At 44.3% G+C, this 115,343-nt stretch carries 103 protein-coding genes and 1 pseudogene (2 of these 104 running past the window's edge); 38 read left to right on the top strand and 66 right to left on the bottom strand.

The genetic code is table 11. The features are described 5' to 3' along the window. On the top strand, nucleotides 1–852 hold the 3' portion of the coding sequence (locus AC2D6U_RS02875; protein WP_484719432.1) for an ABC transporter permease. It extends 1,743 nt beyond the left edge of the window; the window shows 852 of its 2,595 coding nt (coding positions 1,744–2,595); its start codon lies beyond the left edge, outside the window; the stop codon is at nucleotides 850–852. A 177-nt stretch (nucleotides 853–1,029) separates the two neighbouring features. Here AC2D6U_RS02875 and AC2D6U_RS02880 read toward each other — a convergent pair whose 3' ends face one another. Then, a complete protein-coding gene (locus AC2D6U_RS02880; RefSeq protein WP_484719433.1) occupies nucleotides 1,030–2,643 on the bottom strand; it encodes an ABC-F family ATP-binding cassette domain-containing protein in 1,614 nt (537 codons plus the stop codon). A 130-nt stretch (nucleotides 2,644–2,773) separates the two neighbouring features. Here AC2D6U_RS02880 and AC2D6U_RS02885 point away from each other — a divergent pair, with 130 nt between their 5' ends. Continuing rightward, nucleotides 2,774–3,778 carry a substrate-binding periplasmic protein gene (locus AC2D6U_RS02885; RefSeq protein WP_484719434.1) on the top strand — a complete coding sequence of 335 codons (1,005 nt, stop codon included), beginning with the start codon at nucleotides 2,774–2,776 and terminating at the stop codon, nucleotides 3,776–3,778. Between the two features lie 20 nt (nucleotides 3,779–3,798). Here AC2D6U_RS02885 and AC2D6U_RS02890 read toward each other — a convergent pair whose 3' ends face one another. From AC2D6U_RS02890 to AC2D6U_RS02960, 15 genes are all read right to left on the bottom strand, one after another. Next, nucleotides 3,799–4,683: a dienelactone hydrolase family protein gene (locus AC2D6U_RS02890; RefSeq protein ID WP_484719435.1), complete on the bottom strand. Its 885-nt coding sequence runs from the start codon at nucleotides 4,681–4,683 to the stop codon at nucleotides 3,799–3,801. Between the two features lie 195 nt (nucleotides 4,684–4,878). Beyond that, nucleotides 4,879–7,587 carry a phosphoenolpyruvate carboxylase gene (locus AC2D6U_RS02895; protein ID WP_484719436.1) on the bottom strand — a complete coding sequence of 903 codons (2,709 nt, stop codon included), beginning with the start codon at nucleotides 7,585–7,587 and terminating at the stop codon, nucleotides 4,879–4,881. A 104-nt stretch (nucleotides 7,588–7,691) separates the two neighbouring features. Then, a complete protein-coding gene (locus AC2D6U_RS02900) occupies nucleotides 7,692–8,387 on the bottom strand; it encodes a cytochrome-c peroxidase (RefSeq protein ID WP_484719437.1) in 696 nt (231 codons plus the stop codon). A 134-nt stretch (nucleotides 8,388–8,521) separates the two neighbouring features. Then, nucleotides 8,522–8,818, bottom strand: a complete 297-nt coding sequence (locus AC2D6U_RS02905) for a type II toxin-antitoxin system RelE/ParE family toxin (protein ID WP_484719438.1) — start codon at nucleotides 8,816–8,818, stop codon at nucleotides 8,522–8,524. After that, nucleotides 8,811–9,053, bottom strand: coding sequence for a ribbon-helix-helix domain-containing protein (locus AC2D6U_RS02910; protein ID WP_484719439.1), 243 nt, complete (start codon nucleotides 9,051–9,053; stop codon nucleotides 8,811–8,813). Before AC2D6U_RS02910 ends, AC2D6U_RS02905 begins: the two co-directional genes overlap by 8 nt. Nucleotides 9,054–9,132: 79 nt before the next feature. After that, on the bottom strand, nucleotides 9,133–11,292 hold the full coding sequence (locus AC2D6U_RS02915) for a S9 family peptidase (RefSeq protein ID WP_484719440.1): 2,160 nt from the start codon (nucleotides 11,290–11,292) through the stop codon (nucleotides 9,133–9,135). Nucleotides 11,293–11,619: 327 nt separating this feature from the next. Continuing rightward, nucleotides 11,620–11,976: a helix-turn-helix domain-containing protein gene (locus AC2D6U_RS02920; RefSeq protein ID WP_484719441.1), complete on the bottom strand. Its 357-nt coding sequence runs from the start codon at nucleotides 11,974–11,976 to the stop codon at nucleotides 11,620–11,622. A 1-nt stretch (nucleotide 11,977) separates the two neighbouring features. Beyond that, nucleotides 11,978–12,271: a type II toxin-antitoxin system HigB family toxin gene (locus tag AC2D6U_RS02925; RefSeq protein WP_484719442.1), complete on the bottom strand. Its 294-nt coding sequence runs from the start codon at nucleotides 12,269–12,271 to the stop codon at nucleotides 11,978–11,980. A 223-nt stretch (nucleotides 12,272–12,494) separates the two neighbouring features. Further along, a complete protein-coding gene (locus tag AC2D6U_RS02930) occupies nucleotides 12,495–13,835 on the bottom strand; it encodes a dihydroorotase (protein ID WP_044638090.1) in 1,341 nt (446 codons plus the stop codon). Between the two features lie 156 nt (nucleotides 13,836–13,991). Further along, nucleotides 13,992–14,390 (bottom strand): tyrosine-type recombinase/integrase, encoded by a 399-nt coding sequence (locus tag AC2D6U_RS02935; protein ID WP_484719443.1) that lies wholly within the window; start codon nucleotides 14,388–14,390, stop codon nucleotides 13,992–13,994. 118 nt (nucleotides 14,391–14,508) lie between these two features. Further along, on the bottom strand, nucleotides 14,509–15,387 hold the full coding sequence (cysM, locus tag AC2D6U_RS02940) for a cysteine synthase CysM (protein WP_484719444.1): 879 nt from the start codon (nucleotides 15,385–15,387) through the stop codon (nucleotides 14,509–14,511). Beyond that, nucleotides 15,384–16,220: a serine O-acetyltransferase EpsC gene (epsC, locus tag AC2D6U_RS02945; RefSeq protein ID WP_484719445.1), complete on the bottom strand. Its 837-nt coding sequence runs from the start codon at nucleotides 16,218–16,220 to the stop codon at nucleotides 15,384–15,386. Before epsC ends, cysM begins: the two co-directional genes overlap by 4 nt. A gap of 85 nt (nucleotides 16,221–16,305) precedes the next feature. Continuing rightward, nucleotides 16,306–17,469: a redoxin domain-containing protein gene (locus AC2D6U_RS02950; protein WP_484719446.1), complete on the bottom strand. Its 1,164-nt coding sequence runs from the start codon at nucleotides 17,467–17,469 to the stop codon at nucleotides 16,306–16,308. A 129-nt stretch (nucleotides 17,470–17,598) separates the two neighbouring features. Then, nucleotides 17,599–17,829, bottom strand: coding sequence for a hypothetical protein (locus tag AC2D6U_RS02955; RefSeq protein ID WP_484719447.1), 231 nt, complete (start codon nucleotides 17,827–17,829; stop codon nucleotides 17,599–17,601). Between the two features lie 76 nt (nucleotides 17,830–17,905). Next, on the bottom strand, nucleotides 17,906–19,771 hold the full coding sequence (locus tag AC2D6U_RS02960) for an ABC-F family ATP-binding cassette domain-containing protein (RefSeq protein WP_484719448.1): 1,866 nt from the start codon (nucleotides 19,769–19,771) through the stop codon (nucleotides 17,906–17,908). A 204-nt stretch (nucleotides 19,772–19,975) separates the two neighbouring features. Between AC2D6U_RS02960 and AC2D6U_RS02965 the strand changes: the two genes are divergently transcribed. Next, nucleotides 19,976–20,539 carry a DUF4251 domain-containing protein gene (locus tag AC2D6U_RS02965; protein ID WP_484719449.1) on the top strand — a complete coding sequence of 188 codons (564 nt, stop codon included), beginning with the start codon at nucleotides 19,976–19,978 and terminating at the stop codon, nucleotides 20,537–20,539. A gap of 68 nt (nucleotides 20,540–20,607) precedes the next feature. Here AC2D6U_RS02965 and AC2D6U_RS02970 read toward each other — a convergent pair whose 3' ends face one another. The 4 genes from AC2D6U_RS02970 to AC2D6U_RS02985 form a co-directional block, all read right to left on the bottom strand. Next, nucleotides 20,608–22,872, bottom strand: coding sequence for a sodium-translocating pyrophosphatase (locus tag AC2D6U_RS02970; RefSeq protein ID WP_484719450.1), 2,265 nt, complete (start codon nucleotides 22,870–22,872; stop codon nucleotides 20,608–20,610). 144 nt (nucleotides 22,873–23,016) lie between these two features. After that, nucleotides 23,017–23,709 (bottom strand): SDR family NAD(P)-dependent oxidoreductase, encoded by a 693-nt coding sequence (locus AC2D6U_RS02975; protein WP_484719451.1) that lies wholly within the window; start codon nucleotides 23,707–23,709, stop codon nucleotides 23,017–23,019. Continuing rightward, the gene (gene folE, locus AC2D6U_RS02980; protein ID WP_484719452.1) at nucleotides 23,709–24,386 is read right to left on the bottom strand and encodes a GTP cyclohydrolase I FolE; all 678 of its coding nucleotides are present in this window, start codon (nucleotides 24,384–24,386) and stop codon (nucleotides 23,709–23,711) included. Before folE ends, AC2D6U_RS02975 begins: the two co-directional genes overlap by 1 nt. Then, nucleotides 24,367–24,774, bottom strand: a complete 408-nt coding sequence (locus AC2D6U_RS02985; RefSeq protein WP_484719453.1) for a 6-pyruvoyl trahydropterin synthase family protein — start codon at nucleotides 24,772–24,774, stop codon at nucleotides 24,367–24,369. The genes folE and AC2D6U_RS02985 overlap by 20 nt, the downstream gene beginning before the upstream one ends. A 121-nt stretch (nucleotides 24,775–24,895) precedes the next feature. Here AC2D6U_RS02985 and AC2D6U_RS02990 point away from each other — a divergent pair, with 121 nt between their 5' ends. The 3 genes from AC2D6U_RS02990 (at nucleotide 24,896) to AC2D6U_RS03000 (ending at nucleotide 27,815) form a co-directional block, all read left to right on the top strand. Beyond that, entirely contained in the window at nucleotides 24,896–26,356 is a 1,461-nt protein-coding gene (locus tag AC2D6U_RS02990; protein WP_484719454.1) for a phytoene desaturase family protein, read from the top strand. Between the two features lie 186 nt (nucleotides 26,357–26,542). Further along, nucleotides 26,543–27,136: a hypothetical protein gene (locus AC2D6U_RS02995; RefSeq protein ID WP_484719455.1), complete on the top strand. Its 594-nt coding sequence runs from the start codon at nucleotides 26,543–26,545 to the stop codon at nucleotides 27,134–27,136. A 277-nt stretch (nucleotides 27,137–27,413) separates the two neighbouring features. Continuing rightward, nucleotides 27,414–27,815 carry a hypothetical protein gene (locus AC2D6U_RS03000; protein ID WP_484719456.1) on the top strand — a complete coding sequence of 134 codons (402 nt, stop codon included), beginning with the start codon at nucleotides 27,414–27,416 and terminating at the stop codon, nucleotides 27,813–27,815. Nucleotides 27,816–27,912: 97 nt separating this feature from the next. On the opposite strand, the gene AC2D6U_RS03005 is transcribed toward AC2D6U_RS03000, so the two are convergent. From AC2D6U_RS03005 to AC2D6U_RS03040, 8 genes are all read right to left on the bottom strand, one after another. After that, a complete protein-coding gene (locus AC2D6U_RS03005) occupies nucleotides 27,913–28,329 on the bottom strand; it encodes a BrxA/BrxB family bacilliredoxin (RefSeq protein WP_484719457.1) in 417 nt (138 codons plus the stop codon). An 18-nt stretch (nucleotides 28,330–28,347) separates the two neighbouring features. Beyond that, nucleotides 28,348–28,671 carry an SUF system Fe-S cluster assembly protein gene (locus AC2D6U_RS03010; protein ID WP_484719458.1) on the bottom strand — a complete coding sequence of 108 codons (324 nt, stop codon included), beginning with the start codon at nucleotides 28,669–28,671 and terminating at the stop codon, nucleotides 28,348–28,350. 27 nt (nucleotides 28,672–28,698) lie between these two features. Then, complete coding sequence (locus AC2D6U_RS03015) at nucleotides 28,699–29,136, bottom strand: SufE family protein (protein ID WP_484719459.1); 438 nt, start codon at nucleotides 29,134–29,136, stop codon at nucleotides 28,699–28,701. Further along, nucleotides 29,133–30,374 (bottom strand): aminotransferase class V-fold PLP-dependent enzyme, encoded by a 1,242-nt coding sequence (locus AC2D6U_RS03020; protein ID WP_484719460.1) that lies wholly within the window; start codon nucleotides 30,372–30,374, stop codon nucleotides 29,133–29,135. Before AC2D6U_RS03020 ends, AC2D6U_RS03015 begins: the two co-directional genes overlap by 4 nt. A 1-nt stretch (nucleotide 30,375) precedes the next feature. After that, a complete protein-coding gene (gene sufD / locus AC2D6U_RS03025) occupies nucleotides 30,376–31,668 on the bottom strand; it encodes a Fe-S cluster assembly protein SufD (RefSeq protein WP_484719461.1) in 1,293 nt (430 codons plus the stop codon). 3 nt (nucleotides 31,669–31,671) lie between these two features. Continuing rightward, a complete protein-coding gene (gene sufC, locus AC2D6U_RS03030; protein WP_484719462.1) occupies nucleotides 31,672–32,430 on the bottom strand; it encodes a Fe-S cluster assembly ATPase SufC in 759 nt (252 codons plus the stop codon). A 24-nt stretch (nucleotides 32,431–32,454) separates the two neighbouring features. Further along, the gene (sufB, locus tag AC2D6U_RS03035) at nucleotides 32,455–33,900 is read right to left on the bottom strand and encodes a Fe-S cluster assembly protein SufB (protein WP_484719463.1); all 1,446 of its coding nucleotides are present in this window, start codon (nucleotides 33,898–33,900) and stop codon (nucleotides 32,455–32,457) included. A gap of 120 nt (nucleotides 33,901–34,020) precedes the next feature. Then, nucleotides 34,021–34,485, bottom strand: coding sequence for an Lrp/AsnC ligand binding domain-containing protein (locus AC2D6U_RS03040; protein ID WP_484719464.1), 465 nt, complete (start codon nucleotides 34,483–34,485; stop codon nucleotides 34,021–34,023). Nucleotides 34,486–35,351: 866 nt separating this feature from the next. Here AC2D6U_RS03040 and AC2D6U_RS03045 point away from each other — a divergent pair. Further along, the gene (locus AC2D6U_RS03045; RefSeq protein WP_484719465.1) at nucleotides 35,352–36,722 is read left to right on the top strand and encodes a TlpA family protein disulfide reductase; all 1,371 of its coding nucleotides are present in this window, start codon (nucleotides 35,352–35,354) and stop codon (nucleotides 36,720–36,722) included. Nucleotides 36,723–36,818: 96 nt separating this feature from the next. Beyond that, nucleotides 36,819–38,492 (top strand): AMP-binding protein, encoded by a 1,674-nt coding sequence (locus AC2D6U_RS03050; protein ID WP_484719466.1) that lies wholly within the window; start codon nucleotides 36,819–36,821, stop codon nucleotides 38,490–38,492. 7 nt (nucleotides 38,493–38,499) lie between these two features. Here AC2D6U_RS03050 and AC2D6U_RS03055 read toward each other — a convergent pair whose 3' ends face one another. The 4 genes from AC2D6U_RS03055 to AC2D6U_RS03070 form a co-directional block, all read right to left on the bottom strand. Then, entirely contained in the window at nucleotides 38,500–39,000 is a 501-nt protein-coding gene (locus AC2D6U_RS03055; RefSeq protein ID WP_484719467.1) for a hypothetical protein, read from the bottom strand. Nucleotides 39,001–39,361: 361 nt separating this feature from the next. After that, entirely contained in the window at nucleotides 39,362–39,925 is a 564-nt protein-coding gene (locus tag AC2D6U_RS03060; RefSeq protein ID WP_484719468.1) for an energy transducer TonB, read from the bottom strand. Between the two features lie 512 nt (nucleotides 39,926–40,437). Beyond that, nucleotides 40,438–41,514, bottom strand: a complete 1,077-nt coding sequence (locus tag AC2D6U_RS03065) for a serine hydrolase domain-containing protein (RefSeq protein ID WP_484719469.1) — start codon at nucleotides 41,512–41,514, stop codon at nucleotides 40,438–40,440. Nucleotides 41,515–41,523: 9 nt separating this feature from the next. Beyond that, nucleotides 41,524–43,095 carry an N-acyl-D-amino-acid deacylase family protein gene (locus AC2D6U_RS03070; protein ID WP_484719470.1) on the bottom strand — a complete coding sequence of 524 codons (1,572 nt, stop codon included), beginning with the start codon at nucleotides 43,093–43,095 and terminating at the stop codon, nucleotides 41,524–41,526. 97 nt (nucleotides 43,096–43,192) lie between these two features. Between AC2D6U_RS03070 and AC2D6U_RS03075 the strand changes: the two genes are divergently transcribed. Next, on the top strand, nucleotides 43,193–45,262 hold the full coding sequence (locus tag AC2D6U_RS03075) for a hypothetical protein (RefSeq protein ID WP_484719471.1): 2,070 nt from the start codon (nucleotides 43,193–43,195) through the stop codon (nucleotides 45,260–45,262). Here AC2D6U_RS03075 and AC2D6U_RS03080 read toward each other — a convergent pair. Both AC2D6U_RS03080 and AC2D6U_RS03085 read right to left on the bottom strand, forming a co-directional pair. After that, complete coding sequence (locus AC2D6U_RS03080) at nucleotides 45,259–45,777, bottom strand: paraquat-inducible protein A (protein WP_484719472.1); 519 nt, start codon at nucleotides 45,775–45,777, stop codon at nucleotides 45,259–45,261. The genes AC2D6U_RS03075 and AC2D6U_RS03080 overlap by 4 nt on opposite strands. A gap of 115 nt (nucleotides 45,778–45,892) precedes the next feature. After that, nucleotides 45,893–48,328 (bottom strand): zinc-dependent metalloprotease, encoded by a 2,436-nt coding sequence (locus AC2D6U_RS03085; protein WP_484719473.1) that lies wholly within the window; start codon nucleotides 48,326–48,328, stop codon nucleotides 45,893–45,895. Between the two features lie 104 nt (nucleotides 48,329–48,432). On the opposite strand from AC2D6U_RS03085, the gene AC2D6U_RS03090 reads away from it, so the two are divergent. Continuing rightward, complete coding sequence (locus AC2D6U_RS03090; protein WP_484719474.1) at nucleotides 48,433–51,378, top strand: S9 family peptidase; 2,946 nt, start codon at nucleotides 48,433–48,435, stop codon at nucleotides 51,376–51,378. 114 nt (nucleotides 51,379–51,492) lie between these two features. Here AC2D6U_RS03090 and AC2D6U_RS03095 read toward each other — a convergent pair whose 3' ends face one another. From AC2D6U_RS03095 to AC2D6U_RS03125, 7 genes are all read right to left on the bottom strand, one after another. Continuing rightward, complete coding sequence (locus tag AC2D6U_RS03095; protein ID WP_484719475.1) at nucleotides 51,493–51,690, bottom strand: hypothetical protein; 198 nt, start codon at nucleotides 51,688–51,690, stop codon at nucleotides 51,493–51,495. Nucleotides 51,691–52,374: 684 nt separating this feature from the next. Continuing rightward, nucleotides 52,375–54,597 (bottom strand): heavy metal translocating P-type ATPase, encoded by a 2,223-nt coding sequence (locus AC2D6U_RS03100; protein WP_484719476.1) that lies wholly within the window; start codon nucleotides 54,595–54,597, stop codon nucleotides 52,375–52,377. Nucleotides 54,598–54,862: 265 nt separating this feature from the next. Continuing rightward, on the bottom strand, nucleotides 54,863–55,333 hold the full coding sequence (locus AC2D6U_RS03105) for a heme-binding domain-containing protein (protein WP_484719477.1): 471 nt from the start codon (nucleotides 55,331–55,333) through the stop codon (nucleotides 54,863–54,865). Between the two features lie 87 nt (nucleotides 55,334–55,420). Then, nucleotides 55,421–56,755: a hypothetical protein gene (locus AC2D6U_RS03110; RefSeq protein WP_484719478.1), complete on the bottom strand. Its 1,335-nt coding sequence runs from the start codon at nucleotides 56,753–56,755 to the stop codon at nucleotides 55,421–55,423. 10 nt (nucleotides 56,756–56,765) lie between these two features. Beyond that, nucleotides 56,766–57,359: a hypothetical protein gene (locus tag AC2D6U_RS03115; RefSeq protein WP_484719479.1), complete on the bottom strand. Its 594-nt coding sequence runs from the start codon at nucleotides 57,357–57,359 to the stop codon at nucleotides 56,766–56,768. A gap of 2 nt (nucleotides 57,360–57,361) precedes the next feature. Beyond that, nucleotides 57,362–58,132 carry an anti-sigma factor family protein gene (locus AC2D6U_RS03120; RefSeq protein WP_484719480.1) on the bottom strand — a complete coding sequence of 257 codons (771 nt, stop codon included), beginning with the start codon at nucleotides 58,130–58,132 and terminating at the stop codon, nucleotides 57,362–57,364. After that, nucleotides 58,122–58,742, bottom strand: coding sequence for an RNA polymerase sigma factor (locus AC2D6U_RS03125; RefSeq protein WP_484719481.1), 621 nt, complete (start codon nucleotides 58,740–58,742; stop codon nucleotides 58,122–58,124). The genes AC2D6U_RS03120 and AC2D6U_RS03125 overlap by 11 nt, the downstream gene beginning before the upstream one ends. A 165-nt stretch (nucleotides 58,743–58,907) precedes the next feature. Between AC2D6U_RS03125 and AC2D6U_RS03130 the strand changes: the two genes are divergently transcribed. Together AC2D6U_RS03130 and AC2D6U_RS03135 are read left to right on the top strand one after the other, a co-directional pair. Continuing rightward, nucleotides 58,908–59,471, top strand: coding sequence for a YceI family protein (locus AC2D6U_RS03130; protein WP_484719482.1), 564 nt, complete (start codon nucleotides 58,908–58,910; stop codon nucleotides 59,469–59,471). An 83-nt stretch (nucleotides 59,472–59,554) separates the two neighbouring features. After that, the gene (locus AC2D6U_RS03135) at nucleotides 59,555–60,145 is read left to right on the top strand and encodes a hypothetical protein (protein ID WP_484719483.1); all 591 of its coding nucleotides are present in this window, start codon (nucleotides 59,555–59,557) and stop codon (nucleotides 60,143–60,145) included. Between the two features lie 29 nt (nucleotides 60,146–60,174). Here AC2D6U_RS03135 and AC2D6U_RS03140 read toward each other — a convergent pair whose 3' ends face one another. The 3 genes from AC2D6U_RS03140 to smc are packed head-to-tail and all read right to left on the bottom strand — an operon-like array spanning nucleotide 60,175 to nucleotide 65,262. After that, on the bottom strand, nucleotides 60,175–61,017 hold the full coding sequence (locus AC2D6U_RS03140; RefSeq protein ID WP_484719484.1) for a cyanophycinase: 843 nt from the start codon (nucleotides 61,015–61,017) through the stop codon (nucleotides 60,175–60,177). Beyond that, a complete protein-coding gene (locus tag AC2D6U_RS03145) occupies nucleotides 61,014–61,691 on the bottom strand; it encodes an SGNH/GDSL hydrolase family protein (RefSeq protein WP_484719485.1) in 678 nt (225 codons plus the stop codon). Before AC2D6U_RS03145 ends, AC2D6U_RS03140 begins: the two co-directional genes overlap by 4 nt. Before the next feature lie 37 nt (nucleotides 61,692–61,728). Beyond that, the gene (gene smc, locus AC2D6U_RS03150) at nucleotides 61,729–65,262 is read right to left on the bottom strand and encodes a chromosome segregation protein SMC (protein WP_484719486.1); all 3,534 of its coding nucleotides are present in this window, start codon (nucleotides 65,260–65,262) and stop codon (nucleotides 61,729–61,731) included. 67 nt (nucleotides 65,263–65,329) lie between these two features. Here smc and AC2D6U_RS03155 point away from each other — a divergent pair, with 67 nt between their 5' ends. Continuing rightward, on the top strand, nucleotides 65,330–65,785 hold the full coding sequence (locus tag AC2D6U_RS03155) for a hypothetical protein (RefSeq protein WP_484719487.1): 456 nt from the start codon (nucleotides 65,330–65,332) through the stop codon (nucleotides 65,783–65,785). Here AC2D6U_RS03155 and AC2D6U_RS03160 read toward each other — a convergent pair. From AC2D6U_RS03160 to AC2D6U_RS03170, 3 genes are all read right to left on the bottom strand, one after another. After that, nucleotides 65,782–67,077, bottom strand: coding sequence for a M56 family metallopeptidase (locus AC2D6U_RS03160; RefSeq protein WP_484719488.1), 1,296 nt, complete (start codon nucleotides 67,075–67,077; stop codon nucleotides 65,782–65,784). The genes AC2D6U_RS03155 and AC2D6U_RS03160 overlap by 4 nt on opposite strands. Nucleotides 67,078–67,082: 5 nt before the next feature. Further along, on the bottom strand, nucleotides 67,083–67,454 hold the full coding sequence (locus tag AC2D6U_RS03165) for a BlaI/MecI/CopY family transcriptional regulator (protein ID WP_484719489.1): 372 nt from the start codon (nucleotides 67,452–67,454) through the stop codon (nucleotides 67,083–67,085). 77 nt (nucleotides 67,455–67,531) lie between these two features. Then, nucleotides 67,532–68,188 (bottom strand): DUF4159 domain-containing protein, encoded by a 657-nt coding sequence (locus tag AC2D6U_RS03170; RefSeq protein ID WP_484719490.1) that lies wholly within the window; start codon nucleotides 68,186–68,188, stop codon nucleotides 67,532–67,534. A 75-nt stretch (nucleotides 68,189–68,263) separates the two neighbouring features. Here AC2D6U_RS03170 and AC2D6U_RS03175 point away from each other — a divergent pair, with 75 nt between their 5' ends. Next, nucleotides 68,264–68,896, top strand: coding sequence for an NUDIX hydrolase (locus AC2D6U_RS03175; protein ID WP_484719491.1), 633 nt, complete (start codon nucleotides 68,264–68,266; stop codon nucleotides 68,894–68,896). Here AC2D6U_RS03175 and AC2D6U_RS03180 read toward each other — a convergent pair. The 3 genes from AC2D6U_RS03180 to AC2D6U_RS03190 form a co-directional block, all read right to left on the bottom strand. Continuing rightward, entirely contained in the window at nucleotides 68,877–69,062 is a 186-nt protein-coding gene (locus AC2D6U_RS03180; protein ID WP_484719492.1) for a hypothetical protein, read from the bottom strand. The two genes, AC2D6U_RS03175 and AC2D6U_RS03180, sit on opposite strands and share 20 nt — an antisense overlap. 86 nt (nucleotides 69,063–69,148) lie before the next feature. Beyond that, the gene (locus AC2D6U_RS03185; protein WP_484719493.1) at nucleotides 69,149–71,650 is read right to left on the bottom strand and encodes a hybrid sensor histidine kinase/response regulator; all 2,502 of its coding nucleotides are present in this window, start codon (nucleotides 71,648–71,650) and stop codon (nucleotides 69,149–69,151) included. Nucleotides 71,651–71,761: 111 nt separating this feature from the next. Beyond that, complete coding sequence (locus AC2D6U_RS03190; RefSeq protein ID WP_484719494.1) at nucleotides 71,762–72,343, bottom strand: LOG family protein; 582 nt, start codon at nucleotides 72,341–72,343, stop codon at nucleotides 71,762–71,764. A 146-nt stretch (nucleotides 72,344–72,489) separates the two neighbouring features. On the opposite strand from AC2D6U_RS03190, the gene AC2D6U_RS03195 reads away from it, so the two are divergent. The 5 genes and pseudogenes from AC2D6U_RS03195 (at nucleotide 72,490) to AC2D6U_RS03215 (ending at nucleotide 74,283) form a co-directional block, all read left to right on the top strand. Beyond that, nucleotides 72,490–73,116: a hypothetical protein gene (locus AC2D6U_RS03195; protein WP_484719495.1), complete on the top strand. Its 627-nt coding sequence runs from the start codon at nucleotides 72,490–72,492 to the stop codon at nucleotides 73,114–73,116. Nucleotides 73,117–73,162: 46 nt separating this feature from the next. After that, a pseudogene (locus tag AC2D6U_RS03200) lies at nucleotides 73,163–73,273 on the top strand (hypothetical protein); the annotation flags it as partial. A 33-nt stretch (nucleotides 73,274–73,306) separates the two neighbouring features. Continuing rightward, a complete protein-coding gene (locus tag AC2D6U_RS03205; protein WP_484719496.1) occupies nucleotides 73,307–73,597 on the top strand; it encodes a hypothetical protein in 291 nt (96 codons plus the stop codon). A gap of 15 nt (nucleotides 73,598–73,612) precedes the next feature. Then, nucleotides 73,613–73,750 carry a hypothetical protein gene (locus tag AC2D6U_RS03210; RefSeq protein ID WP_484719497.1) on the top strand — a complete coding sequence of 46 codons (138 nt, stop codon included), beginning with the start codon at nucleotides 73,613–73,615 and terminating at the stop codon, nucleotides 73,748–73,750. Then, nucleotides 73,741–74,283, top strand: coding sequence for a hypothetical protein (locus tag AC2D6U_RS03215; RefSeq protein ID WP_484719498.1), 543 nt, complete (start codon nucleotides 73,741–73,743; stop codon nucleotides 74,281–74,283). The genes AC2D6U_RS03210 and AC2D6U_RS03215 overlap by 10 nt, the downstream gene beginning before the upstream one ends. Here AC2D6U_RS03215 and AC2D6U_RS03220 read toward each other — a convergent pair. The 5 genes from AC2D6U_RS03220 to AC2D6U_RS03240 all read right to left on the bottom strand — a co-directional run bounded on the left by AC2D6U_RS03220 (nucleotide 74,185) and on the right by AC2D6U_RS03240 (nucleotide 80,560). Continuing rightward, entirely contained in the window at nucleotides 74,185–74,676 is a 492-nt protein-coding gene (locus tag AC2D6U_RS03220) for a hypothetical protein (RefSeq protein ID WP_484719499.1), read from the bottom strand. The genes AC2D6U_RS03215 and AC2D6U_RS03220 overlap by 99 nt on opposite strands. Before the next feature lie 100 nt (nucleotides 74,677–74,776). Then, nucleotides 74,777–76,030: a cation:proton antiporter gene (locus tag AC2D6U_RS03225; protein WP_484719500.1), complete on the bottom strand. Its 1,254-nt coding sequence runs from the start codon at nucleotides 76,028–76,030 to the stop codon at nucleotides 74,777–74,779. A 61-nt stretch (nucleotides 76,031–76,091) separates the two neighbouring features. Further along, nucleotides 76,092–77,729, bottom strand: coding sequence for a hypothetical protein (locus tag AC2D6U_RS03230; protein ID WP_484719501.1), 1,638 nt, complete (start codon nucleotides 77,727–77,729; stop codon nucleotides 76,092–76,094). 18 nt (nucleotides 77,730–77,747) lie between these two features. Continuing rightward, on the bottom strand, nucleotides 77,748–79,100 hold the full coding sequence (locus AC2D6U_RS03235; protein ID WP_484719502.1) for a sensor histidine kinase: 1,353 nt from the start codon (nucleotides 79,098–79,100) through the stop codon (nucleotides 77,748–77,750). A gap of 86 nt (nucleotides 79,101–79,186) precedes the next feature. After that, nucleotides 79,187–80,560, bottom strand: a complete 1,374-nt coding sequence (locus tag AC2D6U_RS03240) for a sigma-54-dependent transcriptional regulator (RefSeq protein WP_484719503.1) — start codon at nucleotides 80,558–80,560, stop codon at nucleotides 79,187–79,189. 91 nt (nucleotides 80,561–80,651) lie between these two features. Between AC2D6U_RS03240 and AC2D6U_RS03245 the strand changes: the two genes are divergently transcribed. Continuing rightward, nucleotides 80,652–83,144 (top strand): FtsX-like permease family protein, encoded by a 2,493-nt coding sequence (locus tag AC2D6U_RS03245; RefSeq protein ID WP_484719504.1) that lies wholly within the window; start codon nucleotides 80,652–80,654, stop codon nucleotides 83,142–83,144. A gap of 38 nt (nucleotides 83,145–83,182) precedes the next feature. Continuing rightward, nucleotides 83,183–85,579: an ABC transporter permease gene (locus tag AC2D6U_RS03250; RefSeq protein WP_484719505.1), complete on the top strand. Its 2,397-nt coding sequence runs from the start codon at nucleotides 83,183–83,185 to the stop codon at nucleotides 85,577–85,579. Nucleotides 85,580–85,651: 72 nt separating this feature from the next. On the opposite strand, the gene AC2D6U_RS03255 is transcribed toward AC2D6U_RS03250, so the two are convergent. Further along, the gene (locus AC2D6U_RS03255) at nucleotides 85,652–86,155 is read right to left on the bottom strand and encodes a DUF2147 domain-containing protein (protein WP_484719506.1); all 504 of its coding nucleotides are present in this window, start codon (nucleotides 86,153–86,155) and stop codon (nucleotides 85,652–85,654) included. A 25-nt stretch (nucleotides 86,156–86,180) separates the two neighbouring features. Beyond that, complete coding sequence (locus AC2D6U_RS03260) at nucleotides 86,181–87,206, bottom strand: DUF6268 family outer membrane beta-barrel protein (protein ID WP_484719507.1); 1,026 nt, start codon at nucleotides 87,204–87,206, stop codon at nucleotides 86,181–86,183. 306 nt (nucleotides 87,207–87,512) lie between these two features. On the opposite strand from AC2D6U_RS03260, the gene AC2D6U_RS03265 reads away from it, so the two are divergent. Next, on the top strand, nucleotides 87,513–89,885 hold the full coding sequence (locus AC2D6U_RS03265) for an alpha-L-rhamnosidase-related protein (protein WP_484719508.1): 2,373 nt from the start codon (nucleotides 87,513–87,515) through the stop codon (nucleotides 89,883–89,885). 47 nt (nucleotides 89,886–89,932) lie between these two features. Here the strand turns inward: AC2D6U_RS03265 and AC2D6U_RS03270 are convergent, their stop codons facing one another. The 3 genes from AC2D6U_RS03270 to ade form a co-directional block, all read right to left on the bottom strand. Continuing rightward, a complete protein-coding gene (locus tag AC2D6U_RS03270; RefSeq protein ID WP_484719509.1) occupies nucleotides 89,933–90,211 on the bottom strand; it encodes a sll1863 family stress response protein in 279 nt (92 codons plus the stop codon). After that, nucleotides 90,211–91,521, bottom strand: coding sequence for a hypothetical protein (locus AC2D6U_RS03275; protein ID WP_484719510.1), 1,311 nt, complete (start codon nucleotides 91,519–91,521; stop codon nucleotides 90,211–90,213). Before AC2D6U_RS03275 ends, AC2D6U_RS03270 begins: the two co-directional genes overlap by 1 nt. Nucleotides 91,522–91,612: 91 nt before the next feature. Continuing rightward, nucleotides 91,613–93,235, bottom strand: a complete 1,623-nt coding sequence (gene ade / locus AC2D6U_RS03280) for an adenine deaminase (protein WP_484719511.1) — start codon at nucleotides 93,233–93,235, stop codon at nucleotides 91,613–91,615. A 146-nt stretch (nucleotides 93,236–93,381) separates the two neighbouring features. On the opposite strand from ade, the gene cmk reads away from it, so the two are divergent. The 7 genes from cmk to nqrE all read left to right on the top strand — a co-directional run bounded on the left by cmk (nucleotide 93,382) and on the right by nqrE (nucleotide 99,762). Beyond that, nucleotides 93,382–94,074: a (d)CMP kinase gene (gene cmk, locus AC2D6U_RS03285; protein WP_484719512.1), complete on the top strand. Its 693-nt coding sequence runs from the start codon at nucleotides 93,382–93,384 to the stop codon at nucleotides 94,072–94,074. A gap of 7 nt (nucleotides 94,075–94,081) precedes the next feature. Further along, nucleotides 94,082–94,978 carry a 4-hydroxy-3-methylbut-2-enyl diphosphate reductase gene (locus AC2D6U_RS03290; RefSeq protein WP_484719513.1) on the top strand — a complete coding sequence of 299 codons (897 nt, stop codon included), beginning with the start codon at nucleotides 94,082–94,084 and terminating at the stop codon, nucleotides 94,976–94,978. 138 nt (nucleotides 94,979–95,116) lie between these two features. Beyond that, on the top strand, nucleotides 95,117–96,484 hold the full coding sequence (locus tag AC2D6U_RS03295; protein ID WP_484719514.1) for a Na(+)-translocating NADH-quinone reductase subunit A: 1,368 nt from the start codon (nucleotides 95,117–95,119) through the stop codon (nucleotides 96,482–96,484). A gap of 3 nt (nucleotides 96,485–96,487) precedes the next feature. Beyond that, nucleotides 96,488–97,708: an NADH:ubiquinone reductase (Na(+)-transporting) subunit B gene (locus AC2D6U_RS03300; RefSeq protein WP_484719515.1), complete on the top strand. Its 1,221-nt coding sequence runs from the start codon at nucleotides 96,488–96,490 to the stop codon at nucleotides 97,706–97,708. Next, nucleotides 97,695–98,462 carry an NADH:ubiquinone reductase (Na(+)-transporting) subunit C gene (gene nqrC, locus AC2D6U_RS03305; RefSeq protein ID WP_484719516.1) on the top strand — a complete coding sequence of 256 codons (768 nt, stop codon included), beginning with the start codon at nucleotides 97,695–97,697 and terminating at the stop codon, nucleotides 98,460–98,462. Before AC2D6U_RS03300 ends, nqrC begins: the two co-directional genes overlap by 14 nt. A 14-nt stretch (nucleotides 98,463–98,476) precedes the next feature. After that, nucleotides 98,477–99,139, top strand: a complete 663-nt coding sequence (locus AC2D6U_RS03310; protein WP_484719517.1) for an NADH:ubiquinone reductase (Na(+)-transporting) subunit D — start codon at nucleotides 98,477–98,479, stop codon at nucleotides 99,137–99,139. An 11-nt stretch (nucleotides 99,140–99,150) separates the two neighbouring features. Beyond that, nucleotides 99,151–99,762, top strand: coding sequence for an NADH:ubiquinone reductase (Na(+)-transporting) subunit E (nqrE, locus tag AC2D6U_RS03315; RefSeq protein WP_484719518.1), 612 nt, complete (start codon nucleotides 99,151–99,153; stop codon nucleotides 99,760–99,762). A 182-nt stretch (nucleotides 99,763–99,944) separates the two neighbouring features. Here nqrE and AC2D6U_RS03320 read toward each other — a convergent pair whose 3' ends face one another. Beyond that, entirely contained in the window at nucleotides 99,945–102,776 is a 2,832-nt protein-coding gene (locus tag AC2D6U_RS03320) for a M16 family metallopeptidase (RefSeq protein ID WP_484719519.1), read from the bottom strand. Nucleotides 102,777–102,867: 91 nt separating this feature from the next. Beyond that, nucleotides 102,868–103,410: a pyridoxamine 5'-phosphate oxidase family protein gene (locus tag AC2D6U_RS03325; protein WP_484719520.1), complete on the bottom strand. Its 543-nt coding sequence runs from the start codon at nucleotides 103,408–103,410 to the stop codon at nucleotides 102,868–102,870. A gap of 62 nt (nucleotides 103,411–103,472) precedes the next feature. On the opposite strand from AC2D6U_RS03325, the gene AC2D6U_RS03330 reads away from it, so the two are divergent. The 3 genes from AC2D6U_RS03330 to AC2D6U_RS03340 all read left to right on the top strand — a co-directional run bounded on the left by AC2D6U_RS03330 (nucleotide 103,473) and on the right by AC2D6U_RS03340 (nucleotide 106,814). Beyond that, nucleotides 103,473–104,021, top strand: a complete 549-nt coding sequence (locus AC2D6U_RS03330; RefSeq protein ID WP_484719521.1) for a DUF3667 domain-containing protein — start codon at nucleotides 103,473–103,475, stop codon at nucleotides 104,019–104,021. A 295-nt stretch (nucleotides 104,022–104,316) separates the two neighbouring features. Beyond that, nucleotides 104,317–104,484 carry a hypothetical protein gene (locus AC2D6U_RS03335; RefSeq protein ID WP_484719522.1) on the top strand — a complete coding sequence of 56 codons (168 nt, stop codon included), beginning with the start codon at nucleotides 104,317–104,319 and terminating at the stop codon, nucleotides 104,482–104,484. Between the two features lie 122 nt (nucleotides 104,485–104,606). Further along, on the top strand, nucleotides 104,607–106,814 hold the full coding sequence (locus AC2D6U_RS03340) for a Tex family protein (RefSeq protein ID WP_484719523.1): 2,208 nt from the start codon (nucleotides 104,607–104,609) through the stop codon (nucleotides 106,812–106,814). Between the two features lie 9 nt (nucleotides 106,815–106,823). Here the strand turns inward: AC2D6U_RS03340 and AC2D6U_RS03345 are convergent, their stop codons facing one another. Both AC2D6U_RS03345 and AC2D6U_RS03350 read right to left on the bottom strand, forming a co-directional pair. After that, the gene (locus tag AC2D6U_RS03345; protein WP_484719524.1) at nucleotides 106,824–107,627 is read right to left on the bottom strand and encodes a sulfite exporter TauE/SafE family protein; all 804 of its coding nucleotides are present in this window, start codon (nucleotides 107,625–107,627) and stop codon (nucleotides 106,824–106,826) included. A gap of 90 nt (nucleotides 107,628–107,717) precedes the next feature. Further along, a complete protein-coding gene (locus AC2D6U_RS03350) occupies nucleotides 107,718–107,909 on the bottom strand; it encodes a hypothetical protein (RefSeq protein ID WP_484719525.1) in 192 nt (63 codons plus the stop codon). A gap of 263 nt (nucleotides 107,910–108,172) precedes the next feature. Here AC2D6U_RS03350 and AC2D6U_RS03355 point away from each other — a divergent pair, with 263 nt between their 5' ends. Then, nucleotides 108,173–108,346, top strand: a complete 174-nt coding sequence (locus tag AC2D6U_RS03355; protein WP_484719526.1) for a hypothetical protein — start codon at nucleotides 108,173–108,175, stop codon at nucleotides 108,344–108,346. Between the two features lie 80 nt (nucleotides 108,347–108,426). Here AC2D6U_RS03355 and rluF read toward each other — a convergent pair whose 3' ends face one another. Next, entirely contained in the window at nucleotides 108,427–109,155 is a 729-nt protein-coding gene (gene rluF / locus AC2D6U_RS03360; RefSeq protein WP_484719527.1) for a 23S rRNA pseudouridine(2604) synthase RluF, read from the bottom strand. A gap of 138 nt (nucleotides 109,156–109,293) precedes the next feature. Between rluF and AC2D6U_RS03365 the strand changes: the two genes are divergently transcribed. The 5 genes from AC2D6U_RS03365 to AC2D6U_RS03385 all read left to right on the top strand — a co-directional run bounded on the left by AC2D6U_RS03365 (nucleotide 109,294) and on the right by AC2D6U_RS03385 (nucleotide 115,206). Beyond that, a complete protein-coding gene (locus AC2D6U_RS03365) occupies nucleotides 109,294–109,626 on the top strand; it encodes an ArsR/SmtB family transcription factor (RefSeq protein WP_484719528.1) in 333 nt (110 codons plus the stop codon). A 28-nt stretch (nucleotides 109,627–109,654) separates the two neighbouring features. Continuing rightward, a complete protein-coding gene (locus AC2D6U_RS03370; protein ID WP_484719529.1) occupies nucleotides 109,655–110,545 on the top strand; it encodes an arsenite methyltransferase in 891 nt (296 codons plus the stop codon). A gap of 12 nt (nucleotides 110,546–110,557) precedes the next feature. Next, complete coding sequence (locus AC2D6U_RS03375) at nucleotides 110,558–111,184, top strand: low molecular weight phosphatase family protein (protein WP_484719530.1); 627 nt, start codon at nucleotides 110,558–110,560, stop codon at nucleotides 111,182–111,184. Nucleotides 111,185–111,659: 475 nt separating this feature from the next. Then, nucleotides 111,660–112,583: a carbon-nitrogen hydrolase family protein gene (locus AC2D6U_RS03380; protein WP_484719531.1), complete on the top strand. Its 924-nt coding sequence runs from the start codon at nucleotides 111,660–111,662 to the stop codon at nucleotides 112,581–112,583. Nucleotides 112,584–112,650: 67 nt separating this feature from the next. Beyond that, complete coding sequence (locus AC2D6U_RS03385; RefSeq protein WP_484719532.1) at nucleotides 112,651–115,206, top strand: M14 family zinc carboxypeptidase; 2,556 nt, start codon at nucleotides 112,651–112,653, stop codon at nucleotides 115,204–115,206. A gap of 71 nt (nucleotides 115,207–115,277) precedes the next feature. Here AC2D6U_RS03385 and AC2D6U_RS03390 read toward each other — a convergent pair whose 3' ends face one another. Then, nucleotides 115,278–115,343, bottom strand: the end of a protein-coding gene (locus AC2D6U_RS03390; RefSeq protein WP_484719533.1) for a hypothetical protein. It continues 135 nt past the right edge of the window; only the last 66 of its 201 coding nucleotides appear in the window; the start codon falls outside the window, past its right edge; the stop codon is at nucleotides 115,278–115,280.

A 115,343-nucleotide genomic window follows, 5' to 3' on the forward strand; every position in this document is an offset into this window, starting at 1 on the left:
CAATTCATCAATGGAGAGGTTAAAAAATATGCAGAGCTCCTGGAAGTGGGAGCAGCGTATCCTGAGTTGCTGAAACTGCGTATTGCCTCCGGGCGATTATTTGATCCTATGCTAAAAAGTGATCTGGACCAAAAGTTGATCGTGAATGAGTCATTTTTAAGGTCTTTGCAGTTAGAATTTGATCCAGACGGCACGACCGTGGTACAGGATTCGGTGAATTATACTATCATTGGCGTGGTAGAAGATTTTTTCTATTGGTCACCTGATATGAAGATCAGAGGATTGGCCATGAAAGCGATTCCGGAAGAAGAGTATACCTCCTATTTGGCGCAAATGGTGGATGGCAATATCAATTTGCAGCGAGAAGCAATGGAAAGTGTATTGGCTGAAATTGCCGATGATAATTTGTTTGGTGTAGCCGTTCAAGAAGCTGCTTTTGACAATCACTTCGAAGAGAGTAGAGGGATTCGAAACGTCATGCTATTTACTGCTTCTATTGCCATCTTCATTGCGGCCATGGGACTCTATGGTTTGGTCAATGTAAACATTACTAGCCAGTTGAAGATGTTTGGTATTCGAAAGGTATTGGGTGCAAATGGTCGTCAGATCAGCTTGACTGCCATTAAGAAATACCGGTTTGTCATGTTATTCGCCGTATTGATCGGTGCTTCTGCTGGTGTTCTTCTGGTTAGAGAATTACTGGGGTCAGTCTATGCATACTACCCAACCATCGGTTTCGTCCCAATAGCCTGCTCCATTGTGATATTGTTGGGTGTGGCTTTCCTTACCATCAACATGCAGATACGGAAATTGAAAAAGATAAATCCGGCACAAATACTCCGAACGGAATAAGCTGGATTTAGGGCCGAAAAGTGCATGTTTCTGGCCCAGCATTATACTTTTGGCCACCGTCTTGCTCTAGCAGAGTAGGACGGTGGCCATAGTTATTTTCTGCTTTTCCACTTCTGACCTCTGTCTTCTGACCTCTGTCTTCCAACCCCAGACCTCCGACTTCCGCCCCCCGTCTCCCTAATAGATTCCCTCTCGTTGGGCCATCCACTCATCATTGGCAATGTAATCGTCATAGGTGCTTAGCTTATCCAGCACACCTTTCGGGCCGATCTCCAAGATTCTATTGGCTACGGTATTGGTAAACGTATGGTCATGTGAACTGAAGAGGACTGTACCCGGGAATTCTTGCAGGGCATTATTAAACGCTTGGATGGACTCCAGGTCCAAGTGGTTGGTGGGTTCATCCACAATCAGCAAATTGGCCTGTTGCAGCATCATGCGAGACACCATGCAGCGTACTTTTTCTCCTCCGGAGAGCACATTGGATTTTTTAAATACCTCTTCTCCGGAGAAGAGCATTTTACCCAGGAAGCCTCTGATATAAACCTCGTCCTTTTCACCTTCTGCATACTGACGCAACCAATCGATCAAATTCATGGTGGAATCAAAATAATGGCTATTCTCGTTTGGCAAGTAGGCCTTCGTAATGGTCTGGCCATATTTGAATTCACCGGTGCTTGCCTTCAATTCACCCATCAGGATCTGATAGAAGGAGGTTGTAGCCAAACTGTCCTTACTCAAGACAGCAATTTTATCCCCTCGGTTCACGAAGAGATCAAGTCCGGAAAAAAGTGTTTTTTCGCTAGTTGAATAGGACAGGTCTTTGATCTCTAGGATCTGATCACCGGCTTGTCTTTCTTGTTGAAAGATGATCGCTGGATATCGTCTGGTCGAAGGTTGAATATCGTCGACATTGATCTTATCTAATAATTTTCGTCTACTCGTAGCTTGCTTCGACTTGGAAGCGTTGGCAGCAAATCGAGAAATGAACTCTTGCAGTTCTTTTTTCTTCTCTTCGGCTTTTTTATTCGCTGCTGAGCGTTGTGAGAGGGCAAGCTGACTGGATTGATACCAGAAGCTGTAGTTTCCGGTGAAGAGTCTGATCTGGCCAAAATCAATATCAACAATGTTGGTACATACCGTGTCTAAGAAGTGTCTATCGTGAGAAACGACGATCACGGTGTTCTTGAATTCCAGTAAGAAATCCTCTAACCAGGCAATGGTCTGGATGTCCAAGTCGTTTGTTGGCTCATCAAGAATAAGCAGGTCTGGATTACCGAAAAGTGCCTGAGCCAATAGCACGCGCACTTTTTGACTTCCATTCAGGTCTTTCATTAAACTGTAGTGCAAGTCTTCTGTGATGCCCAAACCACTCAATAATGCCGCCGCATCCGATTCTGCATTCCAGCCATCCATTTCGGCGAATTGTGCTTCCAGCTCCGATGCTTTAATGCCATCAGCTTCTGAGAAGTCTGGCTTCATGTAGATCGCATCTTTTTCTTTCATGAGCTCCCACAGCACGGTATGTCCCATCATCACTGTGTCCAATACCGTGTTCTCATCAAACTCGTAGTGATTTTGCTTGAGCACGGCCATGCGTTTGCCAGGTTCAAGCGTGACAGTACCTGAATTCGGGTCAACATCTCCTGAAAGGATCTTTAAAAATGTCGATTTTCCGGCACCGTTAGCGCCAATGACACCATAACAGTTGTTGCCAGTGAATTTGATGTTTACCTCATCGAAGAGTACTCTTTTGCCATAAGCAAGAGAAATATTTTGTACTGCGATCATAGTTTCTCCTTTTTCAGCCGGCAAAGGTAAGGGACTTATTGCGGAAAAGTGCCATTGAAGTCATTTTAAAACAGCTATTTCCCTCTACCTGTAAGGTTTAATTTCATAACTTTCCTCCACAAAGAAGATTATGAAGAAGTTGTTTTTACTCACCTGTGCATTCACTCTTACGTTCAACCTGACAGCACAAGAACCAGTGCTAAAATTGGCCAGTGACCCTTGGCCACCCTTTACGAATGTGGACGAAAAGGGAGCCATCGCACTTGATTTGGTGAAGTTCGCACTTAAACGATCGGGACGTGATGTTGAATTCGAGATCAAGCAATTTACAGAGGTGATCGACGGCATTGTAAAAAAGGAATACGATGGAAGTGCTGCGCTTTGGCGAAATAAGCAGCGCGAAGAGGTGATGCTGTATTCAATCCCATACCTGTACAATCAAATCATTCTGGTGGGCAGGGAAGGTGCAGATGTCAGTGCAGATGAAATCGATGATCTTACGGGAAAGAGCATTGGGGTCGTTGCGGATTATGCTTATGGTGACCTGATGGTGCGATCAGCTATCGGTCAAGAAGAAGAGTCGAATGGTGCAACCTTTGTTGCAGGGGCGAGTGATCAAGAGAACTTAGAGAAACTCCTAAAGGGTGAAATTGACTACATGTTGGTGGATGCGCTTTTGGTTGAATATGCTAAGAAACACCAATCGGATGAACTCAATGCCAAGCTGGATTTTGGAAGTCACGTGCTCATGACCAGGTCGCTACATTTTGCAGTTAGAAAAGATGTGCCTCAAGCCTCCGAGATCATTGAAGGATTTAATAGAGAAATTCAAGCCATGGCGGCTGACGGGAGTTACAGCAGGATCTTACAGCTTACTTGGGTGAAAACAGATTTAGATGGTGATGGAGTGCAAGAATACCTATTGAATGGCGATAAGGCAGGTTTATTAGCGCCAAGCAATGCCTATTCGCTTACACCGAATAGTACACCTGAGATGACAGCTGACAATTATTACATCGATGGCAAGATGTACAAAGGCTGGGACAACGTTCCTAATCGCTATAAACAACCGCAGGTCACTCAACAACAACTACAAACCTTTAACTTTTTTGCCATTCCAATTGGACAGAATTAAGTCAAAGTAATAAAGAACTGCTAGCCTAAGTTTTCCTTAAAGAAGGCAATCGTGCGTTCCCAACTTAACTTGGCCGCAGCCTCGTCATAACGTGGCGTAGTATTGTTATGAAATCCATGGTTAACTTCAGGATACATGAACATCTCGAAGCTCTTGTTGTTGGCGACCAATGCTTCTTCATATGCAGGCCATCCTGCATTTACCCGTTGATCTAATCCAGCATATTGGATCAATAGAGGGGAATTGATCTTTGCTGTTTCCTCTGCACTTGGTTGCGAGCCATAGTAAGGCACGGCAGCGTTCAGGGTTGGAATTCTTACTGCCATCATGTTACTGATCCAGCCGCCAAAGCAGAAGCCCACCACACCGATATTGCCATCACAATCAGGGTGCGATTTTAAGAAATCGTAAGCAGCAATAAAGTCTTCTAACATTTCGCCTCGGTCTCTTTTGCGTTGCAGTGTTCGGCCCTCATCATCATTGCCGGGATAGCCTCCCAATGGGGTCAATGCATCTGGTGCGATGGATAGAAAACCATCTACCGCACACCTTCGTCCAACGTCTTCAATGTAAGGGTTTAAGCCCCTGTTCTCGTGCACAACAACAATACCAGGAAGCTTTCCTTTTGCCTGCGCTGGTTTAGAAAGAAGTCCTTTGATCTCTCCGCCACCTTTAGGCGAATCGTACATCACATAGTCTGAGGAGATGCGCTCATCGTCAGGACGCACATCAGGGTTGGAGTAATCTGGCATAATCGCACTGAGCAAAGAAGGCACGGTCAATCCGCCTACAGCGAATACTGAGAGTTTCTCAATGAATGACCTGCGATCAAACTTGTTGTGTGCATAGTCGTCGTATAAGTCGAATACTGCTTGTTGAATGTCTTCTTTGCCTAGTTTTTTCATGACATCGCTTTTTATCTAAGTTAATTGATGAAAAAACGTCAATCAAAAAGATTTGATGAACGGCAGAGTAGACTTTAAGCGTTAAGCTATAAGGGTAAGATGAAGTACAAAGTACCAAGTGTCTACATGCTACGTGCCATGTACCACGTACCACGTACTAAGTACCATGTACTACGTACCAAGCATTAAGCACCATCACCCTGTACTCTTCAAGCCACCGGCGAGCGCATTGACGATCAGCAATTGCTTGTGCAGCAATTTCGCTTTAAGATCCTCGTTTTCCGATGGACAAGCGCGCCATTTTTTGATCTCGGCCAATTGCACCTGGTGGAGAGGGGCAAGGCCTTTATTTCTGATCTCATTGTCCATGAGTTTCGCAAAACGTCTTTCGGTTTTATTTCCTCCGAGGATGTCATCGACAAAAAACAGGGCTTTGTCATAGTCTTCCCAAATGATCTGCATCATTTCTTCGGCGACCGCTTGGTCTTGCATCAGGTCTTTGAAGGCCAGCATGATGTCTTTATCAGCACTCAGCAAGTTGGTCTCTAATTGGATCATCAAGTATTTGAAGAACGACCAGTCTTGAGCCAAGGACTTCAGCTTTTCATAGTCTGCCGGGTTTTCGTTTTTGATGGCCTCAATACCTGAACCCAATCCAAACCAACCGGTAAGGCCAAAGCGCGATTGACTCCAGCTGAATACCCAGGGTATCGAGCGTAAGTCGTCTAAAGAGGTTTGGCCCGTTCGGCGTGAAGGCCGTGAGCCGATCTTGCTTTCTTCCAGCACATCGATGGGCGTCACCCCACGGTAGAAGGGAATGAATTGTGGGTGCTCTAATAAGGACCTATATTTTTCCTGAGAACGTTGTTGGGCTTTGTTGATAATGCTGGCCGCATCATTGAAGAATTCATCATCTTTTCGATTCATTACCTGACGTAATGGGCCAGAAAGTTGCATTTCTAGGTTATAGGTTGCGTTCAATAAGTTGGCGTATTGATTGGCAATGGTCTCACCCTGGATCGTCATTTTGATCTGTCCACTCATGGAATTTGGCGGCATGCTGTGTAAGAAACGATGCACTTTACCACCACCACGGCTGATGGTTCCACCGCGGCCATGGAAATAGCTCAGTTCGAAACCATTGGCTTTGGCAATGGTACTTAGCTTCGCCTCGGATTTGTAAATGGTCCAGCGACTGGATAGAATACCTCCATCTTTGTTGCTGTCGCTATAACCCAACATGATCTCCTGAATCTTTGGTTTATCAAGGAAGCGTTCTTGTGTGATCGGATGCTTCAAATAGGCGTCAATGATCTCTTGTCCCGCTTCTAGGTCTTCAATGGTCTCCAACAGTGGAGCAACTTGAAAGTGTCGATGGTCTAGTCCCACTTCGCGGAAGAACAGGAACATGACCAAAAGATCACTCAAGCTACGGGTCATGCTGACGATAAAGGATGAAATGCCTTCTGGTCCGAATTGATCGGTGTGGTCTTTGATCACTTTGAAATACGCAATGACATTGCCTGCTTCTTCCTCGCAAGGAAAACCAGGAGGCAGAAAAGGACGATTCAGTTTGAGTTCTTCATTCAAGAACGTTAATCGTTTCTCTTCTGACCACTCACCGTAATTCGCATCTTCAAATCCGGCTGCATTCAAGATCCATGATAAGGCCTTTTCGTGGTAGGCACTATTGTTTCTAATGTCTAGTTGTGCCATGTGAAAGCCAAAGCACATGACTTTTCGTTCGACAGGAAAAATGATCTGGTTGACCAACTGATGGTCGTTGATCTCACGAAGCGATTTTTTTAGGACAGCAAGGTCGGCTAGCAATTCATGGGCATAATGATATTTGATCTCTTCTCTTCCTTTATCAACAAGGCTATTGTTCAGCTTATACAGCATCATGCCCGCAAATTGACGCCAGGGTTCCCCCGGATTACGCTGAATGATCTTCTTTGCTTTTCGACCAACTGCCTTACTCATTTCTCCGATGGCCGTTTGAAACCAAGACGGTACTTCCACCAAGTGTTCGGAGAAGCTCAATTGTTTGACCATGTGTTCAAGGCTTTGCTTGTGAATGAGCAGGGCCTCCTGTCGATGAATGCTCAAGGTCTCTTTGGTGAATTCAGACGTCACAAAGGGATGTCCGTCTCGGTCGCCACCGACCCAGCTACCAAATTCGAGCCGAGGAAAATCTTCTGCGTCTTTTAGTAAGTCCATGTCAAAGCCGGCATGCTTCCATGCACTGCGCAGTTTTCTGTCGACAAGGTTGAGGGCAATGGGAAAGACATTTCTGAAATAATGGAGGATGTTGCTGCGCTCATCTTCAAGCCGAGGTTTCTCCAAGTAGATCTCTCCCGTACGCCACCAGCGTTCCACGAGCCCTTTGATGTCTTCCCTTAGATCTTCTTTCTCGGAAACGGATAGGTTCGGGTTTTCGCGGCGCACAAGCATTTTGTACAATTCACGATGTATCTCTAATACTGTAATCCGTTTGGCTTCCGTTGGGTGTGCGGTTAAAACAGGGCTCACACGGATCTTTTTCAACTCCTTCACGATCTCTTTTTGATCATAGCCTTGTGCTTTCAAATGAGCCAGAGTCTCAGCCCAGGAGCCTTGAATTTCTTCAGCAGCTACATGATTTTCGACCTTTCTGCGGTGGTGGGTTGCATTGTTCTCGTCGATCAGGTTGAGCAATTGAAAAGAAATGCTCAAGGCCTGGATCAATTTTTCATGGTCCAAATGATCTGGAACTTCTTCAATTTCTTCATTGACCCAGGGTAAAAATTCAGCCAATGCCGATTCCCCCATCGCTTCCAATACTTCTTGAAAGGCCAGCATGAGGTACAGAAAATCCGCTTTATTCTTTTTTATGGATTGTTCAGAGAGTTGATCGATGGTCATGACAATTGCTTTTTCTACAAGATGACTTAGAAAAAGCGGACATAAAAATGCGCGGAAAATAAATTATGGAATCGAATGAAGGAGGAGGGCGCTTGCTACTTTTTTCAGTTGAACGGATTACTCCATTTTTCTTCTATGCCAACACTTTCATCTGTCAATGTGTTGAGGAAAGCGACTAGGGCAGCTTTTTCCGCATCTGTCAAGTTCAAGCGAATGGGATTGCCGTTCGCATCAGTGAGGGCAGGAGATAGGGTTGGGTGAGCTTGGATACCACTATTGTAATGTTCCACAACTTCTTCCTGGGTAGCAAAGCGACCATCGTGCATATAGGGTGCTGTCAATGCAATGTTTCGAAGACTGGTCGTTTTGAATCTGCCTAGAAATATTGGGTTTGAAAATACTGCGCCGGCACCCAAATCATCAGATGAGATCGCATCTAAGCCATTATTCTGAGGCCCTGGATTGGCGCTTACAAAGGCTTCTGTGGTGTGGCAACCAAAACAGGCACCACCACCATTCGTGATCGTCCTAAAGAAGATGTTTTTTCCCAAATTCTCTTCTGCGGTGAAATTTGGAAAGTTCGCTCCTGGTGAGGGCGACTGCGCTCTGCCTTCATCGCATTTGCTGGAATAGCTTACTATACTGCGTACGAATTGTGCCAGCGCTTTTGGTGTTTTTTCTGAGGTGACCTCTTCTGAAGCGAAGGCTTGTTGGAATAATTCAGGATAATAGGCCTGATCTTCGACTTCACTCACTACTTGCTCCAAGGTCATGCCCATTTCAACGGGATCAATAGACAAGGTTTGCCTGTTCTCTGAGCTTCTACATTCAGTTTTACGCTCTAGTTGCAGAGATCAGATGATGTAACAGAAGCCTTAATTTTTATTTTACCTGTGTTTAGTGAAATGGGAGTTTACCGAAGCTCTAAATTATGCTAAAGGTCAAACTTTAAATTCTCCATGTCTTGTTTCCCAATGATTGTTATAATCTCAATACTATCATCATTAAATCGAAAGTAAATTGTATCGACACCCGAGATACATCTTCTATATCCTTCTTTAATGTGATCTACCGCTTCATAGGCAAATGGGTTTTTAGCTATTTTTTCAAAGGATTCGAAGAAGGCGTTGAAATACTTCTCTGCTTGTTTTTCACCAAAACGGATCACGCCATAGGTATAGATCCTTATTAAGTCCTCCTTTGCAGTGTTGCTAATTTTATAATTAGCCATTAAACTTAGACTTTGCTAGTGCTAAGATTTCAGATTGTGTTTTATCAGTAAACCCGCTTTTTTCTGCGTTTTCAATTTTATTTCTGATCCAATTGATTTGTGCTTGTTGTTGACGTGCTTGTCGAATAAGGTCATTGATCAACTCGCTTTTGCTCGTGTATTCTTTACTTTCAACTTGGGCTTTAAGCCACTTATCGTTGGGTTCCGTGAATGAAATACTTTGTCTAGACATCATTGAACGTTTGATGTAAATTTACATCAAAAATGCACCAAAAACAATTTCAATCTTCATACTTGAAGCAAACTTCAAACATCTACTTAGGCGGCTCAGTGAGGTGTTGGTCAAAGAATGCGATAAGCTTACCAAAGAGGTAGCGGTTATAATATCGCTGGCCGCTCCATCCATGTGTTGCGCCCGGTGCAAAGGCAAAGTCGAAGTCCTTGCCCTGCTTGATCAATTCTTCAGCTAACACAGCCGTTGTTTTAAAGGGTACCACATGGTCCTGCATACCATGGATGAACATCAGTTTGTCCTCCAGATTTGCAGCGTATTTGAGTGCTTTTCTTTCAAAAACCTCTGGGTGGGTTTGTGGAGTTCGAACGATAGCGACATCGTCCGTACCAAAGAAGATCGGGTCAACAGCCGCTGCTGCTGCAACACCGGCTTGGAATAACCCCGGCTTCTTTAACAGCGAATAAACGGAGAGTGTGCCACCATAGCTGCTGCCCCAGATGCCGATGCGATCAGGATGGACATAATCCAATGATTCCATGTAGGCAACGGCACTTGCATAATCTTCAATGTCCTGGTCGGCAAAGCCTAAGAGGAATTCTTCACGGAATGCACGGCCATACCCGTCGCTGCCCCGTGAATCTACCTGCACAATGATATATCCTTTTTTGACCAACAGTTGCTGGACAAGGCTGTAGTTACCGGCCCATCGATTCCTCGCTGTATTTGAATAGACAGGGCCAAACAGCACGGGATACTTCTTGCCAGGCTGCATGTTGGTAGGCTTCAGGATGCGGGCATGGAGCGTGTAGTCATCTACAAGGCTGGGGAAACTTACGTATTCCGCAGCTGTCCAAGTGCGCTCTGTAAAGGCAGATAAGGGTGAGTGGGTTAATCTTACGGCGTCGTCACCCTCGCTACCTGCCACATACAGCTCAGCAGGAGAGGTATCGTTGCTGTGCATGAACACCAAGTGCTGCCCATCCGGTGAGGGGTAGCCTGAGTTCTGACCTGCAAGACGTGTCAGCTGCTCGGGAGCACCACCAGACGACTTGAGGCGATACACATGTTGTTCGTAAGGGTTAACCCCGTTGCCAGTATAGAAAAGGGCATCACCAGCAATACTAGGGGCAGAAAGTACATCGTATGACGGATCTGTCAATAGCTGCGGACGGTCATTGTTTTTAGTTGCGTCGATCGTGTAAAGACCGTAGCGGTCACCCATATCACTAAGGAAAATGACATGCTTTCCATCCGGATGCCAAGTGGATCCAAAGGAGGTGTATATGCGGCTCTCTCTAACACCTCGGTAGATCTCACGCAGTTCATTTTCTCCTGGGCGAACGACGAATAACTTACGTTCAACTGCCGTATCGGATGCTGTATCAATTAGCAAATCTCCACTTGATGACCAGTTGAAGTCGATGACCTGGTTGGCATGCGGATCTGGTAAATCGAGGTAGGTGATATCTCCGCTTTCTACATCAAGTAAGCCTACTCTTCGGATCTCGTTTGGATCGCCCGGGTAACTTCTACGTACCTCGTTGGGTTCGGTTTCGGTAGCAAGGTAATTCGGGAAAGGTACCTTTCGCATCTCACGTCTGTCAACCACGTGAATGGCAATGGTCTTACCATCCGGCGACCATTTATAGGTTGGTCCACTCCAGATACCCGGACCGATTTCACGTTCCGCACGGCTGTAGCGTCCTTTCTGCAAGTTCGAAAGACTGGCAATACCAATATCAGTAAGCCGGTAGTTCTGTTTGGAAACGAGGTCAGCAAGCCACAGGTCGCCGTTGATTAGATATGCAATTTGTTCGCCGCTTGGTGATTTCGATAGGTTATATGCGCCAGGCTTGAGAGCCATTAACTCCCGGTCTTCTCCTTGGTTCAGCAACGTCTGCCAGACCATATTGCCTCGAAGGGTCAAAATGGTGTTTGCGTCAAACCATGCAATATCACGCACCGAGGCGGCTGATGTGTTCGAAATGAGGCGCACTTCTTGTCCATCGCTTGCGGATACCCAGAGGCCGCGTCCAGACTGTCCCGGTTCGCTCCAGGAAAAGGCGAAGTGTGTGCTGTTCGGTGACCAAACCGGCCGCGAAGGGGTTGTGCCCGTTATTCTTGGTGTAGCGAAAATGTCATCAAGCGTGAGTTCAGTTTCCTGCGCACTGCTCAATGCGGGCATTGTCATCAGTACGCTTGTCATTACCCATAGTTGCCAAAAAGAGATTTTCTGCATGTCTTCAGTTTTTAAGCTCAGAAAAAAAAAGATCTAATGCTGTTAAGATAACATACTCACTCATGGAGTGCACACATTCTGGCCATCTTCTAAGAAAGATTTTTGGGTTTTCACTCCACATTTTCCCTAGCGTGCCAAGGACTCGTCTAAGGTAAGACTGTAGCTTTTGCGTTGTATCTAAAGTGACGAACCATAGTCCCGATAGCCATCGGGATCAAGAAACTTCAGAAGTAGCAGAGAACGACTAAGCTCAGAGTAAGCTATCGTAAGCGACGTTAGGATCTTATGCATTTTACTCAATGTTGCCCTTAGTATTATTTTACTTATTCAATAATCCTGAATCAACACTTCAGTAGGGATACGTAATTGTGTATTTAGCTTTCTAATCATGTCCAAAGTCAGCTTGCGCTTCCTGTTCATTATTTCACTGACTCGGCTTTTAAAACCAATCATTTCCACCAAGTCCTTTTGTTTCAATCCCATTTGTTCCATTCTAAAATTGATGGCAGTAATTGGATCAGGCATTCCGATAGGGAAATTTTCATTTTCGTAGCTGTCGATTAAAATTGCCAAAATCTCCAGTTCGTCACCTTCTTTTGTTCCTCGTTTCGCATCAAAAATCACTTCGAGTCTCTCGAGTGCCTTTTTATAATCTTTTTCGTTTCTAATTGGTGAAATGTCCATATCAAATTTCGTTTGCGTTAATCTTATCATATTCAGCGTGAGTTCCGATGAAACGTATCCATGCGAGTTTGTATTCAAAGTTGAATTTTACAATCAGTCGATAATCATTCCCTTTGATGTTGAACACAATTCGGTTGTCCTTTAAAATACTAGCGCTGGGATAGTCGCTTCTCAGTTCGTTTATGGAAGCCCAATTAGATTTTTCTGTTTCACGATACCACGCTTTTAATTGAAATTCGCAGTCACCGTGTTTTTCCCAAAAATCCCTTAAGGTTCCACGCGAAAATATTTTCACATCAATTTTTTTTACTCAAAATTACAACGAATGTTACCAAAACGGGAACATTTGACGATCTTTTTTTCATTCGGGGCAACGGTTTCGGCTATGCGTAGTGCGGGATTTCAAGGCACTTCACTGTCCGCTCACCGAAAAGTTTGTTTAATGTAATTAATGTCAAATCAGCACTTTCGCCCGCATTACGTATAGCCAATGTTAGCGGTAGTGTTTTCTTTATTTCTTATCCAAATTCTATTTCTTTTCCTTTTACGTGCTCGAAAAATATTCCGTTATCATAAACCAAATTTCCGTTCACAAAGGTCTGTTTGATTTCCGTTTGAAAAGTCGTTCCTTCCAATGGTGACCAACCACATTTATAAAGTAAATTATCTTTAGTTACTGTCCATTTCCTATTCAAGTCAACCAATGTCAAGTCGGCATAATATCCTTCTCTTATAAACCCTCTTTTGGTCATCTTGTAAAGAATCGCTGGATTATGACACATCTTCTCAATTATTTTCTCTAATGAAATGAGGTTTTGTTTGTAAAATTCCAACATACAATTCAAAGAATGTTGAACCATTGGTGCTCCTGACATTGACTGAAAGTAAGGTTGCTCTTTTTCTTCCAATGTATGTGGTGCGTGGTCTGTTGTAACAATATCAATTCTGTCATCAACTAGAGCGGTCAACAAGCCCTGTTTGTCTTGTTCGGTTTTAATGGCAGGATTCCATTTAATCAGCATTCCCAATCGGTCATAATCTTTGTTAGTAAACCATAGGTGGTGAACAGAAACTTCTGTCGTGATTTTTTTCTCTGTTAAGGGAATATCATTTTGAAACAAGTGTGTTTCAGCTTCTGTGGTCAAGTGCAAAATATGTAATCGAGCATTGTGTTTTTTAGCCAATTCAATTGCTCTCTTGGTTGCTTCATAACATCCTTCGCTGCTTCTAATAACTGGGTGATATTGAGCTGGTATGTTCTCTCCAAACTTTTCTTTATAAATCCTTTCGTTTTCTTCTACAATTACTTCCTTTTCTGAATGAATGGCAATTATTGACTTGCAGTTAGCAAACAGTTTTTCCATTGTCTCTGGATTGTCGGCAAGTAGATTTCCTTTTTTTGTAAAGTACAAGCCGTCATCAGAAACACCAATAAATTGGCTTGTGTCGGTCTTAATTACTTCATCAATGTTTTCTCCGTTGACACCAAGAAAAAACGAGTAATTCGCTAAAGACTTTTTGGAAGCGATTTCAAACTTTTCTCTTAGGCTCTCTACAGTTAATATATTTGGGACTGTATTTGGCATATCAATAAAGGAAGTCACACCGCCTGCAATCGCGGCTTTACTTTCGGTATATAAATCTCCTTTGTGCGTGAGTCCTGGGTCTCTGAAATGCACTTGTCCGTCAATGATTCCTGGGAACAAGTGTTTTCCTGTTCCATCAATTACTTTTTGGTTCGGGTCAGGTTCAATATTTCCAATTTTTTGAATCAGTCCATCTGACAAAAGAACATCTGAAATAAATGATTTTCCTTCATTCACAATGGTTGTATTCTTTATTAAAATGCTATCGTTCATTGTTTAATTAATGGTCTTTATGTCGAGTGGTTTTACATTACCGCTAACGTATGCTAACGCTCACAAAAATGAGCGATATATTTCATATAGTTTAATAAAAGTGAGCGATAGCCGACCAATATGGCGGTATAACGCTCACTTATTAAAGCTAAGGATCTAGTTCCAAATTGTCCAAAGGTGATTGTATTTTTTCCCATCCTTTATGTGTAATATGAGTATATCCCGATAGCTATCGGGATCAGTTGTTTGACTTGAGTTATGTCCCAATAAGACTTGGATATACCTTAGGTCTACTCCTTTTTCTAACAAATGCGTTGCGAAACTGTGACGTAAAGAATGAAGTGTTATTTTTTTGTCAATTCCAGCACTTCTTACAGCTTTAGAAAATACACTTCTGAGACTTGTAGTACTGTAAGGCCCTCCCGATTGACCTTCAAAGAGATAAACCTTTGGCCGGTATTTCTTAAAATATTCCCTAAGTACGCCGAGCGCTTTCTGAGAGAGGATCGTTACGCGGTCTTTCTTGCCTTTGCCACCTCTTACAAACACACGCATCTGCTCGCTGTCAATTATCAGGAGCCTTTGTCCTCTTTAGATCATTGGAAAATGGCTCTTTGGTTGCCATGGCGACGCGAACAAAGTGTTGAGATCCTTCAATTGGGTCTTGCCAATCTCAACCAAATAGCGCAGAACTCAAGTAGCGATCCCCTCTATCACAAACAATATGCACTATCAAGCCTTCATCAATTTCATCGGCAATTTTCAAGGCAGCGGTCAGCGCACCTCCTGAGCTCATGCCAGCCAGCACGCCCTCATTTTTGGCTAACCATCGGGTTTGTGCGGTAGCCTCTTCTTGGCTGACATCAATGACCCGATCTACTCGCTCTCTTTCGAATATTTTGGGTAAAAACTCTGGCGACCAACGCCGAATGCCAGGAATGCTTGACCCATCCGTCGGTTGCGTGCCCACGATCTGAACCTGAGGGTTTTTCTCCTTGAGATATCTAGAAACGCCCATAATGGTGCCGGTTGTGCCCATGGCGGAAACAAAATGGGTTACTTTGCCTTGCGTATCTCTCCAAATTTCAGGACCCGTGCTTTTGTAATGTTGTTTCCAGTTATCGTCATTCCCAAATTGATTGAGTAAATGAAAGCCTTCTTCTTTCGCCATGTGCTCGGCGAGGGTTCTGGAGTATTCAATGGTTTTTGCAGCAGGGGTAAGGATCACTTTCGCTCCATAGGCTTCCATGGCGAGTATGCGTTCTCGGGTGGAGTTATCTGGCATGATGAGGGTCATCTCGACACCCATAATGCTCGCGATCATGGCCAAGGCGATGCCCGTATTGCCACTAGTGGCTTCGACAAGTCGATCACCTGTTTTGATCTCTCCCCTGTCCAAGGCTCCTTTGATCATGCCATAGGCCGCACGATCTTTCACGCTACCTCCTGGGTTATTCCCTTCGAGTTTTCCGAAAATCCGTACACCGGGTTTCAGTGCCAAGGTCTGGTATTCGACCAGCGGTGTATTCCCAATCAATGCGTCTAATGTCATGTGCTTTGGCCTTTATAGATGATAGTGTCGATATCGCCTGCCGTATTGGTCATTTGTGCTTTGTAATAGACCTTGCTTTCTGCCGGTACACTTTGTGTGAGCCACACATTGCCACCGATCACTGAATGTTTGCCAATGGTCGTTTGGCCACCCAGAATGGTGGCTCCAGCATAGAGCACGACGTGATCTTCAATGGTAGGATGTCGTTTCTTCTCGGCGTCTTTCTTTTCTACACTAAGCGCACCCAATGTTACGCCTTGGTAGATCTTGACATGATCTCCGATTATGGTCGTTTCTCCTATGACGACACCTGTTCCATGGTCGATGCAGAAGTGGCGCCCGATCTGAGCTCCCGGATGAATATCTATCCCCGTTTTGCTATGGGCGTGTTCTGTAATTAACCGAGGAATGAGCGGTACACCCAATTGATAGAGTTCATGTGCAATGCGTTGAGCCGCAATGGCATAAAATCCGGGGTAGGTGCGGATCACCTCTTTTTTAGATTTGGCCGCAGGGTCTCCGGCTAGCAATGCCTCAACATCCTGATCGAGCTTACTCAAAAGCTCAGGCAATCGATCGAAAAGCAATCCGGCGATCTCTTCGGGTTGACGGCTGAGTTCAATCGGTATATGCGATAAGATCTGTTCCAATTCCAGTTGGATGCCTTCGATGTGCAGGGCAAACTCTTTGGCACTGGTGAACTTTTCTTCGGCGAGGTCAGGGAATAGGCTTCCTAAAAGGCTGTTGAACCATTCAGAAACCACACGCTGCGGAGGGCAAGTGGGACACTCTTGTTGTCGCTGGAATAATGTATTGATGAAGGCTCTATCCATGGAAGGTGGTAACAAAAAAACCGAAGGCTAAGTTTCTGAATTCAGCTTTATCAGAGGTTACTCCTCTTTAGGACAAATTCTTGCATTAACGCAATAAGGCGTCGAGTACTTCGAAGGCTTCTTCCGTATCGCCGACAAACCGGTAAAGAATTTCCCCCTCCGGACTCAAAATGAATTTTGTAGGAAAACCCGCCACATTCAATTTTAATACGAGGTCTTGTGTGCCGTCTTTATCTAGAATTTGCTGCCAGTCATAGTTTTTTGGCGTAACAAATTCCCTGATTTTTTCCATGGTGTCTCCATTGTTCACTCCTAAAACCACCAATTGGTCTGCGTATTTTTCCTTGTATGCTTTCACCTTTGGCATTTCGCCAATGCAGGGTGCGCACCAAGTTCCCCAGAAGTCAATGAGTACATATTTTCCTCTTAGGTCATTCAGTTCGAATCGGGTGCTGTCCAAAGTGGCCGTTGTGGTGAAATTCGGCATGATCTTTCCCACCTGAGTCGACTCAATCCCTTCCACCCGTAAGTCGACCGCATCATAGAAGGTGTAGTCGGCTAACTGCTCATCCAGCCCTTTGAATAAGCTGATGGCTTCTTCTTGAGTCACCTGACTTCTCACCATCATATCGGATAAGTACCAGGCAGCTGCCTGGGAGTTGGTGTTTGTACGGACAAATTCTTTTTTCATGTTGAGTACTTGACTGTCTAAGGCCGCCATTTTGGCCTGAAGCTGTACAACCATTGGGTCGCTTTCGTCAAGTTGATTGATCTCCAATTGAAGGTTGATCGACTCATTCATTAGCGGAAATATGCGTCGGTTGATACTTGCCAATTCGTCGTTGGCTTTGGTGCCGGAAGGGTAGGCGTCGATGAAGTCTTTGACCTGTCCCGTAAAGGTGATTTGATCTCCCGGGCTGGCTAGAAACGCGAATTGGCTGGATTTCGCAGGGTAATACCCTCTTCCTGAGCGTTTGATGGTGCGTTCGACATTGGGCCAAAAAATAATGTGCGTAGCCTCTTTGATCTTTCCGGTGTACGTGAATTGATCGTTTTTGACAAGTACTGAATCGCTCACTCTTTTGCCTTCTTCATTACGATAGCCATAGGACATGTAGTCGGTGTCGAGGCCTTCGACAGTACCGCTGACGGTAAAAGTGTCAGCTGCTTCTTTTGATTCTGGGGAACAACCTATAGCCGTAGCAAAAACTAAGGCAAGTAGACTTGCTTGGATCGATATAGTTTTCATTCATACTAAGTTAGGAAAGCTTTTGGTTAAAAGCTGAAGGATCTTTTGGTCGGTCGTTTCCTTGAGATACCCTACCTCGAAAATGAGCGAAATGGGCGTTTGATTGAGCTAAAGAAACATGCTCTTCGGTTAAGAGAACCTTCTTTTGCCTTCCATAAAGCGTCGGCGATCACCACGATCAGAGCGTTTCATTAAAAAATAGAACAAGGGTCCCACCAAGAACATAAAGAACAGAGGCAGGTCTCGCATGCGTTCAGTTGTTCCACTTCTTGCACTTTTGACCTTTCGGTAATGCAGCAAACTGATGGAATAAATCACCCAGGTGAATGAAACAATGGCGATTAAAAGCGTGCTACTCATGTATTGAATGTACGCATTGTTGATGACAATAGTTCAATGATCCGGATCGAATGAGGCCAAAGCTCTATAGACCAGCTCATTGGCCGTATTCTGAAAGCTCGAGCCAGCGCAGCTCTTTTGCGTCCAATTGTTCGGTTAACGATTCAATTTCGGTTGAGATACTGATGAGTTTTTCGTGATCAGTTTCTTGATTCAATCGCTCGATGAGTTTGGCCTTTTCTTGCTCAAGAACAGGCATTTCTTTCTCCAGGCTGTCAAGCTCTCGCTTTTCTTGATAAGATAGTTTCCGCTTTTCTGTTGCCTTTGGAGCTTCTTTTACCGTCGATTTCTTTTTGTCCGTCGACTTGGGTTGGTCGGTTAGTGAAGCCCGCCAATCGGTGTAATTGCCGGGGTAATCTTTGACCAGTCCTTTTCCTTCAAAAACAAAAAGGTGGTCTACCAAACGATCCATGAAGTAACGATCGTGCGAAATGATCATAATGGAGCCTTCGAAATTTTCGAGGTAATCCTCTAAAATGTTCAAGGTCAAAAGATCAAGGTCGTTGGTCGGTTCATCAAGGATCAGGAAATTCGGGCTTTTGATCAGGATCTGAAGTAATTGCAAACGCCTTTTTTCTCCACCACTCAGAATACTAATGGGCTTGTATTGTACTTCTGGTGGAAAAAGAAATTGGGTAAGGAACTGACTGACGCTAATGGTTCTGCCTTTGCCTACTTCAACTACCTCGGCAATAGATTTGGCAAAATCGATGACTTTTTGTTGTTCGTCGAAGTTGGGTTCAATTTGCCGATAGTATCCAAACTTGGTGGTCTCTCCTTTAATGACCTCACCGGTGGTTGGCGATAACTCCTTTTGCAATAATTGAATAAAAGTAGTTTTGCCGCTGCCATTCGGGCCCACGATACCTACCTTTTCCTTTCGCTGAAAGATGTAGCTAAAGTCTTTGATCAACAGGTCCTGGTTGTACCCAAAACTGAGGTCTTCCACCTCTAAGATTTTCTTGCCTTGTCGAGCGGCCTTAGCACCCAATTGAAGTTCACCGTCTTTTTGAGCGCTAAAGGCCTTTTGCTTGGTATCTTCAAAAGCATCAACACGGTATTTGGCCTTTGTTCCTCTGGCTTTGGGTTGCCTTCGTATCCAGTCAAGTTCCTTGCGGTAATGATTCTTTGCTTTGTCAATGCTGCTGGCCTCTTGAGCTTGTCGTTCTGCTTTTTTCTCTAAGAAGTATGAGTAATCGCCCTGATAGCTGTAGAGATGACCCTTTTCAAGTTCAACGATATGATTGGTGACCTTTTCGAGGAAATAGCGATCGTGCGTGACGAGAATCAAGGCCATATTAGCCGTGCTGAGATAGTTTTCCAGCCATTCAATGGTTTCGATGTCTAAGTGGTTGGTGGGTTCATCCAGTATCAGCAGGTCGGGTCGATGAATGAGGGCTTGGGCTAAGGCGACTCTTTTTTGCTGACCACCACTTAATGTGCTGACGTCTTGGTCAAGCTCGTGTAGGCCTAGCTTCCCCAGGATCTGCTTGGCTTGCGTTTCCAGTTCCCAAGCATTAAGCTCATCCATCTGGATCAACAAACGTTGCACTTCCTCGTGGTTTTCCTCACCAGCAAGGTTTTTGAGCATGGCTTTTTCGTAGTGTTTGAGGAGCTGATGGCTTGGGTCTTTCGCATCGAATACAGCGTCAAGAATGGATTGGCCGGCTTGAAATTCTGGGTTTTGTAAGAGGTGCCTGACCACAATTTCATTTTTGAAGACGACTGCCCCTCGGTCGGGACTTTCAAGTCCGGAAAGTATTTTAAGCAGTGTGGATTTCCCGGAACCGTTCACGCCCACGAGGGCTACTTTTTGGCCTTGCGCTACTCCGAAGGAGATGTCGTGTAAAATGGTGCGATCGCCAAAGGTTTTGGAAAGCTGTTCTACGGAAAGGTAATTCATGCGGTAAAGCTATTAAGTACTGAATGAATTGATGCCAAAGTGGCCAAGATTTATCTTGTTTCATTTTGACATAGCGGTTGGATTTTTATTCCCAATTTGAGAACAAACGTATAGTGAAATTATGTTTTTCAATCGGAATGACTCTATTTAGCCATTGGCATAAGAATTGAGTAGGTAATTATACCAATTGAAAAAGGAGGTATCATGAAAAAGAGATGGATTATTATTGGATTGGCTTTGTTGATGAGCGTTCAATTATCAGCACAGGAAGAGAAGTCTAAGAAAGAGTTACGACAAGAAAGAAAGGAGCTCAAAAATCAAGAGTTTTTGGCCAAGCAGGCTAGGGGCAAGGAGTTGCTAGAAGCGAAGGATTTTGTGTTAGAAGCCAACCTCTTGATCGGTAAGAAAGGGCAAACCGCACAAGCAACCTCTTCGATCAACTTCATTGCCATAAATGGAAGTCATATCCACATGCAATTGGGAAGCGCGGCCGGTTTGGGATGGAACGGTGTAGGAGGGATCACTTTTGAAGGGGAAATGAATTCCTATGAGTTGTACGAAGATGATAAATCTGATCGTGTGGGTGTTAGGATCCGTTACAGTAGCATCTACAGCCGCGACATCATTACCATCGATCTTTCGATCAACGGAGAACGGGCGACTGCTCGGGTGGTGAGTGAGGGCCGAATCTTAACCATGCAAGGGGCTTATTTGAGCCGAAGTGAATCGAATGTTTTCGTTGCTCAGAACTTTCTGATCAGGAATTAGAGCAAATTGAAAAGTATAAAAAAAGCCCACCTCAAGATTAAGGTGGGCTTTTCTTTTTTTCTGATCGTTTATTTCACTTCCGTGATGATCTGTTCAGGACTTTCTTCCAATTCCAGTTCGATCGCTTCGGTATTGACGTGTAGGTCAGTACCTTCTTCTGCATAAATCTCACCTAAAATAGGAGCGATCACTAAACCTACCAAACAGGTCAATTTGATCAAGATGTTCATGGACGGACCAGAAGTATCTTTGAATGGATCACCTACTGTATCTCCAGTTACCGCTGCTTTATGGGCATCAGAACCTTTAAAAGTCATTTCACCATCAATTTCAACACCTGCTTCAAACGACTTTTTGGCATTGTCCCAAGCACCACCGGCGTTGTTTTGGAAGATGGCCCAAAGCACACCTGAAACCGCAACACCAGCCATGTAAGAACCCAAGGCTTCAGGTCCCATGATGAAACCGATCAAGATCGGGAATATGATCGTGATCGCACCCGGAAGCATCATTTCGCGAATAGAGGCTTTGGTTGAGATCTCCACACACTTGTCGTATTCTGGTTTTCCAGTTCCTTCTAGAATACCAGGGATTTCTTTGAATTGGCGTCTTACTTCCTTCACCATTTCCATGGCTGCTTTACCCACTGATTCCATCGCCAAAGCGGAGAAGATCACGGGTACCATGCCTCCTATGAATAATGCTGCCAAGACGTCAGCTTTGAAGATATTGATCCCATCAATACCTGTAAAGGTTACGTAAGCGGCAAACAAGGCCAAGGCAGTCAAGGCTGCTGAAGCGATCGCAAATCCTTTTCCAATGGCTGCAGTTGTGTTTCCTACAGAATCGAGGATATCAGTTCGTGTTCTTACTTCTTCAGGTAATTCACTCATCTCGGCAATACCACCTGCGTTATCAGCGATAGGACCGAAGGCATCGATCGCTAACTGCATGGCGGTTGTGGCCATCATGGCTGAAGCCGCAATACCCACACCGTAAAAACCTGCTAATTCATAGGCTCCCCAGATAGCACCTGCGAAAAGTAAAATTGGGCCAAATGTTGATTTCATACCCGTTGCCAAACCGGCGATGATATTCGTTGCAGCACCTGTTGAGGAGTTTTGAATGATCGCCATAACAGGAGGCTTTCCTAATCCAGTGAAGTATTCCGTCATGTAGGAAATCGCTGCTCCAACAAATAGACCGACCAATACGGCTCCAAATACTCTCATGGAAGTGATTTCCACATTGCCTTCTCCAAATAAGGCCATGGTCATGGTCGAAGGCAATAACAAATCAATTAAGAAGTAACACGCAATTCCAGTCAGGAGGATTGAACCCCAGTTGCCCATGTTCAATGCTTTTTGCACTTCAGCTTCTTTTGCATCTTCATTGTTGATCTTGATCACCCAAGTACCCGCAATAGAGAAAAGAATACCAACACCTGCGATCACAAGAGGTAACAGGATAGGACCGATGCCACCAAATTGGTCATCGATAGAACCGCCCATGTCTCTAATCACGTAATTTCCTAATACCATAGAAGCCAAGACGGTAGCAACATAAGAACCGAATAAATCGGCACCCATTCCGGCTACATCACCAACATTATCTCCCACGTTATCCGCAATGGTCGCTGGGTTTCTTGGATCATCTTCAGGGATTCCTGCTTCTACTTTACCGACAAGGTCAGCGCCAACATCGGCTGCCTTGGTATAAATTCCTCCGCCAACACGGGCGAAAAGTGCAATGGATTCTGCTCCAAGAGAGAATCCGGCTAGGGCTTCCAATACCCAGGTCATTGCCACTGTGCTTTTTACATCAGCTAACATGCCATCGCCCATCGCCCATGTGCCTCCCATAAACCAGAAGAATAGGATGATGAAGATCAAGCTAAGGCCAAATACTGCTAAGCCAGCAACACCAAGACCCATTACCGTACCTCCCGTGAAAGAGACTTTCAATGCTTTTGATAAACTTGTTCTTGCCGCTTGCGTGGTGCGTACGTTGGCAGCGGTGGCTACACGCATGCCAATGTTTCCGGCGAGTGCTGAGAAGACCGCTCCGATCACGAAGGCTGCGACAATGAACCAATGCGTAGTTTCAACCAGCATGGAAATGACGCCTAATAAGACAGCGGCTACCACTACGAAAATGGCTAAAACTCTGTATTCAGCACTTAAAAAAGCCAATGCACCTTCTCTGATGTGATTGGCTAAACCTTTCATCTTATCATCTCCTGCATCTTGTGCATTGACCCATTTGAATTTGACTGCCATCACAAGCAATCCGATCAAGCCCAAGACAGGGACCACATAAATTAAATTAGACATATTCTAAAGTCGTTTTTTTAAAGATGCGCAAAGATAGTAGTCTAGCTAAGAAAACGAAAGAACATCAAACTGAATTAGTTAAACGAAAAAAGCCCAAGCAGTTTAATGCTCGGGCTTTGATGTATTTATTTGAAAATCAATTGCTTAGGGTTTTAGTGCCCCCATACCTCCATCTACACCAATGGTTTGTCCGGTAACCCAAGAGCTTCCTTCGGAGAGCAGGTACATGGCTGCATTCGCCAGATCTTGTGGTTGTCCATAGCGGCCGATCGGATGCCTTTTGTTGGAGGCTTCCTGCTTTTCTTCGGTCGATAAGATGCGCTCGGCCAATGGCGTGTCCGTCAATGATGGGGCTAGTACATTTACTCGTATTTGATGTTGACTCCATTCTGCCGCTACAGTACGGGCTAATCCTTCTATCGCTGCTTTTGAAGCTGCGATCGACGCATGGAAATTCATTCCTAGTTTTGCTGCGACTGTACTGAAGAGGACCACGGAGGCAGAATCAACAGCTTTTAAACTCCTAAATGCTCCTTGTAAGGTTTTGACAGCACCCAAGACGTTGATGTCAAAGTCTTGCTGGAACTCTTCCAATTTAAAACGATGAAAAGGCTTTAAATTGATTGTTCCCGGTGCATAGACCAAGCCGTGCAACTCGTCAGGTAAGAATGACCAATCAATGGATCCTGCCGTAATATCAACTGTATGATGTTCTACTTGCGAAAGCTCAGGAGCATTTCTGGATGCAGAGATGACGTGGTAGCCATCCGCCAACGCTTGTTCTGCGATGGTTTTTCCTATACCTGAACTTGCGCCTATGATCAATAAATTTCGCATTACTTCACTTTCTGGTTGATGTAGGTTAGAAATTCTTTTCTGGTCGCCTCTTCCTTGAATTTACCATGGAACTGGGCAGTGAGTGTTGAACTGTTCACATCTCGCACACCTCTCGAAGAAACGCAAAGGTGTTCTGCATCGATGATCACGGCCACGTCTTCTGTTCCCAAAATTTGCTTCAATTCATTGGCAATTTGTACCGTCAATCGCTCTTGTACCTGAGGTCTTTTGGCAAAGTACTCCACGATACGGTTGATCTTGGATAATCCAATCACCTGTCCATTGGAAATATACGCAACATGCGCTTTGCCTATGATCGGCACAAAGTGATGCTCACAGTTAGAATAGAACGTGATGTCCTTTTCAACAAGCATCTCTTCGTACTTGTACTTGTTATCGAAGAGGGCAATTTTAGGTTTGTTAGCTGGATTCAATCCACTAAAGATCTCTTTGATGTACATTTTGGCCACTCTTCTGGGAGTACCGCTCAAGCTGTCATCAGTCAAGTCAAGGCCCATGATCTCCATGATCTCATGGAATTTGTCCTCGATAAGATCCATTTTTAAGTTATCGTCCATGTCGAAAGCGTCGGCTTTCATTGGCGTATCGTATGAGGTGCCTACGTGCTCGTCACCTATTTCCTCTATGGTTAATCCATTAAGCTGGGTATTCAACATAATTTCTTTCAGTTTCGTAAAGGGTAATTTTTAAATCGTATTGAGGTTCTATTTTATCTCTCAAAATATTGTAAAACACAACTGCCATGTTTTCGGCAGTAGGGTTAAGGTCTTTGAATTCCTCTGTGTCCAAATTCAAGTTTTTATGGTCAAAACGATCCGTAATGTTCGCTTTGATCAAATCACTTAAGACCTTCATGTCGTATACATAACCTGTACCTGGGTCAGGCTCACCAATGACCTTGACGATCAATTCATAGTTGTGCCCGTGATAATACTTGTTGTTGCACTTACCAAATATTTGCTCATTCTGTTCGTCTGACCAATTCGGGTTATGCAGTCTATGGGCCGCATTAAAATGCTCCTTTCGGAAAACAGCTACTTTCATCAATGATTAGTTTAGATTGAGTAAGAAGTATGCTTACCACTTAATTTCAATACCTAACGAACATAACGTTATTTATTTTTGTTCAACTTTCTAATAAAATAATTAAACAAGAATTGCATCAATGGTACAACGTACTGATATTCTGATTGTTGGGAGTGGGATGGGGTCCTTAACCGCTGCAGCGCTTTTGGCTAAGCAAGGAAAGCGGGTCACCGTTCTCGAACAGAATTACCTGCCAGGCGGATGTACGACCTCATATTGGAGAAAGGGTTTCGTTTTTGAAGCCGGAGCCACCACTTTGGTCGGCTTGGGTCAAGGGTTACCGCTGCAGGCGGTTTTGGATGAAACAGGTATTCAGATCAATGCTCGGAAATTAGCACTGCCCATGCAAGTCAGGTTAAAAGATGGGACGATCATCAACCGTTACGAGAACCTGGAACAATGGATCAAAGAGGCGGAGCGTGTATTTGGTCGAAAAGGACAACGCGCATTTTGGAAGGAGTGCCATGCCGTGAGTCAATTTGTATGGTCCACTTCGTTAAAACAAAAGCGGTTTCCACCATCAAAAGTGAAAGACCTCCTTCATGCTGTCAGGCATGTTACCCTACAGCAGGTGCTGAATGTGCCGAATGCATTTCTGTCTGTCAAATCGGTTTTGATCAAGTACGGTTTGCATGAGAATGAGCGTTTTGTTGATTTTGTAAATGAGCAGCTGCTCATCACCGCGCAGAATCAAATGGAAGAAGTGAATTTTCTGTTTGGGGCAACCGCACTTTGCTATACCAATTTTCCAAATTACTATGTCGATGGAGGCTTGCTTCAGCTGGTGCAACCTTTTGTTGACTACATAGAGAAACATGAGGGCGTGGTGAAATTGCGTGAAGGGGTTGAAACGATCAAAAGGACGCAGGAGGGCTATTTGGTGCAATCCAGTAAAGAGGAGTACATGGCTGAATACCTGATTTCAGGTTTACCCATCAATAACACCTTGGAATTATTTCAGGATGACCGTTTGTCACACTTACAACAAAAGGTGATGCAATCACAGGAGTTGAATTCTGCTTTTCAAATGGGGATAGGCTTTAAACCGCATCGAGAATTCGATAGTATCCATCATCAGATTCATCTGGACCAGCCCTTAGCTGAGACGGGTTCCGCTTCTATTTTTATTAGCCTCAATCACCCGGAAGATAAGTCCCGAACGGATGAAGCCGATCAAATGGTCATGTCGATCAGTACACACAGCCCCGATCCGGAACATTTGATCATTGACAACAAAAGGGCAGAGGAGGCCATTATTGAAGCCTTAGAGCAAGCGGATTTTTTGAAAAGAGAGCAGATCATCTACCAGCATTCTTCTACGCCTAAGTCTTGGGCCAAGTGGACAGGTCGTAAGTGGGGTTTTGTTGGTGGCTATCCCCAATACATGCGCATTAAGCCTTGGCAAATGTTAGACGCTCGTTTGGACAAGCACAAGGCCTACATGGTTGGAGACACAGTTTATCCTGGCCAAGGCATCCCTGGCGTTACCTTGTCGGGTATTATTGCTGCTGAGAAAATGGCGGCTGACTGGGGTTTTTAAAACAGGACTAGCTTCTTGACAACTTTACTCGAAACCATGACATTTTGTGACATCCCTTTACCAAAGGGTGACAAACCCTGGGCAGATCTGCCGTTCATTTGAATAAGAAATCGCTAATGGTCATGCGGTTTTGAAAATCAAATAACAACTCATCCCGATAATTGTCGGGATCTAAACAACAGAAAAATGAAAACTCAAATCAAAACAACCCTATTGGCAATCGCCATGTTGGCTTCCGGTTTCTTAGCCAAGGCAACTGAAAAAGAAAGAACAATTGAATTGACAACCGAAAACAAGAAGGCGGTTGTATTGAATATGCAAAACGTTGAAGTAGGTACAAAGATCAGCCTATGGAATGAGGCAGGAGAATTACTTTTTGCAGATGAAGCGAAAAGCGATGTATACGGTAAGGTCTTTAACCTAAAGCAAATGGAGGAAGGTCAATTGACTTTGGAGATCGAAAATCAAGAGTCGTTAGAAATTCTTCCAATCAATGTAACAAAGCTTACTGCCTCATTGAATAAAGGGCAAGGCATCATGATCTCTAAGCCCATGGTGAAGCACAATGACACAAGTTTGAAGGTTTATCTAGGTCAAAAGTGCTTAGACATGCAAATGACGATCTTTGATCAATACGGTGATGTAGTGCATAGAAGTGAGATCGAAAAAGGAGATGCTAAAGTTCAGCGATATGACATTTCTGACTTATCGAATGGAAGTTACAGAATCCAATTTACTGCAGAAGGCAGAAGTTTTTATCATACCATTTCACTTGACTAAACAAGTGTAATCGAAGAAGGTAAAGAGCCCTGTGGTGTTAAACTGCAGGGCTTTTCATGTGTGAATTATTAGGCATACGAGTTGTATGCTAAAAGGTTACTTGTCTCGAAAATGTGACAGCTTTGTTCGGAAACGTACGAAATCTAGTGTTAACAAGTGTTATTAAATTTGTTAAATCACTATAAATCAACACTTTAATGAAAGTGGCATAAGCGTTGCCTATTAATGGGCAAGGTTGCTTTGGTCGGCAACCATAAAAACTCAAAATAACAACAAAATGAATGAAATGATTATTAACAACGACACTTGGAAAAGACGCGTGATTTTGGCGGTCATTTTCTTTGTAGGATTTTGCACACTGGTACTTGCCCATTCAACAGTAGATGAAGGTAAGTTGACAAAAAAAGAGGCTAATGAGCTGATCGATTTGGTTAAAAAGGAGCTGAAGGTCACTACATATGAGCCTACCTTTGTTATCGATGAAGAAACAGGGGTGTTGGAAGAAGTTTCACCCTTGAAGATCATCAAGATCTTCGATTGCAATGATGAACTTTTATTGGAGGCTCCGATCACCCAATTGAGGCAAACGCAGAACAAGCACCTCATCCGCTTACTCAACGCAAGTGATTTTTTAACAAGCTTTAGTAATTCTTCTTATTACAGGTTGGACCTAAAATAAGGCGATTGAAGTTGTTAATAACCAAGAAATACCAAACTACTGATCACATAAAAAAGGCTTCTCTAGAGAAGCCTTTTTGTATTGGGGTTGATTACTGCTAACAGTACTCTTCAAAGACATCTGCCAAGTGATTACCGATCACCTCTGCAGAACGTCCTTCAATATGATGTCTTTCAACCATGTGCACCAATTCACCATCTTTAAACAAGACGATGGATGGAGAAGATGGAGGGTAGGGAAGGTGGTATTCTCTCACTTTAGCTGTCGCTTCAATATCACCACCGGCAAATACGGTCATCAATTGATCTGGCGCTTTATCAGCTAATTTTAATCCCATCTTTACTCCCGGGCGGGCTGTACCTGCGGCACATCCACACACCGAGTTGATCACGATCAAAGAGGTTCCTTTATGATCTTTGAAGTGCTCGTCTACCGCTTCAGCGGTTTTTAATTCAGCAAATCCCGCTTCGGTAAGCTCTTGTCTGAATGGTACTAATAAATGTTCTGGATACATATCTTTAAAATTATTCTTTTACATAAAACCTAATTCGAGTTTGGCCTCCTCGGACATCATCTCCATAGTAAACGGTGGGTCAAAGGTCAATTCCAGCTCTACATCATTTACTCCTTCTATGGCCAATACCTTCTGTTTGACTTCATCAGGCAATACTTCTGCCGCAGGGCAAGAAGGAGAGGTCAATGTCATGAGGATGTAGACATTGTTGACTGGAAAGACGTTGATCTCGTAGATCAAGCCCAATTCATAAACATCAACAGGGATCTCAGGGTCATATACCGTTTTTATCGCGGCGACCACTTCATCTCTTAATCCTTCTTTTACACTACCGTCTGACATGAACTCTAAATTCTAAATTGTCACTACTTAATGGTTGGCGGACTTTGCAGAAAACGCAAGTCCATATATTTTCATCTGCTTCATCATGGCACCAAGACCATTTGACCGTTGGGTACCGATGAAACGATTTAGACCGATCTTATCGATAAAGAAAAGATCTGAGTCAACAATTTCTTTCGCTGTTCTACCACTTAAAATTCGAACCAATAAGCTGACCAAACCTTTGGTGATAGCCGTATTGCTATCGGCTTCAAAACGAATTTTGTCTTGCTCAGAAATGGCATTTAACCAGACCTTAGACTGACAACCTTTTACAATATTGTCTTCTGTTTTTTGTTGGTCATCCATAACGGGCAGCTGCTCGCCCAGCTCCATGATGTAGCCTATGGTCATTTCCAAATCACCATCTAGCATGGAGAACTCCTCGATGATCTCGTTTTGTACTTCTGCTATGCTCTGACTCATCTGAACTTCTTGATTATATCCTTCAGTGCGCGCACAAAAGCGTCTATTTCTTCTGTCGTGTTGTAAACTGAAAAAGAGGCTCTGGTAGTTCCTTCAATGCCATAAAAATCCATTAAAGGCTGCGTGCAGTGATGTCCAGTACGGACAGCGATTCCTTTTGCGTCTAACCACATGCCCAAATCGAAATGATGGATGCCTTCGACTTCGAATGAGATGACACTGACCTTGTCATGCGCTTGGCCAATGATGCGTAACCCATCAATTTGTTCCAGTTGCTCGGTACCATAAGCCAATAAACTGGCTTCGTGAGCTGCGATTTCTGGTTTCGTGAGTTCCTGAATGAATCGGACGGCTTCCTTGAATGCCACAACATTGGCAATGCCTGGTGTTCCTGCTTCAAACTTATAGGGGATGTCATTATAGGTCGTCTTGGCAAAGCTCACCTCTTTGATCATCTCGCCACCGCCTTGGTAAGGAGGCATTTTTTCTAACAAACTTCTTTTGCCCCAAAGAACCCCAGTGCCGGTAGGGCCATACATTTTATGGGCTGCAAAAACATAGAAATCAACCCCAAGGTCTTGCACATCTATGGTTAGATGAGAGACCGATTGTGCCCCGTCGATCAGTACTTTTGCTCCTTTGTTGTGGGCCCATTGGGTGATCTTTTTCACCGGATTGATCGTACCCAGAGTATTCGATGCATGATTGAAGGCGACAATTTTTGTTTTGTCTGTTATCAGCTGCTCAACCTCATCTAGTATCAGTTCTCCGGAAGGGGTAATGGGCATTACCTTCAGTACGGCTCCCTTTTCTTCGCAGAGCATCTGCCAGGGGACAATGTTTGAGTGGTGTTCCATTGCGGAAACCAATATCTCATCGCCTGCTTCAATAAATTTTCGGCCATAAGTGGCTGCCACCAAATTGATACTTTCTGTGGTGCCTTTTGTGAAGATCACTTCTTCTGTTTCTGGAGCATTGATGAACTCCGAAAGTATTCGTCGGGTATCTTCAAATGCCGCAGTTGCACGCTCAGCGAGGGTATGAATCCCACGGTGTATGTTGGCATTGTCCTTTGCATAATGATGTGACAATGCGTCGATCACGCGTTGAGGTTTTTGATTAGTAGCCGCATTGTCAAAGTAGATCAGAGGTTTGCCGTTCACTTCTTGATGAAGTACTGGAAACTCTTCTCTGATCTGTTGAATATTGAGTTGACTTGCTACTAATGTATTGGCCATGTTATTTTTCGAGTCGTTCAGTAATTATTGCCTCTACATAATCTTGAACTGCTTTGTTTTCAAGATTTTCCATGACATCGCTGGCAAAGGCATGCAACAACATGGCCATTGCTGTATCGTGCTTGATTCCACGTGCTTTGAGATAGAATAGGGCATCTTCGTCTAATTGACCGGTTGTACAGCCGTGCGAACATTTCACATCGTCCGCCCAAATCTCTAGCTGCGGTTTTGTATTCACCGTCGCATCGTTGGTCAATAAGATGTTCTTATTCGATTGAAAGGCATTGGTTTTTTGTGCGGCTTGACGTACGAAGATCTTTCCGTTGAAAACACCCTTCGATTGACCATCCATGATGCCTTTATAAAGCTCATTGGAATAAGAATTAGGTTGGATATGGTCAACCACTGTATGATTATCGACATGGGTTTTACCTTCTAGCAGGTACAAGCCATTCATGTACGCTTCACAACCTTCTCCCTCCAGTTTAATGTAGAGGTTGTTTCTGACCATTTGACCGTTCAGGGCAATGGTATTTGCCGTGAATTTGCTGTCTTTTTGCTGAGAAACGAAGGTAGAGGCAAAGTGTATGCTATCTGCTGTATCGTTCTCAAGTTTGAAGTAGGTGATATTCGCTTGCGCCCCTACGGTAATTTCGTTGACAGCATTTGAGAATTTCGCGCCAGAGCCCGAATCAAACTTTTCTATGATCGTTGCCTCCGCAAGATCTCCGAAAGACAAGAGGTTCCGAACACTATAATCCTCTTCATTTCCAATGAATTGAAGAAATATTGGTTTATCCACCACTGTTTTCGCTGCCACTTTAATGCTTAGCCCATGTTGAGCAAAGGCGGTATTCATCGCCACAAAGCTGTCATCGCTTGCTGACGCCGTTTGGTTAAAATGGTCTGCTTCTTCTGCTAAGGTATCTTGAAGAGGTGAGATGCTCACGCCTTCGATATTGATTGATGAGGAGGCTTCAGCATCAAATTGTCCGTTGACGAATACCAAGCGGTAGGCATCAAGTCCCGGAATATCAACGTCTGTAGCTGATATGGTGAGGGGAGAAGCCTCAGATTGGCCAAAACTCACATTTTTCTCCAACACCTTGGTTAGATTGGTGAATTTGTATTCTTCGTCCTTGACCGGAGGAAGGCCTTTTTTCATTAATTGATCAAAGGCATCCTTTCTGATGTGATGGGCTTTTGAATTTGCATGACCATTCAGCGACGCTTCAAATGCATTGAAACGGACTCGAAGGGCATCCAATACTTTTTGTCCTGCTAGTTTTTCCATGAATTAGACAGCGGCTTCTGCTTCTTCTTTGATCCAATCATAGCCTTTTGCTTCAAGCTCTAAGGCCAATTCTTTCGTTCCTGACTTCACAATACGTCCGTTGTAGAGTACATGGACAAAGTCAGGTACTATGTAATCCAACAAGCGCTGGTAGTGTGTTACCACAATAGTCGCATTATCTGCAGATTTCAGAGTGTTGACCCCATGTGAAACCACTTTCAATGCATCGATATCGAGGCCTGAATCGGTTTCATCAAGAATGGCCAGTTTAGGTTCCAGCATGGCCATTTGGAAGATCTCGTTTCGTTTCTTCTCACCTCCGGAAAAGCCTTCGTTCAATGATCGGCTCAAAAGTGATTGATCGATCTCCACCAACTTCATCTTTTCTTTCATAAGCTTCAAAAAGGACACCGCATCCAAGGCTTTTTCGCCTCTATGCTCACGAACCTGATTGATGGCGGTTTTCATGAAGTTTGTGGTGCTCACGCCAGGGATTTCTACCGGATATTGGAAGGCCAAGAAAACACCTTCGCGGGCGCGCTCATCGGCATCCATGTCCAACAGGTCTTTACCTAAGAAGTCTACTTCTCCACCAGTCACCTCATAGTCTTCGCGGCCAGCCAAAACGGAGGCCAATGTACTTTTACCAGAACCATTAGGACCCATGATGGCGTGTACTTCACCCGCCTTAACTTCTAGGTTGATTCCTTTGAGAATCTCCTTGTCCTCGATTTTTGCTTGAAGATTTTTTATTGATAGCATCACTCTTGCTTAGTTTACTCTTTTTTATCCTACTGAACCTTCTAGGGTCAGTGCTAATAATTTCTGTGCCTCTACGGCGAATTCCATTGGTAGTTTGTTCAAAACCTCTTTGGCGTAGCCATTAACGATCAGCGCCACAGCCGATTCTTCATCAATTCCTCTTTGCTGACAATAGAAGATCTGATCTTCGCCAATCTTAGAGGTAGTTGCTTCATGTTCTACCTGGGCCGATTTGTTTTCAATGTCAATGTAAGGGAAGGTATGAGCGCCACATTGGTCTCCCATGAGTAGGGAATCGCACTGCGAAAAGTTTCTCGCATTCTCGGCGCGCCTCAATACATGAACCTGTCCACGGTAACTGTTCTGAGACTTACCCGCTGAGATTCCTTTGGACACTATTCTTGATTTGGTGTTCTTTCCAATGTGAATCATTTTAGTGCCCGTATCTGCCTGCTGATAGTTATTGGTTACCGCAACGGAATAAAATTCTCCTTGGGAATTATCTCCTTTCAAGATACAAGAAGGGTACTTCCATGTCACGGCTGAACCTGTCTCTACTTGCGTCCACGAGATCTTTGAATTATCACCTTCGCAGATACCTCGTTTCGTGACAAAGTTGTAGATACCCCCTTTACCGTTCTTATCACCTGGATACCAGTTCTGAACAGTTGAATATTTTACTTCAGCATCTTTTGCTGCTTTAATTTCGACTACTGCAGCGTGTAATTGATTTTCATCTCGCATTGGAGCGGTACATCCTTCCAAGTAGCTAACATAGGATCCTTCTTCAGCAACGATCAATGTGCGTTCGAATTGGCCTGTGTTGGCAGCATTGATCCGGAAATAGGTCGACAATTCCATCGGACATCTGACGCCTTTCGGAATGTAACAGAATGACCCATCAGAAAATACCGCCGAATTTAGGGCAGCAAAGAAATTATCCTTTACCGGAACCACAGAGCCTAAATGCTTCTTCACCAGTTCAGGGTGTTCTTTCACTGCTTCTGAAAATGAGCAAAAGATAATGCCTAGTTCACCGAGCGTTTCCTTAAAAGTTGTGGCAACCGATACCGAGTCAATGACAGCATCGACAGCGACACCGGTTAGTCTTTTTTGTTCAGTTAAGGAAATCCCCAATTTCTCGAAAGTAGCGATCAACTCAGGATCCACTTCGCTTAACGATTTTGGCTTATTTTTCTGCTTAGGAGCAGAATAGTAGATCAAGTCTTGGTATTTGACAGGTGGATAATCCACATTTGGCCATTTGGGTTCGGCCATTTTCTGCCATGCTCTATAGGCGTCTAAACGCCATTGAAGCATCCATTCTGGTTCTTCTTTTTTCTTGGAAATAAAATGAATGATTTCTTCACTCAATCCTTTCGGAGCCTCATCAGCTTCCAGGTCAACGGTCCATCCGAACTCGTATTCTTTGGAGGTGAACTCTTCTAAGATTTGATCATCATTACTCATGTTATCTTATTTAGACTGATTCTAATTGCAAAGGTACAACCTTAAACTAAATGCAAAGGTTTCGTGGTTTCTTTTTTTACCAATGGTTTATTAAAAAGTTCAATGAGATGGGCTCATTGGTTATGTTAACATCATACTGCGTGATAATGTTTCCTCCAAGATGATGAACGTTTCTGTGCGTTCAATTCCTTCTACCTTTTGCACCTTATCGTGCAAAATGTCCTTCAGATGATCTGTGCTTTTGGCAAATACACGAACGAACATACTGTAGTTACCGGTGGTGTAGTGAATGGAGGTGATCTCAGGAACTTTTTTTAATTGATCGGCCACCTTTTCATATAAAGAGCTCTTGGTTAAGAAGATGCCAAGAAACGCCCCAACGGAATACCCAAGTTTGGCGAGGTTAAGGTCCAAGGAGGCTCCTTTTACGACGCCAAGTTTTTCTAGCTTGTTCATGCGCACATGAATAGTTCCTGGCGATACATGAGCCAGCTTAGCTACCTCGGTATAAGGTTTTTTGGCTTGTTGCTGAAGAATGGATAAGATCTTTAGGTCAACGTTATCGATTTCGTAATGATCAGGCATTTTTGCAGGGTTAAATTATGGAACTGATAATAAAAATATAGGTTTATTATTTATAGTGTAATAATTATACTGTATAGTTAATGATATTTTAATTAATGAGTGTTTTACTATACATTTGATACATAGTCAAACGGATTAATCGCTCATCAGAAGATGAACGAATACTGTAGGGTGACGAAACAGGCAGCCGTGCCCTCCTTTCTCGAGGGTGGAGAATTCAGCATAAATCCCGAAGTCTCGGGCCTAACTGCTCCGTGGAGGTTCGAATCCTTCTCCTACAGCTTTACAGGAAGCCCTCAATGGCTTCCTTTTTTTATTTCACCCAGGATGTAATTTCCTTTTCTCCCCCTTGGTGAAGGGGGCAGGGGGATTGGTCACATGGAGAAATGCTGGTATCAATTTTATTCTCAACTCCTTCCCTAAAGAGTGTAAGACTTAGTTTTGATTTTTGATTCTGCCGTTGTTACCAACAACCAATCGAATAACCCTTAAATGGATCATTTGACCAGCATCAGCCAATAATCACCTCCAACTCCTCCTTTGAAAGGAGGAGAGTCATTGTTTTAGGCAAATCTCCATGCCGATCTTGCTAGGTCGCCACGTCACTTAGTATGAGGTTGTTTTCTCCCCCTTGGTGAAGGGGGCAGGGGGATTGATCACATGGAGAATTATTGTTATACATTTCATTTTCTACCCCTTCCCTAAAGGGTGAAGGACTTAGTTTTGATTTTTCATTCCGCCGTTGTTGGTCACAACACCAACAACCAATCGAAAAGCGCATGGCTCACTTGGGTCTTTCGTTAACCTTGCCTAACCAATTTATCTGCGTCAATGAAAAGATCATTTGGTTATCTTTGGGCATGCTCATGAAGAAGAAAATAAATGCTTTTGTGCTTATCCTGATGAGCCTGATTGCCATGAGTTCCTGTGATCGGACGGGAGAAGAGCAGGTCACGTTGTCTGGTCAACTCATCAATTGGGGCAATGCAGAACAGCTCTTGGTCTCCAATGCGCCTGCGGCGGATTTTGGATTAGGAGAAGATCACGTCATTGTTTTGGACAATGACGGTCGTTTTGAACTTGTTTTCAAACTTGAGCGGCCCACTTATTTTTCGCTCGGCCGGAATAAACTGTACTTACAGCCGGGTGAAGAACTTCAGCTGACCCTTGATTATAAGGATCCCGAAAAGGCGATTTTTAAAGGTGATCATGCCCACTTGCAGGCCTATCTGGCTACTGTGCCCTTTCCAAAGGTGGGCTCCTATTTAGCAGGCGGACGAAACATTCATTCTTCGGATATACATGACATTCAGCGTTTGGCTGAAGAAGAATTTGCCAGTAGAAAACAGCAATTGGAGAAGCTGAACGGGCCAGATGAATTTGAACGCATGGAAATACTTCGTTTACGCTTAGATGCACTCAATACCTTGCTCTCTTTTCCTATTTACGGGTCATTCAAAGGCTATTGGGATGCAAATGAAATCCAAAAAGCTGAAATTCTCCTCCCTTCAAAAGACTACTTGAATGCTTTGGCAAAGGACATCATGCAAGATGTCCACATGCAACACCCTAATTTCCGGGAAATGCTCTACGAATTGGTCGATAGCCATTTACAGGACAACGGTATTTTTGCAGACCTTTCTTTTACACCAGCTATGCAGTCTTATGATGCTTTCGGTGCTTTGGTAAAGCAGTTGGAATTGGAAGGCCTTACCAGAGAGAATGCCAGTCAACTATCTGCTTATTTGGTTGCCAATCCGTCCGGTGAATATCATGAAATGGCGAATCGAGTACAACAGGCCTATGCACCGTTGCTCATGGGCCAACCTGCCATTGACCTGATCTTTACAGACGCCACAGGTCAAGAGCGAAACTTGAGTGAGTTCAAGGGAAATCTGATCTATGTTGATCTTTGGGCTACCTGGTGTGGCCCCTGCATCGATGAATTGCCATCGCTTCAAGCCCTGAAAACCCAATACAAGGACGAACCGGTCATCTTTTTGCCTTTGTCTATCGATTCTGATCTGGAGGCATGGCAAGCATTTCTCGGCAAACATCAGCGAGAGCTAAGGAGCGAATTCGTAATTAATCGATCGTTACTCGACGTATACAAACTCGTGACAATCCCGCGTTACCTGTTGATCGACAGAGACTTTAAGATCATTTCGGTCTTTGCGCCCAAACCTTCTGATCATGAAACCATGGAGCTGATCGACGAATGGCTAGGTAAGGAATGATGCAGTGCACGTTGAACGGATGGATGTAATTTTTATCGTCCACAATCGATTGCAAAGGCTTTTCTTTTATATTTGGTGCCATTCAACGAATAATTAATGGCAAATCATCCCTGGACAAAGAAGTATCCGGCTGGTGTCTCTGCGGAGGTGACCACAGACAGACCGGAGAATTTATTAGAGGTTTTCAATTCAGCATTTAAACAGTTCGGAAGTCGTGAGGCATTCGAGAATATGGGTAAGTCACTTACCTACCACGAGATCGATCGTTATTCTGATCATTTTGCTGCTTATGTGCAAAATAAATTAGGCTTGGTCAAGGGTGACCGCATCGCCATTCAAATGCCCAATTGCCTTCAGTATCCCATTGCCTTGATTGGTTCCCTTAAAGCGGGGCTTGTTGTCGTGAACACCAATCCTTTGTATACGCACCGGGAGATGGAGCACCAGTTTGCCGATGCAGAGGTGAAGGCGGTAGTGATCGTCGCTAATTTTGCGCATAGCCTTGAGGTTGCCTTACAAAAGATTCACATCGACCATGTGATCGTTACGGAGCTAGGCGACATGTTGGGTGGTTTGAAAGGTAAGCTGGTCAATTTTGTTGTCAAGCACATTAAGAAGATGGTGCCTAAGTACAGCATTAACGACATTACGAAGTTCAGCAGTGTGCTCAAAGAAGGTGCGCGGATGAAATACACAAAACCGTCAATTACTTCCTCTGATACTGCTTTTTTGCAATACACAGGAGGTACGACAGGTTTGTCCAAAGGAGCAACACTTTCTCATGGCAATGTGGTAGCACATACCTTTATTATCAATGAGTGGTTCAGGCCTTTACTGAAAGAAGGACAGGTTGAACTGATGATCACGGCTATTCCACTGTACCACATTTTTGCGCTGAACGTGAATGGGACCTTTATGATGCATATTGGTGCGAAGAACGTTTTGGTGACCAATCCGCGTGATATGCCGGGATTCATCAAGGAATTAAAGAAACATCAATTCACTTTGTTTACAGGAGTGAATACCTTGTTCAACGGATTACTGAATCAACCAAATTTTGGCGAGGTGGACTTCAGCCATTTGAAAGGATCCATCGGTGGTGGAATGGCTGTTCAGGATGCCGTTGCCAAAAAGTGGAAAGAGGTAACCGGTTCAGACCTTGTAGAGGGTTATGGATTGAGCGAAACATCGCCGGTTGCCAGTTGCAATCCACTGGACGGTAGTCATAAAATGGGTACTATTGGGCTACCTGTACCGTCAACGGCACTGGCGATCTGCAATGAAAAGGGAGAGCAGCTAGCGCAGGGTGAGATCGGTGAGATCTGCATCAAAGGCCCTCAAGTAATGAGCGGCTATTGGAACAAAGACAATAGTGACGTCTTTTTTGAGGGAGGTTGGTTCCGCACAGGTGATATTGGCACTATGGACGAGGAGGGCTTCTTCAAGATCGTAGATCGAAAAAAGGACATGATCAACGTTTCCGGCTTTAATGTCTATCCGAATGAGGTGGAGAATGTATTGGCCGATCATCCAAAGATCTTAGAGGTCGCCGTGATCGGTGTGCCGGACGCAAGCTCAACCGAGGCGGTGAAAGCCTTTGTGGTAAAGAAAGACCAAAGCCTAACCGAGGAGGAATTAAAAGAGTGGTGTAAGGAAGAACTTACCGGCTACAAAAAGCCGAAGCATATCGAATTTATTGAAGAGCTGCCCAAAACCAATGTCGGCAAGATCTTAAGAAGAGCATTGAAGGAAATGGAGGCAGCGAAATAGTTCAGGGTCAAAAGGCATATCCAATGCCAAAGCCTAGCCCTAGGTTGCCGAGCTTCGCTTTGAAGAGGAATCCTCCCGTTGGTTTCTGATAGCGATAGCCAATTTCAATAAGAGATGCTGTAAATACATCTCCAACTTCAGAACCGACAAATAGGCCTACATTCGTTTCGAAATGTGAATTCCTTTTTCCAGTAAGCATTGTTCCACCAAGGAGACCGCCAAAACCGCCATCTGGGTTAGCGGCCACACCCATACCTAGACGTCCTAGCCATTGAATTTTATCTCTTTTGATCAGTTGTTTTTCGTAGTTCACTAAGGCATGAATTGCGACTATGGGGATAAGACCTGCGTCTACGTAAATTGCTTGGGTGGTCGATTTAACCTCTGCTGTATTTTGTGACTTTGCTTTATTTTGAATTGCCAAAATAAGTAACAAGCCAATTGATACGATTTTAAATGCTTTTGGCATGGAAAAATGATGTGCAACATCATGCGTTGCTGGAGGCATAAGAGTTAGCATTTACTAGCAAATGCCACTCCTGTCAAGAAGCATTTAGCCTGGGTTGATTTTCAGAAAGGTAGTGATTAAAAGAGAAGAAAAAAGTCCTTTGAACGAATCTAGAATAGGCTAACCTATTAATTCATTTGGCTCTTCATCTACTCATGTGCTTGATTTAACAGAAGTGTGTTTAATGGATTAGAGTTGGGCCACTCCAGAGTCGTCGCTTTCTGTAACTGAGAAATTGTAGGTTTTAAATCACTCATTAAAGAGGTATTTAAATACAAAAACGATTCAGGCAATGACCTAAATCGTTTTTATAAGTCTTGAAGCATTACAGCTTCTGAATAGTTTTGAGTATTCCTTTGGGCTACTGTTTTTGAACATCAAGTTCTTCAACGATCACTTCGGTTTCTTCTTGTGACTCTTGTTTTTTGCCTCTTTCTAATTCTTGAATTTCCAACATGGTTTCTCCGTTGGGACCCAATTCAAAAGTTACTGCGGCTTGCATACGCGTTTTCACTACACGTCCTCGTTGTTTGCCAGGTATCCACTTTGGTGACTCCATGAATACGCGTAAGGCTTCTTCATCGCAATCGTACCCTATGCCTCGGAGCAGTTGGTGATCTGAAAGGGATCCGTCTTTATTCACTATAAAGGTGACAAACACCTTGCCTTCGATGCCCTTGGCTTTGGCTTCTGCCGGATAGTTCAAGTTTTCTCCTAAGTACTTGGTGTAGGCTTTCATGCCGCCAGGAAATGAAGGTTGTTCTTCTACCACAAGAAATACTTGATCTTCAGAAGGATCTGTTTCTACATCGAGGTCAACAATAACCTCTGCCGCTTGTAGGTCAGAACCATCAGGTCGAGTAGCAAGGTCATCTTCGCAAGATGCACAAATCATGACAAGGAATAGGAGTGATAATTTTTTCATAGAGCTTGTAGATTAACTAATCGTTTAGGTAAATGAATTAAATAATTAGTTAAACTCCAAAGGTTTTAGTTGAAAGTTTGGGTGTGAACTTTCAAATAGGATCGCTTTAAAGCATTCCGCATGAATAAAAGAGTGCTTCTTCTCCCGATTGCATGGGGTTCTTTGCAATAACGTGCTCACTTAGATTTGTGCTCTGAAAGTAGGTGTTACCCCCAACTCTCAAGGGTGATGAAAATTTCAAATAGGAGTAAAGCCTACGTACATCAGTTGACATTGAGCATTGAAAAAGATTGCTTCGACTCTCCCTGCAGTCGATGCTCGCAATGACGTTCTTATCACTTTTAGCGCTAAACATTGAGTACTATGGATACCCCAACCCCAAGGGATGGATGAAATCAATTCAACATTAATGAAAGATGGCTTCACCTCGTGCTTTGCGCATGCAGGTTCGTTATGAAGTTGTAAATAACATTGTCAACCAAAGCTCAAGAAACAAAACACATGTCTCATGACTATTTAGTAAAGAGCTCCATCAGTTGAAACTGAATACCTTCGTAATTGAGTGGGTCCACATTTGCTGTTATGGCTAGCGTCGTTTGTGTGGGGATATGGATCAAAAAGTAGGTAATGCCACCAACAGAACCGCCACTATGGCCATAGAATGTCTTTCCACTCTCTCGATCAAAGGTTCTCCAGCCGATGCCATAATTGGTCAGTTTTCCATCTTTTGTCGTTTGGCTTCTCATCCAGGTTTTTAACGTTTTGGCACTTAAGTAGCCGGCTTCCATGTGGGCCTGACCGAATTTGCAGAGGTCCTCTGTTGTTCCGATGAATCCTCCACCGGCCCATTTATAGCTGTTATCGACATAGGGGGCTTCAACAAGTTCTCCATCGTTGACTTGATAAAATTTGGTTCTTGCCGGAATCTGTTGAGTGGCGAGATCAGCCATGGTATGTTTCATGCCAATTTCGTCGAAGACTTCGCTCTGCATGATACTGAGAAAGTCGACAATCGATAAGAAACTCGCTTCGGGCGCTGCAGCGTTTTCCATGGCAACAGAGATCAAACTCCAACCGTAGGTCGAGTAGGCATATTGCGTGCCGGGTATATTCATTAATGGGTCATTGACGAAAATACCCAGCCCATCAGTGACCGTTTCGTAGGCCTTGCGACTCATGAATTCACCGCTGGCATAGTGTCGAATTCCGCCAAGATGTCCGGCGAGCTGACGAAGCGTGATCTGATGTGCTTTTTTAGGCCAAACAGGAACGTAGCGCTCGATCGGAACATCCAGATCGATCTTTCCTTGATCGTACAAACGTCCTAACCCAGCTGCAGTCAGTGTTTTCGATACACTACCTATGCGAAACATGGTACGCGAGGGATCAACCGGGATTTTATTTTCTAGATCGGCAAAGCCGTATCCTTTTGAGAAAACAAGTTCTCCTTTTTGCATGATGGATACACTCAGTCCCGGAATGTTCTTTTGTTCAAAGAACTTTTGAACCAGTTGGTCTGCTTCGGCAGCTTTTTGTGCCTGCAGTTGAAAACCGATGAATAGGAAAAGCGCAAAAAGAATCTTCTTCATCCTACCAAATTAATTGTTTCGAAGCACAATGCCACCCCGCAGATCGGTTAATTCTCCTTGATCAACGACAAGCTGACCATTCACCAACACATAGGGAATGCCTGCAGGGTAGTGGTGCGGGTCTTCAAAGGTTCCCACATCCCGTACAGTTGCCGGATCAAAAATCGTAAGGTCTGCTTTTAGTCCTTCTTTGATATAACCTCGGTCTGTTAAGCCCATTCGCTGGGCTGGCAAGCCCGTCATTTTATAGAGCGCGAATTCCAAACTGATCAGTTGTTGTTCTCTGGCATAGTAGCCCAATACTCGAGGAAAGGTTCCATAGCTTCTTGGGTGTGGATGTCCACGGCCGGGTACTACCAGCCCGCCATCGGAAGCGACCATGGCCATCGGATGTTGCATGATGCGTTGCACATCTTCTTCACCAATCGCATGAAAAACACAGGAAGCACCCCCATTCAATTGGCCTTCGATCACCAGGTCGGCTCCATTCGAGAAATTGGGCTCAAGCCCTTTTTCGATGGCCCAATCTTTCAGCGTTCTTCCATTCAGGTCCGGTTTCCAACTTACGCTTGCAAATTGGACGACATCAAGGTCGGCGCCTCCTCTGTCATATTCAATGTTGAACATGATCTCCTCATGGATCTTTCTACGTGTTGCAGGGTCAGCTATTCGTTCCTTGAATGCGCTATTTCCTCCGGCCATGGCCCATGCCGGAATCAGCACAGAGAGTCCTGTTGAGCTGGCTGTATAAGGGTATTGGTCCATCATGACATCCAAGCCTAGATTCCGAGCCGAATCGACCATGGCCAAAGTCTTTGAACTGGCACCCCACATGGGCTTTCCGATGGCTTTGTGATGTGTGAGTACCACAGGAATCTCAGCATCTCTGGCAATCTGTATGGCTTCTTGAACACCATCAAGTAAACCAAGCCCCTCTTCTCTCAAGTGTGATGTATAGATGCCCCCTTTAGCCGCTGCTACTTTTGATAGGGCGATGACTTCATCTATGGTGGCATAGGCACCGGGTACGTATTTGAGTCCAGTCGAAATACCGAAAGCACCAGCATCCATTGCCCGATCGACCAGCAATTTCATGGCCTCAAGTTCCTGTTCACTGGGTGCTCTGTTTTCAGTGCCCATCACTGCACGCCTTACAGCGTTGTGGCCAACCAACCATCCGGTGTTGATCCCAAGGTCATAGGTCGCTAAACTGTCTAGGAAAATACCAAGCTCCGCAGGTCCTCTTCCGTCTGGACCGGCCAATACAGTGGTCACACCTTGTTTGGCAAAACTTTCTGCTGCGGGAAGTCGCATGATCTGCTCGATGTGGGCATGTACATCAATAAAACCGGGAGCCACCACATGTCCCTGAGCATCAATAACGCGTTTCGCAGAACGCTTTTGTAAATCACCAATGGCGACGATCTTGTCTCCGGTTATGCCGACGTCGCCGTTAAAGAATTGCTGTTTTTCGGCATCGTAGATACTGCCATTGATGATGAGCATGTCGAATGGATTGGATGGTGGACCACAAGAAGTGATTAAAGCTAACAGGAGGACAAGAAGTAGGGATTTTTTCATGGACTTATGCTTTTGAAATCAAGGCGTATGACAATTTATTCATTTCGTGGAAGTGATGTTCTTTAAAAAGCCACTTATCTTTAAGAAAATACCCCACATGAGAACTGCTTTATTCCTGATCTGCTTCTTTTTAGTCTTTACAGTCGCTTCCCAATCAACTGAGCCCCTCGGTTGGCCACGAATATTGACTACTGAAAAAGGAAAAGAAATCACCTTGTATCAGCCCCAATTGAATGGATTGGTTGGAAAAACCATAGAAGGACGCATGGCCATTAGCGCTAAGGATGACGAGGGAGAGTTGCTATTCGGTGCGGTATGGTTAAAAGCCGAATTGGCAACTGATTTTGACGCGGGCATTGCTGTGTTCGAAGACATTCGTATTGAGCAGACCAAATTTCCGGAGGAAATACCAGAAGATAAAATAGATCAGTTGAAGGTGTTTTTGGTGGAGGGCATCACCAATTGGAATCCGGAAATCAGTATTTCAAGCTTGAAAGCGAGTTTGGCCGACCTTGAATTAGCAGGTTCCGGAGTTCAAGGTCTGAATCATGAAGCGCCAGCCATCTACTACAGAGCGAATGATGCTGTGCTTTTGATCATTGATGGAGACCCTATCTTGAAGGATGATGTGAAAGGAAAAGTTGAATACGTTGTCAATTCACCCTTTTTTATCGCTCGAGAGAAAGGGGCAAATCGATACTATTTACGAGGAGGTGATTTTTGGTATCAATCCGAATCGATCGTTACGGGCTGGGAATCGGTCGAGCGTGTCCCAAAGGCCATTTCGACCTTTGCTAGTGAGAATGCTCCCGAGGAAGAAGAAGGTGAGGAAGAAGAATCACCGAATTCACCACCTGAGCTCATTGTGAGCACGGTGCCGGCCGAGTTGGTTCTTGTTGAGGGGGAACCGGATTACCAACAGATAAAGGAGACCAATCTATTGTATGTTAAGAATACGGAGAATGATATCGTTTTAGACATCAACCAGCAGCAACATTATATCCTCATTGCAGGTCGTTTTTACACCTCGAAATCATTAGCAGATGGCAGTTGGACATTCGTTGAACCCGGTGATCTTCCGGATGATTTTGCCAAGATTCCAGAGGAGGAATCGATCAGTTCGATAAAGGCTAGTGTTCCCGGGACCATCGAATCGAAGGAAGCCTTATTGGAACAATCCATTCCTCAAACGGCCGAGGTAGACCTAGATAAGACCATTGAAGTGACGTTTGATGGTGAACCGCAGTTCAAAGAGGTGACAGGAACAAAGGTTGCCTATGCGGAGAATTCACCACAAACGGTACTGAGGATAGAGGGCCAATATTACTGCGTAGATGAAGGGATTTGGTTCACTTCCACTTCTGCAAAAGGCACCTATAAGGTGTCTACAGAGCGTCCCGCTGAAGTGGATGATTTACCTGCGGACAGTCCTGTTCATCATGTCAAGTACGTGTATGTCTATGAGACAACGCCAACAGTGGTATATGTGGGCTATACGCCGGGGTATTATCATTCTTATGCCTATGGTGGTGTGGTGGTGTACGGAACAGGTTGGTATTACAGGCCATGGTACGGCGCTTATTATTACCCAAGGCCGGTAACCTATGGTTTTGGCGTGCATTGGAACCCTTATACCGGATGGGGTTTTAGCGTAGGCATTAGCTATGGCTGGATCGGTTGGGGTTTTCATCCTTATTATCGACCGTATTGGGGTCCAAGAGGATTTTATCCAGGCTATCGACACGGTTTTTACCACGGGTATCACCGAGGCTATGCAGCGGGTTACCGTGCCGGCTATCGTGCCGGGCAAAGACGAAGCCTCTACAACAATCGGAATGGCGTTCGAACGATGAATAATCAAAATTATCGAAGTCAGCTCAAGAATCGCCCAAATGCAAATAATCGAACCAGGCCAACGACTAAACCCAGTTCGCGACCCAACAACGTCTTGGCCGATAAGAATGGGAATGTTTTTCAGCGAGACAATAAGGGGGCTTGGAACAATGCCAACAGCAACAGAAAAAATATCGGTAATGGCACCAAGGCAAGACCTTCGACTGGACAAAGTCAGCAGCTCAACCGTTCCTTTAATAACAGACAGCAGCTCAACAGAGGCAGTATCAATAGAGGAGGGGCTGCGAGAGGCGGCGGTCGCAGGAGGGGTTAGCTGATGAAGTTGCCTCCTTGGGCTTTGATGTCTTTTACATCGATCACCTGAATCGCCAGCAATGAAATGATGCAGTAAGCCGTGAAGTAATAAAGACCCTCCATTACTTGTGAATTGATGCCTTCATCAGATGAGGTGCCCAAATAAGCCAAAAAGGTAGCGACGACAAAGACGTCGGCCATTGACCATTTGCCAATAAGGGCAACAAAGTTGTAGGCGTTCAATCGAAACTTCCAGTTTTTGAACGCTAAAACGATGAAAAGAATGACGGCCTTAAGGACAGGCACCACCACCGAAAAGATCAATATCATGGTGGCGACAAACGCATTGTCGTTATCGTAGAGCAATTCGATCCCCGTCACGACACTTTGCGTTCTGTTGTACAGCTCGATCTCTCCTAGAAGAGGGATGCTTGCACCTACTTTGATGTTTAGGATCGGTAAGGTGAGTCCCGGATAAAGGCAAATGAGCGATAGGACGATCAGACTTAGGCCTACAATGTTTCTTTTTGTCATGCTGTTCTTTCTCTCAGTTCAGACGTCTGGTTTGCTATAAAGTAACCAAGCCAATGAAAAAAGCTACTGCAAGGGAGATCGAGACATCCCTTGCAGTAACTTTAGTTGAATTAGTTTAATTGTTCTCAAAGGTACACCAATCCATGAGATCGGTGCCAATCGGAGAGCCGTCTGGAGGGCTTAAGGCACTCACGGTCTCGTACTCTGCCGGATCTTCCAAGAATTGATTGATCTTATGTACCTGAGCCAACATAAAGGCTTTTTGTATGCCCACCTCTTGTTGAGGCTCATAGGTCGACCATTCCATTAGCTTATTCATGGCAATGGCACGTGCAGTGGCAGACGCTTGACGGTTAGCCGCCAAACGCATCAGGGCCGTGGTGAATTGATCGATCACCGCACGATTCAATTCTTGCTGATAGCCATTGGTTAGACTTGCGGAATTGATGGCATTATTGATCATTTCTATGGTTTCGCTTAGTCCTAATTGTTCATTATCCATGGCTTTTTGCTGGACCAATCGGGTGGCCCGCTGCGGATTGAAAATATAGCTCATGACCGCACCTGCAATGGTTTCGCCTGGAGCTACCGGGTCAAAGGTCGATCCCGTGCGCACATTAAAGGTTTCACGATTTCGTCCGAAGCCTGGTGGGCGCGGAGGAATCATGGCAATGATCTGCTCTGGAAAGGCAAGATTTGCCGGTTGAACCGTATTGATCAACGCCTGAAGTGCGGCTTCCTGTTCTGCCCTTGGCACCACCCGTTGGACAGGCTGGCTGTCGCCTCGCAATTTGTAGTTGTAGTAGGTGCCACCGATTGCTTTTACTGCTCCCTCCAACTGATAGCGATGGATCATGTACATCGGTACTAATACTTCTTCTAGTACGGCCATTGGGGCGCCTACAGGAATATTCTTTTCAGAGAAGTTATTCAATACTTGCGCTCTGATCTCCATCAGTCGATTCAATTCGTCAGCGGCACTCTTTCCATTATCCCAAAGATGTGCGTAAGGGTGCGCACTACTGATAGGTCTGGAGTCAGCGTCAGTGATGTAATAGAGTTCGTTTTTGATCTGCTGTTCGATCAAGTCGTTCAATGCCTTGTCTTCGTTGGTGCCAGCAGGGAAATCCTGATAACCCCAAGTAATGGCCGCTTTGTCCCATTCCCCGATGCCCACATCATAAGCGTTGTCTAGGCTGATCTTCCCATTGCGTAGTTCAATCAGCGGATGCGGATAGTCCATTACCGAGGCACGATCGTTGTAGCTTGAAGCGTAATTGTGATTCAAGCCAATAGTGTGTCCCACTTCATGAGCAGATAGCTGTCTCAGTCTCGCTAATGCCATTTTGAGTAATTCAGGATCTGGTGTCGTTCCATTCTCATAGGGTGTCAATAAACCTTGAGCGATCAAGAAATCTTGTCTCACCCTCAATGAGCCTAAACTTACATGGCCTTTGATGATCTCACCTGTTCTTGGATCTGTAACGGACGAGCCATATGACCAGCCACGTGTTGAACGATGCACCCATTGGATCACATTGTAACGCACATCGAGTGGGTCTGCACCAACGGGCATTTCTTCGACCAAAAATGCATTTTCATAGCCGGCGGCTTCAAAGGCTTGATTCCACCAGCGAGCACCTTCGATCAAGGCTGATTTGATGGGTTCAGGAGCTCCTCTGTCTACATAGTATCGGATGGGCTCTACCGCCTTACTTTTTTTCGCTTTAGGATTTACCTTTTCTAAGCGATGTCTTCTGGCAAATTGCTTGACAATATTGGATTCAATCGGTGTGGCGTAATCTAAATAGCTGATGGCTCCGTAGCCACTTCGTGGATCAGCTTTTCGTGGTTCGTAGTCATTATCTGGTAGCTGAATCAGCGAATGGTGCATACGAACGGTCACGTTGCTTGATGTGGGTGTCACAGAACGAATGTAGCCGCCTGTCGCTTGTCCAACGAAGGTGATCGTTGCTTCCAATTCGGTGTTTTGGGGGAAGTTCTTAAGCATAGGAGGGTAGATGGCTGATTTACCCGCGTCCATTCGGTAGTTTCCCTGACGACTCCTGCTGAGGCTTGAGGCCACCCCATGGGCATCATCGAGCAGCATAGGACTGAGGTCGATCAGTAAGTTCCCGTTTGATTCGGCTTCGATTTTAAATCCGAATAGGACCGATTCGGCAAAGGCCTCTTTTACGGCTCGTACTTCATCGGCATTGTCTGAGTTCGCCCGGTAGCGATAGTTTGGTTGAACCATGAGTACCTTCGGTCCGACACGTCGGAATTCCACAATCCGCGTGTCACCCAATTGGCCCCGATCAAGGCCAATGTCATTCGAACCGATGCCTGCTGAAAGTGAATTGACGTAAAGAAATTCGGTGTCTAGTTTATCGATTTCCAACCAGACCTTTCCAGCTTTTTCGTCCCAATAGAAGTTGAAATAGCCCTCTCGCTTTTCAAAGTCTTTGGTTTTTTCATCGATGCTCGTTTGAGCGATAACTGCCGCTCCTAACAGGTAGAATACAGCAAATAGTATTGTTTTCTTGTACATAATGCAGTTTTAATGCGTGAAGAGCCATGAATATAATAAGTCTTTGTAAACACCACCAGACCTTTATATTTGTAAGACTCACTATGCACAAAGAATAAAAAATTATGAGAAAACTAAGCTACCTATTCGTGCTTTGCTTGCTAAATGCGGCAGTTTTTGCCCAAAAGCAGGCCATGACCCATGATGTTTATGATGATTGGAAAAGTATACAAACGGTAAACCTAAGCAAGGATGGTAATTGGGTTGCCTATCGCATTGCGCCACAAGTAGGCGATGCCGTTTTGGAATTGAAAAACCTGAATTCCGACGAGGTCATCACCATCGATCGTGTATCGCGCTATGCGTTCAGTGCAAATTCACAATTTGTTGCAGCAGAGGTTAAACCTGCTTATGCCGAGGAGCGTGTGCTTAAACTGAAGAAAACTGCGAGCAGTAAAATGCCAAAAGATTCACTCTATATCGTCAATCTGAGCAATGGTGAAATGACGAAGATCGCACGAGTGAAAAACTATCAGCTACCAAGTGATTCTGAGGAATGGATCGCCTGGTTGCATGAAAAACCCTTAGCAGAGAAGAAGCCTGCTAAGAAGGCAGAAGCGCCTGAGGAAGACAACAAGAAGAAAAAGAAAAAGAAGCGCAAGAATAAAAAAGAGGAAGTAGAAGAAGTAGCGGAGGAGCCGGAAGATCCAAGAGCGAAGTCCAAAGGGACAGAATTGGTGCTTTTCAACATGGCAAGTGGTGAAAAGCGGTCTTTTACGGGTGTTATGGAATATGCCCTTGCCGATAATGGCGGGTATTTATTCTTTGAATACGACGAGGTAGATTCTTTGAATCCATCAGGTATCCATGCCATGAATACCGCTAGTGGCGAATTGATAACGCTGAGCACAGGCATGGAAAGCTATAAAAAAATGTCCATGACCGAAGATGGCAAGCGCATGGCCTTTTTTGCCACAGCAAACGACAAAGACGACGACCACCAGTATTACAGCCTAATGCACTGGATGGAAGGCGATAGCGAGGCACAAATTGTGGCGGATACGCTTTCCAAAGGACTTCCAACGAATTGGATGGTCAGTGATAACAGCAGTATTCGATTCTCTGAGTCGGGCGAACGACTTTATTTTGGAACAGCACCTCGCCCAGTCGATTACGACTATGAAACTGATACAACCATCTTGAAGGAGGAGCGTCCCGGTGTAGATGTGTGGTCATATTTCGATCCATATATCCAGCCGATGCAAAAACTACAGGCAGGAAGAGAAAGAAATAGAAGCTATGAAGCACTTCTTGCAGCAGATGGTGCTATTGTTCAACTGGAAGATCCTGAATTGGAATCGGTCTATGTCGATTATGACAACGACTGGGATTATTATTTGGGAATGGACGACAAAGCATCTCGTGTACAGTATACCTGGGATACACAATTACCGAGAGATTATTACAAGGTAGATGTCAACACAGGCGAACGTACCTTGATCGAAGAGGGCATCATTGGATTTGCGTCCATGTCACCAGGCGGGAATTACATGACCTGGTTCAATTCAGAAGATGGCCACTGGTATGCGAAAAATATGGCATCGGGGACAACGCGCAATTTGACATCCGATATGGAGGTCTCTTTCCAAAATGAATTGCATGATTCACCATCTTTGGCGGGAGGCTATGGTGCTGCTGGCTGGACAGAAAATGATCAGCGTTTCATTGTCAACGACCGCTATGATCTCTGGGCGATTGACCCTGCGGGCATGAGTGATCCTGTGAACTTGACTCAAGGAGCAGGACGCGCAAACAAAATTGTTTATCGCTACACCAATTTAGATAGAGAAGCAGATTTTATTGATACTTCTGTACCAGCTATACTTTCCGTTTTTAATGAATGGACAAAGGCCTCTGGTTATGCCAAAGGCGATTTGGCCAACGGATCTACTCCAACGAATATTTTGGTAGAGGACATGAGTGTTAGTGGATTGACGAAGGCTGAAGAGGCAGAGCGCGTCATGCTGAGGAAATCGACCTACGAAGAATACCCAGAGATCTATGTTGCCAACAGTATCGATGCGATTCCAACCGCAAGAAAGATCACGGACCTGGATGCACAAGAGGATCCTTGGAATTGGGGGACAGCAGAATTGATCGAATTTGAATCCGGTTACGATGGTGAAGTGATGCAGGCCATCATGTACAAGCCAGAGAATTTCGATCCGAATAAAAAGTACCCGATGATCGTGTATTTCTACGAAAGAAGATCCAATTCATTGCATAGTCATCCTAGCCCGGCACCAAGCGCATCAACGATCAATATTCCTTACTATGTTAGTAATGATTATGTGGTCCTTGTACCGGACATTAAGTATGAGATCGGTCACCCGGGACGTTCGGCTGAGAATCACGTGATTCCGGCAACTAAAGCGGCTGTCGCCAAAGGATTTATTGACGAAACTAAAATGGCGATCCAGGGACAAAGCTGGGGAGGTTACCAAGTGGCTCACTTGGTCACAAAGACAAATATTTACGCAGCTGCGGGTTCCGGTGCCCCAGTGTCCAATATGACCTCTGCCTATGGTGGTGTCCGTTGGGGTTCCGGTATGAGCCGTATGTTCCAGTATGAAAAGACGCAGTCAAGATTAGGAGCTACCCTTTGGGAACGACCTGACCTTTACATTGAGAATTCTCCTATCTTCTCAGTACCTGATATCGAAACGCCATTATTCATCATGCACAATGATGCCGATGGAGCGGTGCCTTGGTACCAAGGGATCGAGTTTTACATGTCGTTGAGAAGGTTGCAGAAGCCAGCATGGATGGTTGTCTATAACGACGAAGCCCATAACTTGCGTGAGCGAAGAAATCGAAAGGATCTTTCGATCAGAATGGGTCAATTCTTCGACCACTACCTCAAGGGAGAGCCAATGCCAGTATGGATGGCAAAGGGCTTACCTGCTACGTTAAAGGGGAGAACGCTGGGATATGAGTTGACGGATGAAATGCCACCGCAAACCATGAAAGAGGGCGAAAGCTTGAACATGGAGAAGGGGAATAATAATTAGGAGAATAGTGCCTGGTGCTCAGTGCCTAGGTTATTCGAAATAGAAAATACTAAAGCCGGGGAAACCCGGCTTTTTTTGTCTTGTCTTTTCAATTCAATTCAAAAATTGATTTTACTAAAAGTTCGCACCACTTTGTTCGAAAATACGGATAGCGTAAAATACCAAAATAGAAATTCCAATAAGAGGTAAGATCACTCTAACCACTCTATTTCCTTTCTCCGGTGTTCGAATGATTTGAATTATTAAGCTTATGCCATAAATGATCGCAGCAATGATTGCGATCTCGAGAAAGATGAATTGTGTGTTTATCATAGAAAAAAGATAATAAATGTTGTTCACACATAAAGACGCGATTGGCTTTTTCTGCCCTTGTTGGTGTTGTCACCAACAAGTTTCCATCTCAAGTTTATGATGTTGGTGACAACACCAACATCGGCACATGAATATCATTATTTTATTAAACCGAACTTATAGTGCAGACGTGGCTTCTGACCTGTGCTACTTGGTTAAATAGGTCGCCAAGGGCGAGGATGACTTGTGATATAAATTCCCCTCCATGCGAAGGAGGGGCTAGGGGTGGTAGATAACAATTTATATTTCTTCGCCCTTGTTGGTGTTGTCACCAACAAGTACTAATCTCAAGTTTATGATGTTAGTTACAACACCAACATCGGCACATGAATTTCATTATTTTATTAGACCTAACGTAAAGTGCGACTGTAGCTTCTGAACTGTTCTACTTGCTTAAATAGGTCGCTAAGGGCGAGGACCACTTCTGATATAAATTCCCCTCCATGCGAAGTAGGGGCTAGGGGCGGTAGATCACTCATCATGTAAATATGCATACGTTTCAAACCTGCTTTCCGCAGGCAGGCGCGCTAACCGTGAGTACTTTTTTGGAGATTCTTCAGTCGTCCTTCGTCCTCTTTCTGAATGAGGATAGGTGATAAGGGTTGGTCACCGTGAAGCAAGCTCTAGCGGTATAAAAATCTGCTATTATAGCTTCACAGACTTCAATCTCAAGCTATTCAGCACAACAGAGACTGAACTAAAAGCCATAGCGGCACTCGCGATCATGGGATTCAACATGAATCCATTGATCGGGTAAAGCAAACCAGCGGCGATCGGAATGCCGATCACGTTATAGATAAACGCCCAAAACAGGTTTTGCTTGATGGTGTTGACGGTCTTAGAAGAAAGCTTTAACGCACGCGGCACCGCATCCAAATGTTTGCCGATCAAAGCGATCAGTGCAACATCTAAGGCAATATCAGATCCACTTCCCATGGCCATGCTCACATCTGCCACAGCCAGGGCTTCTGAGTCATTGATGCCATCTCCCACCATGGCTACGGTGTTGCCTTTGCTTTGTAGTCGTTTGATGAATGCCGATTTATCTGAAGGAAGCAATTCTGCTTTGACGTTTTCAATACCTAACTCATCCGCTACGGCTTGAGCTGACTGGCGATTATCCCCGGTTAATAGATATGTAGAGATGCCCTGTCGATGCAATTGGTCAATCGCCGATTTGCTTTCTTGTTTGACCGGATCTTCGATGGCTAAGATGGCTAAGGCTTGGGTGTCATTCGCAAACCAAACGATGGTTTTTGATAGTTCCTCCCAAGTGTTGGCTTGTGTTATTAAGTGCTCGTCGATGGTGATGCTATGTTCAGTAAGTAAGCCCTTTTTACCAATATAAAAACGTTTACCCAGGTAACTTGCCGACATGCCAGAGCCCGTAATGCTTTGGAAATCTTCGGCTTTTAGCTCACCGGTTAATCTTCCTTCAAAGGCGTTGACAATGGCATCTGCCAGCGGATGTTCCGAATGCTTTTCTATGGTCACCAATAGGTCACTCTGTTCCTTCGCTTGCTCATTGAGCCATTCGATACCAACAACTTTAGGAGCGCCGACCGTCAATGTGCCCGTTTTATCAAAGACCACCGCATTCACTTTATGGGCCAATTCGAGTGATTCAGCATCTTTAATGAGGATCTGGTGCTGCGCCCCTTTTCCAATCCCTACCATCAAGGCGGTAGGAGTGGCTAATCCAAGCGCACAGGGACAGGCGATCACGAGCACGGAGATGGCAGCCAGCATGCCTTGCACGCTGGCATCGGCTCCACCGAAGATCAACCATCCGGCAAAGGTCAGAAGCGCGATACCCAGCACTATCGGAACGAAAACGGCTGCTATTTTGTCTGCCAGGCGTTGCACAGGTGCTTTTGACCCTTGGGCTTTTTTGACCATCGTTAAGATCTGGCCAAGCACGGTCTCTTTTCCTGTCTTTTCCACGCGATAGGTAAGGCTGCCCTTTTGGTTGATGGTGCCTGCAAATAGCTTTTTTCCAGCGGTCTTTTCGACAGGAACGGGTTCCCCGCTGATCATGCTTTCGTTTACAAAAGAACTGCCTTCGATCACTTCACCATCTAGAGCAATGTTTTCACCGGGTTTGACGACCAAGATGTCCTCCGGTTTGATCTCTTTTAATGGCGTATCGACTTGTTGACCATTGGTTATGCGATGGACGATTTTTGGCTGCAAGGACATCAGTTTTTCAATGGCTGTACCCGTTTTGGATTTGGCGCGTTCTTCCAAGAATTTACCCAATAGGATGAAAGTGATGATCACCGTTGCCGCTTCGTAATACACGTGCGGTTCGAAACCATTCAGCAGCATGAACTCAGGAAAGACCGTATTGAAAAGACTGAACACAAAAGCGATTCCCGTACTCAAAGCGACGAGGGTGTCCATATTTGCCGTTCTATTCAGTGCTTGTTTGAAGGCATTTTGATAGAACTGTCGACCAAATATAGCCATTACGGGAGTGGCAAAGGCAAGCGATATCCATGGACCATAGGCCATCTCCGGTAGTAACATACCGATCACAAAGACAGGCAAGGTGAGAACTGAAGCACCGATCAAATTGGTGCGAATGGCTTGATAACGTTTTTGCTGCTCACGCGCGAAGAGCTCTTGTGATTCGTCTTCATCTTCAGCAATGACCAATCCATAGCCAACCGCTTCGAGTGCTTTAGCCAAGGCCTTCTCATCCACTTCGGCATCCAATGCCAATGTTGCTTCATGTGTCCCGAGATTCACCTCGGTTTGGTGTACTCCCGGCTGTGCTTGTAACGTTTTTTCGACTGAGTTAACACAAGCCGCACAGGTCATTCCGGTAACGGGGAGGGTAATGGTTTTGATCTTTTGATCGGTCATGCGTTGTTAACAGAAGTATAGAATAAAAAGTGTCCTAAAAATAGAGTTCAATTTTGTAAGACACAGTCAGTTTACCAAATAAGTGTGTTGTCTGGGACCGTTAGTTTTTACAGAGGTTTGAGATAGTTAAAAAAGGACGGCAAAACATAAAAAAAGAGCCAACTTCTGATGACTCATTTACCTTTCCTCTCAGTTACTTTGTTTCTTTTAATAGTCTTAGCAAGAGTTTTCCTGTACACGAGGAAATGCATTCTAACAAGAATGATTATTCTTCGCCTGTAAGGTCGATTTTACTGCGCTCTGCATTTACCCAGGCCTTTAGCATGTCGAATTGCGCTTGGGTCAAACGGGCATCAGGATGCATCGTGCGATAAGCGGCCAAGGGCATTTCACCAGCCTCGACTTCTTCAATGATCTCTTCTAATTTGTGGTCTTTTTTCTTTTCAGAGTATGTGCCCCATTCTGAGAAATTCAGATGGCTTCTTCCGTCTTCAATGTGGTCAGCCAAGGACCAACTAATTGGGGCTACGTTAAAGTACCAGGGGTAACGGGGTTGGTTGGAATGACAATCGTAGCAATTTGATTTCAAAAAAGTTGTCATTTCACTGTTCACCTGTAGAATTTCGATAATATCGTTTTCCGTAAGAGGGGAGGCAATGCGTTCTGGTCTATTGATGAATTGAATGAGCACCAAAACCACGAAAATACCTAAGCCGATGTATTTGACTGTCTTCATGCATGAATGTAAACAAAAGGTGAAATCCAAAAAAGAGGAAAATAAAAAAAGCCCGGTGACCAACCGGGCTCTTGTGTGTGACACAATCTAGTTTTGTCCTTGGATTTTTCTTACCACCTCTTCCGCTTTTTCCAACGCTTCCTGTATGGCTCTTTCTTCAAACACTGCCGGGAAGTCTGAGGAGCTGGATTGACTCAGGGTTTTCGTATCAATAGATGCTGCTGCTTTTTCAAGTGTGATACCCCCTTTGGCATAATCCTCGATTAGCTTTTTTGGAATGATCATTTGGATGCTACGGGGTAACGACGATTTTCGGAACCCGTTGCTGAGGTCTATGTTAACGATGATCACTTCATCTGGTTTCACACTTCTTAGCGTTCTGCCATATTCTAATATGTTTTCCTTAAGGGTTTGCTGAAACTCCTCAAAAGCTTCTAATAACTCCTCCTCGTTTTCTTCCTCGTCGGCCATGCTGCCGGTAACTACAGTGGTCCCAGAACTCCTCCTCGATGAAGTAGAGGTCACTCTACCGTTGACCACCTGACCTCCGGATGACATTGTGATGGTAGTGGCGCCACCACCTCCTTGATAGAACTTAAGGTTATACATCAGGCCAAAATCTTCAAAGTAAGTGTACGATGTTCTGCCTCTTCTTTTGATTTTTCCATCGGCCATGTTGTTGAATAGGTTGTCCATAATCCCAGCCATGATCTTAATGTCCGGTGCATCAGTCGCCGATGCGTCAACCGTTTTGACGTTGATCTTCGCTTCAAGGGCCTTTTGGTCCAATTTTCCAGAAAGGAAATCATCCAGATCCTTTTTGCTCACCGTACTGATCATTCGTTTGCTTGACTTGTCGTTCCTATTAGAGAAATAGATGGATTGAGCTGTATTCTTATCTTTTTCAGATACTCTGTATTCTACAAGAAATGTATAGTCAATGTTCAATGTTACCTGTTCACTTGAAGATAATTCGCTCAATAAGCTGGCATAGTTGGCCATAAACAGCAATGATTTTTCTCGAAGGTCTTCTTCAAGCCCCTTGTTGATCTCATCCACTGTTTTTTCTTCATCCATTTCGGCTTGACGTCTTGCAATCACTTGTTCTCTCATGATGACTTCTCCAAAGCCTCTGTTGTTAGACATGGTGAACATGACACCCTTTTTTGGGATATAAATACCCTCTGCAACCGAGCTGCTGTAAAAGTCACTTTCGCGCTGATTGAACATGTCATTGAGCACGTTTTTAAGGATCTCAATGTCGCGATCCATTTTAGGGAGCTTGCTCAGGTCTTGCGCATTCTGTCCAAAAAGAGATGTGGCTCTATACCCATCCACCACAACAGGCACTTGACCAAAAAGGCCGAAGCAGGAGAGTAGGAGGATACACAGGATGGTGTTTTTACGTTTGTTGTTTTTCATTTGTTGATATTTAGAGTGGTTTTACTTCTTTTTTAAATGCTTTTATTAGCTTGTTTGACGCGTCATTTTGTCCAATCAATTCGTTCAATGATTGCGCATTGAGACTCAGAATAAGCTGATAATGTCTTCGTTTATTCGCTTCGGTCAACTCGTTAGCGGTTGCATCAGCTACCTTGAAAGCGAAGCGATAATCTTCCTCGGCCTTTACTTTGGGCAAGTAGTTATGAAAGTCTTCGATGAATTGGGATAGACAGTTCATCAGACGATCTTGCTGTAACCCAATGACCTCATTGGAGTAAAAGGTGTCAAGCAGCTGCTCGTCGTCTGTAGGAGTCCATTTCGACTGATTATCCAAAAAGATGCGTGCATTGACTGTTTCAATCTCGACGAAAAGGCCTTCGCCTGAACGGTAAGCGATAGTAATTCCTTCCACGCGATTGAGCAGCGGGGCTTCATTCCAGTGGTTGAGATGGTTTTGAAGTGCCACTCGAGTGATCTCGCTGTCGCGCTCCATGGCATCAAAGGCCTTGCTCTTCTGCGCTTGTGAGGTCATGGCGAAAAACCAAGTCCAGGTGATTATCAGATAGGTTGCGTTGTTGACCATGCTTATTTGTTGTTAAGGCTTGCGATGACCGCATCGAGTCGATCAGAAAGTCTGATCAATTCATCTTCGATGTCTAATTGGTTGCCAATGGTGGCGTCTTCCAATTCATTGAATGCGGCTTGAATACTTTGTAAGTCTTCGATGCGTTGGGCTTCAAAATTGTTTGAAAAGGTGATCACTAATTCTCGCATGACCTCTCTGTAATTCGCCTCTAAGTTTTCACTCAGGTTGAGCATATCGTCTACTAAGGCTTGTTTTTCGGCAGCATAGACCAATTTAGGCTGTTCAGTGATCGAGGCTTGGATCACATCGAACTGTCGATTCAATGAGTCTTTCTCTTCGCGCATATAAGCCATGAACTGATCAATGGTTTCTTGTTTTTCTTGTCTGATCAATTCTGTCACTTGTTCTTCAGAAAGACCTTGATTGATCTCTTGATAGCCGATGAAGAATCCCTCTTTGGAATAGCTAAGGCCAAAATTGGATTGCCAGGCGAAAGTCAAAAGCAGTAATAAACTAGCAGCAATTCCAACGAAGGGACGCCAGTAAGCCCATTCACTTTTACCTGAAACCGGCATGTTGACCGACATATCTTCAGGAAGAGCTTCATCTTCCCATTCACTCAAAAGGATGCGTGTATCGCTTAATGCCTGAAGGCGTTCCTTTTTTTTAGGATGTGCCTTGAGGTACCTAGCGATCTCTATCGTCTCTTCTTGAGAAGCTTCGCCGTATAAATAGGCGATCAATGCTTCGTCTGTTGGTTTAAAGCTCATAATGAATGTTTTCTCTTGTGATTTTCCATTCCTCAAGGCGTTGCCTGAGGCTTCCTAATGCGTAATAAAGTCTGGACTTTACCGTGTTCTCTGAGATATCCATCGCTAATGCGATCTCCCGAATCTTCAACCCCTCGTATTCTTTCATGATGACGACCAATCGCTGCTCCTCGGGTAGTGTACCCAAGGCTTTCTTCAGCAAGGCTTTGAGTTCTTGGTTACCATAGGCACTTTCAGGATTTCCGAGGTGCCCAATTTGTACTACCGCTGCGATCTGTTGCTGGTCCTTGTCCTTTTGCACCTTCATAAAAGGCAACACCCATTTTTTGGATTGCCGTCTGACCTCCTCGTGGCAATAGTTGGTGGCTATGCGGTAGAGCCAAGGTTTAAATCGTTGGTTGTCATTGAGTTTATTCAAATTCTTGTTCATCGAAATGAAGGTCTTCTGTGTCACTTCCATGGCCTGGTCATGATCATTGAAGTATTTCAATGCAAAATTGTAGATGCGTTTCTGCCATAATTTGATGAGTTGGTTGATGGCCACTACATCTCCGTTACGTGCTGCAGTGATCAGGAAATCAGATGATGGCATAAGGTCTACTTGTTTCATTTTCGACTTGTCATGTGTATGATGCGCTCAGTTGGCAAAAAGTTTGATGAAGTTCAGAAAACTTCATGGATGTTGAAAACATAAGGTAAGTCATTCACTTTGATGACCACAATGGATTGAAATTTGCCCTAACCTTACTAATTTGTTGTCTTAAATTTTTATGTCATGAAGCAGTTCAAGAACTATTTATTCATTCTCGCATTTTTCTCTTCTTTTGGCCTTTTGGGGCAAACGCAGTACGAGTTAGCTGCCGCTGGAAATAAAATTCAAGTGATCGGTACATCTAATCTGCACGATTGGGAATTGGTTTCTGAGCAAGTAAAAGGCAACGCTGAGCTTTATGTGGAAAACGGTAAGATCACGGGCATTAAAAAGGTGGTGATCACGCTAGAAACCACTTCACTGGAAAGTGAAAAGAATGGCTTGAATAAGAACGCTTATAGGACAATGAATGCAGAGGCGAATCCAATCATCTCCTTCATTGCTTTCGACATGGGCCCTAACGGCGAAGCCAGTGGTATCTTGAATGTCGCAGGTTATGATAAAGACATCGATTTTGCCTATACCTATGAGTTCAAGGAGGGAAAGCTATTTGTCTATTGTGAAAGTGATGTGACCTTTTCAGATTTCGATATGCAGGCACCTAGTATTTTGGCCGGTACCATCAAAACGGCCGAAGATGTTCAGCTAAAGATGCAATTCGTACTGGAAAAGTCTTCAAAACCATGACATAAGTCAATCGTTTGCATGACGCCTATCAAATCAATTGCCAGATAGGTCTGGTAATTTCATCACAACAAAAGGAAAGCGTCATGAAGAAATTAAGAATAGTCGGTTTAGTTCTTTCCTGTTTTGTGGTTCTTACCCTACAAGCACAGGAAAAATATGTTATTGTTCCGGACGCCGGTCATATGGTGTTGAGTGGTACTTCCAATACCTCTGATTGGATGTTAAAGTCTTCTCAGTTGGAAGGGGATGCACAGCTTGTTGTGAAGGAAAACAGCCTGACCAATATATCGAGGGTCATCATCAACGTAGATGCTGAGACCATTGCCAATGAGAACAATAAACGCATGAGCAAAAAAGCGCATAAGGTATTGAGGGCTGATGAGAATCCTACGGTTACCTTTTTTGCCTATGGCTTTTCTAAGATCGGAAACGGACCGAAAAAGATCAAAGGGAACATCAGTATCGCCGGTAGAAATGCTGACATACTGTTTGAATTTACATCTCGAATTGAAGATGGTGTAGTTTGGATCATTGCCGAATCAGATCAGGCAAAGTTTAGCGACTTTGGATTAGAGCCTCCTGAAGATTTTGGTGGTGCCATTAAGTGTCACGACGAAATGAAGATTCAGGTGCAGCTCCCGTTCATGCTGCCGGATGAAGCACAATCAAACTAGACCCAAAAAGCCTCGGAACGAGGCTTTTTTTATCGCTCTACTTTTCTTGTCCGCATGTTGTATTTCCCCCCTTTGCGGAGCAAATGAAAGCGATCTTGGTTAGCAGCGTTTTTGACAAAAGCTCCTTTCGTTTGGTCCCAATGCGTACCGTCATAGATCAGGACATAGCTTTGACCGATCACCTCAAAAGAATTCCCCGAAACCAGCATGGCTGTGTTCTCATCGATCGCAATGCCCAATAGCTCGGGATAGGTGTTGATGATTTCGAACATGTCGTAGTGACGGTTTCTTGCCAGTGTATGTTGGTCGATCGCGATGTTTTTGACAAAGGCCATTCCTTCTTCATGATCGCCCATCATGATGGTATTCGTTCGAGTGTCACCACGTGCGAGATAGGAGCCTTGGATAGTTGCTCCCGCAGATGAGCCGCCGATCACGCCACCTCGACTCAATAGATCATCTAGTTTTTTATGCACCAAGGTATTCAAGTAAGCGTCGGCTAATCGCCACTGACGTCCTCCTGGAAAATAAACCCCACCGGCTTCGTCGATGACACCTGCAAAAGCTTCCGTGTTGGCTTCCGCCGGATCTGTGGTATGCAAAACGGAGACCTTAGCAGCCCCTCGGGCTTTCCATTGCTTGATCAGGCCCGCTTTTCGCTGCTCGTCAACGTCATAGCCTCCTGCCGTCGGAATGACGACTACATGGGCTTTTCCTTTGCCGCCCGCCAGCTCAATGAATTGATTGAATACCGCAGTATCGCGCAAAGCTCCACCGGCAATGATCAAATGTCCATTTTCAGGTCCGGTGGTTTGAGCGTTCACCGTCATACACAAGAGTGCGATAACAGTCGTTAGAATAAGTCTTTTCATTGCTTCACTTGGTTAATGACCTCCTGATAGAACAACTCCACCCATCGTCGGTACATTATTCCTGAAGGATGAAGACGGTCTGAGGCAACAAGTTCAGGTGACGTTTTTGCCTCTCTGGAAATGGGAGTGATGTCGTAGTAGGCGATATCGTACCGTTCGCAGATCTCTTTTGATACCGCATTGTATTGATCTAAGGCTTTTCCGATCTCCTCTTCTTTCGCGGCCCCAAAAGGAGTTTTTCCATAATCGGGAATTGAAACGACAAAAACGTTGGATTTGACTCCACCGGCTTGTGCGATGGCCATTTGGAGCAATTCTTCAAATTCGGGGGCAAAACTTTCGACCGATCGACCTTGGTACTGATTGTTAACGCCGATCAACAAGGAAACCATCTCATAAGGTGTTTTCAAATCATTTGCATCTTCGATGGCCTGCTTCAACTGATCGGTCCTCCAACCTGTAGTGGCAATGATGCGAGGTGCCTGCACCGATATGCCATTCTCAGTCATTTTTTTTGCCAATTGTACGGGCCAGCGTTGGTCTTCAGCAACGCTTTCGCCAATGGTGTAGGAATCACCTAAGGCGAGAAAAGATAACGAATCGTCTTGCATGATGTCTGAGCTTGCGGCGCAGCCACAGAAGGCTGCTACCATGAAAATAAGAAAATACCTCATGTGAATTTTGTTGTGGTCGAATATAAACCTTAACCCATTAATCTGCCAACTCTCTTAGGTCGACCGGTACAACACGGCTTACTCCTTGTTCGATCATGGTGATGCCATAGATGATATCGGTAGAGGCCATGGTGCGTTTGTTGTGTGTGACAATAATGAATTGCGACTCATTCGAGAACTTCTTAATGATGTTATTGAACTTGTCGATATTGGCGTCATCCAGAGGGGCGTCCACTTCATCGAAGATACAGAAAGGGGCTGGTTTCAATAAATAGATCGCAAAGAGGAGAGAAGTAGCTGTCAAGGTTTTTTCTCCTCCAGACAATTGGTTAATGGTCAATGGTCTTTTTCCTTTTGGTTTTGCCATGATCTCAATGGCCGATTCCAATGGGTTTTCAGGGTCTGTCAGTTTCAGGTCGCAATCGTCTTCGTCGGTGAACAGCGAGCGAAACACGTTAATGAAATTGTCTTTGATTTTCGCAAAGGCTTCCATGAAGGTTTCGCGTGCCACCGTATCGATCTCACTGATGGTGGTCATCAAGGAGTCTTTGGCTTCGACCAGGTCATCGCGTTGTTCGGTGATGAAAGTATGTCGCTGCTTGATCTCATCATAGGCTTCCATCGCCATAGGGTTGATAGGCCCCATGCGCTCTAGTTTGTCTCTTTTCTTGAGCACCGCAGCCTGCAGTTCTTCCACACTGCGGTCGTCCTCGGTTTCAACCGAAGAACGGAGGATCTCATCCAAGTCAATATTGAATTCAACAGAAAGCCTTTCTTTTACGGAATTGAGCTCAAGTTTCGTTTCGTTCAGCTTGTTCTGCAGCTCCATCAAGAGCATGTCTGCATTTTCTCTTTTGTGCTGTAATTCTCTTAAGGTTTTGTCTGCCACATCGATATCACCTCGGTGGGCATAATAGGCTTTTTCAGCTTCATTGACTCCTTTTTCAATGCTCTCTTTTTCATCGTACATGGCGATGAGTTCGTCCTCATTGGTTTCGGAATTGGCAATGAGATGCTTGATCTCGCCTTCATTTTTTTCTAGCTCTTGATGATTCTTTTCGATGCGCTGCTTGCTGCTTTCAAAGGCCGTTTCCTTGTATGCGATCTCTTGGATGATGCTCTCGAGCTTATTCTCTTTTTGATGGAACAGGATGTTCTGTTCATTGTAGACCTGCGATTTTTCTGTAAGCAGTTCGTTCTCTTTTTTCGCTTTAGAAGCCAACTCCTCTATGGTGGCTTCCAAATGGGAGAAGGCTTTTTCCTCTTCTTCGATTCGAGGTCGAATCGCTGTCAACTCGTCTTTGAGTGTGGCAATATTTTTACTGATGTCTTCACGCTTTGTGGCATGGTTTGAGAGCATCTGACTGATCTGCTCTTTCTTGGTCTTGATCGAGATATACTCACCATTGACTTGATTGTAAGCTTGCTGTAAGCCATCGATCTCAGATTTAAAGGTGTCTGCTTTTAGCCGAGCCAATTCCCGCTGCTTCTCATCAAGACGGTCTTTGATGTCAACGGATTGCGCTTCCAGTTTTTTGATCTCTTTTTGGAGCTTTTCGAGGTTTTTGGCACGTCCGATCCGTTTACCTTCGAATAACCCAACAGAACCCCCGGAAATACTGAACTTTCGTTTCGTATACTTACCACTCTCTGTGATGAAAACGGCTTCTTCGTCAATAGGGATCTCTCCAGGGCCTCCCTTTACGATGAAGACGTTCTCGAGGATGTGACTGATCAAGCGTTTGTACCTGGCGTCGTATTCAACGATCTCGGTTGCTGGAATGGCGTTATCAAAGATCTTGGAGCTTTTGGGTTCGTAGTGATCAAAAGCATCCAGAATGAAAAAATTGGCTTTTCCTCTCGAGGCATCGCTGAGGATATTGACCGCTTCAAACGCCTGGCGCTCATTGTCCACAATGTAGTAATTCATGTAGGACTCGAGGTAATTCTCGATGGTCACTCGGTATTTTTCATCGCAGGTTAAGACGTCGGACAGGAGGGGAGCCTGTTTATTCCAATTGGCTTTCTTTTTCAAGAACTTAATGGCTTCCGGAAAGCCTTCTAAGTTTTCAACCAAGGATTTGGTCAGATTGTATTCGTTGTTCTTGGCGTCGAGGGTCCTGCCGACTTTGGTCAGCTCTTCTCTGATCACCTGAATGGTCTCTTCCGTCTTTTGTGTGGTGTTGCGGTGTTTTTCTTCTTCCTTTTTCCGCTTGGTTAAATGGGCTTCTTTTTGTTCTAGTTCTACTTCGAGCTCTCTGATACGTTTATCAAAACTTTCAACGTGTTGTACCTGCTCTGTAGTATCGGTTTCAGTGCGTTCAAACTCAGTGGTTAGGGCATTCAATTGGATCTCTTTGATTTCTTGCTCTTTCCTGAGTTGATAGAGTTGTTCACGGTGTTGCCCCAGGGCACTGTTTTGGACTTGATAGGCTTGCTGATCTTTTTCGGCGATCTCTTTTTGCTCTTCGTACCCAATGCGCAATTCTGCTAATCTTTTTTCGACGGTCTTGACTTCCTGTTCTACCGTCTCTCGTTCGTTTTTCAGGCTATCCAAACTGAAAGAGGCCCGCTCATTACTTTTCTTGTCGGCTTCGAGTTGCTCTCTTAGGTTATCACTCTTATCCTCCAGAAAGGTCAAGCGTTCGTTCTTGATCTTTCGATCGCTTTCAAATTGCCTGATCTTATGTACATGCTCATTCAAGCTACGCTGACGCGATGCCAGTAGCTTTTCTTTGGTCACTAGATCCGCTTTCCCTTTCTCGATCTGCGCTTCTTGAGTGGCGATTTTTTGAGTGATCTCGAGCTTTTTGTCGTTCTCTTGGGTGAGCTGTTTTTCAATGTTCAGCTGCTTTCCCTTTTTGTCGGCTACAGCTTTGCATGCGTAGGCTACGCTCTCTGCCTTGTATTCCTCTTTGATCTGGTAATAGCGCTCGGCCTGCTTGGCTTGTTTTTCCAGTGACTTGAGGTTTTTTTCGATCTCAAAAAGCAGATCTTCTACACGGTCTAAATCATCATCCGTGTCTTTCAGCTTTTTAAGTGTTTCCTTCTTGCGCTTTTTGAACTTTGAAATACCCGCAGCCTCTTCAAACAGCTCTCTCCTTGAATTGTCTTTGTCATTCAAGATGTCGTCGACCATTTTCAGTTCGATGATGGCGTAGCTATTGGAGGCAATTCCTGTATCCATGAACAGGTTGGTGATGTCCTTCAAACGACAACTCACGCCATTCAGCAAATACTCACTTTCACCAGATCGATAATAGCGCCGGGTGATCGTCACTTCCGTATATTCCGTAGGCAGCAGGTTTTTGGTGTTTTCGAAGGTCAAAGAAACCTCTGCTAGCTGGGTGGGTTTTCTCTTTTTGGTTCCATTGAAGATGATGTTCTCCATCTTCTCCGAGCGAAGCATCCGCGTTTTTTGCTCACCCAATACCCATCGGATGGAATCCACTACGTTGGATTTGCCGCAACCATTGGGCCCAACTATCCCTGTGATTCCTTCGTCAAAGTTGATCACAACGCGATCTCCAAAGCTTTTAAATCCCTTAATTTCGAGTTTGGTGAGTTGCATCCAGTAGCGGTTCTAACAGCGGGTATAGCTAGCAAAATTAGAATAAATCCTTAGATTTGCTAATACCATGGATTTCGACATTTCTACCCTTCTGTATATCCTTTTTGCTGTCATTTACTTCATTTTTTCCAAGGGAAAGAAAAAGCCGAAAAAGCAATCTCGCCCCAGTTCGAGGTCCAGCCAACCACAGCCGGCTGCTCCAGCTTCAGAGCCACAGAGACGTCCCACGTTTGAGGAATTATTTGAAGAGTTCACAGGGTTAAAGACGGTAGAGGAGAAGGCAAAACCGGAGCCAGTATTGGCACCTGCGGTAGTACCAGAGACAAGGCCTTTACCACGAAGAGAATCAAAAGCTGTTGTGAATGAAGGGCGTTCATCGCATCGTTCCATGGATTCAGATTTCGAACGATTCGAAGAGTTTGAAGAAGAGGCCCCTCAGCATGCATTCATCGATGACTTAAGAAATCCGGATACGGCACGCAAGGCGTTTATCTACTCCGAGATCTTCAAACGCAAGTATTAGCCTTTCTTGAACGTAATGGGTAAAGTGATTCGGCTATCGATTCGCTCACCATTCGCAACAGCAGGATTCCATAGACTTGAGCGTTCCAAGGCATGGATGATGGCCTTTTCTGTGTTGTAGCCTAATGCCTTGTCGAAATAAAGGTCTTCCAGCTTGCCACGTTTATTTACTGTGAAAGAGATTTTGACCTCTCCTTCGATATTCGCTGTTAGGGCAGCCTCCGGATATTGGATGGTTTGCTCCATGAAATTCATCCAATCTTGTACGCCGCCAATAGGACTCGCTGTGAGTTGGTAATTACTGGCCATCGCTTCTTGTTCCATTTCTCCCACCTGTATTTGGTTACTGATGTGAAGTGGCTCAAAAGAAAAGACGAAAAACAGCAGTGCGGCAGCAGGTATAGGAATAAAAAGTTTCAACCAACTGACACGTCGTTCTTTTTTCAGCATGTTGACCCGCTTGAGCACTTTATTCTTATTGAAGTGGCTCGCCAAGTCCATGCCCATTTTTTGAAAGACAATTCGCACCAACACATTCGTGTATTCACTGGCGCCTGTTTGCTTCGCCACGGCTCGATCTGCTGCATATTCATGAGCTTCTTCCAATAAGCCTTTGTAGAGATAGAGCAAGGGGTTGAACCAAAAGAGGGCTTTCAAAAGTTCGATAAAAATCACATCATAGGAATGCCCTTCGCGGATGTGAGCTTTTTCATGGTTGAGTATTTGGTCTTGCTCACGCGCAGTTAAGATCAATGAATCGTCCCAAAAGAGGTAATTGAAAAAAGCGAACGTTGGCAATGTGCCTTGCGTTTTTACGAGGAAATAGTTTTCCTTGTAACGCGTGTTATGTCTTTTGTACCAAATCACCTCTTTGATCGAACGGATGTGTCCAAACAATTGCAATGATTTGATCAATACACCTACAACGTACACCATGAGTAGAATTTCCCACCACAATAAAAATGGTCGTTGCGACTTAGCAGTAATGGTATAAGAGTAGGCTTTTTGTGCTTCAATGATCGGTTCATCGCTGACGCCATTGCCTACCTGATGTATCGAATTGAGGACGCCGGGTGTTTGACTCGGGTCATAATTGAAATTCATCAATGGAAAGCTGAACGAGAGTACCAGTGCCACCAAAAGAAATCCTCTGTTATAATGAAAGCTACGTTCTTTTCTAAGCAAGAAATGGTAGATCAGAAAGAATATCGCCAAGCAAGTGAGTGATTCTAAGGCGTAAATCACTGCTTCATTAAGCGATTCTAAGAGTTCTATGGTGGGGTGCTTCTGCATCGTGTTTACTTTTCGTCGTCAAGATCTCCTTTGACGTGTCGCATCAGCGCCTCTACCTCCTTGATGTCCATGTCATTTTCTTTCGCAAAGAAAGAGACAAGTCGTTGGAATGAACCTCCGAAATACCCCCCTAAGAAGTTCTTCAGGTAGAAATTACTATAGGTCGTTTTATCGATCAAAGGGAAGTATTCATGAGTTTTGCCGTATGCCTTGTATCCGACGAATCCTTTTTTCTCCAATATTCGGATGATCGTTGACACTGTGTTGTAGGCGGGTTTGGGTTCTTCCATTTTCGCCAATACGTCTTTCACAAAACCTTTTTCAATATCCCAAAGGATTTGCATTACTTGTTCTTCCGCCTTAGTAAGTTCTTTCATAACTGATCAGTTCATCTAGCCTTCAATATTAAAACTATCTCGCTAGTTTACAAACTAATCGATTAGTTTTATGAGAATTAGTTTTGGGTGAATGCGTAGGAGATGATGTTGGCACCCATCTGAAGTGCTTCCAGCCGTTTGGCCTGTGGGTCATTGTGGACCCGCTGATCTTCCCAGCCATTCCCCAAATCGCTTTCATAAGAATAAAAGCATACCAATCGTCCTTCATAAATCAGGCCAAAACCTTGGGGAGGTTTATTGTCGTGTTCATGGATCTTGGGAAGTCCTTTATCGAAGGTGAATTTTTGGCTGTAGATCTCATGATCGAAGGGCAGTTCGATAAATTCCAGCTCCGGAAAGACCTTTTTCATTTCCAATCTTACAAAAGCATCGAGGCCATAGTTATCATCGATGTGTAAAAAGCCACCTGAAATCAGGTAATTCCGAAGGTTTTCAGCTTCAGCGGAGCTAAACACCACATTGCCATGCCCGGTCATGTAGATGAACGCATAATCGAAGAGCTCCGGGGAACTGACAGGAACAGAATAATTGCCTTGATCGAAATTGGTTTTGAGCTCATCATTACAAAAGATGGCCAGATTGGGTAAAGCCGTTTTATTCGCATACCAGTCTCCGCCACCACTGTATTGCAATTTGGCCATTTTGAGCTGTTCCTGTTGACCAAGGACAGGAGTTGAGAAGAGGAGAAGGAGCACCAAGCACTTTTGAACCATTTGAATTATTATTTCATTAGGAAAACGAATAATCGTTAAACTAGTTTGTTCTATTGAAATAACAAATCTGTTCCTATGCCAACAGCAGAAGATTGGAAACAAAAGTTAATATGGCGTTTGAATGATGAGCTTCCGGGTAGGGCTGCTCAGGAATTGATGGCTCCTCGTCCTATTGAAGAGTCTCGTTTTCAAGAAAACCCAAATTTCCCTGCAAAACTTGGTGGGGTCATGATGATCTTGTTCGAGCGTGACAACGACCTCTGGTTGCCTTTGATCAAACGACCGGAGTACGATGGACATCACAGTGGTCAGATCAGTTTTCCTGGTGGCAAAAAAGAAGAACAAGACAAAGATCTAATTGAAACAGCCTTCAGGGAAACAGAAGAGGAGGTGGGCATCAGAAAAGAGCATGTCGAATTTTTGGGTACTTTGTCTGAACTCTTCATCATCGCGAGTAACTTCAAAGTACTGCCCACTGTGGGCTTTCTGCCTGAGTCACCAACGTATCGTTTAGAAGAAAAAGAAGTTGAGTCTGTCCTAGAAGTGAGCTTGACACAACTCAGAGATGAATCCAAGCAAGGGCTGGAGCCCATGAGGTTTGGGCAATACACCATTCATTCTCCCTATTTCGACGTGGAAGGCCATCAAGTTTGGGGAGCCACGGCAATGATGCTCAGTGAATTATTGGCTATTGTGGACCATTTTTAGACTTGAGCTGATCGATTTCGGCTTTTAGCTTTTCTTTTTTAAGGGAGTTGATCTCAACCTGCGATTTTACTAATCTGAGTAGGATGATCACCACATAAATAAACCCTGATAAAAAGGCGAGCTGAATTAAAATAATGAACAAGGATGATGGAAAGAATGAGGTCATGTTTTTGTGTTTATTGATGAAAATTAATAAAAGCAAGCAATTGGCCAAGTGTGCAGCAACAGACCTATTGCTGGTGATGGAAACCGTTAATTCACCTTTTCTTGGTTCAGTTGCAGTACGATCTTTTCATACAACTCATCCGGGTCGAATGGTTTATGTACAAAGCTAACAAAGCCAGTAGCGTGAATGTCTTGGTCGAAATCTTTGGTTTGATAGGCGCTCATCGCGATGATAGGCGTGTCGATATTGGGATTTCCATCCACTTTAATCTTGGCATATGCCTCAAATGCATTGATAGGACGCATTTCAATGTCCATTAAGATCAAGTCGTACCTTTTGTTTTCACAGAGTTCAATCGCTTCTAGTCCAGAAGCAGCCTCTTCAAAACTGGCATTCCAAATCGTCAATAGCCTATTCAAGACCAAACGGTTCATGTCATTGTCGTCTACCACTAAGATGTTGGCGCCATTCAATTCTCTTTCTGCGTGAATATCACCGTAAGAAATGATGCTAAAGGATTTGTTGATCTCAAAAGGTACTTGGAAACTGAACTTCGTGCCCAATTCCCGTTCGGCATCTACTTTAATGTCGCTACCCATCAGTTCTAATAGTTTTTTGGTAATGGATAAGCCCAAGCCTGTGCCACCATATTCGCGGGTGGTGGAATTGTTTGCTTGTTCGAATTCATTAAAGATCAACTCCAATTTGTCGCTTGGAATTCCAATACCCGTATCGAGGACTTCAAAATGGATCATGGCTTTTTCATCCTTCACACCAGCCAAAAAGACTTTGAGTGTGACATGTCCTTCATTGGTGAATTTGACGGCATTCCCGAGCAGGTTATTAAAGATCTGGGTCAAACGAGTAGGGTCTCCAATGAGTCGGTCAGGCGTGTGCTCACCGATCTCAATTTGGAGCGCAATGCCTTTGCGTTTGGCCTTATATTTGAAGATCTCCGAAATGTTGCGCAGCAGATCGATCAGGGAAAATTCAACCTGTTCGAGCCTCAATTTATTGGCTTCGATCTTGTTGTAGTCCAATACATCATTGATGAGTGAATGGAGGTTCTCCGCCGAAAATTTCAAGGCATCGATGTATTCAGCTATCGTTTGCTCCTTGTTGTCGAGTTCCATGATGTGCGACAAACTGATGATGGCATTCAGTGGGGTTCGAATCTCATGGCTCATGACGGATAAAAATTCCGACTTCGATGCGGTAGCTTTTTCGGCCGTTTCTTTCGCCTTGACGAGTTCGACGTTTTTGATTCTCAATTCCTGAGTGCGCTGGGCTACCTCTTCACGCAGTTTCTTATTGATGTCCTCCTTCAATCGATCGTTTTGTTGTAGTTGAAGGATCAACGAACGCTGCGTGATGTCATGCTCCTCAAACTCTTTTTTGGATTTGTAGCTCATACCCAGGCTAAAGATCAAAAGCTCGACGATAAAACCGACCTGAACGAATAGAGGCAAGGCATTATTGACGTAGAGAAACTGGCCAGCAATTGAAATCAGCGATGAGAACATAAAAAACATGGATCCATACACAAAGTATTTGTTGATCAAGGCCCCGTTTTGGTAGATGGTGAAGAGAAATACGGTACCCAAAACGATGTAAGTGAATAGCAAAAGCTGCATTACGCGTACGGTGTTGTAGTAATCATTCGTCAATAGGAGGTAGCCAGATGCCAGCACAAAAAGGATCACGTTTCCAATCGAGAGGTAATGAAAGAGCTTATCCCAAAATGGAAAGTTCTGTTTTGTTTCATTGAAGGTCATGGCAAACCTGAAATATGCGGCGGCGATCAGGAAAGGCAATAACCAAAAAGCCGCAAGTGAATTGGCCTGATTTGGTATGAACAACAATTCGATGAAACCGTTGACATGCAAAAAGTAAACAAAGGTAAAAAGTGCGTAGGCACTAAGATTCAGGAAAACGATCTGTTGGGTTGTGCTGTAAAAGAAAATGGACAAAAGAATCACGATAAGCAGTATTCCATTGAAGATTCCGTGAAATAAATTGATGTGTAATCGTTCTTTGTTCCATTGTGATTTGGGGATTAGAGAAAAATCTATGGCCACCGGAAGGCCGTCAAGGCTTTCAATTTTCACGTAAACTTCTACCTCCTCGAAAGAAGGGATTTCCAAGTTCACCATGTTGATGTAATTCTGTTGAATGTCGCGCTGTCTCATGGGTGTGAAGTACCCGCTGAGCTTTTGGTTGACCTCCCCGTTTTCATTGATGATATAATACGATTCCTTGGCGTTTCGTCCTCCTTTGAGCACGTAGTGCATTGCTTCTTGTGAAGCATTGGACAACTTGAGTACTGCCCAATGCGGCTTGGAGCGATCGAAAAAGGTGATCTGATCTAGGTCTAGAAATTCGGATTGGGGCAGTGCCCTGATGTCTTCGAGCGTTTTGCTTTCCATATCATCTCTGAACACCTTGACTTGATTGGGATTGATGGCGAGTTGATTCTCGTCATATAGCGTGATGGGTTCTTGTTCACCGATAAACTGCCCGAAGGCATCTGTCGTACCACAGAGTAGTGAACAAAGGAGCAGGAATATGGTGATGAATCGTTGTTTCAAAGCAAGCAAATGCCCATAAAAATCGCTGAATGATAAACTGAATTTCAGTCTTTTGCAATTTAAAAGAGAAAAGTGCCTTAAACAGCAGGATTATGGTGTTGAATGCCTTTTTTACGTTTGTGCAAATTTGAGGGCATCTTTTGACCAAGGCTTTGCCCCGTTGATGGCTTCAATGACCTTTCCGGGCTCTTCAAAAATCGTCCAAATGTCACGATGAATATCCCCCATAAAGCCTTCACTGATTGAATGTTCAAGCATTTGGATCAATTGGTCATAATAGCCCTTGTAATTCAAGATCACAATGGGTTTGGTGAAAATACCTAATCGCTTCAGCGTGATGGCTTCCATTAATTCTTCAAACGTTCCACAACCTCCAGGCAAGGTGACTAAGGCATCGACCCCGACCATGAACTGTTTCTTACGCTCATGCATGTCAGCTGTAAAAATGAATTCATTCACGTCTTTGTGATGAAACTCCACTTCCTTCATAAAGTGCGGCATGATACCGATAATTCGGCCTTTTTCTTCCAGTACTGTATCGGCGAGGACACCCATCAAGCCCCTAGCGCCACCGCCATACACAACGGTGGTATTGTTCTTAACTAAGGCTCTTGCCAATTCCTGGGTAGCCGTTTTGTAATCATCATCAATATTGTCGCTTGAAGCACAATAGACACACACTTTTTTGATCATGGTTGAGGCAGTTGGTATGGTGGAAGTTCGTTCATTCAGGTGATGCATCAAACAAGAACCGGCTTTTTATTCGAGGCCTTTTCTTGAATTGTCACTCCTGTTCGCTGATGAATTTTGCGTAGTTTAATGACTTAAAACTGCAAACCATGATTAACTATTCAAAACGTTTTATCTGTTTCATTGGCCTGCTGGTTATTAGTCTAGGTGTTTTTGCACAGGAAACCATGCTGCTGAGGCAACCTACGATCGCAAATGAGGAGATCGTTTTTGTCTATGCCAACGATCTTTGGAAGGTGCCGATAAAGGGAGGAGAAGCCTTCAGGCTCACATCGAATATCGGCGGAGAGACCAATCCGCATTTTTCACCGGATGGTCAGTTCATCGCATTTACAGGTCAGTATGACGGGAATGCCGATGTCTATGTAGTTCCAAGTGCCGGTGGCGAACCGAAGCGCTTGACCTTTCATCCGAGCAGTGACAATGTTACCGGATGGACACCGGATGGTCAAGTGCTATTCAGCTCGGGCAGACAGAGCGTGCCGACCAAAGAATCTAAATTCTATACAGTTAGCCTTGAAGGGGGACATGTCGAAGAGTTACCCATCCCAAGGGCTGTGGATGGTCAAATTTCTGAGGATGGACGGATGATCGCTTATCAGCAGATCTCATTCTGGGACCCTGAATGGAGGAATTACCGAGGAGGACAGGCCAAACCCATTTGGATCGTTGATCTAAAGAACTATAACTTGACGGAGACCCGCTCAAACGGATAATGAACGCCATACCAGTCCGGTTTGGCATCAGGGCAAAGTCTTTTTTCTGTCGGAACGGGACTATGCCAACAACATTTGGAGTTACGATCCAAAAAGTGAACAGTTAGTTCAGCATACGTTCCATGCCGATTTTGATGTAAAGAATCTCGATGCAGGTCCTGGTGGAATCGTTTATGAACAGGGTGGGCGCTTGCATTTATTAGATCCGGTATCGAATGAGACAACTACTTTGGCCATTGAGGTTAAAGGCGACATGAACTGGGCATCTCCACGATGGGTGGAAGCCAATGCAGGGCAATTGCTGAATGCCCAGTTGTCTCCAACAGGAAAGCGCGCCATTTTTGAATTTCGAGGGGACATCATCACCGTCCCAAAGGAGGAGGGCAATTGGAGAAACTTAACTGCCACAAGTGATGAAGCAGATCGAGCACCCATTTGGTCTCCCAAAGGAGATCAGGTTGCCTGGTTCAATGATCGATAGGGAGAATACGAGTTGATGATCAGTGATCAATATGGTCAAACAGAACCACGTGTGATCACACTACCGAATCAAACCTTTTATTTCCGTCCGCAATGGTCGCCAGATGGGAGTCATATTACCTATACCGATACGGATTATACCATGTGGTATTAAATGTAGCAACGGGCAAAACGACCAAGGTAGCAACCGATCTGTATGCTCATCCAGACCGTACCTTGAATCCGGAATGGTCTCCTGATGGGAAATGGATCGCCTACGTTCAGTTGCAACCCAACCAGTTCAAGATGGTGAAGGCCTATCATTTCGACACTAAAGAAACGATCTCGATCACCGATGAGATGGCGGATGCTATTTCTCCGGTTTGGGATGAGTCAGGAGATTATCTCTACTTCTTAGCCAGCGTAGATTATGGTTTGGCCAGTGGTTGGTTAGACATGAGTTCGTATAATGTTCAGGTTACTCGTACACCTTATCTCGCCATATTACGTGAAGGAGGAGAGAATCCTTTTTTGCCGAAAAGTGATGAGGAAGAAACTGCACCGGATAAGGCAGATGCAGCTTCCAAAACGGCGGATGTCGTTATCGATTCACAAGGCTTGATGGATCGTATTGTTTCCATTTTGACCGTCAATCTTGATCACCATTATGTCATCGCCACCAAGACTGAGTGTCTGGATATCACCTGAGATTGAGGATCTTGTCCTTCCTGTAAAAACGATGTGCCCATCTGGTGTTTCAGCAGCACCACCTTCAAAGCCTTCTTCACCAGAGCCTCCGATGTTTATTTCCCACAACTTGTCGCCTGACTCGTTGAGCTTTATGATCCACCAATCGTCATCGCCATTATTGGCCGTCTCTTTATTTCCGCTTATTCCTGATAAAGAACTTGCTGTTAAAATAAATCCTCCGTCTGAGGTGCTTAGGCTGTTGACATCGGTATCTCTTCCTGTACCACCTAAACGCCAATCTTGAATGTAAACCGGATTAACTTCTTGCGCAGAGATGTATGGACAGTGGCACATGACCAAACAAAAAAATAAGGGTGCCCAATCGCCGATTCGTCTTGAAAAGATCCTCATACAGATTAAAAAATGTTGAACACCTACAATATAATGTTTTTTGGAGTTTCTCAGCGACGTGACGGGTTATATTCGTCTGGGATTTGTTTCGCGTTATGCTTTACGCATCCAGATTGTTCTGTTTCAATACTTTTTTCACTAGTGGACCGATCGTTAAGCCTTGTCCGATAATGGAGAAGACGACAATAACATAGGTCACCGTAACAAAAAGGTCTCGTTCCATTTCTGGTGCCATGCTTAGGGCTAGGGCGATGCTTATTCCTCCTCTAATACCACCCCAAGTCATGATGAGATTGGTTTTGGGTACAAAATCAAGCTTCTTTTTAAAGAGCATAATAGGACCTGAAAGCGCAATGAATCGTGCTAAAAGGGTAACCGGTATAGCGAGAAGTCCCAAAAGCATGTATTCACCATTGATGGTGATGATGAGCAGCTCAAATCCGATCAACACAAAAAGCAGGGCGTTCAGGAAAACATCAATGAGTTCCCAAAATTTGTCGACATAGTTTTGTGTGGTTTTAGACCAGGCCTGTTCTGGCGACTTGTTGCCCAAATAGATGCCCGCCACTACAACGGCAAGAGGTCCTGAAAAATGCAGGTAGGAGGCTAATCCATAGGTGCCCATGACCAAGGCAATGGTGATGATCACCTCGGTTTCGTAGTGATCGATCGTTTTCATTACACGATACCCCAAATACCCCAAGATGAGTCCTAAGCCTAGGCCACCAAAAACCTCTTCAAAAAAGAGTAGACCCACTTCACTGGCTTCTACTTCTGCCAAACCACTCTGGGCTATGGAGAAGATGACTAAAAACACCACGACGCCTACTCCGTCATTGAATAAGGATTCACCAACAATTTTCACCTCAAGATTCTTCGGTGCCTTGGCGTCCTTTAAAATTCCCAAAACGGCAATGGGATCGGTAGGAGAGATAAGCGCTCCAAAAAGAAGGCAATAAATGAATTGAATTTCATGCCCTACCAATAGGCTAATGCCGTAGAACATACCGCCTACCAGGAAGGTGGAGATCAAGACGCCTACCGTGGCAAACAACATGATCGGACTTTTGTGTTTGGCTAATTCATCGAGCTTGGTATGCAATGCACCGGCAAAGAGTAAGAAACTCAGCATAACATCAAGCAACACTTCTTCAAAGTCAATGGCCCCTATGAGGGCTTTTGAGCTCTTGATGATATTACTGTCGAAGTAACCCAACACCAGAATCACCAAGGTGAACACCATGGCGATGATCATCAAGCCGATCGTAAACGGAAGCTTAAGCACTTTAATGTTGATGTACGCGAATAAGGCAGAGAGTACAGTCAAAATGGTGACAATAGTGAATATTTCCATGACGTTCAGATTGTAAGCTAAATTACCAACAGAAATGTAAAAAGTAGCTTGAATGCAAACATTAATCGAGGGAAGGGGTCATGCCTTTGATCGCTGCCTTGTAAGCAGGAGTAGGCAATAGCGTCTTCATCATGCCATCCAAAAGGCCATTCAGGTAAAAGCCGATATGCCCTTGATAAGTTGGGCGCTCGTAGCGATAGTCCACAGCCTTTGATCGGCCATCTTTGTCTTTCTTCGATTGATGACGGACGATAAGGCTACCAACATCTGAAACCAACCAATTCCTTTTTTGCTTTTTCGCGTTGTTGACCTGCATTTTTAAATTGTCATAGTCAAAGATCATTTGCCCTGAAGTGATGCGGTCAGAACATACTCCTGTGAAATAAATATCTTCTACCATCCCCTCATTGAGCTGGACATTGACCATAGGGGTAACAATGGCATTCAGGTCAGTGAACGGAAGTTGACTGATGTGCCCTTGGTAGGTGTGCTGAGGTACTGCGTTCAGTGGAAAGTCAGCGGCGAAAGAAAATTTACCATGGGCAAGAAAATCGCTTTCGAGAAATAACTTGAGCGTGTCTTTTTTATCTTCCTCGCTGTAAATTCCTGCAAGGTAGCCATTGATATGGCGTAAGACGACCTCACCACTTTTGACCTTTCCTTTAGGGATCAATCGATAGTCGATCGTTGCATTTTCGATCGATAGGGTATCTATATCGATAGGGAAGGTGCTATTGGCCAATGATTCATGCATCAGCACTTTCGCTTCTGGAGCCAAGGGGTGATTGGCATTACGCAAAAGACTAAATGTGGCGTCTTTTAGAAGACCAGTCGACGCACGTAATGCACCAGCGTTTTTCAAGGAATCGAATTGGATATCCTCCAACTCAAAAGAGCCAATGGAAATGTCAAACATGGTTTTCTGATACTGCTCGTCAACCGTCATGGCATACAAAGAGCGCTTAGGGATTAACTCGATGTTGGTACATCTGAAGAGCGCTTGTTCATAATCAAGATGCATTTCATCCATTCGATAGGTGTAAGGTGATGTTGCTGGATTGTACAGTGCATCTTGCAAACTAAGGGTAAATCCTTCGGCAGTGATCTGTTCAGGTTTTATGCCCTTTTCATTGATCAATACATTGAGTTTTCTCAAACTGACATTGAGTTCATTACCAGCATATAGGGTGTCTTTGGGATGGTTGGCAAAAACAAAGGCTGCAGAACCTCCTTTTAACGAAAAAGTGCCTGCTTCAATTTCACTGATTAGGGTTGTGTTTTCTTCGTTATCGGTCTCAACAAGAGGAGGTCTTGCTGATTTAGGAGTGATCAAAAAGACCAATTCCGGATCGGTAAGTTCAAAAGAAGTGATGTCGATATCTGATTTCAGCAAGAGGTTGAGAATACTGATGTCATTAACGGCTAACTGCTGAGCCGTGAAAAATACAGGAGCAAACTTCGACATCATCAATTCATTGGTCGTATCTGAGGTCACCGTTACATCGGTGAAGCCAAATGAAAAACCTGAAGGGGTTAAACGGGTGAAGTTTTCGTCAAAACTCAGTGCATAATAATCTCCAAAGGTGCTGTTGAGCAGGTCGTCTAATTTATTTTTAACAAGGTCTTCGAGGATAAAATTGAAGAAGACGAAGATGGTTAATACGACCGAGAAAAATACAATGATCCCTTTTTTCATCATTAAGACTAAGCTAAGCAATCAGGCGGAAAATTCTAGGATAAAAGTTGCGCCAATCCCTGGTGCTGAACTGACCGTAAGGTCACCATTATGCTTTTTCATGATCTGTTTGCTAAGACTTAAGCCAATGCCTGAGCCTTGTGGTTTTGTAGAAAAGAAAGGGATAAAGATCTGCTCCTGTTTGTCTAGATCAACTCCTTTGCCATTATCAGAAACCTTTATATAATGATACTTGTGATCCGAAAAGGCCCGAATGTTGATCTCAGCCTCTTGAGACTCCTGAACAGCATGTTTGGCATTGGTGATCAAATTAATCAGTACCTGTTCGATCAATGTACGGTCGAGTCTAACGCGCATGCCTTTCTGAACCTCAACGGATAAGTTAATATTCGTCTCCTTCATGTCTGCTTTAAAGAGTTGTTCAATTGACGTCAGAAGTTCGTGCATATCGACCACCTCGACATGAAGGTTCTTGATTTTAGTCAATTTCCGGTAGTCATCAACAAAATGCAATAATCCATCGCTACGGCGTTGAATGGTTTGTAGTGAGAAACGGATATCGTCTAACGTTTCCTTGTCTATCTGGTCATTCTTTTTGGGTTCTTTTCCGACATTCAACATCATCAGCATGGTTTCAGTCATCGAGGTGATCGGTGTAACCGAATTCATGATCTCATGGGTAAGTATACGAATGAGCTTATGCCATGCCTCAATCTCCTTCGTTTCAATTTCGCTTTTAATATTTTGAAACGTGATCAAGGTGTAGCGTAGGTTAAGGATCTTTAATCGGTTGACCTGAACAGAGACTTGCAGTTGTTTGCCTTTCCTATTCAGTTCGATCAGCTTTCTCTCGTTATCTAGCATCTCATTCACCTCTTTTACGAAGTCGGGTTTGAGCTGAAGGAGTTGTTTAAAATACTTGGGTTGCTCTAGATCAAGTAGCTCTGTGGCCTGCTGATTCATTAATTCCACTTCGTAATCTTCCTTGATCGCGATCAGGCCCACCTTGATGTTTTCAATGATCACTTGAAGGAATTTGAATTGGGCTTCCTTTTCTACGCTGACTTTCTTAAACGCTTCGATGATCTCCACAAAGGCATCTTGGAGCTCCTGAAATGATTTGCCGTGTTTTTTTCCTTTGAAGGAAATGCTGAAATCTGAGTACCGAATGGCAAGTAATAGCCGAGCAAGCTCTCGATTGGTAAAGGAAACATAATGAATCAATTCTGCTACTTGGATAATGATGACTCCAAGAAGAATGACTTGATTAAAAAAGAGGTCTGAACGGGCAAAAATGAAAGCTAGCGCTACCATCGTCAGCATCAACAATACGATGCGTAATATGACCAAGAATGCGAAACGTTTTGATACCATATTAAGCCATAAGCTTTATGCTACGAGTTTCAAGGAACAAGCGATAGGTAATTCCCTTTATGGCTTGCAGCTCGAGGCTTGCAGCTCTACAATCCATATTTCTGTAATCTACGATATAATGCCAAACGATCGATGCCCAAATCTTTGGCGGCTCGTGTGACATTGCCATTGTTCTTGTCTAAGGCTTTTAGAATGAGTCTTTTTTCCATTTCATTCAAATTAAGAAGGTCTTCTTCCTGACTGGCTGGGTTTCTTCTTGTATTCAGAAGGAAATCTTCTGGCCCTAGTTTATTTTCATCGGCTAGAATGATTGCCCGTTCGATGGCATGTTCCAGCTCTCTTATGTTTCCTGGCCAAGGATACTTTTTCAGTTTATTGATCGTGGCGGTGTCGATTCTGACTTTTTCTTTGTTATATTTTTTACCGAATTGCTTCAAAAAATGAGAAACGAGCAATTCCATGTCATCATTTCGTTCCGCTAAAGAGGGCATACGAATCTCGACCGTATTCATGCGGTAGAGCAAGTCTTGACGAAAACTTCCTTCCTTCACCATCTCATAAAGCGGCATATTGGTCGCACAGATCAATCGAATATCCACTGGAATCTCTTTGTTGGAGCCTACGCGGCTGACTTTTCTGTTTTGCAGCACGGTGAGGAGTTTGGCCTGTAGAGGCAAGGAGAGGTTGCCAATTTCATCTAAAAATAGGGTGCCCCCTGATGCCAATTCGAATCTTCCGGGTTTGTCTTCTTTGGCGTCAGTAAAGGCTCCTTTGACATGCCCAAAGAGTTCACTTTCAAATAACGTTTCACTGATGGCACCCAGATCAACATTGATGAAAACTTCATTCTTTCTTTCGGAAAGGCGATGCAAAGCACGCGCGGCCAGTCCTTTTCCCGTTCCATTCTCTCCCAGGATAAGCACCGTTGCATCCGTTGGTCCTACTTTTTCTAAGAGAGAAAACACACGTTGCATGGGTTCGCTTTCACCAAGAAAATGCTCGTACTGCGCTTCAATATCACCTTCAAGGGTTTTTTGCGTATTCTTGAGGCGGTCAACTTCCAATTTGCTCTTGCGCAATTGCAGTGCAGAGGTAATGGTCGCATAGAGCTTCTCATTCTTCCAGGGCTTGGTGATGAAGTCGGTACCGCCCAACTTAATGGTTTCAACGGCCAACTCAAACTCGCCATAAGCGGTGATCAAAATGACTATGGTGTTGGGATCGATCTCGAGAATGACATTCAACCAATGTAATCCATCCGTACCATCATTTTCTCCCTTTCGGAAATTCATGTCAAGTAGTACAACATCAAAAGCATCTCGCTCGAAATGTAAAGGGATGTTGTTGGGGTCAGACTCAATTTGAACCACGGTGAATTGTTGTTTCAAGAATAATCTTGCGGAGTTGAGGACATCAATGTCATCATCTACTACCAGTATTTTCGCTTCGGTCTTAGCCATAGAAAAGTTGTATCAAAAACAAACAGTTAAATGTATTTAAAACAAACGAAATTAGTACTATGCATTTTTCTTATAATTCATAAGTAACAGTATGCCAATTACTTATAAGTTTGGCACATGCTTTGGTATTCAAGAGGTGTCAGAACCAGAAACCATGCTCAAAAATTACTTCATCACCGCATTTCGAAACCTTTCGCGCAATCGCACTTTTACCCTACTCAATATATTTGGGTTGGCTTTGGGGATCAGTGCTGCTCTGGTACTTTTCAAAATTGTGATCTTTGAAAAGAGTTTTGATGAATACCAGACCAATTATGATCGCATTTATCGATTCATTAAAACGGACGTGAGTCCTAATAATGTGGAAGTAGAAGCGGGAATGCCGAACCCATTTACCAAGGTATTCAAACAGGAGCATCCTGATCTGGGCCTTCCTGTCCGAACATTTTACATAGGCGAGAACCAAGTAAGTGTACAGCAAGGCAGTACTGATTGGCTGCATTTTGAGCAACCAGATGGTATTGCTTTTGTGGACAAAGAGTTCTTCAACGTATTTGATTATGATTGGAAGATAGGAGACCCGGAAACGGTATTGAATCAGCCAAAATCAGCTGTCATTTCAACATCTATGGCAGAAAAATACTTCGGTATCACAGATGGTGGTTTTGACCGTGCCTTAGGCAAAGAGATGAAACTGAATAATGAATTGACCTTTTTCATCACCGGGGTAGTCGCTGACCCGCCATTGAATACTTCACTTCCATTCAAGTTCATGATAGAATATGAAGCTGTGGAAGAAATTTTTCCATTTTACCAGCCGGAGGCTTGGAATAGTACTTCTTCAAATGCCCATGTTTACTTGCTCATGGCAAAAGGCGTAAGCCCAGAACAGGTGGAAGCCTCATTACCCGACATTGTGGAAAAATACATTCCCGATGAGCAATCAGATACGAATAAGTCTTTCTCTATTCAGCCCATTTCGGAGTTTCATTTTAGTCCTGATATGGGTACTTATGGTGAACTGGCAGTTGAAGAAGATTCGTTGGCCATTCCTCTTGCTGTTGGCATATTCCTGATATTAACCGCATGCGTGAACTTCATTAATCTTTCAACGGCGCTGGCAATTAAGCGAGCCAAGGAAGTAGGGATTCGAAAAGTGCTGGGCGGTGTCAAAAACCAACTCATTTTACAATTCTTAGGGGAAACTTTTTTGATCACCTCAATTGCCGTCCTGATTTCCATGGGGGTTTCAGAACTGATCATGAAAAACATGCAGGGTCTTATTGGTTATAATTTGTCCCTCGACATTTTCAATGATTCTGTCTTACTGCTGATCGTTTTGTGTATCGTGTTTGGTGTGACGCTTTTGGCTGGCCTTTATCCGTCTGTCGTGCTTTCCAAATTAAAGCCTGTGGCAACGCTGAGAAGCAAAGGTCAAAGTTCCGTTTCGGGAAATTTGAATGTCAGAAGAGGGCTGGTTGTCTTCCAATTCTTGATCAGCCAATTCTTGGTGATCTGTACATTGGTGGTGATCTCACAGATGAAATATTTTGAGACAAAAGACCTGGGTTTTAGAAAATCAGGAATCATTACATTTCCATTACCCAGTCAGGAGATGGAAAAGTTAAGGACCATGAACAATGAACTCAGTGCTTACGCCGGAGTTGACATGGTCAGCTATAACTATGCCAGCCCACAATCGAGTAATAACATTGGTTCTACCTTTAGCTACGAATTGGCCCAAGGCGGAGCCGATCTGGATGCAGCGTACAAGATAGTAGATCAAAACTATGTGCCTCTTTACGATATAGAAATTCTTGCTGGCAGAAACTTCAGAGAGAATGACACTATTGATGTAGCCATGATATCGGAAGATGTTATGCGTTTGATGGAGATTGATGATCCGAATGATGCCGTGGGAAAGGTGATCGGTTCTGGCGTTATGGGGAGTAAGACGATCATTGGTGTATTCAAGAGCTTTCATAATAACAATCTCGGACGAGCGATTGATCCTATAATTTTTGTGAAGCTTGAAGAGCTTTTTTACGAAGGAGCTTTGCGATACGAAGTGAACGAGAAGGATGAAAAGAACTTGATTGCTCATCTGGAGCAAGTTTGGACTTCGCAGTATCCTGATGTGCTTTTTGATTACTCTAAATTTACAGAGATCCTTGAACGACAATACCAGGAGGAAGCCAATACATTAACACTATATAAGATTTTCTCCGGTATTGCCATTTTGATCGGTTGCTTAGGGCTTTATGGTTTGGTGGCCTTTATGGCCAATCAAAAAACCAAAGAGATCGGTATTCGGAAGGTACTAGGTGCATCTGTTGGACAGATCTTGAACATCTTTTCCAAAGAATTGATGGTACTTATTCTCATTGCCTCCCTGATTGCTATACCGCTGGGTTACTACTTTATGAACGACTGGCTCTCTGGTTTCGAATATCGGATCGACTTGAATCTCTGGGTTTTTATGGTCTCCATTGCATTTACATTGTTTATTGGAGGCCTTACGACAGGTATTCGATCCTTGAAAGCCGCTACAATAAATCCCGTAGATTCTCTAAGAAGCGAATAAAAAATTCTTGGAATTAATCAGTTGAACATACTATCGAAATGATCAAAAACTACATCAAAATTCTGCTTAGAAATTTCGCTAAGAACAAGGTCTTTACCTTGATCAATGTGTCCGGCCTCACCTTGGGTGTGACCTGTAGTTTGATCATGTTCCTGATCGTAAAGGAAGAACTCAGTTTCAACCAATACCACGAGAAAGCAGAGAGGATTTATCGTGTAGGGCATCGCGATATGGTGGATGGTAGAGAATACAGCCAGGGTGGAGTGCCTTTACCGATGATCGATGTGGTGAAGGACGATATTGTTGGATTGACAAATGCCACATTGATTTCTCATTTCAGGTACGGCTTGATCTCCATCGGAAAGCCCGACGGCTCCATTGATTACTATGAGGAAAACCCTGACCTCGTCTATTTAGAGCCTGCCTTCTTCGATATGTTCACCTGGCCACTGATTGAAGGTAGCCTAGAGAATTTTGATGAGCCCAATATGGTTGTTTTGTCAAAAGAATTGGCGGATAAATATTTCCCGAATGCATCTGCTGTTGGCCGAACCGTAAGGTTCAATAAAACAAGAGATTTTCAAGTGATCGCAGTTGCTGAAAATGCACCGGAGAACTCCGACTTTCCTTTTGGCTTTATGATGTCTATGGCCACTCTACGAGACGGACGAGAAACCATGGGGAGTTGGGGGAGTATCAGCAGCGACAATGTGATCTTTTTTGAACTTGAGAACGGTGTATCGGCTGAATCGATCAATGATCAATTCGCTTCCTTTACGGATAAATATCATGGAAACAACGCGAGTGAGTGGAGAACCTACGAGATCGTTCCTTTGACCAATTACCACTTTGATGAGGACTATGGCACCTTCAGTGGAAGGTCTGCTTCCAAGCAAATGCTTTGGACCTACAGCGCCATAGGAGTATTCCTGATCATTACAGCCTGCTTCAACTTCATCAATATGTCAACCGCCATGGCGGTAAAAAGAGCCAAGGAAGTCGGTATGCGCAAGGTACTTGGGTCTAGTCGTAAGCAGTTGGTAATGAGGTTTCTAGGAGAGACTTTTTTCATCACTTTGATCTCTGTATTGCTTTCTGTTGCCTTGACCGAGAGGTTATTACCCCTCGTCATCAATGACTTTTTTGACCTTGGTATCCAACTCAATTTGCTTACCGATCTTTCGGTCACCTTATACTTACTGGCTATACTCGTGTTGGTCTCCTGTTTAGCAGGTCTTTATCCTGCGATTGTTCTTTCGTCTGTTAGACCGATCAATGCCTTGAAAGGCAGTTTAACTACGAGAGGAGGTAATTTAACACTCCGAAGAAGTTTAGTAGTGTTTCAATTCTTCCTGTGTCAGCTTTTGATCTTCGGTACTGTAGTGGCTGTTCAGCAGATGAGCTTTTTTAATTCTGTGGACATGGGATATGAGAAGGAATCGATCCTTACCTTTCAGTTAATGGATGCTTCTCCTGAGACACAGAAGAGGTGGAGAACAGAATTAGGCGCTATACCTGGTGTTAGGGGAGCCGCCATTAGTTCAGCACCTCCTTTTAGTGGTTCTATTAGTGCCACTAATTCGTTTTATAACACTTCCGACACTGCACGAATAGAGATCAATACCTACATAAAAAGTGCTGATGATCGTTATTTGGAGACGTATGGCTTACGCTTGGTGGCAGGAGACTGGCTTTCAAAAAGTGACACTTTAAAAGAAGTAGTGGTCAATGAATCGTATCTGAAGAAGATCGGTATCAATGATCCAACCGAAGCACTGGGTCAACAGATCGATATGTGGGGGAGGCGTCTGCCCATTGTTGGTGTGATACAGGATTTTCATGCAATTACCTTAAGTGAGGCGATTGAGCCAACCGCTATTTTTTCTGATGCCAGTGATTACCGCACCATTGGCGTGAAAGTACAGCCTGAACGTACGGCTGATGTCATTGCCGCGATTGAGTCGATCTGGCGTTCGATTTATCCTGAATATGAGTTTGAATACATTTTTGTTGATGAGAACATCCGCAACTATTATGAAACGGAAGAAAAGATGTCACAAATGCTCACCACTTTTGCCGGTATTGCCATCTTCATCGGGTGTTTGGGTCTCTATGGTTTAGTCGCTTTCATGGCGAATCAAAAACTGAAGGAGCTGGGTATTCGAAAGGTGCTTGGGGCTTCGGTCAATGGGTTGATCATAAGTTTTTTGATCGAATTTTTAAAACTGGTGGGGATTGCCTTTTTGATAGCAGCACCATTAGGCTATTATGGGATGAACACGTGGCTGCAAGAATATGTCTATAGCATTGAAATTGTCCCAATGATATTTCTTACAAGTTTTGGTGCCTCAGTTCTGATCGCCTTGGCGACGACAGGATACCGGTCCTTCAAAGCAGCGGCAACCAACCCGATAATGTCTTTACGACAAGAATAAAAAAAGGAGTGCTTCTTCAGAAGTCACTCCTTTATTGTTTTTCACTACGCACTACGCACTACGCACTACGCACTACTTCCTCACCATCCTGGTCCAGGTATCAGTTCTTCCAAACAAGGAAACGCCGATGAACCCTCGGCCATCCATGGTATTTGGATTCTTCTTGTCGATCTCAGCTTCAAAGTCATAAGTAGAACCGTTATTAGGGTCATAGATGGTACCACCTTCCCAATACACAACTCTCCCGTCTATTTCTTCAAACTCCATGTCCTTCATGATCACAAGGCCTTTCAATGCTTTTTTTCGTAGCTCCTTGTCGTCATTGTTGATGTCTGTTCTGGGGTTCCCGTTTTCATCGTTGGGTTCAGACAACCAAACGATCTTACCGTAATACTTGTCGGGGTTTTCTCCATTATCAGGATTGCCTTTGTAGATCTGTACTACTGAACGTCCGTTACTCGGTTTCCAATTACCAAGAATCAGGTCCTTATCTTTTTGGCTCTGTGTAAAACTAACCATGCTCAATAGGAGCAATGGGGTTAGTAATACGAGTAGTAAGGAAATAGGTCTTTTCATGTTGTCAAATTTTAATGGTATAAAATTAAGGACTCACCAATTGAATACCGAATCGGAAATAGAACGGAATTCCCAGGCTATTGGTTAGCCATGCATCAGGTGACGTAGACGTGGTGTCGACGTCCAAGCGGTAGGTAATGATCGTTCCGGCCTGCACATTGAACCAGATAAAATCCGTGATCGCTCTGTCCCATGAAATTCGAGTCCGGATCTCTGACTTGCGCAATTCCCAATCGTTATTGGCGAGATCTCCTTGAAACGTGTTAGAGGCAGGACCTTGTAAGTGGTAGCTCTGGCCTTCCAATTCTCCTCCTAACATAAGGAATGACTTGGGGGAAAAATTTCTTCTCAGGTAAGCTCTTGCGGGGAGTAGTACTTCAAGTCCCCAGGTCTCATTGAAGGTCTTATTGAACATAAAAACAGGTAGGTGGAGTAGGCGTCCACCTCGATAGGTTCGGGATACACCAAAGGCTATGTTGGTGTAGTCATTCGACTTCCAGCCATAAAGTGCTGATCCACTAAACTTAGTTTTTGCAAAGTCTACATTGATGTCATTGAAATTGTAGTTGCCATTGACAGCACCTTCTACCTGGAAAAGCAGAAATTGCCTGTCGTTCAAGGGTTTGAAAATGACCGCTCCCATCGCAGCTGTTCTCAACGGGTTATTATTGAAGAACTGAGCAACAGGTGGCTCAGATCCATTAGCATTATAGCGGCTCTCCCAATAATTCAAATAGGCGTTCACGATCAATCGGTTATTCGAGATGACCGGATAATTAGTCTCTAACCTCAGGCCATAATTGCTATTGAAAGTAGATTCGCTTTCTGGAAAATTACCAGGGAAGACATCGCCCGCTGAAGTGGTCCAGGTGTTTTGGCCTGCATAGTCGAAGCTCAGGTTGAGGAGTTTGGTTGGGCTCAAGCCAAGGATCTTGTTGGTGACAAATACTTTGGCATCGCTGGCCTCCTCAAAGGCACTCATGTCAAACTCCTCTTCTTGGGCTGACAGCATCAAAGGGCAAAACAAGAATAACAAAAGGTACTTCTTCATTTTTTCTGGGTTCAATTTGACGAGACCAAAAGAACTTCATCCGGTTTCCAACATAAAGACCCTAAGGGTCAAAAAGGTTTAATAGAATGAGTTGAAAAAGTATCTCGGAAAACCACTAGACTTCTAATCCGCCGTAATTATACACGATTCTGCTATAAATTCATATAAGGCTCAGTAGAGCGGTAGAAATGAAGCAAGAGAAGCTCAATATTTTGTGTGGATGTTTGATAGAATCGATGGTTGAGCTTTTTCTTTGGCTAGCTCATGTTGACTTTTTCATTAGTTTGTCATCTTATTATAATGGCAATGAAAAAAACACTTCCAGTTATCCTGCTTTTTGTACTTGCATGTGCTCAGAAACCTGAAGAGTCAATCTTCCATCAAATCACAGGTACGATTGAATCCATCTCAGGCAAACAGGACTATTTGAATTCCCCTTTCCTAACTCCTGGTGACAAAGCGTATATGGTGGGGCATCAAAGTGGAGCTTTTCCTGATCTTGGTTGGCATGTTGCAGGGGAAATGGGAGGTATATGGGCGCATCCGATCAAATTAATGGATGGCTTTACGGGGAATTTGAGAATTGATGATGATAACCATTGCTTGAATCAAGTGGAGTCATTTAACAACTACCCCTTCTTCAATGAGCATCAATTTGGTATTGATGAGAATGGGCTGGAGATCATACGGTATAATTTCGTTCCGGACGGGGAGCGAGCGGTAGTTATCGAATATCATGTTAAGAATAATTCTAATGAACCTATTTCCGCAACCTTCACCTTTGATGGTAAGATCGATTTAAGACCTGTATGGCTTGGCGAACGAACAGGGATGATTGATGGTCCGGATGAAGTGATATTTAATCAATCCAAGGGTGTAGTTGAGGGTAAGGACCGTGACAACGAATGGCATGTCATCTATGGTTCATCCAATCAACCCAATGGACAAACCTTAGGTGCCGTCGCTTGCGATTTTGAAAGAAAAGGTCAAGGGAAAAGTGCAGGGCTAACATATGATTTGTCGATTGAAGCTGGTGGCTCAAGTGTATTAAAATTTGTGATCGCTGGTTCTAGTCGATCAAAGCAAGAGGCATATAACACTTTTGATCGTGTAATGAAAAATAGTGCGGACTTGGTAATGGAAAAAGCCGAGCGCTACAAACAAATCGAATCGATGGCGCAGTTAAAGACACCTTCAGCTTCGCTAGATCAGGCTTTTCTATGGACTAAATACAATACCGACTGGCTGATCAATGATGTAGAGGGTTTAGGACGTGGCATAACGGCTGGAAACCCAGACTACCCTTGGTTTTTTGGCGCTGACTCCGAATATGCCTTACAAGGAGCGATTGCCGTGGGCATGAAAGACATCGTTTATTCGACCATTGAGCTGATCGATAGTGTATCAAATGCTGTGAATAACGGTTCTGGGAAGATCATGCATGAGATGAGCACCAATGGAGCGGTCTTTAATCCTGGTAACCTGAATGAAACACCCCAATTCGCCACCTTGATATGGGAAGTATTTAAATGGACCGGAGATAAGGAATTCTTGCGGAAGTATTATCCGACTGTCGAGGCAGGGTTGAATTGGTTGCTGGAAGAAAATGATGAAGATGATAACCTAATAGCTGATGGGTATGGCATGATGGAGATTCACGGGTTGGAATCGGAAATGATCGATGTAGCGGCCTATACCTACAAAGCGTTCATGGATGCTGCGGAAATGGCTGATGTATTGGAAGACCCAGGGCAGGCAAAAGACTACAGAATGAAAGCAACCCAGCTAGCCGACATCATCAATGAGGAGTTTTGGGTAGGGGAGTTCAATTCCTTTGCAGATTTTGTTGGCACAGCAACGGATGCTAGGCATTTGATTGAAGGCGCCATAATCAGGGCTGATACTTTAGAGAAGCCATGGGCCGTAGAGGAACTAAGGACTACTCAGCGAAAGATCAGGTCTTTGAATCCGAATAAGAAACAAGGCTTTGTTGTATACCATAATTGGGTTGTTAACACGCCAATGGAAGTAGGGGTAGCTGACCCAAATAAAGCCTTAAAGGCACTGAACACGGCGAGTCAATACACCAATCCCTTTGGAGTTTTTGTCACGGGTATCGATCGTGATGAGTCTGCAGGTACTGATGAGGGTGGTTTCGCAGAAAAAATGGAGATCTTCTCCTACACTGGTGCGGTTATGACCTTGCCAACAGGTGTTTTAGCCATTGCCGAGAACAACTACGGCAGGCCCGATCACGCATTAGATTATTTAGAGCGAATGACCAATTCGTTTAGCTATGCGCTGCCTGGCTCCATATATGAAGTAAGTCCAGACTTTGGAATGCACACACAGGCCTGGAATATCTACTCCTATGCAGTGCCCATCATCAAACAGTTCTTTGGGATTGAACCACGCGCACACCTCAATCAAGTCACCATTCTTCCCCAGCTTCCATCCAAATGGGATGACATGGAGATCAAAGCGCTTCACATTGGTGCCAATGTTCTTTCGGTGAAGATCGAAAGGAAATCAGAGCTACTCGAAATCACCATTGAACAAGAAGATCCCAACTTCAAGGTGTTGCTGCCTAATTTGATTAAGCTGATAGAGGGCGAATTAGAAAATGATGGTATCTCAGGGTCAAGAATAATTGCCACGATTGCTGCCAATAAAAAATGAGGAATTGCTTTTGGTAATTCCTCATTTTTAGTTGACCTACTTAGAGCTTAGATTTCCTCTGCTCCTGGTCCTTTCTTAAATAGTTTTTTTACTGCATTTTCCAACTCTTCGGCGGCCTTCCGCAGGTGAAACTTCGTCTCTTCAAAGCGAGGCTCATTCTTCGATTTGAAATCCTTGAGCTTTTCTTCAAGCTTATCTCTTTGCTCGCGCAATTCCTCAATGGTCTCGTGCATCTCTTCTTTCGTTTCGGCGCCTAGTTCCTCTGCCTTGTCGACCAATTCGTCGATCTTATATTTGATGTCCTTCAGTAATTCTTTCGTATCCATTATTCACTGGGTCTAGTTCTAATTGTCGTCTGCACATTGATCCAACAGCCTACTTTAATGGGGTCACCCTCATTTTTGTTGGCGGTGAAGACATCAGAGACTGTCGGGAATTGAGCCTTGGCCTGTGTCATACCGTATTGGTCACCAGCCTTTTGAAACATGTCATAAGCGGCCATAAAAACTGCTCGGTCATCTATTTGACTTTGTGATTTTTTGCAATCATTGAAACTTCCCATATACAGGTTCCCGATAAAGGTATAAGCTTGTGCGGCATTGTCCGGGCTGCCTTTGCTGGCATCCATTGCAAATTGCCGCGATTCGATTTTTAGGCCTTGTGCGGCATAGAGCTTAGCTAAGTCCATGTGCAGGTCAAATTTCTTTTCCTGATCTGCTTCAAACCCAATGGCTTCCAAGTAAAAGGCTGAGGCATTGTTCAAGTCGTTCTTCTTGTAATACTGCTGCGCGATCACTTTGGCCAGTCCACTTGTTGGCTCACTTTTTTGGATCATTAAGGCCGACTTCAAGAAGTAGGGGCTATCGCTGCAGCCCTGTCCTAACAAAAGACCAAATACTTTTTTGGCTAGCTGCGGATCATCTCCCAAATCAAGTGGAGGAGCCAGGTTTTGATCAATAAATGCACAATCGATTTCGTCTCCCACGATTTCTGTGAACAAGGAATTGACCACATTGCTGTATTGCTCTAGTCGTTGTTCACTTTCGCCTTGGTTTCTTTTGATGTCAATCACATTGGTGATCTTTCCATAGATGTCTAACACTTCTTGCGTGCTGATGGCATTTCCATAGGCTTTGTATCGCCTTACGATGTCCATGTAAGAAACGATGTTGTTGTTGATGACTTGATCCGGATTCTCGTAGGCAATTTTATAGGCCTCAAGTGCCTCGCCGATACGTTCCTTGTTGGCTTTCCAATATTTGTAGTAACGATAAGCTTCGTTGTTCTTCTCCCGATCAGTTAATTCAAAACGTTCGCCCTTTTTCTCATAGAAGTAAAACATGGAATCCAGGTACAGATTCTTTTTACCCTCATCGTCAGTCGCTTCGGCGAGGGATTCATAGGCTTTGTAGCCGTTGATGTAGACCCCATCTGTGAGAAGAGGAGTGTTCTTTTCAATCCATTGAATAGCCTTGACCGCTTCTTTGTAGCGTTCCAGGTTCATTTCATCAACAGAAATAACGAACCTGCGTTTGGCCTCAGCCGCTTTATTAGGGTCGTCGGGTAGATTTAATTGTTGACCAATTGCACTAAAGCCCAATAAAAGGGTAAGTAATGTTAATTGGAGTTTTTTCATGGGTTTTCTTTGTCCTTCTTGCATTAAACACTGATCTCGTATCAGCGATAGAAATTAACCATATTTCGTACCATAATCAAATCCTCTAGAACTAGTCTTCAAAAACAGAGGTAAAAGAGAAGAGGTCACCATCAAATAGTCCCTTGTCACTGAGCTTTAAATGAGGAATCACGAGCAAACCCATAAAGGATAAAGTCATAAATGGTGATTGAAGGGTACTGCCCATCTTTTTAGCCATCTGATCGATCTGTGTGTACGCCTTAGCAACACGATATCCGTCTTGATCTGACATTAAGCCGGCAACAGGCAGCGGTAACAATTGCTTTTGACCATTCGTGACGGCACTAATGCCTCCTTTCGCCTCGATGATTAAGTTAATTGCCTCAACCAGGTCTTCATCGTCAACACCCACTGCAATGATATTATGAGAATCATGCCCGACAGAGGAGGCGATGGCTCCTGATTTGAGCTGGAAATTCTTAATAAAACCTATGGCAGGTGGTGCCTCATGGTAGCGATTGACCATGACTAATTTTAACAAGTCCCGCGAAGTGTCGGAAACAACTTTGCCATCGATAACCTTGGGTGGAAATTGTAATTTGTTGGTGATGAGCTGACCATCCAAGGCCTCAATCACGGCAAGGTCTTTTCCTTCATCTTGAATCTCGAGTTGAGTTTTTTCTATCGGAGCGCAATTGAACTGATTGACCAGCTCCGTTACTTGTCCGTCGATCAGTGTCTGACCATTCCTCGCTACTTCAATTCCGTTGATGTAAGTGGCTGACGGTATCCAATCCTCGAGATTGGGGTAAAGTGCAAAATCAGCCGGATCCTCAGGCTGTAGGGTACCTACCTCCAAGCCGTAATGATCTATAGGGAGAATACAAGCGGCATGCAGTACATCATAGAACCCATGGCCTGCGGAAAGAGCCCTCTTGACCAAAAGGTTGATGTGTCCTTCTACCAGATTATCAGGATGCTTGTCATCAGAGCAAAACATTAACTGATCAGGGTGCTCAGCGAATAGCTCGACCAGGGCATCGAAGTTCTTAGCAGCAGAACCCTCTCTGATGGCAATCTTCATCTGGTGCTTGAGTTTGTCCCTTGCTTCATCAGCCGTAAAGCATTCGTGATCGGTGGAGATGCCATGTTGAACATAAGCCGCTGCTTGTTCTCCTCTCAATCCGGGAGCGTGCCCGTCCACGGGTTTGCCGGCATCATGCGCGGCTTTTATTTTTTCGAGTACTTCAGCATCATCGTTGAGCACACCTGGCCAGTTCATCATTTCTGCGAGGTACTTGATCTCATCACGTCCCATCAATGTTCTGATTTGATCAGCATCGATTGTTGCGCCTGCTGTTTCGAAGGGAGTGGCGGGGACACAAGAGGGGGCACCGAAGAAAAACTTAAAATTAACTTGCTGACCATTTTCGATCATGTAATTGACTCCGTCAACACCGACCACATTGGCGATTTCATGGGGATCAGAGACGGTAGCGACCGTCCCATGCACCACAGCAAGCCGGGCAAACTCGGTAGGTACCAACATGGAGCTTTCAATGTGTACATGGGCGTCAATGAATCCGGGCACGATAAATTGTGACGGAACATCTTCTGCTGCTTCTACCGCAGTGATAACTCCCTCGCTTATATGGAGAACCCCTTTGAAGATTTTAAGATGACGTACGTCTACAATATGGCCGGCTACTTTCATTATTAGGTCTTTTTTTACACGCTAGCTCACCATTTACTTTATTTATGCTATGGATAGGCTAAAGAATTCACTTTCTACGTTTAAATATATGAAGGGATTCAACATGATTTAGTTGATGACTAAAGTTCATCGCTTACCTTTGCGCCATGAGGCAAAAAAAGCGAATCAACATTGCCATTGATGGGCTTTCGGGTTGCGGTAAAAGTAGTACAGCAAAAGCTGTTGCTGCACAGTTGGGCTATTCCTTTATCGATACCGGTGCCATGTATCGTTCCGTAACCTTATACTTTATTCAACAACAGATCGCTTTAGATGATGACCAAGCGATAAGTCAAGCGCTTGATGAGCTAAAGATCGACTTTCGCTTCAACCAAGAACTTCAAAAAAGTGAAACCTTCTTGAATGAACAGAATGTTGAAGAGGAGATAAGAAAATTGTACGTGGCTCAAAAAGTGAGCCAGGTAGCGGCCATTAAAGCCGTGAGGGTGGCCATGGTCAAACAGCAACAAGCCATGGGTCGCCAAAGAGGAGTAGTGATGGATGGAAGAGATATTGGCTCAGTTGTATTTCCTGATGCTGAGCTCAAGGTTTTCATGACAGCCTCCACTGAGGTGAGGGCAGCAAGAAGAAGGGCGGAGCTTAAGGCGACTGGACAAGAAGTAGCGCTTGAGGAGATCATCAAAAATCTACAGGAGCGGGATCAAATTGATTCCACGAGAGCCGAGAGTCCTTTGATCAAAGTGCCTGATGCAATAGAGATCGATACCTCCGACCTGATGTTTGAAGAGCAAGTGGAAAAAGTACTAAATTTGGCCAAGGAAAAGATTGGCGACGAGTAAAGAAAAGATGGAAGTAACCATAGATATGAATTCTGGCTATTGTTTCGGTGTCGAGTTTGCCATCCAAATGGCGGAAGATGAAATGGAGCAAGGGGAGCTGTATTGCTTAGGCGACATCGTACACAATTCAATGGAGGTTGAGCGCTTGAGCCAAAAAGGTCTGAAGATCATTGATCGTAAGGATTTGGAAGAGATCAAGGATTCAAAAGTACTGATCAGAGCGCATGGTGAGCCACCAGAAACCTATCAATTGGCGCTCAAAAATAACATTGAGCTCGTGGATGCCTCTTGTCCTGTGGTATTGAAGCTCCAAAACCGTGTCAAACTCGCCTTTGACAAAATGGAGCAGGTGGATGGTCAGATCGTGATCTATGGAAAAACAGGCCATGCAGAAGTGATCGGGTTGACGGGCCAAACAAATAATAAGGCGATCATTGTCATGACTGAAAAGGACCTTGATCAGATCGATTTTAACCGACCGGTGACCTTGTTCTCACAAACCACCAAAAGCACCAAGGGTTTTTATCACATCAAGCAATTGATCGAAGAAAGAATAAAGGCCTCGAAAGGCACCTTCGAAGAGGTCGATTTTAGCGCGAATGATAGTATTTGTCGTCAAGTATCGAATCGCGAACCGCAATTATTGAAGTTTGCTCAAGAGATGGACGCGATCGTTTTTGTCAGTGGCAAAAAGAGTTCTAATGGCAAGGCCTTGTACGGCGTGTGCAAACAAGAGAATGAACGAAGTTTTTTTGTGGAAAATGAAAACGAAGTTGATCTTTCTTGGTTTAATGAAGGTGATGCGGTCGGCATATGTGGCGCCACTTCCACACCCATGTGGCTGATGGAAAAGGTAGCTGATCATATTAAGGAAAGTTCCCAAAAAACACCGGTCACACAATAATTTGAATTCAATTTCATTGTCAAAGTTTTTGGCACTAAATTGCGCCCCAAAATGGGCAAGATTGCCTTTGCTTTGAGGGTAAAAATGCTATTTTTGCCTTGATTTCAAATAATCGTATTGATTCTCAATAATTAGAGTATGTCTAAAACCATAAAGCTTAAGAAAGGCTTTGATATCAATCTCGCTGGAAAGGCGGAAAAGACAGTCGCTAATACTCCTATCTCAGAAACTTTTGCTATTAAACCTACTGACTTTGTTGGGATGAAACGTCCTAAACTCAAAGTCAAAGAAGGGGATAATGTGAAAGCAGGAAGTCCAGTGCTTTTTGACAAGATGCAGGAAGAAGTGATGATCTGTTCTCCTGTTAGTGGTGAAGTTGTCGAAGTAAAAAGAGGTGCAAAACGGAAGATCTTAGAAATTAAGATCTTGGCCGATAAAGAAGTAGAATATGAATCGTTCAAGACGTATTCAGTTTCTGATCTTCAAGGTCTCACCAAGGAAGAAGCGTTCACTCAAATGGCTGATGGCGGGGTATGGCCCAATATTATTCAGCGACCTTATGGAGTGATTGCCAACCAGGAAGATAAACCGAAAGCGATCTTCATTTCCACTTTTGACACGCACCCTTTAGCGGCTGATGCCGGATTTACCTTAAAAGGAAAAGAGGAAGCCTTTCAGGCTGGTGTTGATGTGCTGAAGAAATTCACTGATGGTAAAGTGCACTTGAATTTCGATGCGCACGGTGAAGTAGCTAAGGTATTTGCTAACGTCGCTGGAGTAGAACACAATAAAATTAGTGGGATGCATCCGGCGGGCAATGTTGGCGTACAGATTCACCACATTGATCCCATCAATAAAGGAGATGTTGTTTGGACTGTAGCTCCTTATGGTGTAGCGCAGATCGGTACTTTGTTCTTAGAAGGAAAATACGATGCTGCTCGTTTGGTAGCAGTGGCAGGCTCTGAGATCAGCAAACCGCAATATCACAAGAGCTATCGTGGTGCCTGCATCAACAAGTTCATTGAGGGTAACCTGAATAACGATCACGTCAGATGTATATCGGGCAATGTGTTAACCGGAGAGCACATCGAAAAGGATGGATATCTCGGGTTTTATGACAATACCTTGTCTGTTATACCAGAAGGAGATCAGCCAGAGTTCTTGGGTTGGATCAAACCTCAGAAGGAGCGATTAAGCTTCCATAGAGCATGGGGATTGTTCTCTTTCTTGAATGGAAAGAACAAAGAATATGTGTTGGATTCAAATACCAATGGAGAGCCACGTGCCTTTGTGCAAACGGGTACTTTTGAAGAAGTAACTCCAATGGATATTTATCCTACCTACTTGATCAAGGCCATCATGTCGGAAGACTTTGACAACATGGAAGCCTTGGGTATTTATGAAGTAATTGAAGAAGATCTTGCATTGTGCGAGTTTATCGATGTCTCTAAACACGACATTCAACAAATCGTTAGAGAGGGACTTGAACTAATGCAAAACGGATAAGCAATGAAGTTTTTACACGACTTATTAGAAAAACAAAGACCCCTTTTTGAAAAAGGTGGCAAGTTCGAAAAGTTTTACCCGTTATGGGAAGCGAATGAGACCTTCTTATTCAAGCCTGCCTTAACGACTGGTAAGCGAGGTGTTCAGGTAAAGGATGCGATTGACCTGAAAAGGATGATGATGACTGTGGTCATTGCCATGATCCCCTGTTTGATCTGGGGAATCTTTAACGTGGGCTATCAGCACCATATTGCCGTTGGAGAAGCAACGACGTTTTTCTCATTGGATAATCTTCTGTTCGGTGCACGTTGGGTATTGCCAATTATTTTGGTCTCCTACATTGCAGGGGGAGCGGTTGAAGTAACCATCGGAATCATTCGAAAGCACCCGATCAACGAGGGCTTTTTGGTAACGGGTATGCTAATTCCGTTGATCGTACCACCAACCATTCCGTTATGGCAAGTGGCGTTGGCTACTGTTTTTGGTGTATTGATCGGAAAAGAGATTTTCGGCGGTACTGGAATGAACATTTTGAACGTCGCTATGACGGCCAGGGCCTTCTTATATTTTGCCTACCCATCTCAAATTTCTGGTGAAGTTTGGACACAGCTGGCAGGTAAAACACCTATAGATGGTTATTCTGGTGCAACTGCTCTAGCAGTAGCCTACGATACGTCAAATGTAGGAGGACAGTCTGTAGTGAATGGATTGAATCAGGCCAATACGGCCTTATCTGCCCCTTTTGGAGGTGATTTCTTTAGTTTCCAAAACCTCATGATCGGAGGTATTCCAGGCTCTATTGGTGAAACCTCAATGCTGATGGCATTGCTTGGTGCATTGATCTTGATCGCAACAGGTGTGGGAAGTTGGAAGATCATCCTTTCTGTTTTTGCTGGAGCCTTTGCTATGGGTACTATCTTTAATCTAGTCGGTGCCAATGCCTACATGGAAATGCCTGCTTACTATCATTTTGCGATTGGAGGCTTAGCGTTTGGAGCAGTCTTTATGGCGACTGATCCGGTTTCGGCCTCTCAAACAGAAACGGGAAAATGGATTTATGGTGCCTTGATCGGAGCCATTACAGTGATAATAAGAGTGGTCAACCCAGCATATCCGGAAGGCATCATGCTTGCGGTATTGTTCATGAATGTGTTCGCACCACTCATTGATTTTTATATCGTTCAAGCAAACAAGAAAAGGAGGTTAGCACGTGCAACAGTCTAATACATACATTATTGTTTTCTCCCTCATACTGACGATAGTCTTAGGAGGTTTGCTTTCTGGTGTTTCTCAAGTATTGGGACCAACTCAGAAGAAGGCAGTAGAATTGGATACGAAAAAGCAGATTTTGGGTGCTATTCCTGCCGAGAAAGAGATGCTTTCAGAAATGACAGCAGAAGAAGTGACGGCACGATACGAGCAAGTGATCTCTTCAACGGTAACTAACATCAATGGCGAAGTGGTAACAACGGATGCCGAAGGCAATCAACTGATTGCGGAGGATGTGAATATTGAGAAGAACTACAAGCTTCCTGCTGATAAAAGGCTCTTTCCCGTATTCAAATATTCAGCTGATGGAAACGATGCCTACATCTTGCCTACATTCGGTGCAGGCCTTTGGGATGCGATCTGGGGCTATGTGGCCATTTCAGCAGATTTCAATACCATACAAGGGATCAGTTTAGCACACCGTGGTGAGACTCCTGGTTTGGGTGCTCGCATTACTGAAGACGAAATCCAATCACGTTATGTAGGTAAGGAGATCCTTGGTGACAATAACGAATTGGTTTCTGTAACGATGATCAAAGGAGAAAAGAATCCGGAATCTAAATTGGGTCCGCATAAAGTAGATGGAATGGCTGGAGCTACCATTACTGCGGTCGGTGTGAACAATATGCTTGCGGCATATTTAGATTACTATAAGAACTATTTTGACAACAACGTGAAAGCTGCTGATGCACTTTCCATGAACCAATAAATAAAGGACAGAGCATGAGTACTGAAACTTTAGAAGCACCGGTAAAAGAGAAAGAAGGTCTTTTATCGAAACGACGAAAAAAGTTTGTCACCGATCCGTTGAACGATGATAATCCAATTACCATTCAGGTATTGGGTATCTGTTCAGCCCTTGCGGTAACGACTCAGATGAAGCCCACTTTAGTGATGGCGCTTTCTGTGATCTTCGTAATGATATTTTCCAATTTGGCGATTTCGTTGTTACGTAATGCAATTCCAACGCGAGTTCGAATTATCGTTCAATTAGCCATTGTGGCCACCTTGGTAACCTTGGTGAATGAGGTGTTGAAAGCCTATGCATTTGACATGTACAAAGAACTTTCTGTCTTCATTGGATTGATCATCACCAACTGTATCGTAATGGGACGCCTTGAGGCTTTTGCCTTGGGAAATAAGCCATATGATTCTGTTCTCGACGGTTTAGGCTCAGGTCTTGGTTATTCTTGGATCATTTTATTAGTGGCTTTCTTCAGAGAGATTTGGGGTTCAGGCAAAGTATTTGGTTATCCGGTATTCGAAGCCATGGGCATTGAGAACTTTGCAACCAACGGATTGATGGTGTCACCGGTAGGAGCATTCATCGTGCTTGGATTCATCATTTGGATCCAAAGATCAAAAACAGGTTACGTAGAACATTAAAACAGAAAATCATGGATTTATTAAACTTAGGTATCAAATCGATCTTTATTGAGAACATGGTTTTCGCCTATTTCTTAGGCATGTGTTCTTTCTTGGCCGTTTCGAAAAAAGTTTCTACTGCTTTCGGACTTGGTCTGGCTGTAGTATTTGTATTGGGTATTACGGTACCGATCAACTGGTTGTTGAACGAGTATGTATTGAAAGCAGGTGCTTTGACCTGGTTAGGGGCGAACTTTGCGAGTATTGACCTTACCTTCTTAAGGTTTATCATGTTCATCGCCATTATTGCTGCCATGGTGCAGTTAGTAGAAATGACTATTGAAAAGTTTTCTCCATCGCTTTATGGCTCTTTAGGTATTTTCTTGCCGTTGATCGCAGTGAACTGTGCGATCTTAGGTTCTTCACTATTCATGGCACAGAGAGATTATACATTGGCTGAGGCTTCTGTGTTTGGCTTCAGTTCGGGCATCGGTTTCTTCTTGGCCATCATTGCCTTGGCAGCCATTAGAGAAAAGTTGAGATATTCTCAGGTACCAGATCCTTTAAAGGGACTAGGGATCACAATGTTCATTACTGGATTAATGGGCATTGCATTCATGAGCTTTATGGGAATCTCCCTATAATTAGGTATTCTAAAAAAATAAAAAACCCTGATACGAAAGTGTCAGGGTTTTTTTATTGCTGATTCTTTGATTAAAGACCTTTGCCGTTTTGCCGGTTCATGGCCAATCCTACTGCTTGTGAATACAACCTAGGCAATAGCTAAAGCTGGATGCCGGATACCGAGGCCTTTATAGGCACTAGTTTATTGCTCTGGTTTGGTGTTCTCATTGATCAAGACAGGTTTTCCATATCCTAGCATTTCAAGACGCTTCAACTGCGTCTTGGCATCTCCAACCACCAAATAAAACATTTTGTCCGGGTCAACATACTGTTTCGCCAAACGCTGAATCTCTTCTTTGGTCATTTCTCTCACGATCTTCTCACGATCTTTGACATAGTCGTTTTTCCAACCGTAAGTGCTCATGTCCTGCAACATGTTCAATTTGGATCCTGCGGTTTCAAAAGCGCGTGCATTGCTCTTGATCAAGAAACTCTTGGTGGTTTCGAGGTCTTTGTCAGAATATCCGTCGGCATAATTGGCAAGGATATCCTTTACCAGTTGGGCGGATTCATAGGTGACATTGGTTCTGACGCCACTGCTAATGGTGAATGGTCCCGCTTCTGTGCCTCCACTGAAGCCAGAGCGAATGCCATAAGTATAGCCTTTGCCTTCACGCAACTGCTGAGTCAACTGCGAGGCAAAGCCACCGCCTCCTAAGATGTAGTTCATCACTGTGGCCGGGTAATAATCTTTATCATTGATCGCTAGTGCGGGGTACCCAATTCTCAAAACGGATTGTTTGGCATTCGGCACATCGTAAAAGTAAACCTGAGATCTCGAAGGTGGAGCAGGGGTTTCGTATTGAGGAATCGTAACCTCTTTCGCCTGCCATTTGCTTTCAAGCGAATTCAGGGAGCCAAGGACTTGATCGGTTGAGATGTCTCCCACAACATGCATTGTCGTAATGTTCGGTGCAATATTTGCCTCATAGTAAGCTTTCAAGTCGTTAAGGGTAATGAGATCGACGGACTCCTCAGAACCTAAAATGTTCTTGGATCGAATGTTCTCTTCTCCATAGATCAAAATGTTATAGGCATTGGTAGCAATGGCATTAGGACTGGCTTCTTGCTGTTTGATCGCACTCAAGGTGCTTTGTTTTCTCAAATCAAATTCAGCTTCGTCCCAGCGAGGCTCTAAAAGGATTTCTTCTACCAATCGCATGGTGGCGTCATAGTTTTTCTTAAGCGTATTTCCAGAAACCGTTATCGCCTCACGACCTGCAGATACGGAGATATTTGCACCGAGCTGTTGGATGGCTTCCTCTAATTGCGCGGGGGTTTTACTCTTTGTGCCTTGTGTCATCATGACGGCCATGAGGTTGGCGACACCCACTTTTTCTGGGTCATCAAGTAATAAACCACCTTTAATGACCAGATTGAATTGTACTAGTGGGACTTCATCATTTTCAATGCCGTAAATGGCCATGCCATTTTCAGTTTGAGCGGTCCATACTTCGGGAATGGCCACCTCGGGAGCCTCTCCGTAAGGAGGTTCTACCGAGCGATCGAAACTTGAGGGTGTTTTTTCATAACTGGCTTGAATGGACGCATCAAATGACTCTTCTGCGCCTTGGACGATTTTTTCTTCAACTACTTCAGCTTTGACCGATTCGGTGAGGACTTGAGATAGTCTTCCTTTGGGGACAAAACTCGTGGCGATGTAGTTTTTGTCTTTGATGTATTGGTTGTAAACGCGTAGAACATCTTCTGTCGTGACCTTTAAAATATTCTGAACGTCTTGCGTCACAAAGCCGGGGTCTTTTGCGAAGATGTTGTACTGCGCCAATTGAAAGCCTTTTCCAAGCACACTGCTCAGTCCGTTATAAAAGGCAGTTTCTTGCCCTGCTTTGATGCGGTCGAGGTCTTTTTGAGGAATACCTTCTGCTTCAAATTTTAAAAAGGCTTTGTTTATGGCAGAGGCCACATCGTCAAGGTTTTTATCTGCAAAAGCGCGCACGGTTAAACGGTACTCTCCTGCCAATTCGGAAGTAGAATTGAACATGCTTACGTTAGCGGCCAGTTGTTCGTCTTCCACAATGACCTTGTAGAACGGAGCGTTTTTCCCTCTGGACAAATACTGAGAGAGGACATCTAAGGCGTAAGCATCGGGATGGTACTGCTCAACAGTAGGCCACACCATGGTGAGTTGTGGGAGGCGGGCAAAATTGTCTTCGTGATACAGTTTTTTAGTTTGATTGACCACAGCAGGTCGTTTTGGCAAATCGTCAATCTCTTCTCCTCGAGGGATTTCATCGAAGTATTTATGCACCCATTCTTTCGCTTGTGCTAGATTGAAATCACCGGCGATCACGAGCGTTGTATTGTTCGGAACATACCAGCGCCTGAAAAATTCCTTTACATCCCCTAGGGTAGCCGCTTGTAGATCATCAAGCGAACCGATCACTTGCCAATTGTAGGGGTGGTCTTTTGGATAAAGGTTCTTGCCAATAACATAGGAGTTATGACCATAAGGATTGTTGTCTACACTTTGTCTTTTTTCGTTTTTAACCACTTGCTTTTCTTTGGCCAAGACAGGCTCTGTCACCGTGTTGATGAACCAACCTAACTTATCTGCTTCCGCCCAGATCATTTTTTCAAGCGCATCGTTGGGCACCGTTTGAAAATAGTTGGTGCGGTCGCGACTGGTTGAACCGTTTGCACCGGAACCACCAATGCGCGCACTCATTTTGTCCAGACCGCCTTTGCCCAGATTTTCTGATTCTAGAAAAAGCAAATGCTCAAAAAGGTGGGCGAAGCCCGTACGTCCTTCTTTTTCTCTTGCTGAACCCACATGCGCTGTAAGGGCTACGGCCACTACAGGATCCGAACGATCGATATGAAAGATCACCTCCAAGCCATTGTCTAGCGTGATCTTTTCGAAGTCAACTTTAAGTGCTGTATCCTGGTTGGTTGATGAGCTACAGGCGCTAAAAGCCAGGATGAAGAATAGGGGGATAAGACGAAGTGCTTTCATAAATTGCTATTAGAACACACATATTAGCCATTATTGCTCGCTATTCAAATACCCTATTTCCACCGCTGCAAGAATTCAATTTGAATGGTGATCAATCCAACAACCCGGTGGGGAACCCATCAATACTGGTAAGGTTCTTCTCTTTCCAATAGGAGGTCATTTGTTCATCGGTTTTCTTTGCTGACCAGTCAGTCAAAATAGTTCGATCTTTTTGGTAGTCCATCAAGGGCACGGCAAAGCCGCAGGAGGTTTGTACACGATCAATGGCGACAATGAAAATATTGCGTGCGCCATTATTGGGAGGGAATAATGGATAGAGATCAGCCCAATCTGCATCCTGTCGGTGAATCGTTTTGGCTTGCCCATAAATTCTCAGAATTAAGGGGTCACCAGCAAACGCACAAAACATCAAGCTGATTCTGTTGATCTCACGCAAATGTGCGGCAGTTTCATTCCCGCTGCCTGTGAGGTTAAGCCAGGCGATCTGCCTATTGTTCAACACACGAAAGGAGTCGGTTCCTTTTGGCGATACATTAACAGTTCCTTCCTTCGCTGCTGTGCCAGTAAAGAAAATCTTTTGCTTTTCAATAAAGCTTGTCAGTTCTTCCGTCAGCTGTTCGTATAGTTTCGCCATAATTATCGTTTGCTAAATTTAAGCTTGCTTGCGATGAATTCATTCTATTTATTGAATCAATAATGAAGTTGAACAATAATCGTCATTGTCTCAATTGTGGGGCTGACCTGGCCGGTCAGTTTTGTCATCACTGTGGTGAAAAAGTGTTGCATCCTAAGGACAAGGCATTTTCGTCCTGGATGAAGGAGACATTGCTGAACCTGGAACTTGACGGCAAAATGATCACCACGATCAAATCCTTGGTTAAAGCTCCAGGGGTAATGGCATTGGATTATGCAAGGGGTAAAAGGGTGCCTTATTTGAAGCCCTTGAGCTTGTTTTTGATTGCCAACTTACTCTATTTTCTACTGCCTAGTTTCAATACGTTCAAATCAGACTTGAACACCCAAATGAACTATCAAATATATAGTTCATATGTAGAAGAAGCTGTCAACAACTATCTGGCTGTTTCATCGATGTCAATGGATGACTATGCTGCTATCTATGACCAGAAGACGGTAGAAGTGAGTAAGCTGATCATCATTGCCTTAGCCCCCTTATTAGGGTTGATCATTTTTATGCTATACGCCAAAAAACTGTACTTAACGGATGCCTTTAATTTTGCCCTGTAGTTTTGGTCGGCGTTCATCTTTTTCTACATGTTGCCGTTTTCCTTATTCAGTTACTTTTTTGTCGATTTCATGATCGCTCAAAACTGGACCTTTATGCTCTCCGAGAGTTTTCTGAATATAACGACAATCCTTTTTGTTCTGTGCTATCTATGGTTTCTCTTGCTCGAACTCAAGGAACCCAAATTCCTGAAGTTAGGAAAGGTGTTATTGCTCCTAGCCGCAATGATCCCTATTTTGAATATATACAGAGCCATTCTATTCCTTCTGACGTTTGCTTTGGCTTAGTGGTGACGGCTTGCCTACAAACGATCCTCTTGGTCATGTTGAAGCCTTAGCAATCGATGAGATAAATGCTGAAGGAGCGGTCTACTTGACAACCACCTCATGGTCATCTGGTGTCTATTTGGTACAAGCCCGTTTTGAAAATGGAGTAAGTAGCGTCCTGAAGATCCTAGTTCAATAGCGAAATAGGTCGTGGGATAGTGGAGTTGATCACCGCTTCATAGTACTTCATCAAATATCGTCTTCTTATCTTTTTCCGCTTCCGGAAATGCGTTTACTTTCGGCTTTCGTTCAAAAGAAGTTATGGTCAATTACGCAGCACGAATTGCACAAGAATTTTCGATTCAACCCAAGCAGGTACAAGCAACAATTCAACTACTCGACGAGGGAGGTACCGTTCCTTTCATTTCGCGTTATCGGAAAGAATTAACGGGCAGTCTGGACGAAGTTCAGGTAGCCGGGATTCGTGATCGCTTGACGCAGCTCAGAGAACTGGACAAAAGGCGCGAAGCCATTCTGAAGTCGATCAACGAGCAGGAAAAGCTAACGGATGCTTTAGAACAGGAGATCTTGGCAGCCGAGACAATGTCAAAATTGGAAGATATTTACCTTCCCTACAAACCCAAGCGCAAAACCAAAGCAAGTATGGCGCGAGAAAAGGGGCTTGAGCCACTTGCAGAGCAGCTCTTGGCACAACAAGAGTTCAATGAGCAAGAGTTTGTGGATGAGAATAAAGGGGTAAAGGACGGCGAAGAGGCCTTAGAGGGCGCTCGACACATCATCGCTGAATGGATCAATGAAGACGCCTTGATACGTGATAGGTTACGCAAGTATTTCCAGCAGCGAGCGACGATCAAATCGCGGGTGATCACTTCAAAGAAGGAACAAGCGCAGAAGTATAAAGATTATTTTGACTGGGAGGAAGCAGTCAATCAAGTACCGTCTCATCGGTTGTTGGCCATGAGAAGAGGAGAAGCTGAACTCTTCTTAATGCTCGACCTATTGCCAGAGGAAGAAGGTGCGATTGAGCTCATTGAGAAAGAGTATCTCAAAGGGCGTAACAGAGCTTCGGAACAAGTCAAGCTGGCCATCCATGATGCCTACAAGCGCTTATTAAGTCCTTCCATGGAGACGGAATTGCGCATGAACACGAAGAAGAAGGCTGACGAAGAAGCAATCAGGGTATTTGCCGACAATCTGCAGAAGCTCTTGATGGCGGCTCCTATGGGAAGAAAGCGTGTCATGGCCATTGATCCAGGTTTCCGTACAGGATGTAAACTGGTTTGTCTCGATGAACAAGGGAAATTATTGCACTTCGAGGCGATTTATCCTAATGAACCGCAAAAGAAGGTAGTTGAGTCAGGCGAAACGATCAAGCACTTGGTGAAACGCTTCAACGTACAAGCGATCGCTGTTGGGAACGGAACCGCTGGTCGAGAGACGGAGCAATTCGTACGAAACTTGAACTTGGACAAGTCCATTCTTATCGTCATGGTCAACGAGAGTGGAGCATCCATTTATTCTGCTTCTGAGATCGCCCGTAATGAGTTTCCTGATCATGACATAACCGTAAGGGGCGCCGTGTCGATTGGCAGAAGGTTAATGGATCCCTTGGCGGAATTGGTGAAGCTCGATCCTAAATCGATCGGTGTAGGGCAATATCAGCACGATGTGGATCAAACAGCACTGAAGCACAGCTTAGATGATGTGGTGATGAGTTGCGTCAATGCAGTGGGGGTGGAGGTCAACACAGCGTCGGAGCAACTTTTGACCTATGTTGCTGGCCTTGGCCCGCAATTAGCAAGCAATATCGTCGCATATCGCAAGGAAAATGGTCCTTTTAAAGATCGCTCCTCGATTAAAAAAGTGGCCAGGTTAGGAGAAAAAGCCTTTGAACAAGCTGCCGGCTTTTTGCGGGTCAGTGAATCCAAAAACCCATTGGACAATAGTGCAGTGCACCCAGAGTCCTATGCCATCGTCAAGCAAATGGCGAAAGACCTGGGTTGTGATGTCTCAGACCTCATGAAAAGTGAAGCACTAAGAAGACAGCTGGATCCGAAACGCTACATAACAGAGGGGGTTGGCTTACCCACGTTACAGGATATTTTAGCAGAATTGGCCAAGCCGGGAAGAGATCCTCGAGAACAATTTGAAGCCTTTGAGTTTGCTGCAGGAGTCAATGAGCCCGCTGACCTAAGAGTGGGCATGAAATTGCCTGGTATTGTAACGAACGTCACCAATTTTGGCGCTTTTGTCGATGTGGGAGTGCACCAGGATGGCCTGGTTCATGTCAGTCAGCTGGCGAATAAGTTCGTGAGTAATCCGGCAGAAGTGGTGAGTGTCCAACAACAAGTGATGGTCACCGTGACGGAAGTTGACCTTGAACGAAAACGAATATCACTTTCCATGAAAGATCAGTCGGTTGCCCCCAAGGGACCCAAAAAGAAAACCCTTCGAGCGGACGATATGCAATCTAAATTGCAGCAGCTCAAAGGGAAATTTGGTCAGTAGATGGCGAAGTTACAGAATCACCTCTTTGGTGATGATGTATACCCCCATGATAAGCACAAACCAACCAAAAGCAGGCTTGAGTTTGCTTCCGGAGATGAAATTCGACAGGTAGCTACCGATGAAAATACCGACAACGGAAATGGCACTAAAGATGCCTAGAAATACCCAGTCAATTTCCATGTTGGAAACGTCTCCCAGAAAACCGATCATTGATTTGATGGCAATGATCAACAGTGAAGTGCCTATGGCCATTTTCATGGGCAGTTTAGACAGCACCACAAGAGCCGGAATGATCAAAAAGCCACCACCGGCACCCACAAGTCCGGTTAAGCCTCCGACAACAAGGCCTTCTACAATGATCAGAGGGTAATTAAAACGCTGTGCTTCGTCTGCAATTTCTTCTACCTCTTTTCTTCCTCTGATCATAGAGATCGAGGCGGCGATCATGAGCAGGGCGAACAACACCATAAGTGCAATGTCCTTTGTGAAGACAAAATCACCTAGCTGGAAGAGTTGTTCAGGTATTGCAGGAACGACAAATTTTCGAGTGAGGAAAACGGCTACCAAGGAGGGAAGTCCGAAAACCACCGCTGTCTTGTAACTCACCAATTTTTTGGTCGTGTATTTCCCTGCTCCGATCAATGAACTGAAACCCACAATAAAGAGGGAATAAGCTGTGGCCGCCACGGGATTCATACCGATAAGGTAGACGAGTACCGGTACGGTGAGGATGGAACCTCCACCTCCGATCAAGCCCAATGAAATGCCAATAAGTGATGCGCTGATGTATCCTAGAATTTCTAATATATCCATGTGTAAAAACGGTAAAAGTTGATGGCACAAAAGTATGCCGCACCGTTTTTCACTGCGGTAACATAAGTTACAGTTTGATGCCTACAGCGTTTAGCCTATATGCCCGTCACCATCAATGTCTTTTCCGGTATGTTTTTCGAGCACCTCAAGGGTGCTGACGAGCAGTTGTTGTGTCTTTCGCAGTTGATCTTCCAAATAGGCTACGCGTTGTTCTAAGGAGTCTGCCTTTTCCTGTTGATCGCTGATCTGGCTTTGTTGAACCAAGTCCCAAAATAGTCCCATGCTTTTTTTGTTAGAAGTTTAAATTAGGTAAATCCTTGAACTTCTCACTCGAATCTGTGGCTCATTTCTAGTGGGCCAACAGTTATTACAAACTCTTCTTTCGGCTAATTTTTTTCAATATGGCGATGTTCGAGTTTTACGAGCCGGGGGTAACCGAAAAGGCAAAAAAATGAATGAGCTGCATCCTTTGCATGGCTAGCAATGTGAGCTGAGTAGAGGATTGATTTAAATCATGTCTTTCCTAAAATCCTTAAATCAGTCAAATGGTCATATTTAAGTCACTGACCATATCTTGGATTTCCTCCCTCGTTGGTCTTCCTGACCAAGGAGCCATTGAATACTATGCTCTTGATGACCTTCTTGACCAACTAGTGTTCAATAACTTGCCGTCTATCAAGACTGAAGGCTTTTTTGCGATCATGCACTCTCGAGCGTAATTCTCCTTAGTGAAAAACGCCAACGGAAGCTGGCTAGAGGATTGATTTAAATCATGTCTTTCCTAAAATCCTTACATCAGTCAAATAGTCTTGCTTGAGTCACTGACCATTTCTTGGATCTGACCGATCTCTTTTTCAGTCAGGTCACGCCACTGACCGATAGGTAGGTCTAAGATCACATTCATGATGCGCACCCTTTTGAGCTTGATGACCCGGTAACCTAAGTATTCACACATGCGCCTGATCTGACGGTTCAATCCTTGCGTCAGCACAATACGGAACTTGTTCTTGCTCAGCTGCTCAACTTCACACTTTCTTGTGGTCGTACCAAGAATAGGTATGCCATTGGCCATGCGCTCCACGAAGCGATCATTGATGGGCTTATTCACGGTTACTATGTATTCTTTCTCGTGATGATTTCTTGCGCGTAAGATCTTGTTGACTATGTCACCATCGCTCGTTAAGAAGATCAATCCTTCGCTGGGCTTGTCGAGTCGGCCTATCGGAAAGATCCGTTTTGGATGATTGATGTACTCAATGATGTTATCCTTTTCTACTCGTGTATCAGTGGTGCAGACAATACCCACAGGTTTATTGAAGGCAATGTAGACATGTTCCTCTTTCGGATCTTCGATCAATTGACCGTCTACCTTCACTTCATCGCCGGGAAGAATTTTAGTACCCAATTCTGGTTTTATGCCATTGATGGTGATTCGTCCCTGTTCTAAGAGTTTATCCGCTGCTCGACGTGAGCAATAGCCCACTTCGCTCAAGTATTTATTGATTCGTGTACCCTGACTGTCCGTCATGCTGCAAATTAACCTTAATCTGGTGAAACCTGAACGAATGCGCTCAGGAAAAAGGCGAGAAGCCCTTCATACCCTAAATCAAGAATTCCCTTGTTTCATTTCGAGGTATATCGTAATATTGCGATATAATAATAACACATGGGAGTTACGCGAACAGATCTATTTTCAGAAGTCCAAAACGATTTAGCGGTGATCGCGAAAGCATTTGCGCATCCTGCACGGATTGCCATCGTTCAGCATGTATTGAAAGCGAATGCATGCATCAATGGTGATCTGGTGCAAGAACTTGGTTTGGCGCAAGCTACCATTAGTCAACACTTGCGAGAACTGAAAGACATCGGCATCATCCAAGGAACGATCGAAGGAACAAGAATGAGTTATTGCATCAACCCAACTCGATGGGAGGAAGTGAAAAAGGAGTTCAACCAGTTGTTTGATCAGTTTTCTCCTAACTCCGAGGGGTGTTGTTAAAAGAATTAAAGGATTTAAAATAATGGCGATGAATAACGAACAAGAATTAAAAGCTGTAGTCAGAGAAAAATATGCGAAGATCGCATCTCAAGATAGATTGGACAATGCGGCCTCCTGTTGTGGGGCTACACCTACTTCTAATAAGATCTACAACATCATGATGGATGATTATAGCGAAACAGAAGGCTATGTGGAAGATGCAGATTTAGGTTTGGGATGTGGCTTACCCACTCAGTTTGCTAACATTTCAAAAGGCGATACAGTGATTGATCTAGGTTCAGGAGCAGGAAATGATTGCTTTGTCGCAAGACATGAGACTGGTATCGAAGGAAAAGTGATCGGAATAGATTTCACCCCTGAGATGATTGAGAAGGCGCGATCAAATGCTGAAAAACTAGGTTATCATAATGTTGAGTTTCGACAAGGTGATATTGACGACATGCCGGTCAATGATGCGGTGGCAGATGTTGTGGTAAGTAACTGTGTGCTGAACTTAGTGCCCAATAAGGAAAAGGTGATCAATGAGATCTTTCGTGTATTGAAACCTGGGGGGCATTTTAGTATCTCTGATATCGTTTTACAAGGAGAACTTCCTGATGCCTTGAAACAAGATGCTGAGATGTATGCAGGTTGTGTGGCAGGCGCGATCCAAAGAACCGACTATTTAGGATTTATAGAGGCTGCAGGATTTGAGCAGGTCACCTTACAAAAGGAAAAACCAATCACCATTCCGGATGATATTCTAGAAAAGTATTTGTCTCACGAGCAAATCGCCGAATTCAATCAAGGTGCGACAGGTATTTATAGCATTACTGTTTATGCGGCTAAGCCCGGTGGAACAACAAAAAAGCCAAAACTTACACTCTCCGAACTTCAAAATGCGGAGAACAGTTGCTTACCCGGTTCTGGGTGTTGCTAATCATGTGAATGGATGAAGAATTTTGTTCAATTGCTTCCTGAGCTCCAAAACACCGTAGTGGAGATCAGGAAGCTTGATGTATCTGGTGAACGTAAAGAGGTGCTTCAATCTTTGATCGACTTTGTTCAAGACAAAGTTGAAAAAGGTGAGGAGGTTAATCTGAACTTTATTTGTACACACAATTCACGGAGGAGTCAATTTTCACAGATCTGGGCGCAGACAGCAGCTTTTATTTATGGAGTCCCTGTTCGCTGCTTCTCGGGTGGAGTGGAGGTGACTGCCTTCAACGAACGCGCCGTGCGTGCTGTTGAGAACAATGGTTTTCAAATTGAAGCAGGCGAAGGTGAGAATCCACTTTATCAGTTTCGTTATGCATCATCGGCTGATCTCATTCATGCGTTTTCCAAGGTCTTTGATGACAAGGCGAATAAGGCAGATGGCTTTGCCGCAGTCATGACCTGTGATCATGCAGATGCTAATTGTCCCTTTATTCCAGGTGCTGAAAAGCGTATCCCAGTCATGTATGATGATCCCAAGGCTTTTGACGGGACTCCACAAGAATCAGAAAAATACGATGAGCGTAGCCGACAGATCGCCTCAGAGATGCTTTATGTCTTTGCGAATATCCAGCTGAAGTAATTTTCACTACCTATCCAATTCCTTGTAAAATAAAATCGAACGTCATTCAGAGGCAGTATGCCTGCCCGTGAGGGCAGGTAACGACCGAAGAATCTCCAAATCGAAATGACGAGACCTGTCTGCCGACGGGCAGGTTCTTGAGTCGACTTTCAGTCTTCTTCGGAATGACGATCAATAATTAAGGTCTCTTTACTCGTTTAGGGGGTTAGGGGTGGTCTGCTACATTCTAGGAACAACCACCTCCAACTCCTCCTTTGAAAGGAGGAGAGTTGAGATTCAAATTCATTTTAGGCTGTGAGCTTATAAGAATGAATTGGGGCTGGATTTAAAGCTTGATATGTTCTTCAATCACCCAATTTGCATCGGGCTCATTTAGAATAACGGTAATTAACATGGACTGTTTCCCCTTTAGGGGGCTAGGGGGTAGAAAGAGAAATGAACTAAGAGCTAAAATGAGAATCTGTTATCTTGCACCATGCCCAACACCAAAATAGCCGTCATCCAAGCCGCACCGGTTTTATTCGATCTACAAGCCACCATCAAAAAGGTAGAAAGGCTTGTGGCAGACTGTCAAGACGCAGCGCTCATCCTCTTTCCTGAAGCCTTCGTCTCCGTCTATCCACGTGGCTTAAGCTTTGGTACTGTTGTCGGCAGCCGCACAGAGGAAGGCAGAGCCCTTTGGCAACGCTATTGGGATACCTCAGTTGCAGAAGGTGACAAAGCTTGTCAACAACTCGGGCAGATCGCCAAAAAAGCCAAGGCATTCCTCGCCATAGGGGTCAATGAAAAGGACCTGATCTCAGGCTCAATGTACTGCGCCTTGTTTTATTTCGGACCTGATGGTGCTTTCCTCGGCAAGCATCAGAAGATCAAACCAACCGCACAGGAGCGGGTGATCTGGGCCGAAGCTGGCGGAGAATCACTTTGTACTTTCGATACACCCATTGGAAAGCTTGGTGGGCTCATTTGTTGGGAGAATTACATGCCGGAAGCACGCATGGCCATGTACCAAAAAGGAGTGCAGCTGTATCTGGCCCCTACAGCCGATGCACGACACGAATGGCAGTCCAGTATGCAGCACATTGCACTAGAAGGTCGTTGCTACATCTTAGCCTGCAATCAGTTCGTGACCAAAGCCATGTACCCCAATGACCTGCCAGGCATCGAAGAGCTGGCCAACCAACCTGAGATAATGAGCCGTGGAGGTTCAGTCATCATCGATCCACTGGGAGAGGTGCTGGCCGGTCCACTCTGGGATCAAGAAGGAATCTTGACCGCTGACATCAGTTTAGACCGTATTACTCAAAGTAAATTGGACTTTGATCCAATTGGTCATTATGCTCGTCCAGATATTTTTAACTTTAGTGTCACGAATCAACCTGAAATAAAAAAGCTTTAAGCTGCAAGCCATAAGCTGCAAGGGAGCCCCTTAAAGCTTGAAGCCTGCAGCTTGTAACTCTATCCATATGAAATACAAAAGCCTATTCCTCGCTCTACTGACCTTTCTAAGTATTTCTGCTGCCGCACAGTCGGATTACTATTTTCCGAAAGAAGCACGCTTTGACAAGAAGATCCCAACGCCTGAGGAATACCTGGGCTATCCCATAGGCACCTTACATACCCGTCATGATGCCATCGTAGGATACTTCCGCGAACTTGCGCGCCTTTCCGATCGGGCTGTGTTGGATACCATTGGGGAAACTTACGAGCACAGACAATTGGTGGTGCTCAAAGTGACCGATCCGGAAAACCATGAGCAACTGGAAGACATCAGGCAAGCGCATTTGAAACTGGTTGATCCGTCAGTTGACAATGTGGATATGAATGCCCAAAAGTCCATCGTATTGTTGGGTTACAATGTGCATGGCAACGAACCGTCAAGTTCAGAAGCGGCACTGTTGACCGCCTATTATTACGTAGCCGGGCAACACGCAGAAGTGAGAAATACCTTGGAAGATGCCGTTTTACTCATCGACCCAGCCTTTAATCCGGACGGCAGGGACCGTCATACTACCTGGGCGAATAGCTACAAAGGCGATCCGATGGTGTCAGACCCAACCGATGCCGAACACAACGAAATGTGGCCACGAGGCCGAACCAACCATTACTGGTATGACCTGAACCGCGACTGGTTGCCACTGGCTCACGTAGAATCACAAGCCAGAATTGATTTTTACCACCAATGGTACCCGAATGTGGTGACCGATTTTCATGAGATGGGTACCAATTCCACCTATTTCTTCGAGCCCACCAAACCATTCGGATCGGAAAATCCTGTTGTGCCAAGGGATAACTATGATGGCCTCAACAACCTTTTTGCAGAGTACTTCCATGAATCTTTAGACGAGATCGGTTCCCTGTATTTCACCAAAGAGAACTATGATAACAGTTACCCTGGCTATGGGTCCACCTATCCGGACATCCATGGCGCACTGGGTTTGGTCTTCGAACAAGCCAGCTCGCGAGGACATTTGCAAGATTCCCGCATGGGAAAAGTAGCCTTTGCTTTCACCATCAAAAACCATCTGACTACTTCAATGGCCACTGTGCGTGCTGCCGTCGGTGAAAAAGAAACCTTGCTCAACCACATGAGCAATTACTTCAAAACGGCAGTGGATGAAGGTAAGCAGGCCGGAGGCGGCTGGGTCTTTGGTGACCAGGCGGATGATAGCCGTAACAGGACATTCTTGAACCTCTTGCTACGTCACCGCATCAAGACCTACGCCTTGGAGGATGATATTACCTTAGAGGGAAAAACCTACCAAGCAGGCAATGCCTTTTATGTGCCGAATGCACAAACGCAATACCGCATGGTGCGTACCATGTTCGAGACGGTAACCACCTTCTACGACAGCATCTTTTATGATGCCTCGTCTTGGACAGCCGCATTGACCTACAATATGCCTTACAGCCGATATACCGGTAAAAATGCACTGGAAGGACCTGAATTAAGCACAGAGAATCTGAATTCAGGCTATGTCGCTGTAGATAGAAGTAATTATGCTTACTTGATCGAGTGGGATGAATACTATGCACCCAAAGCCTTGAACTACCTTTTGGAGAAAGGCTTGTATGTGAATACCGCATTTAAACCCTTTGCCATTGAGACCACAGATGGCGTTATGGACTTTGGCTATGGCACCTTGATGATCCCGGTGGCGAGACAAGAGGTAGATGCCCAATTGGTGCATGCTTTTGTCGAGGAAGCCACAGAGTTGGCCGGTGTCCCTGCCTATGCGGTGAATACCGGTTACAGTACCCGCGGCATTGACCTGGGTTCCGGTAACTTCGAAACGATACGTCAGCCTAAAGCGCTAATGCTGATCGGAGGTAACACCAGCAGCTACGAAGCAGGAGAGGTCTGGCATTTGCTCGACTCTAAAGTAGGCATGCCGATCACCAAGGTATGGACTGACAATGTCGGTCGAGTGGACTGGAGCCAATACAATACCCTTGTTTTGGTGTCGGGGAATTACAGCAGCTTGGGCGAGAATACTATTGACCGCATCAAGCAGTGGGTGAGAGAAGGCGGTACCGTGATCACCATCCGCTCTGCGACCAGCTGGGCCATTCGCAGCAAATTTGTGAATGAAGCCTTTGCCGAAAGCCCGGATCATTCGCCTGAAGGCAGACAAGATTATGCAACCGCCAGAGACGTGCGTGGCTCTACCGCCATTGGCGGATCCATGTACCAGGCCGACATCGACATCACCCATCCGCTGGGCTTTGGCTATACCCGCAGAGACCTGCCAGTATACCGCAACCATAGCATCTTTATGGCACCGAGTAAGAATACGTTTAGCACGGTGGTGCAGTACACGGAGAATCCATTATTGGGTGGTTATGTGAACAAAGCCAATCTGGAAAAGCTAGGCGGCACGGCCTCTTTGATCGTAAGCGGTATTGGCCGAGGTAATTTGATCATGTTTGCCGATAACCCCAACTTCAGAGGCATGTGGTACGGCACCAATAAGCTGTTCTTAAATGCGCTATTCTTAGGGAATTTGGTCGGTAGGCCGTAGCGCGTACTGCGATGTACGATTGTAGATTTGGGATTTTCGAATCGCTATTTACCAAACACTAAAATAGAACGTCATTCAGAGGATTTTGGAGGCACGACAAAACCGAAGAATCTCAATTTATAAAAGAAGGAGACCTG

The organism is Roseivirga sp. YIW32, assembly GCF_057219245.1.

What these genes read in the sequence shown, in the direction of transcription:
- AC2D6U_RS02890 (WP_484719435.1), bottom strand. Translation starts at nt 4,683, where the DNA reads ATGAAAAAACTAGGCAAAGAAGACATTCAACAAGCAGTATTCGACTTA.
- AC2D6U_RS03075 (WP_484719471.1), top strand. Translation starts at nt 43,193, where the DNA reads ATGAGAACTGCTTTATTCCTGATCTGCTTCTTTTTAGTCTTTACAGTC.
- AC2D6U_RS02915 (WP_484719440.1), bottom strand. Translation starts at nt 11,292, where the DNA reads ATGCAGAAAATCTCTTTTTGGCAACTATGGGTAATGACAAGCGTACTG.
- AC2D6U_RS03045 (WP_484719465.1), top strand. Translation starts at nt 35,352, where the DNA reads ATGAAGAAGAAAATAAATGCTTTTGTGCTTATCCTGATGAGCCTGATT.
- AC2D6U_RS02920 (WP_484719441.1), bottom strand. Translation starts at nt 11,976, where the DNA reads ATGGACATTTCACCAATTAGAAACGAAAAAGATTATAAAAAGGCACTC.
- AC2D6U_RS03110 (WP_484719478.1), bottom strand. Translation starts at nt 56,755, where the DNA reads ATGAAAAACAACAAACGTAAAAACACCATCCTGTGTATCCTCCTACTC.
- AC2D6U_RS03010 (WP_484719458.1), bottom strand. Translation starts at nt 28,671, where the DNA reads ATGTCAGACGGTAGTGTAAAAGAAGGATTAAGAGATGAAGTGGTCGCC.
- AC2D6U_RS03020 (WP_484719460.1), bottom strand. Translation starts at nt 30,374, where the DNA reads ATGGCCAATACATTAGTAGCAAGTCAACTCAATATTCAACAGATCAGA.
- AC2D6U_RS03160 (WP_484719488.1), bottom strand. Translation starts at nt 67,077, where the DNA reads ATGCAGAAGCACCCCACCATAGAACTCTTAGAATCGCTTAATGAAGCA.
- AC2D6U_RS02950 (WP_484719446.1), bottom strand. Translation starts at nt 17,469, where the DNA reads ATGAAAACTATATCGATCCAAGCAAGTCTACTTGCCTTAGTTTTTGCT.
- AC2D6U_RS03100 (WP_484719476.1), bottom strand. Translation starts at nt 54,597, where the DNA reads ATGACCGATCAAAAGATCAAAACCATTACCCTCCCCGTTACCGGAATG.
- sufB (WP_484719463.1), bottom strand. Translation starts at nt 33,900, where the DNA reads ATGAGTAATGATGATCAAATCTTAGAAGAGTTCACCTCCAAAGAATAC.
- AC2D6U_RS03080 (WP_484719472.1), bottom strand. Translation starts at nt 45,777, where the DNA reads ATGACAAAAAGAAACATTGTAGGCCTAAGTCTGATCGTCCTATCGCTC.
- AC2D6U_RS03235 (WP_484719502.1), bottom strand. Translation starts at nt 79,100, where the DNA reads ATGGTATCAAAACGTTTCGCATTCTTGGTCATATTACGCATCGTATTG.
- AC2D6U_RS02960 (WP_484719448.1), bottom strand. Translation starts at nt 19,771, where the DNA reads ATGAATTACCTTTCCGTAGAACAGCTTTCCAAAACCTTTGGCGATCGC.
- AC2D6U_RS03255 (WP_484719506.1), bottom strand. Translation starts at nt 86,155, where the DNA reads ATGAAAAGACCTATTTCCTTACTACTCGTATTACTAACCCCATTGCTC.
- AC2D6U_RS03260 (WP_484719507.1), bottom strand. Translation starts at nt 87,206, where the DNA reads ATGAAGAAGTACCTTTTGTTATTCTTGTTTTGCCCTTTGATGCTGTCA.
- AC2D6U_RS03290 (WP_484719513.1), top strand. Translation starts at nt 94,082, where the DNA reads ATGGAAGTAACCATAGATATGAATTCTGGCTATTGTTTCGGTGTCGAG.
- AC2D6U_RS03320 (WP_484719519.1), bottom strand. Translation starts at nt 102,776, where the DNA reads ATGAAAGCACTTCGTCTTATCCCCCTATTCTTCATCCTGGCTTTTAGC.
- AC2D6U_RS03170 (WP_484719490.1), bottom strand. Translation starts at nt 68,188, where the DNA reads ATGGTTCAAAAGTGCTTGGTGCTCCTTCTCCTCTTCTCAACTCCTGTC.
- AC2D6U_RS03340 (WP_484719523.1), top strand. Translation starts at nt 104,607, where the DNA reads ATGGTCAATTACGCAGCACGAATTGCACAAGAATTTTCGATTCAACCC.
- AC2D6U_RS03240 (WP_484719503.1), bottom strand. Translation starts at nt 80,560, where the DNA reads ATGGCTAAGACCGAAGCGAAAATACTGGTAGTAGATGATGACATTGAT.
- AC2D6U_RS03210 (WP_484719497.1), top strand. Translation starts at nt 73,613, where the DNA reads ATGATCAGTGATCAATATGGTCAAACAGAACCACGTGTGATCACACTA.
- AC2D6U_RS03145 (WP_484719485.1), bottom strand. Translation starts at nt 61,691, where the DNA reads ATGAGGTATTTTCTTATTTTCATGGTAGCAGCCTTCTGTGGCTGCGCC.
- AC2D6U_RS03300 (WP_484719515.1), top strand. Translation starts at nt 96,488, where the DNA reads ATGAAGTTTTTACACGACTTATTAGAAAAACAAAGACCCCTTTTTGAA.
- AC2D6U_RS03330 (WP_484719521.1), top strand. Translation starts at nt 103,473, where the DNA reads ATGAAGTTGAACAATAATCGTCATTGTCTCAATTGTGGGGCTGACCTG.
- AC2D6U_RS03015 (WP_484719459.1), bottom strand. Translation starts at nt 29,136, where the DNA reads ATGAGTCAGAGCATAGCAGAAGTACAAAACGAGATCATCGAGGAGTTC.
- sufC (WP_484719462.1), bottom strand. Translation starts at nt 32,430, where the DNA reads ATGCTATCAATAAAAAATCTTCAAGCAAAAATCGAGGACAAGGAGATT.
- AC2D6U_RS02930 (WP_044638090.1), bottom strand. Translation starts at nt 13,835, where the DNA reads ATGAACGATAGCATTTTAATAAAGAATACAACCATTGTGAATGAAGGA.
- AC2D6U_RS03105 (WP_484719477.1), bottom strand. Translation starts at nt 55,333, where the DNA reads ATGAAGACAGTCAAATACATCGGCTTAGGTATTTTCGTGGTTTTGGTG.
- AC2D6U_RS02895 (WP_484719436.1), bottom strand. Translation starts at nt 7,587, where the DNA reads ATGACCATCGATCAACTCTCTGAACAATCCATAAAAAAGAATAAAGCG.
- AC2D6U_RS03190 (WP_484719494.1), bottom strand. Translation starts at nt 72,343, where the DNA reads ATGATCAAAAAAGTGTGTGTCTATTGTGCTTCAAGCGACAATATTGAT.
- AC2D6U_RS03245 (WP_484719504.1), top strand. Translation starts at nt 80,652, where the DNA reads ATGCCAATTACTTATAAGTTTGGCACATGCTTTGGTATTCAAGAGGTG.
- AC2D6U_RS03355 (WP_484719526.1), top strand. Translation starts at nt 108,173, where the DNA reads ATGGTCATATTTAAGTCACTGACCATATCTTGGATTTCCTCCCTCGTT.
- AC2D6U_RS02965 (WP_484719449.1), top strand. Translation starts at nt 19,976, where the DNA reads ATGAAAAAGAGATGGATTATTATTGGATTGGCTTTGTTGATGAGCGTT.
- AC2D6U_RS03060 (WP_484719468.1), bottom strand. Translation starts at nt 39,925, where the DNA reads ATGAAAAAATTATCACTCCTATTCCTTGTCATGATTTGTGCATCTTGC.
- AC2D6U_RS03125 (WP_484719481.1), bottom strand. Translation starts at nt 58,742, where the DNA reads ATGAAACAAGTAGACCTTATGCCATCATCTGATTTCCTGATCACTGCA.
- AC2D6U_RS02995 (WP_484719455.1), top strand. Translation starts at nt 26,543, where the DNA reads ATGAAAACTCAAATCAAAACAACCCTATTGGCAATCGCCATGTTGGCT.
- ade (WP_484719511.1), bottom strand. Translation starts at nt 93,235, where the DNA reads ATGAAAGTAGCCGGCCATATTGTAGACGTACGTCATCTTAAAATCTTC.
- AC2D6U_RS03070 (WP_484719470.1), bottom strand. Translation starts at nt 43,095, where the DNA reads ATGAAAAAATCCCTACTTCTTGTCCTCCTGTTAGCTTTAATCACTTCT.
- AC2D6U_RS03195 (WP_484719495.1), top strand. Translation starts at nt 72,490, where the DNA reads ATGATTAACTATTCAAAACGTTTTATCTGTTTCATTGGCCTGCTGGTT.
- cysM (WP_484719444.1), bottom strand. Translation starts at nt 15,387, where the DNA reads ATGACATTAGACGCATTGATTGGGAATACACCGCTGGTCGAATACCAG.
- AC2D6U_RS03345 (WP_484719524.1), bottom strand. Translation starts at nt 107,627, where the DNA reads ATGGATATATTAGAAATTCTAGGATACATCAGCGCATCACTTATTGGC.
- epsC (WP_484719445.1), bottom strand. Translation starts at nt 16,220, where the DNA reads ATGGATAGAGCCTTCATCAATACATTATTCCAGCGACAACAAGAGTGT.
- AC2D6U_RS03180 (WP_484719492.1), bottom strand. Translation starts at nt 69,062, where the DNA reads ATGACCTCATTCTTTCCATCATCCTTGTTCATTATTTTAATTCAGCTC.
- AC2D6U_RS03275 (WP_484719510.1), bottom strand. Translation starts at nt 91,521, where the DNA reads ATGAAAAAACTCCAATTAACATTACTTACCCTTTTATTGGGCTTTAGT.
- AC2D6U_RS03115 (WP_484719479.1), bottom strand. Translation starts at nt 57,359, where the DNA reads ATGGTCAACAACGCAACCTATCTGATAATCACCTGGACTTGGTTTTTC.
- AC2D6U_RS03270 (WP_484719509.1), bottom strand. Translation starts at nt 90,211, where the DNA reads ATGGATACGAAAGAATTACTGAAGGACATCAAATATAAGATCGACGAA.
- AC2D6U_RS03380 (WP_484719531.1), top strand. Translation starts at nt 111,660, where the DNA reads ATGCCCAACACCAAAATAGCCGTCATCCAAGCCGCACCGGTTTTATTC.
- AC2D6U_RS03350 (WP_484719525.1), bottom strand. Translation starts at nt 107,909, where the DNA reads ATGGGACTATTTTGGGACTTGGTTCAACAAAGCCAGATCAGCGATCAA.
- smc (WP_484719486.1), bottom strand. Translation starts at nt 65,262, where the DNA reads ATGCAACTCACCAAACTCGAAATTAAGGGATTTAAAAGCTTTGGAGAT.
- AC2D6U_RS02985 (WP_484719453.1), bottom strand. Translation starts at nt 24,774, where the DNA reads ATGAAAGTAGCTGTTTTCCGAAAGGAGCATTTTAATGCGGCCCATAGA.
- cmk (WP_484719512.1), top strand. Translation starts at nt 93,382, where the DNA reads ATGAGGCAAAAAAAGCGAATCAACATTGCCATTGATGGGCTTTCGGGT.
- AC2D6U_RS03005 (WP_484719457.1), bottom strand. Translation starts at nt 28,329, where the DNA reads ATGTATCCAGAACATTTATTAGTACCATTCAGACAAGAGCTTACCGAA.
- AC2D6U_RS03265 (WP_484719508.1), top strand. Translation starts at nt 87,513, where the DNA reads ATGAAAAAAACACTTCCAGTTATCCTGCTTTTTGTACTTGCATGTGCT.
- AC2D6U_RS03040 (WP_484719464.1), bottom strand. Translation starts at nt 34,485, where the DNA reads ATGCCTGATCATTACGAAATCGATAACGTTGACCTAAAGATCTTATCC.
- rluF (WP_484719527.1), bottom strand. Translation starts at nt 109,155, where the DNA reads ATGACGGACAGTCAGGGTACACGAATCAATAAATACTTGAGCGAAGTG.
- AC2D6U_RS03295 (WP_484719514.1), top strand. Translation starts at nt 95,117, where the DNA reads ATGTCTAAAACCATAAAGCTTAAGAAAGGCTTTGATATCAATCTCGCT.
- AC2D6U_RS03155 (WP_484719487.1), top strand. Translation starts at nt 65,330, where the DNA reads ATGGATTTCGACATTTCTACCCTTCTGTATATCCTTTTTGCTGTCATT.
- nqrE (WP_484719518.1), top strand. Translation starts at nt 99,151, where the DNA reads ATGGATTTATTAAACTTAGGTATCAAATCGATCTTTATTGAGAACATG.
- AC2D6U_RS02955 (WP_484719447.1), bottom strand. Translation starts at nt 17,829, where the DNA reads ATGAGTAGCACGCTTTTAATCGCCATTGTTTCATTCACCTGGGTGATT.
- AC2D6U_RS02975 (WP_484719451.1), bottom strand. Translation starts at nt 23,709, where the DNA reads ATGCGAAATTTATTGATCATAGGCGCAAGTTCAGGTATAGGAAAAACC.
- AC2D6U_RS02970 (WP_484719450.1), bottom strand. Translation starts at nt 22,872, where the DNA reads ATGTCTAATTTAATTTATGTGGTCCCTGTCTTGGGCTTGATCGGATTG.
- AC2D6U_RS03085 (WP_484719473.1), bottom strand. Translation starts at nt 48,328, where the DNA reads ATGTACAAGAAAACAATACTATTTGCTGTATTCTACCTGTTAGGAGCG.
- AC2D6U_RS03065 (WP_484719469.1), bottom strand. Translation starts at nt 41,514, where the DNA reads ATGAAGAAGATTCTTTTTGCGCTTTTCCTATTCATCGGTTTTCAACTG.
- AC2D6U_RS02990 (WP_484719454.1), top strand. Translation starts at nt 24,896, where the DNA reads ATGGTACAACGTACTGATATTCTGATTGTTGGGAGTGGGATGGGGTCC.
- AC2D6U_RS03120 (WP_484719480.1), bottom strand. Translation starts at nt 58,132, where the DNA reads ATGAGCTTTAAACCAACAGACGAAGCATTGATCGCCTATTTATACGGC.
- AC2D6U_RS03370 (WP_484719529.1), top strand. Translation starts at nt 109,655, where the DNA reads ATGAATAACGAACAAGAATTAAAAGCTGTAGTCAGAGAAAAATATGCG.
- AC2D6U_RS03000 (WP_484719456.1), top strand. Translation starts at nt 27,414, where the DNA reads ATGAATGAAATGATTATTAACAACGACACTTGGAAAAGACGCGTGATT.
- AC2D6U_RS03230 (WP_484719501.1), bottom strand. Translation starts at nt 77,729, where the DNA reads ATGATGAAAAAAGGGATCATTGTATTTTTCTCGGTCGTATTAACCATC.
- AC2D6U_RS03140 (WP_484719484.1), bottom strand. Translation starts at nt 61,017, where the DNA reads ATGAAAAGACTTATTCTAACGACTGTTATCGCACTCTTGTGTATGACG.
- AC2D6U_RS03175 (WP_484719491.1), top strand. Translation starts at nt 68,264, where the DNA reads ATGCCAACAGCAGAAGATTGGAAACAAAAGTTAATATGGCGTTTGAAT.
- AC2D6U_RS02905 (WP_484719438.1), bottom strand. Translation starts at nt 8,818, where the DNA reads ATGGCTAATTATAAAATTAGCAACACTGCAAAGGAGGACTTAATAAGG.
- AC2D6U_RS03130 (WP_484719482.1), top strand. Translation starts at nt 58,908, where the DNA reads ATGAAGCAGTTCAAGAACTATTTATTCATTCTCGCATTTTTCTCTTCT.
- AC2D6U_RS02880 (WP_484719433.1), bottom strand. Translation starts at nt 2,643, where the DNA reads ATGATCGCAGTACAAAATATTTCTCTTGCTTATGGCAAAAGAGTACTC.
- AC2D6U_RS03250 (WP_484719505.1), top strand. Translation starts at nt 83,183, where the DNA reads ATGATCAAAAACTACATCAAAATTCTGCTTAGAAATTTCGCTAAGAAC.
- AC2D6U_RS03165 (WP_484719489.1), bottom strand. Translation starts at nt 67,454, where the DNA reads ATGAAAGAACTTACTAAGGCGGAAGAACAAGTAATGCAAATCCTTTGG.
- AC2D6U_RS02885 (WP_484719434.1), top strand. Translation starts at nt 2,774, where the DNA reads ATGAAGAAGTTGTTTTTACTCACCTGTGCATTCACTCTTACGTTCAAC.
- AC2D6U_RS03375 (WP_484719530.1), top strand. Translation starts at nt 110,558, where the DNA reads ATGAAGAATTTTGTTCAATTGCTTCCTGAGCTCCAAAACACCGTAGTG.
- AC2D6U_RS03365 (WP_484719528.1), top strand. Translation starts at nt 109,294, where the DNA reads ATGGGAGTTACGCGAACAGATCTATTTTCAGAAGTCCAAAACGATTTA.
- AC2D6U_RS03055 (WP_484719467.1), bottom strand. Translation starts at nt 39,000, where the DNA reads ATGCCTCCAGCAACGCATGATGTTGCACATCATTTTTCCATGCCAAAA.
- AC2D6U_RS03385 (WP_484719532.1), top strand. Translation starts at nt 112,651, where the DNA reads ATGAAATACAAAAGCCTATTCCTCGCTCTACTGACCTTTCTAAGTATT.
- AC2D6U_RS03220 (WP_484719499.1), bottom strand. Translation starts at nt 74,676, where the DNA reads ATGAGGATCTTTTCAAGACGAATCGGCGATTGGGCACCCTTATTTTTT.
- folE (WP_484719452.1), bottom strand. Translation starts at nt 24,386, where the DNA reads ATGTTGAATACCCAGCTTAATGGATTAACCATAGAGGAAATAGGTGAC.
- AC2D6U_RS03095 (WP_484719475.1), bottom strand. Translation starts at nt 51,690, where the DNA reads ATGATAAACACACAATTCATCTTTCTCGAGATCGCAATCATTGCTGCG.
- AC2D6U_RS02910 (WP_484719439.1), bottom strand. Translation starts at nt 9,053, where the DNA reads ATGATGTCTAGACAAAGTATTTCATTCACGGAACCCAACGATAAGTGG.
- sufD (WP_484719461.1), bottom strand. Translation starts at nt 31,668, where the DNA reads ATGGAAAAACTAGCAGGACAAAAAGTATTGGATGCCCTTCGAGTCCGT.
- AC2D6U_RS03325 (WP_484719520.1), bottom strand. Translation starts at nt 103,410, where the DNA reads ATGGCGAAACTATACGAACAGCTGACGGAAGAACTGACAAGCTTTATT.
- AC2D6U_RS03310 (WP_484719517.1), top strand. Translation starts at nt 98,477, where the DNA reads ATGAGTACTGAAACTTTAGAAGCACCGGTAAAAGAGAAAGAAGGTCTT.
- AC2D6U_RS02935 (WP_484719443.1), bottom strand. Translation starts at nt 14,390, where the DNA reads ATGCGTGTGTTTGTAAGAGGTGGCAAAGGCAAGAAAGACCGCGTAACG.
- AC2D6U_RS03225 (WP_484719500.1), bottom strand. Translation starts at nt 76,030, where the DNA reads ATGGAAATATTCACTATTGTCACCATTTTGACTGTACTCTCTGCCTTA.
- AC2D6U_RS03090 (WP_484719474.1), top strand. Translation starts at nt 48,433, where the DNA reads ATGAGAAAACTAAGCTACCTATTCGTGCTTTGCTTGCTAAATGCGGCA.
- AC2D6U_RS03050 (WP_484719466.1), top strand. Translation starts at nt 36,819, where the DNA reads ATGGCAAATCATCCCTGGACAAAGAAGTATCCGGCTGGTGTCTCTGCG.
- AC2D6U_RS03135 (WP_484719483.1), top strand. Translation starts at nt 59,555, where the DNA reads ATGAAGAAATTAAGAATAGTCGGTTTAGTTCTTTCCTGTTTTGTGGTT.